This is a genomic window from Paenibacillus pinihumi DSM 23905 = JCM 16419, from assembly GCF_000422505.1.
Lineage (GTDB): Bacteria > Bacillota > Bacilli > Paenibacillales > Paenibacillaceae > Paenibacillus_D > Paenibacillus_D pinihumi.
This window is the reverse complement of sequence record NZ_KE383869.1, coordinates 57,672-173,014: the sequence shown is the minus strand read 5'-3', so window position 1 is coordinate 173,014 and position 115,343 is coordinate 57,672. Positions and strand designations below refer to the sequence as shown.

Below are 115,343 nucleotides of genomic sequence, written 5' to 3'. Positions count from 1 at the left end.
TCGCCCGCGATAAACCGGTTCACAGGCCACTGCCCGCCAAAATGGATCGCACCGCTGGTCATGCCGGGCAAGCGTCCTTTTGCTTCCATAATGTCAATCTCGCCCGAGGCTGCCCATGCGCCATATACAGAATCTGTCGGGAGCATCCAGAAGGCCGGCCAAATGCCATTGCCTGTAGGCAGCTTGGCACGAATGTCGACTCTGCCGTACTGGAAGCTGAAATGATCCTTGGTATTAATTTTACCGGAGGAATAGAGCGCATAGCGGCTCGGGTCCTGCGGGAATGACTTAGGATCGTTCAAGACCCGGATATTCAGCTTTCCGTCCTCCAGAAAAGTATTTTGTGCACTGTCTGTATAGTGTGCCAGCTCCGCATTCCCCCAGCCCCAGCTGTTTGGATCGTCATTGATGTAGTAACCTGTCTCATAGCTCCATTTGCTTGTATCGAGCTGAGTCCCGTTAAATTCATCCTGCCAAATGAGCGTCATGCCCTCAATCGCCGGGTCGGTTGGTGTTCCGATGGCAATATCGTCATGATCGCTTACGTCCGGACGCGGCGCATCTGGATTTCCGATCAGGGTATAGTTGACGAAGTTGTTGCCGACACTGCCGCCCGCCTGGCCATTTAACGGATAACCGATACGAATCTGCATATCTTCCTGAATTGGCTGGAACCACAGGCCATAGATATAGTCGGCCCAATAGCCCCACTGATTGGCATCCGACATGTGATTATAGCCATTAGCGGCGTAGGAGAATCCGCTCCGGCTGGAGTCGGCCATATCTACCCACTGACCGTTAATGTTGATCTGATAGACGAATCTTCCAAGCTCTGTGCCGATCGGCGCGCCTCCATCGATCTTCGGCAGCGGGATGCCGATGACGCCCTTTGCATCTGCTGTATACGTCGTTCCATCATAAGGGGTAAGCGTGTATGAGTTTCGGACAGGGGTGTTAAAGGTGATGGTATACACCAGATTGGCTGAAGAGGTACGGGATTCTAATCTTACATTTATAGATTCCGTTACGTTAAACCAGTAGCCCCCGCCTCCTTCGGTGAACTGCCCGAAGTTGACATCATAGATCCAGCCGCTGGCTGCATTATTTTCAATATCGATCCATGTGCTGCTGTTCACAGGCTTTACATACACCTTCAAATCATCAGCTACTGCCGCATAGGGGATGGCCGGATCATTGTTGAAGACCGGATAGGTAAAGCCTGCACCGCCTGTAAAAGCAGCCGTCAGCTGCGGTCCTTGTGTAGGGGTCAACGCTGTAATTGTGGTTTTGTTGATGTTTTGAAACAGAAGCGTGTAGTTCAGCGTAACTCCATTGGCCTTGGAGTACAGTTGAACTTCTGTTGTTGCGGAGAGGATGAACCAGTAGCCGTTCAAGCCGCCATCGGCCCAGTGGCCCCAGTTTTGGTTATAGGTATACCCGGCTGCACTGTCAATGTCGACCCAGTTGCCACCTGCTCTAATCCTGACGCCTACATCATCGGAAACATCATTCCATGTCGCAGCACCTCCATTAAACACAGGCATTACAAATCCGAAGCTGGCTTGCCCGACGCCTGACTCCGAAATGACTGGCCCATCCTGTGCGGAGAAGTAAGCCATCGAGGTTACTGTCGTTCCCGCTGCCTGAGCCTTCGGCGCTGGCAGTAATCCCACGCCTGCCACCATCACGACCGCCAGGATCAAGCTCAATACCCGCTGCCTAAGCCCTGTATTGTGAAATCTCATCATATTGTCCTCCTTTTAATACATTGAATGTTATGGATGTACCTTGCTGGCATTATCGGCTTTTACTGTGAACCAAGCACCCTCCCATTTGCAGATATGCTGGCCTCAAAGCTTATTGTCAGTGCCCCCCGGAACCGGATGTCCCGGGAGCGGTCAGGACCATACCCGCTTATAATCGTTCCTCCCTTGTGATGCCCCGAGCTGATTGCCCCCAACGACGGACCAGCTTTCGCCGTATTTTGCCCGCATCATATGGCTGCGGCTCCCGATGCATGGCTAGCTCATGCAGGGCTGCCGGATCACCTCCTTATGCGGGGTTCACAGGCTTTTCCGGTCTTGCTGGCGGATGAATTCCGCTCTCTGCGGGCTTGCGGCTCCTCTGATGTTTGAAATCATGTATGTATAGCACCTTGTCAAGAAATCGCTTACATGGGAGAACATCTTTATTCTATCCAATCTGTTTAGCCGCTGAAAGGTACATTTGTTTTTGTTATGACCCAATTTTTTGGATTTTGGTTTTATTGGCTGAACCGGTTGCAGGTGACTATGTGTCATGAACAGACACAACAGCGTCGTTTAACGAACTATAAAAAGTTGAATTCGTGTTTTTAGCAAACCTTGGAAAGGATGAGCAAGCTGCTTGTCGAATAAGAAATCAAATGGCAGCCTTGCAACCGGGCATTGCCAATGCGCCCCGCCCGGATTCCCGATACAGAATCATAGCAGACAACCAAGACCCGGCCCAAGATCGATTTCCAAGGCCGGGTCTTGTCATAAACGCCATAAAATTAAAGAAAGAGGGTCGGAGAAAATATGAAACCTAAACATAGATCGCGGGCCCGAATATGGTTGGGATCTTATTATTTTAAATTGAAGCGCTATTTGAAATGGTATTTTGGAAAAGCGAAGTTTGCTAAACAATTCGATTATGTTCTGCAACGCTATTCCGTGTTTAAGCATCAGACGCCCATATTAAGAAAACTAAAAGATGTGGATATGTGGCTGCAGCACAACAAAAAAACAAACTTGACGATTGCTGCTAAAAGAGTTGATGGACTCATTTTAAATCCTGGCGAGACCTTTTCCTACTGGAGGTTGATCGGGAACCCAACCAAAAGGAAAGGGTATGTAGAAGGAATGATCTTATTCTATGGAGGATTCAAACCGGGAATTGGCGGGGGACTCTGTCAATTATCAAATCTGATTTATTGGATTACTTTGCATACCCCGCTTAAGGTTACTGAAAGACATCGGCACAGCTACGATGTTTTCCCGGATGCGAACCGGACACAGCCCTTTGGCAGCGGCGCCACCTGTGCTTACAATTATCTGGATCTACAAATATATAATCCCACGGATCAACCCTATCAATTAATCATCAACATGGACTCTGAGCATTTGACAGGAGAATGGAGAACCGTAAAACCACCGGTAAACACTTATGAAATATATGAGAAGGATCATAAAATTACACAGGAGAGTTGGGGAGGATATTTGAGGTTCAATACAATTTTCAGAAGAATATTAAATCTTGATGGGGATGTACTATCTGATGAATACATAACAGAAAACAAAGCCTTAATGATGTATCAGCCATTTCTGGAAGACGGGACTCGCGGACAAGAAAGTTGAGGACAATGATGAACAAGGCAATGTAATCAGCAAGGCACTCCCGTACCACCAACCGCCCCGGTTGCTCCTGATTAATCGGGGCCTGATACCTCCGATTGCCGAACTTGAACCAGACGGAATATGGGTGCTACCGGGCAAGCTGCCAAATAAAAAAGACGCATGACAGGAGTCATAGCGCCCTGTTCTGATAGCCCTCTTCCCTCTCGAACTTCCGCCGCATCAGCTGGCGGTACTCTGTGGGCTGCATATCCATGGCATCCCGGAATGCCCGGGTAAAGCTTTTATAGCTTTCATACCCGACCATTGCAGCCACCTCGACGATTTTATGCTCCGTCTCCGCCAGCAGCCGCCGGGCTTTATCCAGACGCACATCGCGCAGGTACTCGGCAAAGCCCTTGCCGATATTCTTTTTAAACAAATTCGAGAAATAAGCATAATTAAGGGATACGTGATTCGACACCATCGCCAGGTCGAGCGGCTTGTGGTAGCTCTCGTGTATAAAGCGGATGGCTTCATTCAAGTCCTGCGTATTGCGGTAACTGCACTTGAATTCATAATAGAACTGGTTCAGCCGCAGAAGCTGCTGTTGCAGCGCCTGAATATAATCCCGGATGCCCGGATAATCGAACAGATTGCTCAGGCATTCAATATCGAGCGCTTCTTTCCCCATGTAGGGGCTGATGACACGCTCATATTCCTCCAGCATCTGCACCGTGGCCCGGCATAGCTGCTGCGTATACCCAATGTGATAGCGCTGCAGCACATCCTTGTTGAACAGCATGGAGATGCCCTTTGTGATCTCGCTGCTGTTCTTGGTCCCGACTAACTGGAACAAGGCATATAACGCTTCATAGGGAAGCTGCCACTGCTGCTCAAGCCGTTCCAGATGCACGGGCAGAATGCAGCGCTTATCCGGGAACAGGTAGCTGTGCCGGTACAGCTCCAGCACTTGTGTATAGCTGCTTGGCAGCGCCTTCAATCCCTGCTGCGGGCTGGTCATGGCAATCATCTGTCCGGTCTTGAGCGCGGCAGTCATAGCACCCGTATCGACAGAAGCATCCACAGCCAGGATCAGATAAGGACGGTGTTGAAGGCAGATACAGCCCTCTCTGCCATAAACGCGGTAGGCAATGGATTCAAGGCTGTGGGCGCTGCTGGCTCCCGGCTGGTTAATCCACAGCTCCTCCCGCAGCAGGCACAGGCGATAGTTCCCCCACAGCTCCGGGTTTTGCCGCTCGGTCTCAAGAACCCAAGCCCCATCGCTTTCCGCACCCTGCATATACATGCCGAGCTCCTTGCGCTCCGTTTCCTGGGCACGGCGGGACACATGCATCATATTGCGGGACAGCTCCTGCCGCGTCCGGATCTCCTGCCAGGCCTGCTCCAGAGCAGCCTGCAGATCCTCCCGCTTCACAGGCTTGAGCAGATAGCCCTTGGCCCCCAGTCCAATGGCCTTCTGGGCATAGGCAAAGTCACTATAGCCGCTAATAATCAGGTAATCGACCTGGATGCGCTCCTCTTTGGTGTGCGCCATAAGCGTTAGGCCATCCATATCCGGCATCATGATATCCGTAATGACCAGTTGGATGCTGTGCTTGCGCAGCAGCTCCAGCGCCTCTACCCCGTTCGCGGCACAGTAGATAGTCTCAGGCTGAAGCGGGGATTGGCGCAGCATGGCCTGCAGGCCATCGCGTATATGCTTTTGATCGTCCACAATCAGAATGTTGATCATGCTCTACCACCCTCCAAGGTTCTCATTTTCCCAAGGCAAGCGTATCGTGACACAGGTATAATCGCCCTGCACACTTTCGATCCACAGTCCGCAGTCTGTGCCATAATGCAGCTGCATGCGCTTATGCACATTTTCCAGACCCAGGCCGTTCTTACTGGTGACTATCGGCGTATCCGATTCCCCCCGCAGCACGGCCTGCAAACGCATCAGCATTTCCGGGTCCACACCCGCGCCGTTATCGCGTATATCAATAAGCAGCAGATTGTCATTCTCTACACGTACCGAAATCTCGATATCCACACTGCCCCCCGGCGGTGCCGCGTGATGTACGGCATTTTCTACAATAGGCTGCATGCACATTTTCGGAATTGAATAGCGAAGCACCTCTTCCGGGAGATCCGCGGTCAATCCAATACTGCCGCCTTCCATGAAATTGATAAATTGAATGTAGCTCCGGATGTTGGCAAGCTCTTCACGGAGGGCGACAGTATCGCTTCTCCACTGCATGCTGTAGCGGAGCTGCGAGCCCAGTGACACCAGCGCATCGGCGATGGCAGGCTGCCGCTGAACCTCCGCCAGCATACGGATCGATTCCAGCGCGTTATAGAGAAAATGTGAATTGATCTGCGAATGCAGCGAGTGGAGCTGTGCGTTTTTGGCAATGAGCTGCTTATCCACCACCTGCGTCATCAGCCGCTTGATCTCATCCAGCATTTTATTATAGTTGACGGCTACCTCGTCGATTTCATCACCAGTTTCATGCTCACCAAGGCCGGTATGAATTTTGGCATCCAACTGGCCTTTGCGCACCTGGCGCATGGAGTCCAGCACGCTGTCCAGCCTGCGGAACATGCGCCGCGTTGTATGCGAAACCAGCAGCATAATTAGCAGCAGCACCAGGAGTGTTATGGCTACTACAAATAGATACCAGTTCCGCGGGTCCTTCATCAGGGCCTGATGAGAGGCGATATCCACCACATAGGCGTCGAGCGGAGCGATATAGCGGTACAACGCGTAATAGATATGATCCCCTGCTTCGACCTTAACTGGACTGTTCTGCTCCAATACATCCAGCTTTCGGTGAATGCTGCCCAGAATTTCATTCAGTTCCTCTCCGGCATTTTGGACAAACTCATGCCGGGGATTATATACCGATCGGGAAGGATTGGTGCCATCCATCACAACAGAGAAGAAATCTCCCCCGCTCTCCTCCAGCAGCTCGCCGAAAAATACATTGTGACGGGTGCGAATCTCCATAATGCTGGGGCGCTTCTGCTGCTGGCCCTGAAGGCGAACCAGCCGGTAGTAGGACAGCGTTTGCTCCCCATCCTGAAAGGCAAACAAACGGTAGGATGCGCCGCCTTCATCCCGGAGCGTCATCCAGTAATCCTGCGGTGAGAATTGGTCATAATGATAAATCTCGGGCCAGATTTCATGCAGGTTTGGATTATCAACATAAAAGCTGAGCTGGTCCACCAGCTCATGGCTTTGAATCATCGTACGCATCTGTTCAAACTGAGTTTGCCTGAACTTCACCAGACGCAGACCTTCCCCGCGTATATTGGAGTGGATAAAGTCCACAAAAGCCTTTTGAGTCAGCGCAGTAGAGGAAGCGTTCTCAATCATCTCCATTCTGCTTCGCAGCTGCTCGTTGAGCCGGGAGACATGGCTGCTGCCATTGGCCATAGCATCCTTATACAACTGGGCCTCCTGCGTGCGGATAAACAAAAAGGAAACCAGAATTGCAGGGATGGCAATCATCAGGCTAAAGGCCAGAAACAGCTTTTGAGAAATGCGGGAATTGCGGTACAGCTTCCTCATTTTAGTAATCAGTTCCTTCATTTAACTGTCCTCCCTGTCTCTGTAATATACCATATATTACAAGATGGGAGGTAGGCAAACTGGTATAATGACCGGTCTACTAGAGCTAATAAGCAAGGAATACCGGCTGCCTATTCGGCAGCCGGCGGCAAATTTTGTTACTCCGCCATTCTGGCTTTGCGTGCATCCAGCTCAGTCTGGCGGTATTCCATAACCTTGTCAAAGCCGTAATTCGTGCGGCGTGCAAGGTAACTCTCAAACGTTTTATCAAAGGCTGCTTCATCTTTGGCAGTGATCAGCTCCGGCAGCACTTCCTCCCAGTTTTGAGAGATGCGCGACCAGGCTACCGCGACATCCGAATCACCCTGCGGGTCCAGCCCCTTGTAAATGCCGCTCTCAATATCCGCCTGGGCGTTGGCGAACTCCTCCATTTGCTTGATGACAGGTGCTTTCTCCGGCCTCCACTGGTTAATAATGACCGGATTTCTCACCATCCAATAGGTGTCCATGATACCATATTCCTTCTCCATCTTCTCAATATCAGATTCAAGCAGTTGGATCATCTCCGCCTTCAATTGCGGCTTGCCATCTGCCATCTCCCATGTCTCGCCTTCCTTGCCAAGGAAAAGATCCCGCTGGCCTTCTTCACTCGCCAGGTAGGTCAGGAAACGAATTGCACGTTCAGGGTTTTTGGTATTTTTGCTGATCATCGTAACCATCCAGCCATCCATATTGCCCGGGAACAGCTTCGCCTTGTCTCCCTTGCTATTCTGCGGTCCGTCTACAGCAATATAGTAGGAGTCCGGGTTGGCACCTGCAGCCAGCATCGGGTTGGCTGCTACCATTCCTGTCCACTCGCGTACCATCATGAAATAACGGGCATTGTTCGTTTTCTCCTCCACCTGCGTATCGGAATCAACCAGGAAATCCACATTAATCAGTCCGCGTTCGTAAGCCGTGCGGAAAGTTTTGAGCCATGCAATATAATCCGGGTCAATCATGCGGTCATTGACTTTGCCCTCTTTCTCATAAGGCACAGCGAGCAGGTTTTGCAGGTACTCGGTCATCCCGTAAGGCACATTACCCTGTGCAAAGAAAGGACTGATCGGCTGGCCCTTATACTGGGGATATTTATCCTTGATCAATTGCAAGGCGTTCAGGAACCCCTCCGGGGTGCTTAAGTCCGGTTTGCCCATTTCCTCATACAGATCCTTGCGCACCAGGAAGGTCTGGTTGGCAGCTGACCTGCCCGTCTCATGCATCAAATTAGGGCTGTAGGAATCATTCGGGACACCGTACGTATTGCCATTCTCCTGACGATACCACTTCAGCGTTCCGTCCCCCGCTATTTTGAAGAAGTAAGGGTCGTACTGTTCGGCGAGTTCATTCAAGGCATACACATGGTCGCCTTCCCACAGCTTTTTGACAGCGTTTTCCCAAGAGCCCAGCGTAATCAGGTCCGGCAGCTTGCCGGAGGTCATCATTAATGTGATCTGCTCGTTCGCTTCGCCGGACGGAACTTCAAGCTTGATGTTGACCCCTGTTTTTTCCGTTACATATTTGGAGGTCAAGGTCTCGCCCCAGCTATGCGCATACCAGTTGGCGCCGACGAACCAGGTTAAATCCACAGGGCTGGTATCCAGCTTCCAGGCAGGCTCATCGGGATTTGCTTTTGTTTCGCTCGGTGGCAGCGGCTTATTGTCCCCACTCGGGGAATTCGGGGAATTGCCATTGTCCTCAGACCGGGTACAAGCGGCTGTGCCCATCACCAGTATTACGGCCAGAATGAGGGCCATGAATGATTTAACGGAGTTGCGCTTCATTGCATAATCATCCTTTCTTTCGATCGCTATATTTTTTATCGTTATATCCTTCGCCCATCTCCGTAAATGCTTCGATCAGCTCTTGACGCTTACCCTTTAATTGCGCCAATCATGGCGCCTTTGACCAGATAACGCTGAATGAAGGGATAAACTAACAAAATCGGCAGCGTGGCGACCATCATCGAGGCGAACTTGATGGAATTGCTCGGCAGCCTTGCCCCGAACTGTGCCATCGCCTGTTGCTGCATGAATGACATGGAGTTTTCAGCAATAATCTTATAGAGCATCGTTTGCAGCGGCAGCTTATCCTGCGAGTGGATATAGATGACTCCCTGATAATAATCGTTCCAATGATAGACCGCCGAGAACAGCGAGATCGTGGCGATAACCGCCATGCTGTTGGGCAGTACGATTCGGAACAGGACACCGTAATCCGAAGCGCCGTCGACCTTCGCCGACTCCTCAAGACTTTCCGGGATCGTGCGGAAAAAGCTCATGAAAATGACCATATTAAAAAACGTGTACATGGCCGGAATGATGAAAACCAGGAAATTATCGTATAAGCCGAGCTTCGTCATCAGGATGAACGTAGGGATCAGCCCGCCTGAGAACAGCATCGTAATCAAAGCAATTTTGAGATAAACCTTGCGGCCAATCAACTGGGTCTTGCTCAATCCGTAAGCAACTATGGCCGTGAACAGCACATGCGCTGTTGTCCCGATCACTGTCCGCAGCGTGGTGATGTAAAACCCGTTCATCAGGCTTTTATCATTAAATACAACACTGTAGCTGGCCAAGGATATATCCTTGGGAAACCAGTTGACCGTGCCCAGCACTGCCTGCTCCGGGGCATTAAGCGAGTTGATGAATACAAACCACAACGGGTACAGCGTAATAAAGCAGACCGCCAGCATTACCAGCGTGTTGACGACCTCAAATACACCGATGCGCTTCATCCTTCTGCGCAGCTTCATCTATCTTCCCTCCCCCTTATGAGAAAACCTCTATTGAAGCCTTTCGAAGCATGTTGAATCCGATTTCATAAAAGATTGTCATAGCATTCTGTTGCTGGATTCCGTTACAGACTTTAGCTGTGCATTTCCATTAGAAATAAGCTTAAAAAATACTATCTCCCGTCAGTTTTTTGGACATGTAATTGGCCAGGAACAAAAGCCCTAATGCCACAATCGAGCGGGCAAACAAGACCGCCGTCGAGAACGAATAGCGCCCGGACACCAAGCCCATGTTGTAAATGTACAGGTCCAGACTTTCCGCCATTCTCATATTCATGTTGTTCTTGAGCATAAAGATCTGCTCAAAGTTGCTGCCAAGGATTCCGCTGACCGCGAGAATAAACAGGATGGCAATCGTTGGGCGTATGCTCTGAATCGTAATATGCCACATCCGCTGCCAGCGGCCCGCCCCATCCAGCTCTGCCGCTTCATATAACGCCGGGTCAATGCCCGCGATAGCTGCGATGTAGATGATTGCACTCCAGCCGGTTTCCTTGAGCGTATCGGAGAAATAGGTAATCCACCAGAAGTATTTGGGATCACTGTTAAACAGAATTTCACGCTCCTGAAGCCCTAATGCCATCATCAGCTGGTTAATGACACCGCCCTCGCCCAGCCAGTTAAGCATAATGCCGCCAAAGATCGTCCAGGCGATAAAGTGCGGCAAATATGAAATCGTTTGCACCGTACGTTTAAAACGAATACTGCGGATTTCATTCAGCAGCAGGGCAAACAGGATGGGAATGGGAAAGCCCAGCAGCAGCTTGATGCTGCTCATCCCGAGCGTATTGCGGATCGATCGCCAGAAGCGCTCATCGGTCACAAAGTCCTGAAAGTGCTTTAGCCCGACAAAGGGAGATTCCAGCATGGGCTTGGCGATACTGTAGTCCATAAATCCGATAATGAGCCAGAGCATGGGAATATAACAAAAAATCAGCATCCAGATGATGCCGGGGATGACCATGCTTTGCAGTTGCCATTGCCTCAAAAAAGTCTTGATTTGACCTGATCTCTGTTGAAACATATTTTGCGCCCCCTTCCTCTTCATCGTATGAAAATGGACATCGGAAAAAAAGGGCATCATTTTTGACCCTATCCCATTTTTTTGGATTTGTTTGACCGGGCGTGAAATTTAAGTATGCTGGGAGTAAATGAGAGGAGTGTGCACAGGATGGAAAAGCTGATCTGGCAGCAGGATTTTACTGATCGTAAGACTGATTTGAAGGCATGGAACATTCACCATGGCAACGACTTGCTCGATAACGACGGCAATGCGATTTGCCCGGGCTGGGGGAACGGCGAGCAACAGTTTTATACGGGAAATCCAGGCAATTTATATATCGATGAAAATGGCTTGAACCTATGCGCGCGATGCGAAACGACCGAATTAGAGGATGGGCGGAGCTTTGATTATACCTCGGTGCGTATGGATACGAAAGACCATATGTCTTTTTGCTACGGCAGGCTGGTTGTAAGAGCCAAGCTTCCGGTAGGTCAAGGGCTGTGGGCCGCCATCTGGCTGCTCCCGCAGGACTCGGTATACGGCACTTGGCCCGCCTCCGGCGAAATCGATATTATGGAAACCAAGGGCCGCCTGCCCGGACAGGTATCTGGGACACTCCATTATGGCAAGGATATGGACAACAAGATCATGGATGAGTCTACCTATCAGTTTGAGAGTGGCACGATTAATCAATTCCGTGATTATACGCTCGAGTGGAATGCCAGCTCTATTAGATGGCTGGTAGACGGGCATTGCTATGCCGAGAAACGGCTGAAGGCAGGAGTCACTCCGTTCGACCAGCCGTTCTATTTGCTGCTCAATCTGGCCGTGGGCGGATGGTACGATAATGTAACGGTAGATGATGCGGCATTGCCGGGGGTGCTGACTGTGGCGGGGATTTGGTTGTATGAGTAGAGTAGATTCGGCATCCGTATAAATTACGGATGCCTCCATTTTTAATCCTCATATGTATGAATGAACACTCAACCGCTAGCCCATGATTATTGGGTTATTATTTCTCAATAATCTCCCAGATCAGCCCGTCAGACGAGTCTGCCAGTATTTTGCGGATTGCAGCCTCAACAAGCTCAAGTCCAACGCTATACTGCTGAGGATACTCGCATTATTCCCTGTCAAAATAATCATCCGGCAATTGCAGTTCTCTCAAACCAGCCTCAAATTTTTCCCTAAAATTAGGGTTATCCTTATAATCCGGCCATGCATCCTTATAATAAGGCAAGAGCTTCTCATGAGGGATAATGCCCCAATATAAAATCGTATACTTCATCACGTCCTTGCTGCTGCCTGCCAGCAACTGATCAATGACTTCCCAGTTTGCCGGTTTGTCCTTGCAATTGCGGGTGGCATAGATAGCGGCTTCTTGCATTTTGGGGTCGTCGTGGCATAAAAATGGAGCAAAGTTGTGGAAGGCAGCCGCGTCAGCAGCGTCCAAAACATAACCTGCATGACGCAGCATTTCCGGATCTTGAACCCTCCCAAGACTTTGCACAACAACTTGTATACATTCAGCTAAATAGACAGATTTGCTGTGCCCGTGCAGTATCCCCAGAGCATGCATGAAATCCTCATCTCTTTCAGATTGCAGCAGCTTCAGGAGATCTCCCCTTCCCGCTTTCAAAGAGGTTTTGCAAATAAGCCGAATGGCTGTGATGCGGTGCTTGGAACTATGCTCCACAACATGCTTTAAAAATTTCATGGTTGGCTGCGAAATTTTCTTAAACTTGAACATGGCTTGAAGCGCTTTTAATTGGGTCTCTTCATTGGGATCGTTCTGGTAGACCTGTATTAGTGCATGTTCATCACCCGGCATTTGGTTGCCGAACCACCAGATATCGTAATCGAGAATGATTTCATCCAGCCAGCGCTCATACCAGTCCAGAATACTGTCTTCATAGACAAAGAAGAAAGGGTGGTCAGCATAAACTTCTGACGTATACACGATTTTCCCCTTGTGGACTCCATCAAGTACAAGATACATATCGTATTCGCAGCCTTGAGTACCAATGCACAGCATGCCGCCCAGCACCCGGTTACGGGCATCGTCGTATTCCGTATCCGGAATATCTTCATCATGAATTAGCGCTCCGACCAGATGATTCCATTCCTCTTTTGACATTTCGGGGTACAGGACGCATTTTGCAGCGAGTGCATGTTCATCGGTATAGGCGGTTGCTTTCTCAAGCGGATACAACCCATAATATGGCCCGGCTCCCCCGTTTCCGACTTTGGTTAAAAGCTGTGCATAAGGCTCCGGCAGTTTGATCTGATGCTTGGCTTGCCAGTCTGCAAGCTCTTTTTTCGCAAGCTTTTCATGAACCTTGTATTGATGCGAGGAGGCGCCAAATACCACTAAGCCCGCATCCTTGCGCTTGGCCTCTTCGAGTTTTTTCTTTATTCGGTTAAACCGGGTTTCCTTCTTCCAAAACAACATCATGAACCCTCCTACCCTGTGTTGCAGAGGCTTTCTTCGACAGCTTCAAGCTTAAGATGATGGTGTGTTGAACCAAACTACAAGTACACTAATTTAATTTATTATGGGAAATAATACTTTTGACCAGATATATAAATTCTCGAGAATTACAATGATGAAAATAACATATACAACATACTTGCTAAGTATTTTTTTCCTTTTAAATCTAATTTTTCTCGAAGTAAAAACGGTTCGCTGTTCATTTATTAAATGTTCATTAGCTACAGGAGTCGTCACTCCATATGATGCAATTTTTGAAACGACTAAGCTGAATAGGATAACCTGCGATAAGTATCCAATTAACATTTGAATGACACTCACTATTTTTAAAATGCCCTTAGGTGAAAAATCACCATATCCAACTGTAAAGAAAGTCACAGCACTATAGTAGAGAGCATTTTTTAAACTAAGATAATATTTATATTTATTTTTAACTCTATCTGCAAACTTTACTTCCCCAAGATTTAAAGTTTGATACTCATTGACAGGAATTGCAATATAGTTGCCTTGGGGATCTTCATACCTTTCATTATTAGATTCGAAATACGGCAAGGAATATGCTACCTCTGTTTGTTTTCTGGCCGCATTTGAATATCCTTGATACAAAATGCCAAAGCCAACGACAACCAGTATAACGAAAAGGGTCATTTTAACTGTTATATATATTAAACTTCTTTTACTATTGGAATGAATAAATAATATAAATTCAGTTACTCCTAATAATGAAAATATAATTACAATCGTAGGCGGGGCCCAAAAAAATAATTGTCTTTCATTAAAAACATAAATTCCTGTTGTGAAAAATATAGTCGTAAGCCAAGTTACATACACTGCGATCACTCCTAAGAGTGATCTTTCTTTCAAGTAATATATATAAATGATTACGCTCAAGATAAAATTAATTACAAGTAAACCAAATGAAACTTGTGCAAAATTACTTTCTCCCCATCCTCCATTATCCTTCCTATAAACGATGATATCCCAAAGTCCTGCTTTTAAATTTCGGGCCTCTTCTTGCTGAATCAAAAGGTCTGGTAATTCATGATACTTTTCCGACACCACCACCATGCCATACTTGACTGCCAATTGATTCAAGCTCTGTTTCCTCTCCCGATCCAAATATACAATGTAAGAAGTATCGCCCGGTATTTTTTCCAGGTATACACGCTTTCCTAGTAATAAGCTCTCGTAAAACTCTTGAGCACGGTTAATCAGATGATCTACTGATTCCCCCTTAAAATACGCTTTAGAAACTCCGACTGTAAGACCTGTTTCAGTTTGGGACAGCTCTTCTTCTTTGTAGTCTTGCAGATACTTTCTGTAGTAGTCTATACTCACACCATATAATTTGACTATTGTACTATTTTCGACTTCAAGGGTTTCAAGATCAATAATAGAACTTACATTACTCTCAACGACAACTCTATTTTCATGATTCTCTGCATATCCCTTGAGAGTAAACAAAAACGAACTTAACAATACTATTACTAACAACATAATGTTCGTTTTTACTTTCACGTTCAATGACTCCTCCATTGTGATATCATATAGCACTAATTTCAATATCGTAAGAATAGGTTGCTTTATTTAGCGCTTTTTCTTTTATAGCTACAACTGAAAGCCAAAGAAACCACCCCTGGCCATGGAGCGGCTTTCTTTGAATAGAGCTTCTCAAAATCCTGCTCTAATCTTTGCAAAATAGGCTGAAGCACGTCATCAGAAGCCTTGGCTAATGGTGAAATTCCTGCTCGAAACAAGGAATCCAAGTGCAATTGGGGCTTTCTCCATGCGGAAACAAAGCTTATGGCGCTGCCCGGGGTTTGGATGATACTGTTATTCCTATTCAACTTTCATGGCATGCACTTCGTCTGTATTTTAATAAGGTCATGACCAGAGCTAGCTAGCAAACCCATGAATGGACAGATATCTAATTGAGTTACCGACAATAATCATTGTGGGAGGAGTCTTTACCTATGTTCCTTCGTAGCATTGAGCTGCTAAGAGAAAGCAACAGTGAAAAATCCGATGCGTATCCTTTTTCCATACCTTCTATAAAATCTTTTAGAAAGCTTGAGCTCCGTTCAAATGTCACCTTTTTTGTGGGTGAGAACGGCTCCGGAAAGTCGACTTTATTGGAATCCATCGCATATCAATGCGGATTTAATACGGCAGGCGGCAGCAGAAATGACAGTTACGAGGTAGATTCCTCAGAATCGGTACTCGGGCCTTTTATCCGCCTTTCGTGGCTTCCCAAGATTACGCACGGCTTTTTCTTGAGAGCAGAAACCTTTTACCAGTTCGCTTCTCATCTTGATACCATACCAGACAGCCTTGAATATTATGGGGGGCGTTCGCTGCATAAGCAATCACACGGTGAGGCGTTCCTGTCTGTATTTAAGAATAGATTCGGGAAAAGGGGCATTTATCTTCTGGACGAGCCGGAGGCTGCTCTTTCTCCGGCAAGGCAGCTCGCGTTTCTGCGGGTCATTCATGACTTGTCGGGCAGTGCCCAATTTATTATTGCCACTCACTCCCCCATATTGCTTGGTTATCCTGATGCACAAATCCTAGATTTTGATTCACACCCGGTGAAGGAAGTTCAATATGAGGACACCATCCAATATATTTTGACCAGACGGTTTCTTGAGAACCGGAAAAGGATGCTGGACGAGATATTTAATGATTAAAGGATGAGCCGCATGCACAACATGATGGTGTAAGACAATTTGCACCAAAGGCTGACGATTCCGGTGCCAAGGCACTGTAAAACGTCAGCCTGTTTGATTTTAATTGGCCTTCCAAGGCTTTCCTTAAATGAAGTCCTTTTGGTTTTTCGCCTGTACACCAATCATACTTTACGAACCGCAAACCAGAGTTCGATATAGTTAAGGCCGTCCTTATCGCCGGTCATTTCGAACTCGATCCCGTCCGCCTGCTCATAGCCAGCCGTAGGGAGCCATTCGGTGTAAAAGCGTTTATATAACGTTTCGATTGTCTCGCCAAACTGATCCCATGGATGCGGCTCTGACGGGAAAATCGCCCATGTGTACGAAGGAATCGTCACCGTGTTGTACCCTTCCATGTTGCTGCCTTCACCTTTGAAGGCGCACAGCATGTACGGGAACGTGTCTGGCCCGGTCTTCCTGTAGCTGCATACCGCATGAACGGGATGCAAATTCCGGCTGACGAATGACGGCAACTCGCCTGCACATGCTTCAAGCCGCTTCACAACGCCGTTCGCGAAGCTCTGCTCCCACAGCTTTGCCGGTGTCTGGGGTGCCTCACCTCCCCCGTCAACGCGGAATACACCTTCAATGCCGAACACTTCAAAGCTTTCCTTCGTTTCTATCCGATAATTCATTGCCTCTGCCCCTTTTATGGTGATAAGGAAGGATAGACGAGGATAGGCTTTGAGCGCAATTCCCTCCTGGCGGGCCATAGCCGGTGTGATCCCGTGCAGCGCATGGAAAGCCCGCGCGAATGATACTGGCGATTCGTAACCGTACTTCAACGCGACATCGATCACCTTCGTCAGCCCGCCATGCTGCAGCTCCAGCGCGGCAAGTGTCAACCGCCTCCGCCGAATGTACTCTGCCAGCGTCACGTCCGTAATGAACGAGAACATCCGCTGGAACTGATACGACGAACAGCATGCCATGCGGGCCGCTTCCCTCAACTCAATCTCCCCGGTCAAGTTTGCTTCAATATAGTCTATCGCCCGATTCATCCGCTCCAGCCACTCCATCTCATTCCCCCCTTTCGAATTCAAGTATAGGCGAGGCAGAAGATAGCTTCGCAACATTTTGTGCCCTAAGAAGTTGCATCATTTCAAATTTGCCGCTGCTTGTGATGCGGCTCAGCATATTCGTTGTTTTATTTCTTTGGACAGCAGCTTTTAAGACTTGAGTTCTCCGGGTTTCCGGGACTCGGAACGTTCCTGCCCGTATAGCATATCCATATGCTCAATATGGGCTGTTCCCCAATCGTTTAAGGCCTGTAATACCGTACTCAAACCTTTGCCATATTCGGAAATCGAATATTCCACCTTTGGAGGGATTTGGTTGTAAATCTCCCGATGTACGATATCGTTGTACTCCAGTTCTCTTAATTGCTGGGTGAGCATCTTTTTGTTTATATCCGGTATGGCTTTTTGGAGCTCGCTGAATCTCATCGTGCCATTGGAAATGAGCTGGAGCAGAATGACAGATTTCCATTTCCCCACTAAAATGTCCAGTGCCGACTCGAATTTGCAATACTCTTTCATGGAGCCCTCCACTTCCCTTATGCTATGTAAGGTAACTTTTTATTAACTAAGTTTAGATAAAGTGCCTACTTCCTTAAATCAAGCATCTGCGTCTATTATACCTGTAGTGGATATCGAAAAAGTAGTCAGGGAGGTTGGAACCGTCCATGGATATTGTAATTTGGATCATTCAAGGGCTCGCAGCATTGGGTTTTGTCTATTCGGGGTGGTTAAAAGCGTTTCAGTTTGAAAAAGCCAAGGAATCCTGGGGTTGGGTAAAGGACGTTCCAAAAGGGTTCGTCATCTTTATCGGGCTGGCCGAATTATTGGGGGCACTCGGAATTATTTTGCCTCAAGCGACGAATATTGCGCCTGTTTTAACGCCAATTGCTGCGGCCGCGCTTGCCGCAGTCATTCTGTTTGGCGCCTTATTTCATGTGACACGCAAGGAATACCGGGAGATTGGCGTGAATCTTGTCTTCTTCGTTTTAGCTTTGTTTGTAGCTATTGCTCGTTTTTAAGCCGACTTTATAGTGGAATATAGCCTATCGGACGCGGCTTGGAGCTCTGTATCAGATGCACAGAAGGCCGCCGAAGTCATCGACGGCCTTCTTGCTGATGATTCCACTATTCTTCTCCGTTAGTCAACGGTTTGCAGCAGCTTATGTGAAATAGCAGATCGTATCGCCCCTTGCTATTGCAAGCTTATTCTACGGAGGTTGATGATTTGCCCGCTCTGGCCGATGATGCAAAAAAACTCATCTCGACAGGCGAGGCGGGCCTTGATTTTGGTTTGCCCGTCATTTGTTCGGACACGCCGTCCTGAACTTCATCCGGGCCCTCCCGCCGCCGGTATCTCCCCTCCTCCAGCTTCATGTCGATAAAATCGACGACCTGCTGCAAAGAGGAAATTTGGCTGACGATATTTTCCCGGTGGCTCCTTAAGTGCTCCACCAGTTCGGGATATTCCGCGGGGTCCGTATCGGCGGAGACCGCCAAAAAAGGGCGCATTTCTTCCAGCGGCATCCCCGTTTTTTTCAGGCAGGATATCAGCTGGATTGTATGAATGCCCTCCTGCCGGTAGATGCGGTGCCCGTTATCCTTCCGGTCTGCCCTGGGCAGCAGCGCAATCTTCTCGTAATAACGGATCGTGTCTTCAGAAATCCCCGTTTGCTTAGCGGTTTGCTTTATCGTAAAAGTTTGTTCTTTCTGCATCCTGTCCCCCCAGAGATTAATTTTATGTGCATTATACATCTTGGTGCTGGCTCTAAGTCAAGGTTCTTGTCTTTGGGTCAAAGTCTTTGTTTTCCCGCCTTGACTTGGAGTCGGCTCCAAGTTATAGAATGTGCACGATCAGGGAATATCCCGATAACAGGAGGAGACGTGCAATGAACAAGAGCCAACGTGAAAATATCGCATTGATTACGGGTGCAAGCGCCGGGATCGGGTTGGAATTAACCCGGAGATTGCTGTCGGAGGATTGGCAGATAGTTGCTTTGAACCGTTCCGACTTTCCGCCGGACGATATGAGAATACAAACAGCGGTCAAGAGTGGATGGCTTCGAATTTATAAAACGGCTGATCTAGCGGACTATGCCAGCTTGAGACGGACTTTGGAAGTAATCAAAAGCACGGAGCAGCGGATCGATATTTTGTTCAACAACGCCGGCGGCTCCTTTTCCGAACTGAGCTATTCGCAACAAGGACGCGAAAAGCATTATGAACTGTTGACGGTCGTCCCGTATATCATTCTGATGGAATTAAAGGAACTTATGAAAAGAGGCCGCTTAAAAACGGTGATCAACACCTCATCTTCAGTGTTGAAATTTACGAAGGCGTTTAATATCGAAGTCCTCGAGCGCCCCAAAACCTTCCGTAAACTGCTTGGTCCTTACGCCACCTCAAAGCTGGCGCTTTCGTTATGGACTGAGGCCATCGCGCCCCAGCTTGCCAAGGACAACATCAAGATCCGCATTGTTGACCCTGGCAGCAACAATACGCTAAGGAAAGGAAAAAAATCCGGACTGCCCATATTGATTGAACTGTTAATGAAGCTGTTTTTCTCTCCGCCTGGCCACGGCGCCAACAAGCTGTATGAAGGGGCTCTCGGGGAACACTGTAATGAGACTGGCGTGTTTCTGATGAAAGGCCAGGTTGCGGAGTTAAAATTTAAAGATCAAGCGCGGAATGTTTTGGAAAGATTGAATACGATTTATGAACAAGAATTTTTAATAAGCAATGGTTAACTATGCTGCTTTATGGACCTGCCCGAAAGCTTGATGGCCAGTAACGATTTTTAACACCCTCGTGGCTTCCCAACAACCAAATTTTTCGCTGTTACTTATTGCACAGCTAAGCATATAATCATCTATAGATCAAAATCAAAGGGCGCCCGATTGGACGCCCTTCCGTCTTGCATATTTGTTTCTTGTGCATTGCAATAAGTGATGCATCCGATGCTCTATTTGAGCATTTGATACACTTGTTCAACATCCTTGTCCCCGCGGCCGGACAGATTGACGATAATAATTTGATCCTGATCCATCGTCTGAGCCAGCTTCTTCGCGTGCGCAATTGCATGCGAGCTTTCCAGGGCAGGGATAATGCCCTCAGTGCGGGACAGTTCCTGGAAGGCCGCCAGCACTTCCTCGTTGGTGACCGTTGCATATTCAGCCCGGCCGCTCACCTTCAGGTGGCTATGCTCCGGCCCAATTCCCGGATAATCAAGTCCTGCGGCGATCGAATAGGTCTTCTTCGGCTGTCCTTCCTCATCCAGCAGCACCAGACACTTGAAGCCGTGAATAATGCTCGGGACACCTTCGGTTAAGGATGGAGCCTGCTCAGGCTCCACACCGATCAAGCGGACACCCGGCTCTTCAATATAGTGGGCAAATGCTCCAATCGCATTGCTGCCGCCGCCCGTGCAGGCCACCACCGCATCCGGCAAACGGCCTTCTTTCTCCATAATCTGCAGCTTGGATTCTTCGCTGATGATCGCCTGAAAGTGCTTGACCATCGTTGGGAACGGGTGCGGGCCAACTGCGGAACCGAGCAAATAAAATGTATTTTTATAGTTGAGAACCAGATCGTTCAGCGCTTCGTCTACCGCGTCCTTCAGTCTTCCCTGGCCTTTATTAACCGGCACAACCGTCGCGCCGAGCAGCTCCATCCGGAACACGTTAAGCGCCTGCCGGCGCGTATCTTCCGCTCCCATGTAGATGACGCATTCCATATTGAACATGGCGCAGGCCGTTGCTGTAGCAACACCGTGCTGTCCGGCACCCGTTTCCGCGATGATCCGCTTGGCGCCCATCCGCTTGGCGAGCAAAATCTGGCCAATCGCATTGTTGATCTTATGCGCTCCGGTGTGGTTCAGATCCTCGCGCTTCAAGTAGATCTTCGGGCCGCCCCAAGCCTTGGTCAGCCGCTCCGCATACGTGAGCGGATTCTCGCGCCCGACATATTCGCGCAGGTAATAGCGAAGCTCTTCTTTAAATTCCGGATCATCCTTTAACTTGTTAAATTGCTCACTCAAATAACTCAACACTTCCTGCAATTCCGGCGGGACGAAGCTGCCCCCAAACTCTCCAAAGTATCCCTCTTGCTGAAATTGCTGGTCCAAAGTAAGCGCCCCCATTAAGTAAGATAGAAATGGTGTTTCGTAGCTGTTATTTTACCATATATTATAGCAGGCCTGAATTGCCTTTGATCTCCCGAAATTCAGCGTACATGTAAGCCGCTATATTTTGCCTGTATCCAAATTTCGGCCCTGCTTATGGTACTGTTCTTCACACTATCTATAACGTCAAAATTATGACACTGTACCGAAGGTGATTTTCATACCAGCTGCATAGGTGGCAGCTGTCGATGAGCTAAATTTTTCTGACAAATAACTTTCAGCTTCATATTGGCGCTCAGCCTCTTCAGGCAACATTCCTCGCTCTAATAGACTTCGTACATAAGGGTCACGATCTCCAGGGTGGCTGAATTGCATGGCATCATAAAGCATTGATGCCTGTTCCTTGTCTATCGCGGGATCAAGTACATTTACCTTATCGCTGACTCTGCACTGTACATCACGCAATCCCAGGCGATTGAAATACAATGGAAGTTTTAAGCCGATATTGCCATCTTTACCTGTACGCTTTGCATCCCGTTCAAATAACTCTTGTAACAATCCAAGCGGAATGGCACTCGATTGTTCAATTCCCTCAAAGTAAAAGCTGGCATTATTGCTAATCCAGTGAGGCTCAAAGGAGATAATTTTCCCATCCCGCTTCACACAACGAATCATTTTCTCAAGTACGTTCATTGGATTAACCATATGAAGAAGAACGCCATGACAGACAGCAATGTCATATTGTTTTTCTAGTTGAATGGTATGAATATCCCCGATAATAAATTCTGTCGTATACGGCAGCCCTTTGAACATTTTTTGTGCAGAGTCGATTAGTTTGGCTCCGGCATCAATCCCGGTATACTTTGAGCCATCGGGCAATATTGGCAGCAGCCGAAGACCGAGATGACCGAATCCGCAGCCAAAATCCACTATATGAACAGGCTTATCTATCTTCCATACTGTATCAACCAGAAATTTAATGTAATCGTCATTGTAATATAAGCTTACAGATTTTTTCAAATACTCGATTTGATTATCCCAATAGTAGGTCTCCACGATCAATCTCCTTAAACTTTTTTCAAGCACCGCGGTCGCTTAAAATAAGCGTACAAGAAATTTCCATAAATTAATAGACTGATATAAATTTTTATTATATACTATTATTTATCTATGCCTTCTTTAAGTGACTCTTTACAAAGTCATAAATTTACGGTTCTACCGCAGGTAACAGCACAAATGATGTGCTGTTTTTTTGTTTACTTTACATATGTAAACAGAAAACCGATGTAGCATAGCTATATCGGTCCCCTAGTTCTTTGCTAATCTTTTGTTGATCATTTATTCCACGTATTCGCGGATGGCAAGTTACTTTTGAGCATCAAGAATGAACATCGACGCATCCTGTCCCATGAATAGGTTACTTCCGGTGTAAAAGGTTCTGGATTGAATTTGCTTGAACCCGATCTTCGTCATCTTGCCGGCCAGCTCATCCTGATCGAATCCGTTATGAACAAGATCAGATACGACATTTTCATTTTATTAAAATCTGCGATGAGCAAATGTCCGCCTTCACCCAAAATATCAAACAATCGGGATAACACAAATTCATAATCATCGATATGAAGCAAAACCTGAGCCATAAAAATAAAATCGGCACGCAACGCCGACAAGACCGGTTCCGCACCCAAAATCGATCGCATGCTTATTTTTGGCATCAACCAAATAGTCACGGATGGCATCCGATGATACCTTGGCGATGTGGACTCTTTCCGGCGTATCATATACATCCGCTATCATTTCGAACTTGTTCGTATTCCCCATATTCACCTCTCCAATCTCTTTCATCCTATTTGTTGTTCATAACAAGCTTATATTTTTTAAAAATCCAAGAGTCAATCAAGTCATTCATCGCATCATTGCTTATGCGGACAGATGGTTTTTGCTCTTGCAAAGCATCTGCTGCCGGTACCGAAAAGCGAAGCGGCTTTGTCACCTTCTTGATATGGTCGGCTATTTCATTAAAGAATGCATACTTAACGGCTGATGCTCCCGAATATCCTCGTATATATAATATTTTCCTGTCTCATCCTCCAAATCAATTTGAAAACCCTTGGGGAATGAAAGCATGACACAAGGCAACTCGTCTTCCGCCCATTGCTGGTTATAGGGAAAGCTGATCCCTTCATTTCTGACAAAGAAGCCGCTGCTTTCAGTGCCAGCGGCAAGAGATATGGAATATAGAAAGTGAGGGAAGTATTCGGGCCTTTCCTGCATGGTAAAATACTGATAAAACATTTTATAAGCCTCGTACACCTGCTTTTGATCATGCTCGGTCCGGGCATAATTCGTACAATTAAATTGTGCCTGTTGCTGCTCCAGGAGTTTCATAACACTTCCAAATTCATCTGGGGTCAGGAAGAATTTAAGCTTATAGAATCCGCTGTGTTTCAATTTATTCATTTGTTTCACCGCCAGCTATAGACTCGAAGTCTGATACCTTTTCCACGTGAAGCACATTTTAGCTCCGCTGTTCAATGATTGCCTTAGCGCTTGTACACCGGAAAATGGAGCTCAACTACATTGTCCGGGTGATCGGAACGCTCCCCGGTGTAATACTCAAATCCAAACGAATCGGCGATTCCATAGCCGGAGCCCGACAGCCATGCACTATAAAAGTAATCATAAGCTTTTGATAGCCCGGATACAGGCCCTATATAGGTAACCACGGCATACGTGCGGGCATCGATATTTTTGCGAATCATGCCGTCTGGGAGTTGGGCAGTATCCGGGCTCACCTGCACGCCAGCTATCCACTGAAACGGGTCCTTTGTATAATCATAATTCGGTGGATCGATGAACAACCCATAGCCGCCGCTATCGCAGCGGACATTAGCAAGCTCCTGTACCCGGCTCCCGAAAAATTCATTCATCAGTTTGGGGATAATACCATTGGCCCTGTTGTCTTCCATTGTAACGCTAGTCGTCATTCCAGCTATCGTAAATGCTTCCTTTGCCTCAATTCTTACTTCCATTCTTGAGCTCCCCTTTTAGATTGGATTTAGTTTGAAGCTTATTACCGGAATCACTGTGGTCAGATTGTATACCGGGTTGGAAGGATCACCATTCAAAAAAATTATCCTCGATCAGCGACTCGAATGAGTCCGCCAATAACTTGATCTCCCCGGTATCATGATGACAGATGAGAACTTGTCCGTCCTGACTAATCATAATCGGATCACCGGAGCCATCCATAGAGATGACATAACCGGTTTGCAGAACCTCTGCAAAGGGAAGTTCCCTGAACTGCTCCCGGAACCCGAGCGTCAAATCGACAACCGTTTCATTTCCGAGACTAGAGCCATTAGAGAATGCATGTACGGCAAGACCTGCATACGCTCCCCCAAACGTTCTGATAAATTGTATGTAGTCCTCATGAAAGCTTATATTCAGCTGCTGATGAGCCTTGTCAATTTCCTCTTCGCCCGCCGGAATGCCTACTAATGTGCTCTTATCCTCCCTCTGCAGGAAAGCTTTTAATCTTTCCATTAACGCATCTTTCATAGGCCAGTCTCCTTCTCTGCCAGAGGCTAAGTTCAAACCCTCCTATGTTGTAAAAAAGGCCGTCGAAATGATCGGCGGCCTGGTCTGGTTGTAATATGTCTATTTTAACATAGGCTATGGAGTATTCTATGAAAATACGTTGATCCGATTGCCGTCCGGGTCGTAGAAATAGAACGACTTATCCTGGAGCGGGGAAACCAGCGTGCACCATTTTTGTGCTTTCTGATAGGCTTTCTTCAGGTTATGACGCTCTACAAAAAAGTACTGGCGCACACCAGGCCTGCTGGCAGCGGGATTTGAGCAGTCTGGCTCATGTACAAGCTGCAGGATGTTCACGATTGCGCCGCTATGCCGGTAATTCCCCCGCATCATCGCATGCCCGTCACCAGACACACGACCGGATTTTTTCAAACCGAGCACTTTGGTATACCATTGTACAGACCTTTCAAGATCACTGACGCCGACGACTGGCATATCACAACTGTAAATTCCTGAACCTGCCTGCCCGACATCGGAGTCTTTTCCTTGCGTAACAGTCAGCCGGTTGCCATAGGGATCGTACAGATGAAACCATGTTCCCCCACGCTCCTCAAACAGGCTGCTTGTGCGGATACCGTTTTCTTGAGCGTAGGCATATGCAGCGTTGACATCCTTCGCCTTGAGCTGCATGCGAAAGCTATCCGCTTGTCCCCTGATCACCCGGAAATGCTCTTGATCCTCCGACACTGTAATCAGGTGCAGAGAACCGCGACCATCCGGGAACATCATAAGAATCCCTTTCATCGATGGATGAAGCAGGCAAGGGCCCGAGCCGGGCTTCGGCTCAAGACCAAGATGATCTGCATACCATTGTACCGCTGTCTCCAGAGAACCATCGGGAATAGAGATATGCGTTTCATCGTATTCGAACAACAGCGGTTTGGGCGGGGCAGGCGGCGGATCTGTCTCCTCGCCCGCGACGCAAAACGACTTCACATCCACATTCGAACGGAACGCTGATCCGATTCCGGCCTGACCTATTACGTTCAAAAATTTGCCTTCCAAAAACAACCGTTCTGTTCCATTTACCGTCACTCTCATGAAATCAGGTTCAATCTCCCACACAAAATGATTCCATTCATTGACGGGAATCCTCCCGTTCATATTGTTGTACGCCGCGCCTTTGGACGGCTCTCCACAGCGCAAGGAATCATGGTTACGCTCCCAGTTAAAAATGATTTGCCCTTTTGCATACTTGAGCCTAATGTTGCTGGAATCTGTCCGGGCCACCGCTTCAATCCTTACCGGAACCTTATAGGCTCTAGGGGTGAGCACGTATGTTTTGTCCAGATGATGCTCCTGGTATAAAGACAGCCCGTCATTTGTTTTAGTTGTGTAGTTTTCAATGTTGGCGGTCAAATCTGATAATTTTTCTTCCAACGTTATTTTCATATCCGTCTCCCTTAGGAATTTAGTGAAAAATAAAGAGCGTTCTTCCCAGAACCTTCTTTTAATCACTCCCGCTACGAACTGCTTTTCTTAACACTTACCGTTCAATCACTCTCACACTAGACGGAATCATTTCCTGATTAACCGAAATGTTGTAGTCGCCATAGCTCCGAGCCGACTTGCTTGGATCCTTCAATTCGGTAGTAACTGCATCGAATAGTGTCTGTACTGGGATGTTTCCCATCTTGGACGAATGTTCGAATATAATTAGCTTCCGAGTGCCCATCAGGCCGCGCGCCGCTGATCGATCGTGCTCGAACATGTTCGCGAGCGATTCCCATAGCAATTCCAAATCGACTTCCGAAAATCCGGTTTGACTTGCCAGCGGAGCGGATACAAATCCGTGTGCACGATATAAACCATATGGAATCGTAAACTTTCTTCCCATCGTACGGTTATCGCCACCTTGTTTATCGGCCTCTGCTTCCGTCGCTACAGCCATTCTGGTAATGCTATGCTCGAGCGAAACAATTGGATCGATCGATCTGGCAAACGTAAGCTGTACAGGGCCCCGCACCTGACCGGCATTTGGACCGGTGGATAGTACGGCCCCGAACGTGCGAATATCATAAAAGTTTTGACACATAAATTGTCTTGCGCGATCAATCTCCTTGCCTTGTCCTTGTCCGACTTTATTCCGCTTTTTACCGTCCTGGGGGTCAGCCGGCTTTTCATTCAAATCAATATCTAAACTAATATAGGCTTGTTCAATTGTCTGGTTCAAAATCGATTTTTCTCTTACAAAAATTGAATATGGCGGCTGTTCCTCCATCCTTAAGCTAACATAATTGCGTACTTTTCTCTTCAAGCTAACATCCGTAACCAATCCATGTCCCGTCTCGGGGTCAACTCGCGGCAAGTTGCCGGCATCGGGATCACCGTTGGGATTTCCATCCTGTACATCAAAGAAAACGACAAAATCATATCTTTTGTTCAACAGATCGCTCATGCTCTTTCTTCCTCCTTGATCATGGTTTCGCTATCGGCATTATCGGCTGCTTCCGCCTTCTTGCTCGTAAAAAAGTCCTGTCGCTGATGGTAATAACCCAGGGCGAACATTCCTTGCTCTTGTAGATTGAGATGGGCCGGAAAATTTTTCAGCTTACCCATGATTTCCATAAGCAATTTTTCAAAACTGACAACACGTCCTTTGCTGTCGAGTTTAGCCAAATGATGATTTTTTAAGCGTAGAAGATTTGAAAACACCGTAACCGGCGTTGTACAAGCTGCCCCGTAAAATCTTTCTCGAATCGTGGCTTTAATTGTTGGATTGGCCTCTTCTTGAATTTTTTCCAATACGGCAAATAGCCTGCCGAGATGATAACCAATCGACGTTTGATGAGTGTCCAATACTATTCCTACCTCCTTATAACTTTGGTTGGGATAAAACCGCAAATAGCGGTTTAGATAACCCTTAATCAAAGCTGCTCGTACAGGCTTCACGCGATATTCCGTATCGCTGCGAATACGACGTAACGCTGCCTGCAACAACGTTACCGGATACGGTGTCCCTTCTAATATGGAGCGCATGAACTCGCCTGCTAAGTTCGGCGGGATATTTTCGCTCTTATCCTGGACGGCAATGTTGACCAGAATTCTCCATATCGAATAGTACTCCGGCTCCTTCGCAGGCTTCGTGATCGCTAAATCCTCGAAGTATTGCCTAATGCGGGTGGCAAATTCGGACACGGTTGCAATCTGCCATAACCGGATAGAGATGCGCGCCATATTCGGAGATAGACCGACAATATAAAAACGTGTCTTACTGCTGTCCTCCACGTAGGCTCCTGAATGAACGGATTGAAGCAAGGCATTGATTTTCTCCGTTCCTATGTCGGGATTATCCTTCGGGGGCTCCTCAAAAAACGCGGAGAACTCCGATTCGAAGTCACTCTCCTTTTCAGCCCAGTATACAATTGACATGTCGCCAGCATTTAGCTTCTGTTTAGATTCAAGCAGCATGTTCAATGCCTTTGTATATTGAGTAGCCACTTTTTTACTGACAGGTGCGTTCAGACTTTGCTTTTTGCCATACGAGGTAAAAGCCTCTTCATTGAAGCTTACGATGCTCGCTCCGGCCGACTGTGCGCCTCGTATCCCTTTAATAACCGGATGTGTAATAGCTACCGCAACATTTTGCTCTCCCGTAATCAAACAGGTTGCTATTACTGAATGATCAGTGCCCTCTTCCTCTCGCTCCAAGGCCGAAGCAACTATCGGCGATTGGAATACAATCGGATATGGGGTCTCTTTGACGCGAAAACTTACTCTGACGCTACCTGTCCCTAACGGCTCTCCATACTCGGAATGTTCCATCGCCAGTTTAAAATGATTACGATCTTTCAGCCCCTGCTCCAGAAAAGCGCGCACCGCCACAACGCTGGCATCGTCTGTTGGCCCCAACCATTGGTCGATAGTGTCGATCATGCTTTGCAGATGCAAATCGCCTTTCGGCCCCAGACCAAGAACGAATTTGGCGTTATCCCAGAGCAAGTTAGCGTCCGTACCACTGTTTGTATGCTTCAAGGCTTGATTGCCGATGTTCGGGAGCTGGAATGGGCGAGGCTGTTTTTTCTTGCCTGTTCCTTCTCGTAAATCCGCAATGTCACACAGCTGGCCATCCCGCTCCAGTTCAAACAGAAAATCAATCCCGCCCCCAATCCAGCCGTCTGGGGCGATTTCTCCAATTACTGCTTTGCGATCATAATACTCCTTTAAAGCGTGCAAGATCATCCTCTCACCTCGATTTCCCGCCGGTCGGTATTTACAATTCCATTCTTCATATATGCCCGAAAAAATAACGGTGATGGGTCGGCATGGTGGTAATCAAAATTCATATCGTACAGCATAAAACCTAAATCCCTCGTATCTTGAATGGGCTGCGTCGGCTCTTGCTCCGGATTTTTAATCAGCCGGAAATCGCAGGCAAACTCTCTGCAACCAAGGTACGGTCGGTGGAAGCATTGTCCTTTCCGCGCCCGTCTCTCGAACATAGCCGCATATTTAGCTGGATTCTCGTCCAGTCTGACGATTTCTTTGCGTTCCTTCTCATCTGCCCAATGCTCCTCCCCGTGTGGATGATTGATTGCGCGCTCTTCAGGGGGGATAAACTCAAAATACCCGTAAATACGGTAACGCGTATCCCTCAGCAATAACCCCGCACGTTGAATTCTTTCGCTTACCGCCATTCCCATAGGTGGACCAGGCATGCCCGCCATTTGTCTGGCCGTAGGAATAGCAGCTTTCTTATCCAGTTCATTTCTGCGTACACTGATCCATTTGATTGGATTCAACACTTCTATTTTCGTAATATGCCAACGTATCGCAGGCTTCCACAGGATGGCTTCAAAAATAGCCCGCGCAGCCGAAGGCGTCATGATGTCGTAGCTTACCCGCTCCGCTTTCATCTCCGGGCGGGTAAAACAAGCATACTCACCCCATATCTCCAAACACCAACTTTGCAAATTAAGCCCTCCTCTCTTTACCCTTACAATGAAGCCAACAGCTCAATCAATATACCTACTTCCTCGGAGTAATGAATTTCAGAAGTTAAAGCGAAAATATTAGACCAAATTTCCTTAACTGCCCCTTGTCTCTGTAATGCTTCAAATTCCCGCTTATACAAGGTTACCGTATATCGTTGGAGCTTTCGCATAAGATGGCGGTCAGGGCCGTTTAATCTTAAGTTATCAAGCAATAATCGTCCGTCCCGGTATGGGACCAAGATCGTTCTTTGATTGGTATCATCAATAAGCTCAAATCTTTCCGCAGCCGTCCGAAAAAAAATGCTACACTCCTTTGGATCATTGCGCTGAGGATCAAGCAGCCGAACGATTTCTTTTTCGTCCAGCGAGTGTGCCCTCCAATACAATTCTTTAAAAAACTTTTCGAAAACGGCGGGACTTGTGACCGCATCAGCGGTTGACATGGACAAGATGCTTTTTGTCGTCTCAGAAGCTTTGCGCAAAATCCCAATCGGAGCTGGTCTGGGCGGATGAAATACGACGACTTTGCCTAGTTCAGGCAGCAGCTTGCCATTCCGATTGCATCGGCCGGCTGCTTGCATAATGGAATCCAATCCCGCAAATGCCCGATAGACTACCGGGAAATCCAAATCCACACCGGCTTCTACCAGTTGCGTGCTGATTACCCTCACAGGCAGACAGCTCTCAAGCTTCTGTGTAACATTTTGCTCAAGCTTTTCCTTAATCTCCCGAATCTTGTCGCTGCGATGCTGTCCACACATTAAAGTCGATAAATGATAGGTACCAGCAGGCAGTTGCCCATGTAGTTCGCGACAGCTTTTCCGATCGGACACAATACACAACACTTGATCAAATTGTATCAACTGCTCAGCAATATTTTCCCAACTTTCAATAGCATACGGATCATTCGGAAATTGTATTTCCGTCCGAATAAGCGCGTCGTAGAGCGATTGAACCTGCTCGTCTGTCCCGATAATCTCCTTTACATCTTTTAGCCCTTGGAATAGCTGATCGCCCATCCTTCGCTCTTTTAAGGCCGGCTGTGTTGCGGTTGAAAGAACAATGCTGACATTATAACGATCAACTAACAATTGAAGCGCTTCCAGAATAGGAGCCAGAAATGCTGGCGGAAGCAGTTGTACCTCATCCAGCACAATGACGGAGTTTGCGATATTGTGTAACTTCCGGCAACGGCCCGGTTTGGCCGCAAACAACGATTCAAAAAATTGTACCGATGTCGTCACGATCAGCGGTGCATCCCAATTTTCCATTGCCAACCTGATCTTATCGTCCACCTCTTCTCCAATTACATTAGAATGATGTTCAATGACTTGATCATCACCTACAGCCGTACGGAACACCTCCGCATTCTGTTCGAGGATGCTCATGTAGGAGCTGACATAAATCACTCGATGAAGTCCTTGCGCGAAAGCGTGTTCCAGAGCGAAAGTCAGCCCACTCAACGTTTTACCCCCGCCGGTCGGGACTGTCATAGAATAGATTCCTCGTGCTCCTTGTGCAACTTGGATACATTTCTGGAGAATCTCGCCCCGGATGACATTCACAGGCGTAGGGTCAGCTTTCTTAGCTAAAGCCTCGTTATGCAGTTGGAGTCGTTCCTTTAGCTCCGCAATGGAAAGATACCTTCCTCTGATCGATGCCTTTGCTTGATTCATATAGGATTCCGTATCCAGATAATCAGCATCGATCAAACAGGAGAATAACATTCGAATCCAGAGTGACATGTCCAATCCGCCCTTAAACTTCCAAGGTGGTCGAAGAGGCTTAAACTCTTGCAGCTTTGCAATCAACGAGGGATCAATTTGTTCAAGATCCATTTCGTTAACTTGCGATTTTCTAAATTGTAACGAAGCTTGTCCGGCCCCTTCGACGCTGGACCAATCCGGCAGTCCTGTATGATGACCGGCAATGCAATAGGCAAGCAAGCGGCCGATGCCCTTGCCATATATACGCTCAACCAGTTCCGCTCCATGAATGGCATGAAGAACTTTACCTGTTTTGCCTTCGAGATGGGCTTCCAGATCGTAACCGCTCTTCAGTATCAAATATGCAAGCCATTCGGGTCTGCCTTTGCCTGCATCATGTCCCCATCCTGCTGCTTTGGCCCATTGTTGGGACTGGAATTTGGAGGCGAAAGATTCGGCTCTACTTGCTGTTCCTTCGGAATGATTGGCCAAACCATGCGGCTCTGCCCAACTGCCATCCGTATTTCTTCGCACATGGGCTATATATTTGATACTCAATCGACTCCCCAACTCCTATACTCTAAGATAAAAAAGAGTAATTACATGTGTTGATTACTATATTTAATTGATTATAGAGATAGGAGATTCTAAAGAAGTTTGACGCCGAATTATATATTGGCGTATTAGGCCAAATGCCCACTTCTTTTTACTATTATATAGCAATATTTGATGGAATAAATGATATCTTTACATTTTTAGATAAATACTGCGAGCTGCTTGAATGCAAGCTTCTTTTTAAACAAGCCAATCATTCATTCAATAATCACGTGCCGCATCAAACCAGCGCTGAGCCATCTCCTCAGGTATAGGCTGACCAATCAGGTGGTCAGACTGGCTGAGCTGCCATACCGCTTCACCAAGGTCTTCCCGTTCGGTCGTTTCGATGCCTTTGAGGGTATTAAAGTGCAAGGTGAAAGCCGTAATCGCTGCCTCGGCATCGTCGAAGCTGCGGGACTGGGCCAAGGCTGCCAGAGCAGTATCAAAAGCTTCGTTAGCCACCTTTGCCAGACGTTTGGGCCAGGACGAGAACGGGCGGCCATATTCGGTTATCCACCATTCCGGCTTTCGCAACTGGCTCACGGAAGCATGGCCTGCCCATGGACGGGCTTTCCCGCGCGTTTTCATTTGCTGCCTCAGCCTCTTGCCTGCCGCCTCTTCCACATTGTACGCGATAAAACTCTCCAGAAGCGGCCACGTGTCCAAGGCAGGCAGATCTCTTAGATTAGGCATGAAGCGCAGCTCTAAATTCGTTAACCGGTCATGATAAGCCAACAAATCCAAATCACAGAAGTTCCCCCACAAGTTCAGGGCGTTCAGGTTTGGGAAACGGCTCAGAAACTCCAGTGAGACGGGCTGTCCGAGCGGCGTGTTCTGCAGCGTCAGGCTCGTCACCTGGTGCAGCTCCCCCAGATCAGGCAGCAAATAAGGCGTGTCATCCTTGCGCCGACTGGTGTGCGGTGCCAATGTCAGCAAATAGGGCAGTCCGCCAGTGGCCGAGAAACGTGCCAGATCGCCGGACACACTCAGCCGGAAATGCTGCTTGGGCAGATTGAGGCTTAGATGTCCCCCGGGCTGGTCCAGCATGATGTGCAGGCCATGTATATTAGACTCGCCCGCATCCGCCGCCGTGTCCGCAGACAGGATCGGAGCCCAAGTCATCTCTTCAATAGGACGTTTCTGTGCCCATTCAAAAAAGCCTGCGTCACTTCCTGTATAGTGCAAAAATCGCGGCCAGGGCGAGCCGGCTGGCGTGGCGAAGGGCTCAAATACGGTCCAATCGATATGTGCATCAGGCGCAACATGAAGGTCCGCTTTTTTCCCCATGTGTGGTGGTCCAATGGATAGACTGCCGACACCGGGCTGAGTGACAAGCGTGTGGCTGCCGGGACCTGTCAGGTCGATGGTATAACGGCCTTTTGCTGTAACAGTTCCGGCAACCTCATTGCCATTTGGCATCTCTATCATCCTTTCTTCTGTACCTGTCAAATCTTTTTGGCAAGGTGTGAAAACTGATCCGGCATGAATGGCCTCTTTGACGGCGAACCAGGCATCTCAGGACATCCATCTTGATGAGCTACTATTTCTAGTATAGAACATATATTCGTATTTAATCAACTTAAAAAAGGAAAAAATGGATCTTTGGGCAAAATTTTGACTGAAATGCCCCTTTTCATAAAAAGTATGATAAAAGTTCACACGCTGCCACCCTTAGGTTAATGAACTTACTATTAAAATGAGAGCCCCATCTCAAGATTTGATAATAAGTCAAATTATGAATTTCCAAGAAATAATGAGATTTAAAGAGATTCTTGTATTTGAAAACACTTTGAAAGCAATCTGTGTCTACAATCCTATGAACAAAATAAAAAGCGAACGCTTGTTTTTGTTGTTTGCCTCCTTTTTCCATTTAAGATTACAATTATGACTGTTCTTAGACTGTCTACAATTTGATCATCATTAACAAAGTCCAGTAATTGACAGGTGCTGCTGCTTAATGAGCAGTTCGGGGCGCTCTTGCAGAGTGTTCGTGTTTGATATCTGTAATTAGCATCACACGCAAGTCGGGATTTACGTTTAGACTCATATTATTTAGATTTGGGGAGGGCGTCGGCATGGACAAGAATTCAGTTTATAGAACAAATATTATAGGCGCTGGGGAGGTTGGCAGTGCCATCTCGGTCGACATGGACAAGAATTCTATTCACAAAACAAATAGCATCTTTTGGGACACAAAAGGAAATGAAATCATAGGAGCAACCGCGCTTCCTTTCTATGGAGCATTTGTCTCCGAAGAGAAATGCCAGCTTTTTGGCGATGTCTCCGGGAAAAAGATGCTGGAGATCGGCTGTGGAACCGGCCATTCCTTGCAATATCAGGGGGAACGCAACGCAGCTGAACTATGGGCTGTGGATATATCCGAAAAACAAATCGAAAAGGCAGCGCAACATTTGAAGGCACGCGGCCTCTCAGCAAAATTGATCTGTTCTCCCATGGAAGAAGAATGTGGCCTGCCAGCAGATTATTTTGACTTTGTTTATTCCGTTTATGCCATAGGCTGGACCACCGACCTTGACGGTACTTTTAGCCGGATCGCTTCTTACCTTAAAAAAGACGGTGTATTTATTTTCAGTTGGTCTCACCCTATACACAAATGTGTTGCTGCAGAAAATAATACGCTTGCTTTTAAAAAATGTTATTTCGATGAGTCCTGGTATTCGGTATCTCTTGATGACGGTGAGATTACATTATCGGACCGCAAACTGTCAACCTATGTGAATGCATTGGCAAAAGCGGGATTTGTCATTGAGCAACTGATTGAGGAATCGGATGATGATCTGATGCAACCGCAGGGCGGCAACAGCGATTTTGCGAAAAAAGCAAAGATGCTTCCTGTAACTTTTGTAATCAAAGCAAGAAAACTATAGAATCGGATAACTTAATCCCGTTAGTTAAACAGCTGCCGGCTGGCAGCCGGTATCTATTTTCAACTATGGAATTCCCCGTATCATAATCAAAATCAAGAACCGCTAAAATTATAGCAAAACTATGAAACTGGGATAACACAGTTTTAACACTCCGGTGTTATCCTTCAGTTATAAGTAAATAGCTTTAGGTGGAGTTATGGAGAAACCTTCAATAGATTTCCCTCTTTTTAATAGAGGGGATCTGTTGGAGGTTTTTTGCGAAAGGGGAGGATTGAATGCAGGCCAGAGAGTTTCATGAGCGTATGCAAAAGTATCGGATCATTGCATCCCTCAAAGAGCATAAGTCGTTGGAGAAGGCGTTAAAAGCGCCGGTCAGTGCCGTTGCGCTCTCCGTAGGAAATATCGGGAACATCATCCCGCTGGTCAAATTGTACAAATCAAACGGCATTCCCGTGTTTGTACACATTGAACGAATCGGTGGATTAAGCCTGGACGACGAAGGGATGGCCTTTTTGGCCAATTGCGTAAAGCCGGACGGCATCGTGACCACCAGGAATCACTGCATCAGGCAGGCAAAAAAGGAAGGGCTCCTGACGATTCAACGGGTGTTCCTGTTCGATAGCGACTCGGTCCGATCCGGCATATCTTCGGTCCGGGACACAAAGCCGGATGCCGTTGAAGTGATGCCGGCGCTTTTGATGGAATACATCAGCTTGTACCAGAAAGAAACGGGCATTCCCATTATCGCAGGCGGGCTGATTCAATCCAGGGACCATATCGTTCAGGCACTGCAAAGCGGCGCGGCAGCGGTATCCACGAGCAGTCGCGGGTTATGGAAAGAGCCGGTCACGCTTGAACCGGAAGAGAGCCATGCCGTGGCAGAGGGGGGGACCATAGGTGGAACGTCCGCTAAACGTTAAGCGTCTGGTTAAGCCGTATTTGTTCTTGCTGCCGAGTGTGGCGCTGATTTTTTTGTTCAATTATTACCCGCTGTTCAAAACCTTTTTCCTGGGATTCATGCTGGTGGATGTCGTCGGAAATCCGGTCGAATTCATCGGTTTGGATAATTTCATAGCCGTGATGCAGGACGAACGATTCTGGACTGCCATGCTCAACACGTTCAAATTCGCACTCATTACGATCCCCGCGACGCTGCTGATCAGCTTGCTGCTGTCGCTGCTTGCGGAGAAAAAAAGAAGAGGCAGCTCCATTTATCAGATCATGTTCGCGCTGCCGATGGCCGTATCCATGTCTTCGGCCGCCTTGATCTTTCAGCTGCTGATGAATCCGACGCTCGGGATGTTCAATTATTTAACCGGACTCCAGGTAAATTGGTTCGGCGATGAGAAATACGCGCTGACAGGCATTGCAATCGTGGCGGTCTGGATGGGCATCGGCTTCAGCTTCCTGTTCCTTCTGGCAGCTCTGCGGAACGTTCCGGGCGATCTTCTCGAATCGGCGGAGCTGGACGGAGGCGGCTACATTCAGAAGCTGTGGCACATTAAGCTGCCACTTATCTCGCCAACTCTGTTTTTTCTGTTCACCACGGATCTGATCGGTTCGCTGATGGTATTCGGGCCAGTGGCTGTCATTACTAAAGGCGGACCGATGGGATCGACGGAAACATTGATTTACCGGATGTTCATCGTGGCTTTCGAGAACAGCAAATACGGGTATGGCAGCGCGATCGCCGCCGTCATTTTCGTCATTGTCATGATTTTCACTTTCATTACTTTCGCCTTCGAGAAGAAAGGAGTGCACTATCATTGAGGACAAAAAAACACGCCATGGAAATCATGGTGAACGTCGTTTCCCTGATCGCGGGACTTCTCGTCGTCTTTCCTGTCCTTTACAGCCTGGGCGTCAGCTTCATGAGCGCGTCCGAGCTAAGCTCTTATCCTCCGAAGCTGTTTCCGGATCATGCGATTTGGGATAATTACGCGACCGTCTTCTCTTCGACTCCGGTAATTCGCTTCATGGGCAATTCGTTCCTTGTCGCTGCAGTTGGCACGCTCGGGCGACTGATCACAAGCAGTCTGGCCGCCTACGCCTTTTCCTATTTGGAATTTAGGGGGAAGCGCTTCTGGTTCCTGTTTATTCTTGCGACCATGATGATTCCCGGTGATATGCTCATGATTACGAATTATATGACCATAGCGGACATGGGACTGATCGATTCATACAGCGGCATTATCGCGGTCATGCTGGTGTCGGCCACCTTTATGTTTATGCTGCGCCAGCATTTTCTGACCATCTCGAGAGACTATAGGGACGCCGCATTTGTCGACGGCTGCGGGGATGTCCGGTTTTATCTGCAGATTTTGCTGCCGATGTCGATGCCCGTCCTGTCTTCCATCACGATCGCTTCTTTTCTCGGGTTGTGGAATGCGTATTTATGGCCTCTGCTGGTCACGAATTCGGAGAGCATGAGAACCGTTCAGGTCGGCATCACAATGCTGCAGTTCCCGGAAGGAATGGTTTACGGTCCGATCATGGCTGGTGTAACGGTCATTCTGATTCCATCCATCATCGTGTTTCTAATCTTTCAAAAGCAGCTCGTCTTCGGCGTCACATCCGGAGGCTTAAAAGGATAGGGGGACCTACTTAAATGAAAATCATGACATTCAATTTGCGCGTAGCGGTCACAACGGATCCATATGTGTGGGAACAACGCAGAGATTGGGCCGTGGAACTGATCCGGGAATACAATCCCGATCTCATCGGCACCCAGGAAGCGAATACGGCCATGATGGACTGGCTCAAAGAGCGGCTTCACGACGAGTACGACTGCTATGGGGTCAACCGCAGCAAACGGTCGGATAATTCAGAATATTGCGCAATCTTTGTGAAACGCAGCCGGTTTACGATTCTGCGCCGCGGCTCTTTTATGTTGTCCGAGACGCCGGACAGCATCGGAAGCTTCGGCTGGGATGCCCATTGCGAACGCATTTGCTCATGGGTTGAACTGGCCGCTGCGGGAGAGTCCGAACCTGTTCTGCGATTGTTGAACACGCATTTAGACCATGCCGGACAAACGGCCAGAGAAGAAGGGCTGAAACTGATTCGCGCACGTCTGGCTGAATTGAACAGTGACCGTCGTTTGCCTGCTGTGCTCGTTGGCGATTTTAACGATACTCCGGAAAGCGGCCTGCTGGAGGTTCTGAAAGGCGATGAGCCGCTGCTAAGCTGCTACGACCGATTTACGGATGAAGAACGGGCTCATGCCCTGACCTTCCACGACTATAAAGGGGGTGAGAAAGGAAGCCCGATCGACTACATTTTGTTCAGCCCGGATATCGAATGCCACGAAACGATCATCGTGCGCGACCTCGTGCAGGACGGTTATCCGTCTGATCATTATCCGGTCCAATCGCAATTATTCATAAGTGAAACATCCATCTAACATCCCGGAGGGACACCCATGAAAAAATTAATGCTAATCGTTTCGGCACTTCTGCTTACCGTTTCGTTGGCCGCTTGCGGCAATCCATCCAGCAGCAATCAACCGGCGGCGAACACCAGCACCGGCACTTCGCCGTCCGGGTCTGGGTCAACTTCTGCCGAACCCGTTAATCTGACGTTTTGGCATGCGATGAGTGGTACGAATGAAGAAGTGATCAAACAAGTAGCCGCAACTTACAATGAAACAATCGGCAAAGAGAAAGGGATCACAATTACACCCGTCTTTCAAGGCAGCTATGGCGATCTGATGAAAAAAGTAAGAGCAGCCGTACAAGCGAAAGATTTCAAAAACCTGCCGGACCTCGTTCAATCCCCGGCAAGTGATGTTGCCGTGATGAAAAGCATTCCGAGCATTGTCTGGGCGCAGGACCTGATCGGCAAGGACTCTTCTTTCCAAATCGATGATTTGGAACCGAACGCCGTCCAAACGTTCAGCTTCCAAAATAAAATAGTAGGCATTCCATTCGCCAACTCCACGATCTTGCTTTATTACAACAAAAGCATGTTCGCAGATGCGGGCCTGGATGCCTCGAAGCCACCCGCTACGATTGCGGAACTGGGAGAGATGGCGGCGAGGCTAACCGACAAACCATCCAAGCAGTGGGGCTTCATCTTGACGCCTGAACTGTATCAGATGTCCAGTTGGATCGGGATGCAAGGCGGGTTCCTGGGCAACAACGAGAGCGGGCGGGCCGATACGATGACAGCGGTCGAATTCGACAAGACAGGCGCTATGAAGAACTTTTTGACGGAGTGGAAGAAGGCCGTTGATCTGGGCGGGGTCCAAACCGGAGCCGATGCCAACGTTAAGGAAGAATTCGCAGCAGGCAAGCTGGCCATGTTCGTCGATTCAACTGCCGCGCTAAGAGGCGTGCTCAATTCCGTCGGCGACAAGTTCGAAGTCGGCACCGCCTTCTATCCGAAGGTTAATGCAAGCGACAAAGGCGGTGTGGCCGTTGGCGGATCGGCTCTCTATGTCATGGACAGGGGAGATCAGGCCAAAATCGACGCAGCATGGGATTATATCAAGTACAGCTCGGCTCCGGAAACACAGTTGATCTGGCATCAAGGCACCGGCTATTTCCCGGTCAACCGCAAAACGTATGACTTGCCAGCGATGAATGAACATTTGGAGAAAAATCCGTTATTCAAAACGGCGATCGATCAGCTCCATTCCTCTTCTCCGCAGGTGCAGGAGCCGATGAGCGCGGTGAACAATGAGATCAGCACGTTCCTAAAAGAAGAAATCCTGTCTTTTGTTTTGAACAAAAAGGATATCGACACAGCCGTATCGGATATGGCAGCCAAAGCAAACAAAGCGCTTGAGGAGTATAACCGGGCTAACAAGTAAAAGATGTGCAAGCGGCAGTTCTTTTTCAAAAAAATCATCTATGATGAAAAAATTAAAGGAGGGGCCTATGACTCCCACTAATTTGCCGGAAGCCGTTCTTTTTGATCTGGATGGCACCCTCTTTCAAACCGAATCGTTGCTCGTTCCCGTGCACCGCAGAGTATTCAGAACCTTGAACGAAGAAGGATTGTACGCCGGGGGAGAGCCTCCGGTAGGACGGTTGCTTGGCTCCCTCGGGATGCTGCTCGAAGAAATCTGGCAGCGCGTCATGCCGGGCGGGTCCGCAGAAGCGCGTCAGCGCGCAAACGAACTGCTCCTGCAATACGGGCTTGAAGAGCTGGAGGCGGGGAAAGGGAATCTTTATCCGGACGTTTCCGGGACGCTAAGGACGCTGAAGGACCGCGGCATTCGGCTGTTTATCGCAAGCAACGGCCTGGAGGAATACGTGAAGGAGATTCCCCGGTTAATGGGGATCGCGGATCTGTTCGATGGCTTTTACAGCGCCGGTGAATACGGTACCTTAACCAAAGTCGAGCTGGTGCGGATTATTCTGGAGGATAACGGCATCCGTTCCGCCTGGATGGTAGGGGACCGCTCTTCGGATGTGGAGGCGGGCAAAAGCAACGGCTTGTTCGTAGTCGGCTGCGACTACGCGGGATTTCGCAATGAAGGCGAACTGGAAGGCGCTGATGAGGTGATCGGCACCTTCGGGGAGCTGGTCGGACTTATTGGAGAATAAAGGATAAAGGCAGGCACATAACAGACACAGGACGGTTGAAGGGTCTCCAATCGTCCTTGTCTATTATTTAACCGTATTGTCTATATAAGTTGAACGAAAGAAACGGAGGTCGGATAGCCAGAGTGTGAAAGGATTCTGGAGAAGCGAAGCGTTCGCCTTTGTTCCCGGATTTCCCCCTTATCTTTCGTTCATTCAAGAAATCCGGGAACAACAGCGATTGGAAGAACCTTTCACACGGCGGCCCTACGCGACATTCATTCGTTCAACTTATATAGTTCAAGCATGTCTAAAATTTTATTAAGAACTGCTGTTTTGTTCGACCAATGAATATAATGTTTCGAATTAGCCAGGGTTTCCTGATGGCTGTCGTTGGACCAATGCAACAGCTGTTGTTGCACCTGTTCCCAGTTAGCACCGCTGTCCGATGTTAAAATGTGCAAAGGAATATCTTTTAAGTACCCACTATCAATGACGAATTGAGCATTTTCATTCATGTTTTTTATCGAATTTAAATTACTATCATCTCCAATGTGATTGTAATACATGGCAATGTCTATATCCTTTATATCATCCGGAAGCCAATTATAACGTATGTTTTCACCTGCAAAAGGAAGTAAAACCCCGATATTCCCTAATGCTCTAACAATTCCGGTCACCCGCAATCCTGCAGTAAATCTATTTATTAGATATGATTTTAATTCCAAATCATTTGCATAATATTCAGGACTGCCACCATCCAGCAACAAGATACCTTTGACTTCGCCTGGATATTTTTGTGCGTAATGAATGACTTCTAAAGAAGCTAGAGAATGTCCAACTAAAAGATAAGGTGGTGTTTCATTCGCTGCCTGAAGCAACCCGTGCAGTTCTTCGACTACGGTATCGATTGTTCTTGGTATAGTTGTCTTCTCACTCCAACCATATCCCGCATGGTCATAACTTACGCTCCTTGCATATTGCTGCAGTTCGCTTTGCAGAAAATAATAATCTGTAAAAGCACTTGGCGTCCCTGAACCTGCTACAAAAACAATTGTAGGCTTGCCTTCACCAATACCATACAAGTGCATGTCATGGGAGTTTATTTGATAAATTTCTCCTGGTGCTGAAAATAATTTTGCTTCTCTTTTCTGCATTATATTTTGCCAGAGGATTCCGCTAGTCAATAGTATTAAAATGGTTGATACCGCAACAATTGTTTTTATATTTTTCGGGGTTTCTATTTTCATAGTTTTCAAATCCGCCCTTAGCAACTCGTATTAGCAACAGCGTAAGTTAAAACAAAATGCGGTTTGGACGTAGGCTCCCCTTTCAGTTTATAACATCAAGCCATAATTCATTGCTTAAATTTGCAAACGAACTTGAGCGTATTGCGCGGCAGCTTGAAGATCCTGTCTTTACATGAAAAAAAGCCCTTGAAAGACTATCTCACAGGGCTCTTTACCGCTAGAGAGCATTAAATATCTCTTGCCTCATATTCAAACCTTGCTTCAACGGAGTAAATTTCATGGAAAAATCCATTGTATGAAATATCGTCCTCCAAACATTTTATGAGATACGACAGTTCCTCGTCACACTTCGCTTCCTCGCCGGTGTTCTGCATCACCTCAAAGGAATCCAAAATATTTTCCATAATACTTACGTTGATAAACAAGGTCAGCAGATCCAGCATTGAATCATCGAGCCCGGTCTCGGACCTGTACCCCGCAAGGACGGTTTCATAATAATCATCCATAAATGCTTTACGTTTAGCGGCATCTGGTTCAAATTGTGTCCAGCCCACTCCTTGTGTCCAGAGACCTGCCAAGTCAAACATATACCAACAGTAGCATGAGTTATCGAAATCATATGCGGTAATTTGCCCGTTATCAAAATCGATGGAATAATTCCCGTCATTGTAATCAAAATGAATCATCCCGAACGTCTCCTGGTTCCTTTCCAATCCTTCTAAGGTATTCAAGAGCTCTGCCATCTTCTCCTTAAGCAGAGATAAGGAGTCGGGGATCAGTTTATCTATATAATCGACATTGAATTTGTCAAAGAAACTATGCCGGCGATGGACTGGCGTATAGCCTTTCGATATCTGGTGCATTTTCCCCAGAACTTTCCCGCAATTATAAAAATATTCGGAAAGTGGAGCGCCTTCCCGGTACTGGTAATGGTTTTCTACCAGCTGTTTTCCCTTGGCCTTGTTAAACAGGCAGAGAAAGAAGGTGTGGTTGTTGCAAGTGATCTCCTCCAGCAGATTCCCCTGCCGGGAGCTGATCACATTTGAGACACTGCCCCCATGCTCAAATAGATACCGCACATATTCCATTTCACCTAGAAAATCATCCCGGCTCCTGTCAGGCAAGAAAGCGATTCTGAGTATTTTGTCGTCAGCGCCCTCTTTCTGGCAGGTATAAACGACATTCCGTCCTCTTTCATGCGGAGGAATGAGCTGAATTGCATAGCCTTCCAATCCAAACAGCTCCGTTGCTGCCGTAAGTAAATGGGTTTCTCCAAGTGAAACAACCTCGTTTTTATTCATTCGATCTCCCTTTCGCACAAACCTCTATTTTTTGTACCGCACAAAAAGAGTACCATAATATGGGCATGTGCAATGAACTTTTTTGATCATTTATGTGTGCCACACGATGATAGGCGCATAAGGAAGCAGGGACGGTGTCACCTGTAAAGCCTTCAGGGATATCGTTTAGATGGTTGAAGCGCATAGACGGCAGATAGCACGTCCGGCTTGAAATTCATCTTCCTCATGCCACAACCCCAGTTGCTCCAAAAGCTCCTCGCCCATCATTCATGCCCTCCCGTGTAAACTCCAATATCTATTTTAGAAGTATACATTTCAAGCATAGCTCTCTCCAGCGCGATCAAGTTCGTACGGCCTTATCCCATAATTAAACGGCCAGCATTCCGTGTAATATACGCGTAGTCCCGCTTCACAGCAAAAAGCCAGGGTACTCAAGAGAGTATCCTGGCCAATCTATCAGCGGATGGAAGCCAAATGAATGCATAGCACCGATCTGCGCCCAATATTTTAATTCTTGATCAGTCCTGCCGTCTGCAAATCTTCAATATTCAGGTACATTGTACCTTTATACTTCTTCACACGGATATCGCTTAACACAAAATCACCATCTTTTGCTTTCTTGTATGCGTCCGTCAAAACGATACTTTTTCTAACGATGTCTCCTCCAATATATTTACCTATCTCAATAGTGTTAGGTTCCATGCTACCAAGATTTTTAACTTTCTCGATCTCCGACAGCAGCGCTAGTGAAATCCAGCCCTGACTCATCAACGGGGGCAGTTTCTCCTTCTTCTCTACAGCCGTAACATAATTGACGTCAAAATAGTCAGGATATCCTTTGTAGCCGGGATCTTTGGACTGCTCCGCTGTCGGCGGCTCACCTACAATACGAACCTCAGGGAAGTTCGCAATGGCATTTTTAATGGCGTCTTCCTCAGCTAACTTGTAAACAATCTTCTGTTCCTTCAGGGCCTCAGAACCGACGAGAACAGCCCCTTTAGCACTGAAATAGATAGGAATACCGTCAATAGTATAAGAAGCCCCCTTAAAGGACGGGCTATTGATTTGAATCACATTTGCTTTTGACGACCAATACACAGCGTTGCCCGTTGCCTCTCCTACAATCCGAATCGGAATATACGTCGTTCCGTTCTCTGTGAAGGGTGCTGCTTGCAGCGTCTTCTTCTGACCATTGACGTAGGCGACCTTGCTGCCAACCGTGAAGGTGATCTTCAGTTTGCTGTTAGTACCTGTAACTTGCTTCAACTTCGCATCAAATTTGATATCCATGTCCAACTTTTCGAACAATTCCCGGAACGGTACGAACGACACATTATTCTTGCTTATAGATTTGGATTGAAGCGGCACCCCATCTACGAAAATGTGAGCACGTTTACCAGCAGCCGAAGCAGGAATAACGCCCACACTGAATAACACTACGCATAAAATAGATAGAATCCAAGCTTTTTTCAACTCATGACCCCCACATATGTATTTAACTACCACTATTTCTCATCTTACTATGGATTAAGAGGCTGTCAAGCCAGAAATCTTTTTTACAATTTTTTCGTTATCGTCGACGTCCCGTATGTTTTCCAGGCGTTTACTGGTATTCTCGATGAAGCCGATCAAACCCTGGATCGTGCTGCGCTCTTTATCACACAGCAGTTCAGATGAATATTTGGTCCTAACGAATACGAGAGTTGAAACCATATAATAGGAGAGCCCTTATATTCGATGGCTCTCATTTGTGATCTTATCAGGACGAAGTTCATTTGCTTGCTCCGCGCATGAGCTCAGCTTAGCATTTGTACTCGACAAATGCGAAATCCGCCTGGTCCTCGAGACCTCCCGGTTCAAAGTGATAGAGTTCCGGTGTGCGAATCTGAAGGTTTCTCAGACAGGCATTAACCGTTTGAAATTGTTTCCCCCCATATCCGGATATGGGTTCCGATTGTTCCTCTTGCTCCAGCTCTTCCCGAAAGTAGTTCAACCGCAAATCCCAAACATACAGAATAAAACGAAACCCGTTCGAACAACGAACCAAATAAACGACCTTCTGCGCTCCGCCGCGCAGTTGAACAGCCTCTTCCGGGCGATAATCCCTTCCAAAAATCTGTTCTACCCAAACCCTGAGTTTTCCCTGTAATATGTGATTCCAATCGTCCATATTCCGCTCTCCTTCTGTTGGATTTCTTGCATGATTAATATAGACAATTTCCCAAAAAAAGTATGTCAATCGTCAGTGAAAATGTCATCTGTTAGAGTTGAAGCCCCTCTACCAAGAGGCTTCAAAATAACTGTTGTGCTGCGAATACATCGCCTCTTGGAAGGTGCTCCGTTTTGTGGTACGCTTAGAAATGTTGTTGTCATACGTGGTTTTCCACGGATGATCGTTGGCGGGTATGCGTGGCTGCGCAGAGCCTGCCTTTTTCTTTTGCGGCCGATCTCGCTTCGGTCGTTCTGTTTGCTTCAGCAAGAGGGCCTGTCCATGATGCCAAACAAAGACATGGCCAGAGAGCGTCTGACGCACTTCAACGACCGTCTTGGCATCTAGGCGTGGCTGTAAAGGGTCAGCGAAGGTGTAGATGATGCCGCCATAGGAAAGCGTGTTGCCGTTAGCAATCTTTCGCGATTCACGAATCGTAAAGACATGTTCAAGATGAACCTCGTCGTGGAGCGGCAAATAAGCCAGGTGCTCCGAACGAGGCGTAACGGCGAATTGTTTATTATGCTTTTGAATAAGGCCAGGTAAGGCTTCATTAGCAGCTTCTATGGTGGTAATGCCAAGCAATCGAAGTTCAATGACCAGACGATCCTGCAGGGTTTGCCATAGCCGCTCTATACGTCCCTTAGCTTGTGGAGTGATCGCTTTAACATGTTCAATGTTGAGTTCGGCCATAGCCTTGCCGAAATGAGAGAGTGGCGCAGTTTCACCGGCAAGTTCCTGTTCAATGGTAAGTACCTCCTTTGGAGAACGAAAGATCGTATGCCTATCGCTGTAGAGCCCAAGCGGAATGCCATAAGTTTTAATGCCTTCTTGCATGACCGTCGAGTAACCCTCACGACACTCGCTAAGTCTGAACACTGCGCCAACTACGGTGCTGGTTGCATCATCAATAGCTGCATGTAAAGCGAAGGATGGAGCGCGATCCTCCAACCAAGCATGTGGCGTGGCATCGATCTGCCACAGCATGCCTGCTTGTGCTCTGCGTTGGCGTGGCGGATGGGCTTTCGTTCGCCGTTTCTGTTTGGCTTGTTTAAAGCCTTTTTCAAGCAGAATACGTCTTGCACTGGAAGGGCTAAGAATGATCGTCTCGTGTTCTTGAAGCAGTTCAGCAAAATGACAGCTGTTGCTGCCGTGATACTTCGACTGGTACAATTCAGTTACTTGGTCTCGTAACGCATCGCTAATCGTATGTGAAGGCTTCCTTCCCCGGTTTTTATGAGCAAGCCCCTGTGCTCCTTCGGATTCATATTTTCTCTTCATTCGGATCATCTGCCGGACGGAAATCCCCCAACGCTATAGCTCCCTCGTTATTTGTCATATGTCCATCCCTAATCTTCTCTACAACGAATACCTTCTTAAGTTCACGTCTGCTCAATGTAATTGTCTCCTGTCCCATAGTGACATTATCTCAGAAGAGTTATGGGATGACATTATCACAGACGAATAACAATTTCCCAAAAAAAGTATAGACTTTTTCTTGGCATTTTGTTATGGTGTTGAATAAGTTCTTTTCAAAAATAGCCATATGAAAAACCCCAGGATTACCATATACTAGGGTTTTTTGTTGAAGCTTTCTCCTGCAAGGGGTTGACCGATCCCCGCCAAAAAAACTTGTCGTTACTTGTGATACGGTTCTCCGCGCTATCTGTAACGGCAAGTTTTAGGGCCATCAACAAGTTGGCCCTTTCTTAGAAATTTATTCAGTTAGTAAATTAGGTTGTGACATATGAACTCTTCGCGCCAAAATGAATCTTGATGAGTGTGTCCAAAGTAACTTTGCCATCAACAACTAAATATTCCTCGAACCATTTACCCGTCATTAAATATTGTTCCTGTTGCTCGAACCATTTGCAAAATGCTTTTCCTGTCGGTTCTAACATACGATGTAATGCAGGCGTGACGACAAATAATCCACCTTCACACTCTACCCGGCTGATAAGAGAATCCTCTGTTATGGAGACATCTCTCCCGGTAATGTCCATGAAAACCTCAAAATAGAAATCCTCTTCCGGAACACCGCCGTTGTTATGTACACGAATCCGCAGACAAGACTGGTCGAAGCCCTGAGAAAAAGCCCAAGCGATCATAACGTCAAACGCTTCTTTCTTTACCCGATGCCATTTCCTTCCTTTTTTGCCGATAGCCCTGTAATAAGCTGCCTGGTAAGGTTTAATATTAATAATCTCTTTTGTTTCCGTTACTACAGTTTCGATTGGAATGTAAATCTCCATTTCATGTTTTTCTGGAGGTGTTCCGAGGTGGGTAGCACAACGCATATCATAATGTTCCATAATCGGACCGGCGGCTGTTTGATACGACGAACTTGGGAACCATTCTTTAAATATGTAGTCATACGTACGTCCCATTGACTTTCCAACGGGTCCTAATGCTGTGAACTTAGCATATTTTGTTTTTGGGATAGTCCGAACTTTTGTTCCAGGCGGTACATGCCCTACACTGGTTACCTCAATACCAATAAAATATGTGTATCCGCTCTCGTTTCGATCAACCGATAATGCATAATCGATTTCTTTCTCTGGATCTACACGCAGATGTGAGATGCTACCAAAAGTTTGCTCCCACTCATCGAAATATTTCTTCCACTGATCGGGCGAAGATACACCATCTTCAATTCTGCTTTCTATACCGATCAGTTTCATAGCTGGTTTTGTAACAATAACAGTACGAGGTTTTTGCTCCATTTTATCTACAGCTCCTTTTCGTTGCTGTGCGAGATTAACAGGGTGGAATGCAGGCAAAATAAACCAGTTCCTCCGATAGTTTTCCGGGGTTATTCCATAAGTACGTTTGAACGCTCTTCCAAAAACGTCATGGGATTCAAAGCCGAAATCATATGCAATATCAACTATTTTCTCCTTACTTTGGTTTAGTCGTTCTGCAGCAAGATGCAGCTTACGACCTCGTACGTATGACATGACAGTGGAATTGGTATAGGCTTCAAACACACGTAAGAAATGAGACTTAGAGAAACCGGTCAATTCAACAAGTGACTCGCACGTAATGTCTTCCTGCACATGCATTTCAATATAATTTAGTACCAATTGAATTGTTTTCTCATATTCCATGGATGTGCACCTCCACGACGTTCATTTTATCAAGGAGTATAGTTGGCTTCTCGATGTTTTTTCTCGTATTGACTTTGATCTATGACTGTTTGCGCTAATTTGCCTGTTGATTCAAAAAACGATTCAAGTAATTTTTGATACATATATCATATTCGTGACCTAGAGCAATACCCCTTTCGGGGGGTTATTTTCATTTCAGGAGGTATGTAGATTGCGAATCATTAAAACGAAGCAGGACAGTATGACGAGGATGCTCCACTTAAAAAGCGATAGTCTATTTAGCCCTAAACCTACACTCATATATACAAATTCATGACCCGCAAGAAATTCCGCAAAAAAAACTTGCCCTTATTTATAATACGGTTCAGCTTAACGGAGCTATCGGCGAAAAATATGATAAGAGCATGCCGGTTGCCTCATAAATCTTGCTAATGAGCCAGCCGAACGGATTGTGCAGCTTGTTCGTCGCGAAATAGACGATCATTCCGGCCATCAACCAGTCTATTAACAGAGATCCAAATTGAAATGTCCTTAATAGGTTAATTTCGTTGAGATCAGTCAACAATCTTTCGGAAGATTGGCATTCGAAATTATTAAATAAAGGGTATCTCCTTCGTGAAGGAGATACCCTTTATTAGATAAGACCTATTTATAATACGAAGTAGTCAATGGTACAAAGACAACAGTATCACCTTTTACGTTTCCGTGAATATACAATGATTTAACGCCAGCGATATCCGCTTGGACCGTAACCAAGCCTTCCTCAGCTTTGATCACATCTATCTTTTTCAAAATAGTATCGGTATCGCTGTCTTGTATAGTAAGGTCCGTTATATCACCGTTAACAGCTGCTATCTGAAGGAATAGCGTTTGGTGCTCTTTATTCGGATAGAGCATAAAGTTGGTGCTGCGGTTACCAGATCCATCGTTGAAATAAGCTTCTTTATAATCTTTGCCTTTATAGGTTGCTTTAGCTGGGTCTTTCGTATAATACATATCTTTGAAGCCATCAACAATAGAAACGCCGTCGACTTTCTCGCCTAAAATAATGGTTTTGGTAGTCACATCATAATCGACTGCTACATTAAGCGCGTCGGAGATGGCGCGAATAGGAAAGTAATTTGCTCCTTGATAGGTAATCGGTGCAATAGTATTGCCCTTAACATCACGCAAATCAACATAAGTTCCATCTACCTGCACCCTTACCTCAGGGTTAAGGTAAGCTTTAATTTCCTGCAGCTTAGTTGCCGCCAAAGCGCCAGTTCCCATACTGGCCAGCATTGATGCACTTATAATAGCTACAAATGCTTTTTTCTTCATTTGATTCACTCCCCTTGTGGTAAGTTATTACAAACAATACTGAATACTATAGAGTAATAATTTGCCGAAGACTATAGTTCTTTGGGATTGTTTTATACAAAATATGAACGAAATACCATCTATATTCATTTGAACAGCAGATTGCTCATATTCACCCTAACACCGCCTTTACTATATTATCTCACTAGCTTCGCATAAAACTTTGAATCAAAGTCGTTAGAACATTCTGAAATCTTATTCTTCGTTAAACAACCCCCTGGGCAAATACATGCAAATGGAAAACAGTGGGCTTAGTTCCACCTACAAAGAACTTAAGAAGCCTTTGGAACCAATGGTCCCAGAGGCACAGTAATCCCTCGCTTTTAAGTTCCTTGACAGAGCAATTTTTCGCCGTCACTTATGATACGGCTCACCGTATCACTCTAATGGCGAATTTTAAGGCACCCAATTGGGTACCTTCGCTTTGTAACATGTACGCTGAGAGGTACCTAAGAGAACCGTTCTCCCTTATAAGCTTTGTTCGGTTACTCCCGTTACCGGATCGAAGGTCAGCATCTTCGTCCCTATCTTATCGATGAAGAAGCGATCATGACTTACAGTAATGACGGCGCCGGGAAAATGGATTAGAGCTTGCTCCATGACCTGAATACTCATGAGATCCAGATGGTTGGTAGGCTCGTCCAAGATGATAACCGCCGCACCCGATAGAAGACACTTGGCCAGCGCCACCCGAGCCTTCTGTCCGCCGGACAGATTGCCGATCACCTTGCTCAGATCCGCCTCCGAGAATTGCAGCATCGATAGAAATTTGGCCACCTTTTTGCGCGGGGCGTCCAGTCCCAATCCATACGTATTCACCGCGTGGCTAACGGTATCCTTGGGATCAAGCTCCTCCCACATCCGGTTGAAGTAGGCGTAGCTAACGCCCTTCTCCCAGATAACCTCTCCTGAATCCGGCTTCTCCGCCCCGGTAAGCGTCTTGATGAGCGTGGACTTCCCGCTTCCGTTCGGCCCCGCGATGACCAAGCGATCTTCCTTTTGAATATCGAAGCTAATGTTTTCGAAGATCTGCCTGCCCTCGTAGGTCTGTCCGATCTTCTTCACTTCACATAGCTTGTCCGGGAAACGCAGCCTCTCGTAAATATCGGTAATCAGTACGTTAACGGGATGCGGCTCGATCCGCTTCTTGTTATCCGCCAGCTTCCGCGAGAGACGGTCCTTGGAGGTGGATTTCCTGCTCGCGCGTTCGTCGATCGCCTCGGACTCCATGAGCAGCAGCTCTTCCTCCCATTTGAACTGACGGTCCAGCTCCTTCTTGCGCATTTTCTTCTTACGGACGTAATCGGTGTAGTTGCCTTCGTATTCCTGAAAATGATAATTCTCGATCTCAATCGTACGCGTGACAACCTTGTCGATGAATTGCCGGTCATGCGACACCAGAATCATGGCTCCCTTGAACCGATACAGCCACTGCTCTAGCCATGCAATGCCTTCCATATCCAAGTAATTCGTAGGCTCGTCGAGCAGAACGACATCGGGCATCTCTATTAGTAACTTCGCGAGCGCCGCACGGTTACGCCATCCCCCGGACAACTCATCGATCGGCTGATTGCGAGATCTGTCGTTGAACCCTAGCTTCGTGAGCACTGTGTTAATCTCTACGGACACGTTCCAGCCATCGAGATGATCCATTTGCTCGAATAACTCCGCCTGCCTTGCTAGCAACCTCTCCATTTCATTATCGTCTGTAACCAAACCCAGCTTATCTCCTACCTCTTGTAGCTCTCGTTCGATAAGGGCAACCTGCTCAAAGCACATTTCCAGTTCTTGCTGAACGGACAAGCTTCCGCTCAATTCCGAGAATTGAGAGAAGTATCCGATTTTTAACTGAGGATTTATTTCTACTCTGCCGGAAGTCGGCTCTTCCTTGCCCATGATGAGCTTAAATACCGTCGATTTACCGGCACCGTTTCGTCCGATCAGGCCGATACGTTCCCCTTGCATAACTCGAAAATAAATATCGCGAAAAATCATGGACTCTTCATACTTCTTCGTGACGTTCTCCAAACGTATTACGCTCATGGTTATCACCCTTCTAGTTCCAACACTCTAAATTTTTATCCTGAATGGAGGTCAGCCTTTGCAAATTGGAGCGCGCAAGTAAGAAATGCATTTTATATTCAGACAGAGCCTGCGTTCAAGTACAGATGTGAATAGTAAACCGATACTTTAGCAAGATGTCGAAAATATAAAAGTTTTTATTCTACTTGCGGCAGCGAAGTTCGCAGCAGGGTCTCCATGTCGGCAATCGGTACAGCCAAACCGGCCTCTATCATTTGGTCTTGATGCCCGACATCGGCAGTGGCGAATACAACAGCGATGGCTTTGCCACGCTTGTTAATGACGGGAGAGCCGCTATTGCCATTATAAACCGGCGCATCAAGAGCCATGACCGGTGTCCGGCGGCCTTGGATCGGGACCAAGCCAATAATAGCGCCTTCGACGGCGATCTGCGTGAAATGAAGCGGATTGCCAATCACGTAGATTTGTTCATCAGGCTCCCACTGCTTGTTGTCTCGCTCCACTTCAATAAACGGCAGCCGTTGATCCCCGATGTCCGCCTTCAGTATGGCGATATCCAGATCGGGATCACTGCCCGACAGCTCCGCTTTATAACTCTGACTTTGCTCCGGGAAGTTCACTATAATATAGCCGTTATCTTCGATGACGTGATAGTTGGTCACAATGTAGCCGCCGTTAATGTGGAATCCGGTGCCCTTGCCGTTATCCGTGCTGACTGTAACAACCGCTTCTTTATAGCTTTGGATCTCAGCTTGGCTGGATAATTCCTTCGACCCGAACAAGAGGGGGAGCGTCTTCATGTTGTAGATTTGCGGCAAGAAGGCCAATATATTTACGGCTAGAGCGGCCACGAGCAGGAATATGATCGTATTTCTGATCCACTTCCGTCGGCTGGCTGATGAACCCCCGTCGTCCTCCTCCTCTTCCGACTCAAAGTCCCACTCCTCGTCTGCATACGGGTGGTAATTCTCATGTTCTTGCTTATCTTCGGAATTAGAAAGAGAGTTCTCTTTGTTTCGACTCGGATTATTTTCCATGCGCATCCCTCCGTAATCGCCGTAATCTTTTCCCGTTATTGTATCATCAAACTGCCTATAATTGGGGGAAGATGGCGGCAACGTCCTGCGTCGCATGGAATACATTATTAGTGCAAAGGAGAATTCAAACAAACCACTTCCGGAATGAAGTGGTTTGTTTGGGTCATACGTTGATATTTTTCTACCATCATCATGTTTTATTGCTGACTGACTTCACTTCGAGGGTTGTCATTTAAAGCAATTTAATCAGCTCTTCCAGCTCATCTACCAATCCTTTTGCAAGTTCAAAATCAGTATTTTTTAAAGCCAATTCTATTTTCATTTCAACTGATTTTTTCTTTTGTTCCGTTTCTAAATAGTCTTTATCAAAATGACTATCATAAATCATCTTTCTAAACTTTGGCAAAGTCATTTTTCTAATCGTTTTATCGTCAATAATTAGAACATAATCCATTCCATTTACAACAGAATAGAAATCATGGGAAATCATGAGAATCGCACCTTTAAATTCTTCAATGGCTTTCTCCAGTGCTAGTTGTGTATAGGTATCTAAATGGCTTGTCGGTTCATCAAGAAGCAATACGTTTGCTTTACTGGCAGAAACCTTAGCCAATTGAAGTAAATTTTTTTCTCCACCAGATAGAGATTCTATCTTTTGACTAAGGGTTTCTCCTTCAAAGCCATAGTCAGAAAGATACAATCCGATCTCATCGTAAGTTTTAAACCCTGCATCGATAAATTCTTCTAGTATTGTATTAGCGTCCTTTAGCATTTCACCTTGAAACTGAGATAAATAAGCTACTTTCACATCAGCATTGATTTCAATTGAAGTATGATTATTTTCGAAAACATCTCGAAGTAAAGTCGTTTTCCCGGTACCGTTTGCACCGATAATAGCTACTTTATCCGTAGATTTTATCTCAAAATTAACATTGTCCAGCAGCAGCTCATCAAAGCCAACACTATAATTATGGACACTTACAACAATAGCGTCTTCCATCTCATGATCCATACCAAAACTGATATTCGGTTGTTTAATTTCAACGAATGGCGCTTTAATCCGACGCGCTTCCAGTCTTTCTTGAAATCTAACTCTGGCTTTTAACGCTCTCCCTCTTGAAGCGTTTGAATTATAAGTTGCGATAACTCTAAGGTTGTTGATGATCGTATCGTTTCTCTCCATCTCTTCTTGTTCAGCAACGGCGAGTTCTTGCAGCTCAATTTTTGTCTGAAGCAATGAGAAGTTATACTCGATATATCGCCCATCAAACTCCTGGATCTCCCTATTTTCAAGGTGTATAATTTTGTTGAAACAATGATTCAACAGATATCGGTTGTGCGTAACAACCAGCAGCATGCCTTTGTACGAATTAATAAGTTTTTTAAGCGCATTTAGGTTTTCGAAGTCTAGAAACACATCGGGCTCATCCATAATCAATAAGTCGGGACGATTAAGCATTTCCTTCATCACTTGAATAAGCTTGAATTCCCCGCCGCTCAGGTCAGCTACCTTACTATCTCTTCGCTTCATAAGGTCTGCTAAGTTTAGCTGCTTATGAATCTTACTTTCAAAATCATCCCCGCCAATAGCATCCAATGCGTCTAAAGCGAATTGATACTTTTCCAGTAACGGTTCTATATCTGTTGAGGTTTCCATTTCTTTGCAGATCGATTGAATTTCATTTTGAAGCTTTATAAATTGTTCTCCTATATATTCAAAAACGGTTATTTCCTTCGTGTTGTCAAGTTCCGGGAACTGACTCACATACCCAATCGTGCAATCGGGGTCCCTCTCTAATTTCCCATTATAAAGATATCTTTCCGGGTCCATCAGTATATCTATTAACGTACTTTTCCCACTGCCGCTTGTCCCGATAAAAGCGCAATGTTGTGCCTCTTCTAACGTAAATGAAATGTTGTTATATAGTTCTTTTTGCGGAAACGAGAAGGATAAGTTATCGACTTTTATCATAGTATTACCTTTCTTTATAACTAAAATAATGGCTATTATTAGATGTATTGCAAACCATAGATTTTGAGTTTGCCGCTGTTAGAGTAACACGGTTTACAACCAACTTCAATCCCCTTGTACCTGTGTTAACGCCCATTGCCGCAACCGGACTTGCCGTCGGCGTGAACATCGTCTTCGTCGCGTTAGCTGTAATTGTCGCGAGCGGTCGTTTTTGAGCCGACGTTTTAATTGAGTCTTAGATCAATGGTCTTTGGGCTGTATGCCGTCTTGACCATTTATCGTTATAATGAAGGAACGGATTATACGAGCGGTCAAAGCTCAAGAAAGGAATAACTGCCATCATGACGAAAATGAATTCGAATTCACCGATCGGGCTGAGCGTTGTCCAGTGGCAGGATCTAATCGCCAGCTGCGCCCGGAAAGCGGTGAACACCCCGTACGAAATAAATTATGGCGCCGAGGTCCGCTCCATGGTGCGCCCCTTCATGTCGGAGTTCACACCCGAGGAAGCCTGGCTGTTCGAACTGAACGTCGGCCTGTTCTTGCTCCGCAAGCAATCGACCGGTCCCCACTTGGGCTACTTCGCCCAGATGGCGGCATCCGAGACGCTACATGCCATCGAGAGTCAACTCCATAACGACTTGCCGCCGGAGATCGCGGTCAAGCAACAGGGGCGACTACTGGAGACGGCTGCATATATTCGTGATACGGCAACCGTGAATGCATGGTTCCCTCCAGCCTATCTGGATATCTACGTGGAGTTGTGGCTGATCCTGGTATCATCCGCTGCGGACAGTCCCCGTCTCGTTCAGGAGGAGCTGGCGCATTTGGCCGAGGGGTCCGGCAAGGAAAATCATCTCTTCCCGCTCGTCGCCCTCGCCTGGATGCGCTTCTGGCTGGGGGAGGATCAAGAGGCTTGGCGGCAGCTGGATGCTGCAGAGCGGCATGGACTCGAGCCCGGGCAGGTATTTCGTTTCCTGCGCCAGCTTGAGGGGAATGACGAATGGACCCGGCTTGAAGCCTGGCTAAGCCATTGCGTGAACAAGCAAGTTGGGCGCAGCCCCGGCAGCCTTAGTGAATATGGTCACTATTGGGATGCCGTCGTCAAGCAACTGCCGGAGGCCGAGGAACGAATGTGGAGCGCGATTGCGAGCCTGCCTCCCTACTGCAGCAGCTTGTACGAGGAGAAACTAATGCGCTATGGCCGTTGGCGGCAGTGGATCGACTATCAGCTTAGCCTCGGCAGCGATCCGCTCGACTTTCGAGCGAAGGATCTGCAGCCCATCGAGAAGGAGGCACCGGAAGCGCTGCTGCCTTTTTACCACCAAGGCGTGGAGAAATACGTGTTGTTAAAAAACCGCGACGGCTATAAGCGGGCGGTCAAGCTGCTAAACGGCTGGCCAAGCTGTACAAGAAGCTGAAGCATGAGCAGCGGTGGGAGGCGTACATCGAGACATTTGCCAGCCGGTATAGCCGATTGCGGGCCTTCCAGGAAGAGCTGCGGAAGGGAGGACTAATTCCATGACGAAGACGACTACTTATAACCTGGATACCATCGCGGTTCGAATGGCGCTGACGTCGCATGGCGACGCGTTATTCTTCGCGGACCCGGATTCGCTGCGGGAGTGGACCGGACTTGGGCTGAAGCATCGGCTGTTCGCCTGGCACGAACCGTCTTTCTATGGCACCGAGCTGGAGCTCGTCAAAGTCGGGGAGCTCGAGGCCGTCGTGCTGCCCGCCGAAGAGGTTATTGCCTTCTTCGCCTCAGGCCCTCTCCTTGCGCATATCGAGTGGAAGTGGGAGGACGATGCCGCGCGTTTGGCCGCATTGGCACCGCTCTTGGGCGAGTGCCTGGAGAAAGGGCTGTACGCGCCCGACCTTGCGGCTTACCGCAGAGGCTCCCTGCGCTGGAGGTGGGATGCGAATGCGGCCTGCGCTACCTTTGGACAGGCGCGCCGCGACGAACTGGACCTGAAGCGCGGCAGCTGGAGCGATGAGGCGCGCGATGGGCTAATGGCGGCCTTCTCGGCGGCCGTAACGAGCCGTTTCTACGGTACGGAGCCGAACGAGGCGGATCTGCGCCGGGAGTTCCCGGCTCTGTTCGCGCGCGAGAACGCGGTGGCCGCTACGGCGGGACTGGACGACGAGACCTGGCTTGTACAGATCGGCTGGAAAGCTGATGTCGCGCCGTTCCGCCCCCTGCTGCAGCTAATGGAACCGTGGGAGGGCGACGAGCACTCCCGCTGGCGGCTGCGGCTCGTACTGCAGGACAAGAGCGATCCGGCTAAGCTCCGAAGAGTGCGGCTTGGCGACGACGGCTCGGCGGCAGGCAAGTGGCCCGACATATGGGCGGAAGCTATCCGGAGCCGTTCGGACGGTTGGCTGCAACGGCTGCGGGTTAGCCTTCCGCACGATCGGCTGTCGCGCGGCGAGGACGTGCTCGGCAAGCCGCTTGACGACGAGGCCGCCTGGCGGTTCCTGAACGAGGACAGCCGCCGGCTGCTCGAAGCCGGGTGGCAGGTCCTGCTGCCCGCATGGTGGGAAGCCGCAAGCCGCAAGAAGCCGCGGCTGCGCGCAGCGGTGCAGTCGGAGGGCGAATCCAAGAAACGGGGCGGTGGCAAGTCTTTGTTTGGTCTGGATGCGATTATGAGCTTCAACTGGCGCATCTCCATCGGCGACGCCGACCTAAACGAGGAGGAGTTCGACGAGCTGCTCGCGCGAGGGGAACGTCTCGTGAAGTTCCGGGACCGCTGGATCGTGCTCGACCCGGCGTTGATCGCCCAGATCCGCCGCATGATGGAAGGCATGGACAAGAGCGAGGGATTAAGCTTCCAGGATGTACTGCAATTGCATCTGCTCTCTCAGAGCGAGGCGGATGGCGGGGCGACGGACGCCAGCACGGAGAATTTCGGGGCCGATGCCGCCCGCGTTGAACTCGAAGTCGAGCTGGGCGCGCATTTGACCGGATTGTTCGCCAAGATTAATCAGCAAAGCGAATGGCCTCGGCTCGATCCGCCGGCCGGTCTGCGTGCCGAGTTGCGCAGCTACCAGCAAGACGGGTTCGCCTGGCTGGCTTTTCTCCGCCGCTTCGGGCTCGGGGCCTGTCTCGCGGACGACATGGGCCTCGGCAAAACGGTTCAGTTGATTGCCTACCTGCTGCACGCCAAGGAGCAGGCGGAAGAGGGCAGGCGGCTCCCTTCGCTGATCGTCTGCCCCACATCGGTACTCGGCAACTGGCAGAAGGAGATTTCCCGCTTTGCCCCATCGCTGCAGGTGGCCATGCATTACGGCTCCGGGCGTAAGAGCGGCGACGCGTTCCGGAACGAGGCACGCAGCGTTGACGTCGTGCTGACCTCCTTTGCTACCGCCTCGCTCGACCAGGTAACGCTGGCCGCTTTCCAATGGGGAGCCGTCTGTTTGGACGAAGCACAGAATATCAAAAACGCCGGGACCAGGCAGGCCGCAGCGGTCAAGAGCTTTCCCGCGCTCCATCGCATTGCGCTCACCGGAACGCCGATCGAGAATCGGCTGGCGGAGCTATGGTCGATCTACGATTTTACCGTGCCCACTTACCTCGGGACCGCCAAGGCGTTTCAGGACCGCTTCGCTACCCCGATCGAGCGCGAACAGGACGGGCGTCGCACGGCTGAGCTAAAGCGGCTAGTGAAACCTTTCATGCTGCGGCGCAAAAAGAAGGATCCCGCCATCCAGCTCGACCTGCCGGACAAAAACGAGATGAAGACGTATGTTCCGCTTACCTCCGAGCAAGCTGCCTTGTACGACAATTGCGTCAAGGAGCTTCTCGAGAAGCTGAAGAAGCTCGACGGCATCCAGCGCAAAGGCGCGATTCTCGGAGCGCTGACACGTCTCAAGCAGGCATGTAACCATCCGGCTCTACTAGATGAGGATGCGGGAACGGAGCTGGGGGAGGGCCCGCTACATACGGGGGCGATCGTCGCCCGCTCCTCCAAACTCGAGAGGCTACTAGCGATGGTCAAGGAGTTGCGCGAGGCGGACGAGCGCTGCCTCATCTTCACGCAATACATTGGCATGGGCAAAATGATTCAGGATGTCCTGCAGCGCGAGCTGGGCGAACCTGTGCTGTACTTGAACGGCAGCACGCCGAAGACGCAACGCGACCGGATGGTGGAGCGGTTCCAGTCACGCGACCTTCCGGCATCCGAGCAGCCGAACGTGTTTATCCTCTCCCTCAAGGCGGGAGGCGTCGGGCTAAATTTGACCGCGGCGAACCACGTCTTCCACTTCGACCGCTGGTGGAACCCGGCCGTCGAGAACCAGGCGACCGACCGCGCCTACCGGATGGGCCAGACGCGCGACGTGCAGGTGCATAAATTCATCTCGCTCGGCACCCTTGAGGAACGTATCGACGAGATGCTGGAGAACAAGCAGCAGCTAAGCGACAACGTGATCTCCAGCTCGGAGAACTGGATTACCGAGCTGTCAACGGATGCGCTAAGGGAATTGTTCTCGCTGCGGCGGGACTGGTCGCGCGATTAAGCGGGATTTGAGCAACCAATGCGACAGGCGAAAACTTTGTTACGGATGAAACTTTTGAAATTGTCCTCCAAGCAAAAGGATCTGGAAGCTTACTTTCAGATCCTTTGTCCAGGGGTAACTAATTATTATTTCGTTTGTTAACTTCAATCGCAATGAACTCCGGCAAATAATTGGGAGTACAGCCCTTTGATACCCTTTCATCTTTATAAAGACCCGTTTTCTCACCAAGTTTAATACAACGTGCACGATTCTTTACATCATAAACGCCTATCCAGCCTGCGGTGAAATTCATAGCCCACTGAACTTCCGGTACTTCCTGCGTAATATTAGCTTCTAATTTAGATAGTAAGTCTGCGGTGTTATCAGGCGGTGTTTGTCCAGTCCATCTCAATCGCGCTTGATAATACCAAAAAGCTCTCCTTTGAAGATCAGAAGGGCTATTTTCCCATGACTCCATCCATGCAATTGTCTTCTTGTCTTTGGTGAGCTGATTAGCCATTAACCAATCCATTAAGTTATTTCGCTCATCAAAAGTGTGCGTCTGCATATCCTTATCAAGCTTATTTAGCACTTCTTGTGAAAGAAGTTTTTTATCCATAATTAAGATTGCTAATAGTCTGGGCAAAAACTCTTCGGTTAACCAAAGTTCCATAGCTAGTTCGTGATCTTTTTTAATGTCCTTTGCGATTTTTCGTAAGTCGCCTAGCTTAGTTTTACTATTGATCTGTAGTAGAATGTTTTCTGCTTTTGAAGAGCATTTCATTTCTGTACTTTTATTCTTATTTATTTGACACAACTCCTTTATTAAAGCACTGTTTTATAATATGTCCTTGGCGTGATATATCAACAACTTAATTTCGTTATAAGACTTTTTGCATAAAGGCGTGATTCATTCGGCCCTACTTGTGGTACGGTTCAGCGTATCATCTGTAGGGCGAAATTTTGGTCGACAAATAATCCTGACATAACCCTTGAACCTTCACTGCCAGTTTGTCGAATTTCGATTTTTTCGTAATTAATAGACATGAGTAAGTCTAAATCCCACTCGAACGTGGTATAATTGAGATAATATCAAAAAATATCTGACGAGGATGATCTCCATGCTTGTTATGTTTCGCTTTAAAAACTTTTCATCCTTTCGGGATGAAGTCATTCTTGATCTTCGCGCTTCTTCCTATACGCAACATCCATCTCATGTTATAAAGAATACACCATTCAGTTTGCTAAAGACACTAGCTATTTACGGCCCTAATGCCAGTGGAAAATCAAACCTAATCAGTGCCATGCACTGGTTTGAACAGATCATATTCAGTCATTTATTTCAAGACACCTCGGGAGACGAGAAGAATGAGGGAATTGAGGCAATCAGAAAACTGCCGCCTATCCGCCCCTTCCTGTTATCCGAGCAGATTGACTCCCGTATTGAATTTGAAATGGTTTTTGTGCATCAAGATCAAGTATTCCAATATGGGTTTTCTTTGAAAGACAACAACATCTTATCCGAATGGCTCAGTGTTAACAATCATTCGGTTTTTGAACGTGATCAATCAGCGGGCATCACCTTCGGCCATAAGTTTAAAGCACAGTTACGTTCTTTCACCAAATACCGTGAAGACCGTCTGTATCTCTCCGTTCTTGATTATTTTGCAACAGATGATGTTAAAAAGCTCATCGACTGTTTTAAAGACTTCTTCCGCAGCCGATTCAATGTCCATTTTGAGCTCATTTTTGAATCAAGTATTAAAGGAACTGTACATGCCATTCCGCACTCTCCAAGGCTTTTGAAGGACGATGCATTCCGTTCCAAAGTGGCAGAGTACATTCGTTTCATTGATGTAGGAATCGAAAATATCGTGATTGAAACAGATGAGGTATTTGACGAGCAAAAAGGCAAAAAAATAAAGCGACCGCTTATTAAAACGATTCATCCCATCTTTAACTTAAATGGTGAACAAGTAGGTACTAAATCATTCGATCTGGCTCAGGAGTCATCGGGTACTTTGCGATTTCTTTCATTTATACAGGAAGTCCTGATTTTGCTTGAGCGTGGGGGCGTTTTTGTTATTGACGAGCTTTCGGCACGGTTGCATCCTTTGCTAACCAAATTCATCGTGGATCTTTTTCAATCAGATCGAAACACGAATCATGCGCAACTGATCTTCACGACTCACGATACGTCGATATTAAATAAAGAGCAGTTCCGCCGCGATGAGATTTTATTTGTTGACAAGAATGAGCTCGGAGTCTCCTCCCTATATTCGCTAGCGGATCTAAAAATGGTCAGGCAAGATGCTACTTACCACAAAGATTACTTTAGTGGAAAGTACGGTGCAATCCCGATTCTCCAGACTTCGTTTCCAGAGAATCGGAGGTGATGGTCATCGCTCGCTTAAACCCGTTTTTACCTAGACAAGTGGAGACACGACCGAGTCATTTAGGAAAAGTGTTGCTCTTTTGCGAAGGGCAAACTGAAGTTATTTATTTTGAGTATTTTGCTGAAATTATTCAAAAAAACCGCAACAAGTACGCTCACTTGGACATCGAATCCATTCCGGCAAACGGCAATGCACAACAGGTATTAAACTTTGCTGAAGACTTTCTTCTTGATGAAGTCAACATGCAGAAATATTCCTTATATGAGAAACACCTGGTATTTGACTGCGATGCACCACGTGAGATTGAAAAGGTCCTTCGTGACATGCTCGCATCAACCAATCATTATACGCTATCTCTAACAAACTTATTGTTTGAAACGTGGCTATTAATGCATTTCGAGCAAGTAGAACCTGAGTATTCCAATTCGAAGAGAGTCATCGGGGAAAGGTTATCTTATGCATTAGGACGGGAATACACAAAAGCGGATTCAGGACTCATCCGCCAAATCATTGGAAATGGCGACACCTTGAGAAATGCAATTAGTCATGCTCATCTACTTGAAGAAAAATACTCTCAGAAAGAATTAGTTTATGAGACGGACATTCGCCAAATGAATCCATTCACAACTGTTCACCTATTAATGGAGCGAATATTATTGGAAATGAGCAGTAGTGAATAAATTAACTCATTATCAAATATAGGCATCTCTGGAACACAAAGCGATGCCTATATTTGTACTTGCTTGTACTGTGCTCATGATTTGATCATTTATGCCTTACAAAAAAGACAAAATAAAAATTGGTTATGCTTCGAATAAGTAATAGTAGAATGTGAAGTATTTAAAAAGGTTGGACGAGAAAGTCTTCTCGCCCAACCTCTTTGATTGTAGGACTTATTGGATAGCTCTGCCAAGAACAATCCGTTAGAACAATTCATTACTGTGAAGCTTCGCTGATCAATTCCAAGATTCGCCGTGCAAACCTACTTACTCACGCTCCATAAGTTGCACACCTTCTGGCAAAGCCTCACGATCGATCGTAAACTCGTAATCGTTAAAGGAGCGGACCACATCGGTCATTTTATTAGCTTTCACTAACGTCAGTAATCGATGTGCGGGCGCATTGCCGAGCTTCGAAGAATGCTCGAATACGAAGAGCTTACGCACAGCCATTTGTCCCCGGGAAGCAGAACGGTCATGCTCGAACATATTGACAAGCGCCTCGAGCAGCGTCTCATAATCGACATGCGAAAATCCCGTCTTATTAGCCAGGTAGGCAGAGATGTATCCATCCATTCGATAGAGTGCGTACGGCACGACATGCTTGCGACCCATTTCGCGCTCCTTGTCGGTTCCTTCCTGCGTAACGGCTTGACGAGTAATGGTAACCTCTTGCGAGAAAATAGGATCGAGACTGCGGGCAAACGTAAATTGAACTGGTCCGCGAACCTGGCCTGTGTTGACCTTCGTTGTCATGACGGCTCCAAATGTACGAATATCGTAAAAATTGGCGCACATCCATTCGGTAAGCCGCGAAGCTTCTTCGGCATCTTTCGGTTTCAGTTCCTTGCTGCCGGAGTCGGTTGGGCGCAGCGCCTTGTAAGCTTTACGATGCTGCTCGTTAAGGACGCCTCCCTCCGTTACATATATATTGAAGCCTTCCTCTCCGCCGCGCGTCAGTTCAATGAAGTTGCGCACTTTACGCTTCAAGCAAACGTCCGTCACAATGCCGTGGCCGGTTTCCGGGTCGATCCTCGGCATGTTGCCGGCATCCGGATCGCCATTCGGGTTACCATTGACAACTTCGAAGAACAAGGAAAACTCTACTCGCTTGGAGAGCAGCTCGGAGCTGCTGGCTTGACCGGGCAATGCTTGTTCAATTGTCGACATGGTTCATCTCGCCTTTCGTTATTGGAATGTGACTATTCGTGTTCTTTGGCTTGCAAAGCCGCGGCAGCTTCCTGCTTGGCTTCGGCCGCTGCTTTGATCTGGGCAATGTAATCTTGCTTCTGATGGTAGTACCCAAGAATAAATATGCCTTGTTGATGTAAATCGAAGCGTGCAGGAAAACCGTCTATTCCTTGCATAATGTCAACCATTTCACGATCGCGCAATTCTCCGTAACGGGCTTTGCTCATATGATGCTGTGCCAGTTTGATTAAAATTGGAAATACAGCACCGGGATTCGATGAGGCAGAGCTGAAGTAGCGGTCTTTAATGGTAGCATTCAGCTTTCCCGAAGCCGCGGCTTCTTGCTGAGCTTTCTCCAGCACGGCGAACAATCGTCCCAGGCGATAGGCGGGTTTCTGATTTTCGGTCTTATCCAAGCTCAACGGTAACTCCTCCTTGACATTGTCGTTAACGCTCCGATTGTAGCGGTTAAGATAGGCTTTCACAATGGAAACACGCAATTGCGTGATGAGACCGTCAGCACGTATCCGGTTTATTATCATCATAAAGATTGAACGCGGATAGGCCGTCCCTTGAAGGACGGAACGAAGCAGTTCTCCGCTAAGACGCTTGGGCGGTTCTTCGCCGACCTTCTTGCCATCTTTACCGACACGCATCGTTTCTGTCACAATTCGATAAATGGACTGGTTATCTTTGTAGCCACTGCCTGGCTCGGGTAAAGCCATGTCATAAGCATGCTGAGCAAGCTTCCGAACCAAATCTCCGAAGCTTCCTTGCCAGAAGAAGCGCACGGCCAACCGGGCGTTGTTCGGCGATAACCCCAGAATGTAGAACTGGGTATCGCCGTATGGGACATTCTTGCCTGGAATCGATTCTGGATCAAACTGTACGCCATGACGTACGCGATCAAGCAAATCATTGAGCTGCGCTGTCGTCTGCGTTTCTTCTTTGTGCGTCTGGCTGGAATGGATATACTTGCTAATAAAAGGGCTGACCTGTTCTTCCACGAGCCTGGAGTCCGCCCAATAGACAACTGTCATATCACCGATTAGCGTTCGATTGCTGTCCGAAGCAAGCATATGATTCAGCGCAGTCGTATAGCCGAACACTGCCGTCTTGCTGATAGGAGAATTGTAGCTTTGTTCCTTGTCATAGGAGTCTGCCGAACGGAAGTTGACCGATACGAGAGAAGCTCCGGCCGATTGAGCGCCGCGAACACCTCTGATCTTGTCGTGCGTTCTGGCGATGGAAACGTTCGCCTCGCCCGTCAACAAACATTGGCCATCGAACTCGGAAGTGCTGTCCAGCCGTTCCCGATAATGAATCCAGGCTGCCTGAACGGCTACCGACTCATGAATAGGGACTCTATCAAGTGCAAAAATGACATTTGTATCGATGCCTTTATCCAAATCTTCCATATGTGCTTTAAGCAGTGGATGATCGCGTACGAGAGACGCATCCCACTGTTCATAGAACAGCAGCATTGCGCGGGCTGCGTCATCGTACACATTCGCTAATATGTCCAAGGCTTGTGCCTTGGCTGCCTCGTATTTTTTTCGCGCGTCCGAACGTTTTTTTAACGTATCGGCTTCTTTCGGCATAATCGGATAATGGCCAAACGCGTATTCAGCCTTGTCCGACAGAAAGTAGGGTACAATGCCGCTCGAACGGCTAGGCTGTTCGGGAACGATAGATCTTACCGGCCTCTTCTTCTTGCCGGTTTCATCTCGCATATCCAGGAATGACTGCAAGCTTCCATCCTTCGCCAAGTCGCACATATAGGTGACTTTACCCAAGCTGAAATAGAGCGGGCTAACTTCCGAGTCTGGATCGGCCAGCAAGTCCAAATATCGCTGATGAAGCGCTTGAATGATCATCGCTCGTCACACCCTTTCGGTTAACGGTGGCACATGGACAATACCTTGACACAGGGTAGCACGAAAAAATTTCGGGCTCATGTTGTTCATAAAGTCGATGTCATGAAGCATCCAGCCCAGCTCCTTATCCGGCTTGTCTGCATAGAAATTGACAGGCATTTCATCAGAGGGCTCGATTAACTTAAAGTGGGCAGCAAATTCTCGGCACCCCAGATAAGGACGATGGAAGCATTGGCCTAGTCGGGCGCGACGCAAAAAAATGTTGTAGTGCTTCTCGGGGGAGTCTTCGCTGCCTGCAGCATCTGTCATATCAAAGTGCGCATCAATGAGATAAGCAGGTTGTTTCAACATAAGCGTCGCCCGTTGTTGCCGCTCTTCATTCACGACTTGAGCGAGCGTTAAAGTTTTCCCGTTCATCGCGCTTTTAATGGCTGATGTCGAAATTTTGTTCTCGATCTCGTTGCGCCGTATGTTCTCGAAGCGAATTTCATTTAAGACATGAATGCGATCGACAACCCATCGAATAGCAGGTTTCCAATGAATCGCTTCCAGCAAGCCCCGTGCCGCCGATGGCGTCATTACATCGTAACTGACCCGTTCGACTTTCATTTCAGGACGGGTGAAACAGGCGTAGTCGCCGTAAACATAAAGTCTGATTCCGTAGCCCACCGCACTTGCCCTCCTAATTGATCGTTTTTCTAACGATTGCATGATACAGAAGTAAGTGGAACTATGATATAATTGTAAGAGCTTTGAAGAATAGAAGAGAAGTGTTGCCGCACTTCCCTTCCGGTACATTTTCTTTGATGCGTGTGAACAACAACGTGCAGATCAGGTCATCTTCTTCGCTAAGCAGAAGATGGCCTGTGTTTGTAGGACACGTAGAAGACGAACGACAGCAGCGCAATAATAAACGATAACAACGAAAGAAGAAATGAACCGAATACAAGCATCAAGTACGTACTTTCAAATGTAGTCATGTGTACCCCCTTCGGAAAATTTTACCTTTTTTATAACTGCAAGTAGATTCTAGCACAATTCTACAGACCTTATCAATATTTTATTATAATTTTATAAGATAGATTGCAATCTACTGAAATTTTATAATATAGACTGTAATCTACTGAACTGATCATGCAATAAAAATGACACCTTCAAAAAAGAAAAGTGTCATTTTTATAAGAATAGAAAGCAACCTACTATTTCAATCCACGCCCAGAGGGCTACCAAGACAACTACTATTCTATGGACTGTTGGACAGCTTCGTCAAGTCTTAATTCCTCATCAGCATAATGCTTGTCGGAAAATGGACGGATGCCAATGTCCCCCTGATACCATTGATCCAGGTGCTGAAGCACAAACACATTATCTCGAAATTCTTGTACAATTCCGTCTCTCCGGAAGGCTTCGAATTCGTTAGGATACAATTGAACGACGTATGGCTGAAGATTGCGCAGAATGCGGAACAGGGAATTCGTTTGTTGCAACTGCTCCAATTGCTGCCGGGCATACGCGTCATACTCGACAAGAACCGGCATGGCAGTCGTATCGACGAGCCGGAATCGTTGTGCCACCTTTTTAAACGGAAATGCCAGCTTAGCTGCATCCCGATTTAACATCGCCATAATTTGATGCTTGTCTGTTTTGTCCTCGGAGGTTCGTCCGAATGACTGATAGCTGTACAGCATACTGAAGTAATGTCGCATGGCTTCCAGGGAAAATGAATCATTGCCGTATCTGCCAATCACTTCCTTGGCGATATCGGCACTTGTGCCTAGCCATCTGTTCTTGTTCAGCACCAGTCTTTCAAATACATATACAATGGAATCTTCAATGGCACCTTCATTATTCCGATTGCATCGCCCGGCTGCTTGCGCGATCGAATCCAGACCGGCAAGATCGCGATAGACGACGGGAAGATCGACATCGACGCCGCATTCAATGAGCTGGGTGCTGATCAGAATGCAGGGCAGCTTGCAAAAAAGTCGTCTCCGAATTCTCCTCAGCCTATGCTCCCGATGCTTGGCGCACATTCGAGCGCTAAGATGGAAGACAGCTTTACAATCGTCGATGCTTGCCAGCACCTTCCTATACAATACTCTTGCCGCTTGTCGGGTATTGACAACACACATCGCCTGGCGATGCCCGGTCAATCGATTCACTAGCTCATCGTCGTCCACATGACCCAGCATTAGCGGACGCACTCGTCGGAATTGTTCGAAGCGCTTGGGCAAGTTACTTACCAGTTCTTTGATCGGTAAGGGGGGCAGGCATGGCTTCTCCTTGAGATGTATGAACTTTCGACGTTCAAACAGATCTGCCATGTTCGGCTGAGTCGCCGTAGAGAATACAACCGTAGCATCATAATTTCTAACCAATTCCTCGAGCGCATACAATGACGGCTTGAAGAAATGCCCGTTCATCATTTGGGCTTCGTCCAGCACGATAACACTGTTAGCCAGATTGTGGAGCTTGCGGCAACGTGAACGCGTGTTTCCGAACAATGATTCAAAGAACTGTACGTTCGTTGTGACGACGACAGGAACATCCCAATTCTCGGTTGCTAGCGTAAGCTTCTTCTTCGCTTTCCGGGCTTCGTCCATATGCTCCCAATCGTCATTGGATGATTCGTGCCGAATGTTGGAATGATGCTCCAGCACTTGATCGGCTCCCAAGGCATCACGGTAGATCTGTGCGTTTTGTTCAATTATGCTCGTGTACGGAATAACGAAAATAATTCGGCGCAACCCACAATGAATGGCGTGGCGCAATGCAAATCCGAGCGAAATGAGCGTTTTGCCACTGCCTGTCGGCAACGTGAGAGTATACAACCCTCTCTCGCTCTCGCCCCCACGGGACAGGCATTCCGCCAACAACTCCGAACGAACGAGATCGATCTCATACTTGGGAGCGGCAAATTTATCTGAAATGTACGTTTCAAAACGTTCCAGTAGCAGCGGCATAGATGCAGGCCGCCCCCTCTGATCAGAGTGTGCGTGGTTGGCGTATCTCTCCGCATCCAGGGAGTCGGCATCGACGACACACGAGAACAGCATGCGAATAAACATGGAAAGCCACATGCCTACATCGAAGCCGGGGCTCAGAGAAAGAGGGATCGGTTCGCCAGTAGCATGAGGCATATGCAATTCCAGCGATTCTCTGTACGGGGGGATTTTGTTTTTAACAAGTCTTCTTGCCAGCACTCCCTCATCAAGAGAAGCTGTCGTTTCGAAATCGGCCAATCCCGCATGATGACCGGCAATCACATAGGCCGCAATATGTGCGATAGCATCTTTCCCCCATTGCTCGTATACATATTGGGCGCCGGCGGTGGAATGATCGACCCTAATGGAAGCGCCGCCAAGTCTCTGCTGGAATGCTTCGGTGAATTTCCCCGCATCATGCAGTTGACCCAGTAGTTTTCCCCACTTCTCTGCCTTGAAATGTGATGCAAATTGGGCGGCATCCTTGCCAACATTGCGCAAGTGAGTTTGTAGAAACTGCCATTCTCTTTTATTCACTGACTCCGTTCGACGGGCGTAGTAAACACTGTATATCGTTTCACCATCTGTTTCGATTTCACGCCGCAACGCCGAATTGTCCAGCTCCTCCATATTAATAATATGGAGTTTGTTCAACCCTGCCGCTTCCCTTAATCGCTTGTGAATGGGCAAAGGGATATGCTTGCCGTACAGAGCCAGGCCGATATCGACATCCTCCTGATGACCTCCCTGCACTCGCACTTCGAACAACATAGCGCTTTTAACGGAAAACTCACTGGAACATACAGCGTACAGTGCTTCAAGAACCGCTTCGGGCAACCGTGACAGCATGTTTGACCTCCTCAGCCAAAACCGATTTCAGTTGCTAATTTACTTTACCCTCTTGACTTTACCTTGAATCTCCCTACCAGTTTCCTTCTTCCTATACGCAACATTCGTCTCATGTTACTGGTTCGTCTACACTTAGTTGGACAATAAAAATAAGGACTTGCATAATAGACCTATCATGCGAAAAAGCAGAACTCTACAATGCCAAAACAACAACGACATAATCTTGACCCCACATTCCCGAGCATCCGAAAATACGGTTTCTAGTGTTTTCCTGAAAGTTAATGTAGTGAGTACCATAGACTCAACCTCGCTTTTTATCGAGTATAGATATCTTGTAACTCAAAGTTACTATCAGAAAAATTTCGCCGTCACTTATGATAAGGTTCACCGTAACATCTATAGGACGAAAATTAACGGGTATCCCAGCAGGATACCCATAATATATATAATATAGTTCCCTTAATTATTATAGATAGCGTATATGATTTGCAAAACCATCTACAGTAGTAGAAAGTTTCTTAATGCTGTTAGTAAATACTTTGAATTGCTTCCTTTCCTTTATCCGTCAATTTATAATAAGGCCTGTTTTTATTGTCTGAGTCTTCCTCTCTTGTCATAAGGCATCTTTCGATTAGTCCCTTTGCTATTCTTGCAACAGATTGGTAAGTGGTATCCAATTCTTGGCCTACTTCTAATGGATAAGGTTTTATCCCAGAATTAGAAGTAAAAAGCCCCACCACATGCAAGATATCTAACTCTTCTTTATAGTAGGTTGCTTTATTAAGATTTTCTTTCACCAGATTTTTCAATTCTTGGTTGTATTTTACTTCACAACTTTTGTGGCCACATCCCATACACATCATATGGAATTTTTCTATACTAGCTAATTCAGTAATATCATATTCAGCATCACAATTTTTGCAAATTATTTTTTTGTTTGATGATAGTGCTTGTATAATTAAGCTACTAAAATCAAATCTCCTCTGTTGGTAATACTTCGTATATTTTGTGTTTCTTTCGGGACGACCGTATAATATCTTTTTATTAAGACATAACCCATAATCTAGTGAATATATTATTGCGTCTGGATTTTGACCCTCTTTTGCACCTTTTTGAGCTAGAATACTGACTTTGTGTACTAGTCCATTTAATTCAATTGAGTCCAAAAATGCAGATAAATTCGTTGCTACCTGAAAATGACTCGAGTAAGCATATTCCAATCCCTTGAAATGTGTATTATCTGTTTTTGGTAATTCAGCCTTTAATTCTAACGATCTATCACACAGAGCTTCAAGTAAATGATATTGACTGTAACTATCAATTTTTTCTTCATAAACACCAAGACTTTTGTACTCTTTTTCAAAATAAGTTTTAGTTATTTTTTTATATACCTGTTCTATTGCTTCAAAAAGTATTCCCTTGTTGATTTTCTTATCATAAACAATCGCATTGTCATAACAGAAACTTAAAATATGTCCAAGTGTCCTCGGAATGTTGTTAGTTGCCTCATATAATAATAAGCAATATTCATCTATTTGAGCATCCTTATAGTCAAAGAAATTATCTAACGATGATTTACAAAAGTAGGCTATTCTATTTTCAAGCAGCCGCATAATATAGTCGCTAGATTTTTTCTCTAAATTTACATAGTGCCTTCCATACAGCTCGAACGCATCAATTGATTGTTGGTCAAATTTACCCGCTTCTAATTCCCCAAAAGAGATCCTTCCTGGATAAGCAGCTATCTTTAAGATCAGCTCTTCTCTTGCTGATCCATAAATGGGATTTATAATTGTTTGGAAAAAAATATCCATATCCTCTGATGATAATTCAGAAAAATCATCAATAAAAATAAACAATCTACTTCTTCCAGTTACTTTCAACAACTCTTTTATATCATTTATAATTTCTGCAACATCAAATAGACGTGCAAACACATTTACTGTTTCACTTTCTTCACCTTTACTCTTTTCTTTAGTTGTAGTTAATTTAGAATAAAGTTTCATCATTATTTCTTTTATCCCAAAGCTAGCTTCACTTTTAACCTCTGATGAAGTCAAATCTTTTTTGCTTTCACTTATTTTACTCTTTTGAATAGAGACACTATTAATCTTAAATAACGTAGGATTATCAATTTTCTCTTTTATTGAACTAATTAACTGTTCTATCTTGTTGTCTCTAAATTTTTGTTGAATCCGTTCAAAAAAACCTTGATCTTCCTTCTTCAGATCTTCAACAATACTTTTAAATAATTCATTTATAAACTGTCGAATCAGAAATAATCTTTCTAATTGAGCAGAGTCGAAAACTTCCTGAAGCTGCGGAAGTTTTATTGTACTATTTTTACTCTTCATATCGTCAACGATTGATTTAGCATTAATATATGCTGATAAGTTCTGTTTTTTTATGGAGATATCATACTGAGCTCTAGCGAATAAAGTTGACTTCCCGGTCCCTTTTCTGCCTAATAAAATAAATGTATTATTGGAAAGTAACTTCCTTAAAGTCCCATCATTTGGGAGTAGATCAACATAAAGTTCCTTTACAATATCCTTACCCTCTTGTTGTTCATCAAGTGCTAATTTATTTGAGGTGATTCTTTTATACAGTCTTAAAGTTTCAAATACTTTAATGAAACCTTCTTTCTCTACATCAGTAAACATATTGGCCTCCTAAAAATACTTAAGTATAGAATACTGATTCGACATTTTAAGGGAATATCCTCCAAATTTCGCCCTACTTATGATACGGTTCCCCCCGATTTATCTTCACCGCCCGATAAACCTGCTCCGTCAGCACCAGCCGCATGAGCTGATGCGGCAGCGTTATCCTTCCAAAGCTCATTCTCTGCTGTGAGCGGCGAATAACCTCAGCAGACAGCCCGTGGCTCCCCCCAATCACAAACACCACATGACTCGTCCCATAGGTTCCGAGCTGGTCCAGCTCCCTGGCAAGCTCCTCCGAGCTCCATAGCTTCCCGTCGATAGCTAGCGCAATCACATGCGCCTCACCCTTAATCTGTGCTAGAATGCGTTCACCCTCACGCGCTTTAACCTGCAAGACCTCTGCATCGCTCAGAGAGTCAGGCGCTTTCTCATCAGCCACCTCAATAATCTCAAATTTGAGGTAAGGCTTGAGCCTTTTCGCATACTCCGCAATGCCGTCAATCAGGTATTTTTCTTTAAGCTTGCCTACACCAATAATCTGAATTAACATATAACCCTCCGTTGTTGCTTCATTACATTTCAAATAACCAAATACTTACCTTGTCTTATTCAATCCTCTATCTGTAATGGACTTTTCAGTCAATTCCATAACCTAAAAACAAGTTAATAATCAGCAAACTAACTCTCGTACTTCTAATCCAGCTCAAACCACCAGTCCAAACCCAACTCTACATGCTCCCTACCCGATCTCCTCCGCCGTCTCCGCCAACCGTGCCAAAATCCTTCTCTTCCGATACAACATACGCGCGGCTTCGCCTACATCCTCCAGCGCCTTACGATTCGTATAAGCTCCAAACACCATCCCAGCCACCGGAATCATTTGCATCAGCTTCTTCCAGCCAAAGTTATCCCGATAGACCGTAATCACCTCGCGCCAGCCCTGAATCTTCGATACAGCGTTATTTGCACCTTCCATAATGTCGCCACTGCCTCCGGCCTGAAGGTTCAACTCCTGCAAAACAGCCTGTTTGCCCACGATATCCGAGGAAGCGAACTGCATCACCTTGACTGTGAAAATCCGCTCCGTCTTGTCAGTCGGGTCATACCCGTAGCACAGGCCGATCTCCTGAATAACCTTCAGGGACAAGCCCAAAATAGCAGGAATATCAGCCGCCAGCGTAAACACACCGCCAAACCCGGTTGTCGCCCCCTGAACCGTCGCAGTATCCCGTCCACTATTAATGAGCTGAAGCGCCGCTTCATCCATGGTAGCCACACTATATGGCCCCTGCTCCAAACCGCCAGCCTTCCGGCTCATGGAAGCCACAAGGTTCTTGACTTTGTTCCCCGCAACCAGATAGTTGCCTCCGTTCTGGATATAGCTGCCGAGCTCGTCCAGCAGCAAGCCCATTTTGTCATGAATAATCTTGGGCATAAGCTTATCTATAAGCTTGAATGGCAGACGGGACAAACGATCCCAGATCATCAGCTTGTTCTGCTCTTTTTCCCATGCAGTGACCTCGGTAAGCGCAGCATGAAGTTGCTCTGATGTCTCCAATGGTACGGATTCATGGTGGGGTTGGGGCATGGAAGAACCTCCTATATTATGTATGGGGCCTCAACAGCCCTCATTTATTTCCTTTTTCCTTAGTGTACCACAAGACCATAGCAAATAAATGAGTCCGTGCCGCGGCTAATAAGCCATATTGGCAAGGATGCATATTTATCCTTACTAACCGTTTCTAAAGCAGCCCTTGCAGTCAATAATTGCTCTTATCGAATGTATCCCTAAACTGCACAATTGCTCGCTTAATCTCCCTTTCCCGCCATTCGGCGGTACTCATTGAGCTGCTTATCCAGCTCTTGAGACTTCAACAGGACTACTGCTGAAGTGATTCCACATCTATCCGCCAAATCGTTTAACTCACCGCGCAGCAATTCGATTCTCTCCTGTATATCCGTCTTGCTCAAGCACTTAGCCATTCCTTTCTTAAGGCAACGCTGACTAATCTTCTGCTTTGTCTTCTGCCAGATATTTAGCTCTTTTCAAGGTTCTCTGTTTTGGGGAAGTGACTCTAAGTCGCAAAAAGAGCCACAATCTCCTCATACCATGCGCTTAAAAGCTCAATCCCAAAGCTTAATAAAATCCATTAGTCTAATTTTGAATCAGACGCATCCTTCTTTTCTTCTCTTTGCCGTTGCTTCGTAACCTTACGGTTGAAAAGATATAGCGAAAAAAAGCTTAAAGCAGCCAGGATTAGAAAAGCAGCACGATCGGCAGGAGACATTTTGAGCATAATTTCATAAAACATATTCTGACCCTCCTAAATGCAAAAATCATTAGTGCAAATAATAAAATTGCAGACTCTAAGGATGAGGTCTAAGATGAATGTTTTCAGTAATTCTCCGCCAAACTCTTAGGCGGTATTGCATGAGATTTAATGATATGGAAATTATATAACATATTAACTCAGGAGTTAAGTTATTTATTAATATTCTTAACTTATGATACTCTCCAAGCTTATGACACCGGTAGTTTACACTTTTTATAGGAAGAAAGAGGTGAACGGCCAACGTGAGTCATCTTGCAAAAGTTATTGGGGAACAAGTACGGCACTACCGCACCTTGAAGGGCTGGACACAGGAACAGCTGGCGGAAGTATTGGATTCGCAAGGACCTTATATTAGCCGCGTCGAGCGCGGTGAACAGAACTTACAACTTCAAACGTTAGAAAAGATAGCTGACGCCTTACATATCAGTGTATTTGCCTTATTTCGTGATCCCCTTGAGTCATTGAATCAAGATGACTGGATATGGCGGACCATTATGCTTCTGAAAGAACAGGATATTCAAGATCAGGAACGTGCCTTCCGTGTATTGCGTGAGGTGTTCAACAAACAATAGGGAAGCTGTATTATTCGTTTTTGGGCATGGCTTTGCTGCTTACCCCTGCTTCCCCTATCTGAGCATACATCCTTACATGTAACATTCAAGTATGCCGATGAGCAGCACAAATTCCGGGATTTCCTTTATTGAAGTTTGTTAAATACAAAAATATCCCCACAGCCCGGCACTTTTTTCTAAGTGTCCAGTCTATGGGGACCAATTTAATGTAGGCGGGCACGGCTGCATCATCGTTCCTGAAGCAGGTGACAATGTCCGCTGCCCCAGCAACGTTGGGTTGAACTGGGAACTACTCATCACCAAAGTCATTACACTTTAGAGGGGCAAAATTGTCCTCCTCTACCCAATGTGAATACTCCCCGCTTCTCCACAAAAGTTTCGCCTTCACTTCTGATACAGTTCAGCTTAACGGGCCTATTCGCCAAAAATCCGCCGCGGCGCTTAATCTCCCCCTTCGTAGCTCTCATTCCCCAAGTGCCGAATGACTTCATTTTTCTTTTTCATCGTTAATCCGCTTACTCTGCCGGACCCATGCCCTAAACGTCTTAGCCTTAACCACGCATCTTCCATTATGGAATGTTAAAAATATTATTATTTTTCATTCCCGTTCACTTCTTCCACCTTGAGCTTGTTCATAGTATCGGGTCAAATTTACTAAGAACATATATGACATAAGATGACATATTCAAATGCTATGATGAACAGGCAAAAAACTGCCCTGCGTATTGCGGCAGAGCAGTCCTATAACTGGGGAAGAGATTAACCCGCTTGTTTTTCTTTTGTGTTTTTTCTTAGAAAGACAGCTACAAACACGGCAATGATCGAAATTACGAAGCCCAGCATGAACGTATCACTGTAGCCTGCGACAGATGCTGTTAATTGTTCAGTTACAGTATCAGGATTCGATGACTCCGCCAAATGGATACGGGAGCGTGCGGACATGGTCGCGATGAACAACGCGGAACCAATCGCTCCGGAAACTTGCTGCAGCGTACTGAAAATAGCAGATCCATGCGCATAATATTCAGGCGTAATCTGATTCAGCCCATAGGTTTGGACGGGAACCAGAACGAGCGCCACACCCAGCATTAATAGACAATGCGTTAAGATAATTTGCATGCCCGTTGACTCCAATGTGAATCCGGTAAAGAGATACATGGCAATGCAGACGATCAACAAGCCCGGAATAATAATGACTCTGGCGCCAAATCGATCGAATAGTTTGCCTGTAACCGGCGACATTAGCCCATTAACCACACTTCCGGGCAGCATAATAAGTCCTGATTGAAATGCAGTGACGAGCATCACGCCTTGCAAAAACATAGGCAATAAAGTGATGGTTGCGAACATCGCCATCATAACAACAATCAATAGAACAATTGAGAGAGAGAACAACGGAAACCGGAAGGTGCGCAATTCCAATATCGGGTTTGGAATACGCAGTTGCCGTACTGTGAATACAATTAAGGCCAGGCTGCCTATAATAATCGATCCATACACTTGCGGATCTGACCAGCCTTCATTTCCCGAAGCGCTGAATCCATATACAATACCGCCGAAGCCTAATGTCGACAAAATAATGGACAGCACATCCACCTTGGGCTTTGTGATCGTGGTTACATTTACAAGATAGGCATAACCGACGAGGATGGAAATGATAGTAATGGGAATAGTGGTATAGAACAACCAGCGCCAATTCATTGCATCAATAATAATGCCTGAAAGTGTGGGTCCGATAGCTGGGGCAAATGTAAATATTAAAAAGAGTACCCCCATAACCGTGCCCCGTTTTTCTGGAGGGTAAATATTTAACAACGTATTCATCAGCAGCGGGATGATGAGTCCCGTACCAATGGCCTGAATTACCCGTCCGGCTAATAGCACCATAAAAGTGGGTGCCGTTGCAGCGATGATGGTACCTATTAAAAAGGTAATCATGGCAATGGAAAAAAGCTGTCTTGTAGTAACCCATTGCTGAATGAGAGCCGTTACGGGAATGAGCGCGCCGACAATGAGCAGGTAAGCCGCGGTTAGCCACTGTATAGTGGTGGCGCCGACCTGAAACTCCTTCATCAGCACAGGCAGGGCATTGCCCAGCAACGTCTCGTTTAATGTCGCCACAAATGCTCCCATCATGAGGGAGACCATAATCGGCATTCGCTTCACTTTCTGTAAATCCAAATCCATGTAAATGCCTTCCTTTCATACAAATGAGGTTAAGTAATGAAGCCGATTCCCATTATAAAGGCCATTTGGGCTGCAAAATATCTTCAATACACCTGCTTTGTATAGTTAGAAGACAGTATCAAATAAATGTCTGAGAAAATGAACGGAATAAAGGGGGGAATAGGGATGGATCTCAGAAAACGCCGCTCCATGCAATGGTTATGGAAAGCTTTTTTTGATCTAATGACAGAGGAAAAGATGAGATTCTCAAAAATTACTGTAGATCAAATTTGCGAAAAAGCAATGGTCCATCGTTCCACGTTCTATAAGCACTTTGATGATAAATTTAGGTTGCTGGAGTACGGGCTGAATCAACTGATGGAGCAATATTGGGATATTCCATTAGAAAAAAGGATTTTAAAGCCCTTTTACTGGTCCCATGAATTTTTTGAAGGTTCGGAGTCTCACAAGTTAGTTCGAGCGCAGCATGGTGATGAGCTTTTCTTTGATTGCATGACAGCTTACTCCATGCGGATATTGAAAAGAGACTCATTAACGTTCTTCCAACATTCCAAAACGACCGATATCCCCCATGACTTGTTAGCCGAATTTCATGTTTCCGCGATGGTTGCTTTAAGCGAATGGTGGCGTAAAAACCCGGATCGGGTGAGCGTAGCCCAGATGGATCAATATTTTCATAGATTGGTGAATGAGAATGCCTACTATAAGGACTATTTCAATCTGCAAACTAATTCCCGTTAATCTCTTTGAGATTCTATCCCTCAAACTGTCACCCATCGTATTCCACCCCCGAATGCATTGTCGGTCAATTTGGGGATAAATGTTCGGAATATCATGATCATGATTTCCCACTCCCAACACAAAAGCCCAAACCATGTAAGTTTGGGCTTTCCCTCGTATCAACTTATCAGTTCAATTTCCATAAAATTGTATTTATTCCTCCGATTGAAACAAGTCAAATTGATTACCGTACAAATCTTCAAAACCGACTCCTCTACCCCCTGGAACAGTTGCTGGTTTTCCGTGAAATGCGACACCGCGTTCTTTCATTTCTTTGTAGTCTCTTTCAATATCGTCTGTTTCAAACATGACCAGGACTTGATCAGCGCTCTGTTTGCCTATCAAAGCTATCTGAGCTGGTGTGTCCGCCTTTACCAGTTCGAACAAGGTCTCATTTTCCTCTCTCGGAGCGACCGTCACATATCGAGATCCCGGTCCAAATTCCATATCCGAGCAAACCACAAAACCGAGTCTTTCCGTATAAAATTGTTTGGCTTCCTGCTGATCTTTCACTAGAATTGTAAACTGGGCTGCTTTAACAATCATGTCTTCATTCCCTTCCTTCTTTAATAATTTGACATCGGACGCCATGATTAAATTATACATAACTCAGAAGGAATCGAATTCTTATCAATTGCGAACCTCAGATTATTACGAGCTGAGGGGATCGAACCCTGACCTCATTACTGCCAGCAATGAGGCTCCTGACAAAGTATAGAGCATCTTGAGTAAATTCTTAATCATTTCCTCAGAACCAACCCTATTAGACACTCACAGATAACGTATACTGCCGCCACTGGTAACCTGCCTGGACAATAGCGCTGCCTGGACATCTTAATAATCCAGCAGACGTCCATTATCATTCCATTGGCCGTACATTTTATTTTCTTTCGTGTTGGTTATGAATTTGTCCAATCTGCTATTAAATAATTCCGGCTGATTCTTATTGCTTTGGATCGTATCGATTCGAACTCTCTTATAAAGATCCGGAAATGCCATGAAATTCTCATATACTTGCCTTTCCTCTTTGAGCCTTTCTTCTATAACTCCATCTATGCTGAATGAAGCCGGATCCATATCAGGAAGAACCATTCTGCCAGCGTCTCTCATGAACCCCAACTTTTCGAGGCGGCGGACACGTTCTTTATTCAATTCCGTCCATGAGCTTTTTTTGCTTCGAGGGGACAGTCTCTGAGCCAGCTCCGTTTCAGATATTTTCTTCTTCACGCCATCGATCCATCCAAAGCACAAAGCTTCCTCGACCGCGTCCAAATATAAGAGCGTATCCGATTTGGGCGTCATACTGACCAAGACCCAACAAGCTTTTTCAGTCTTGCTATTGTCCTGTAGCCAAAACCTCAACTCTTCTCTCGATTTTGCGGGAATTAAATGATCCATTTCCATATGTAAAGTAATTTCCTTTCATAGTTATCATATATCCGTTAATTCATGCTTTCTTTCTCAACACGTGAACTGGAAGTTGCTGCTTTTATTAGAATCTGTACGAAAGCAAGCGGCAAAAGCATAATACTGCTCCAAATAAGCTGCTTGCCGAAGACATTCTTTCCTGAACAGGCATTGAAGGCACCCAGACCAGTATGCCTATAAAGGCCATGACGCTCACAATAGCTCCAAACAGGAAAGCAGCTTCCAGCGAAATTTTGGTGGAGAGATAGGATGTAATCGGCACGCCAAAAGCGAATCCAACGATTACTCCGGCCATAACCCGGGTGACCGCTTTGCCGCGCTTTTCGGGAGGAGAAAGACTGGCAGCAGCCGCAATCGCAATCGAAAAAAAGACAGGATGAAAAAACGCGGGAATAATCTGGAAAGCCAGCATAACGTCGAACCTGGTAATATAAGCATACACCAAATTAGAAATGGCAAACATCAGGATAGAGGAAAGCAAGATTGTTTTTCGATTCATGCCGGAAGCGGGTAAAGTCAAAAGGCACCCAAAGCGGATGCCTTTTTTATTTGTAATTTTGCATCAAGTCCGCTTGAATTTATTCATAACTATGCAGCATCCCTTTTATTTTGTAAATCTACATAAATATACATAATTGCATAGGTTGACATGCAACTGGGGAATCTATATTATAGACTATATTAATCGTCGATTGAATGGGTCGACAATATACGTTTGGAGGAAATATACATGACTAAGGTACTTATCATCAATGCACACCCGGATTTTGATTCTAAAACATCTGCTAGTTTGGATGTGTTTCATTTTTTTCTCAAAGCATACAAAGAGAAGCATTCCAATGACGAGGTTATTGAACAAATTAATCTATACGACGACGAAGTACCCTTGTTAGATAAAAATGTTTTTAGCGCATGGTCGAAACGTGGGGAAGCAAAAGAATTAACTAGCCAAGAAAAAAAAGTAACAGATCGCATGAGTGAGTTATTAAAACAATTCAAGAGTGCTAATAAGTACGTCATCGTATTTCCGATGCATAACTTTAATATTCCCTCAAAACTAAAAGACTATTTGGATAATGTTTTGATTGCAAGGGAAACGTTTAGATATATTGGTACCCCGATGAGTGATGGAAGAGCATCCGTCGGACTTCTCGATGATGGAAGAAGCGTAGTTGCAATTCAAGCCAGTGGATCCATTTACACCAATAATGACTTTTATACCGAACTGGAGTATTCGATCAAATATTTGAAGTCCATGTTTGATTTGATGGGAATCGAAGATTTTGAAACCATTCGAATACAAGGAACAGCATTCCTGGACAGAAAGGAAGTCGTACAAAAAGCATATAAAGAAGCTGAAGAGCAAGCTTCAAAATTAGCAGCTAAATAAGAACGTATTTTGCCAGCCGGTCTGTTTGATCGGCTGGTTTCAATTCAATTGGATACGGTTCTCTGCTTAGTCATGCGCCACTCCGTAAAAAACTTGCCGTTACTTATCAGCTAATGTCGCTATCAGCAAAATTAACAAAAGAGTTGACGACGTCAACTCCTTTGTTTTCATTCCATCTGACCAGTGCAGTGTCATTTTCCGGCCTTTTTACCCACTGGAATACTCTGGGCAAAACGAAACACATTATGAGGATCGTACTTTCGTTTTACCTGCTTCAATCTGCCAAAGTTCACGCCGTAATATGCCTTAGGCCAGTTCTTAATCTGTAAATCGGGAAAATTCACATAATCCCCATGAACAAAGGGGCGTAACGCCTTGCGGAACCTTTTTACCCACTGAATATTCCGCTCCTGCTCCCTCTTGTTTCTCCAGCGGGCTGACAGTTCGTAGATGGTCTCAGCCTTCCGATGAGGATAGGCCGTTGCAGTAGGCGACACCCGACTCACCGCGCTTCCAGCACCGCCTAAACTTTGACTCCACACGCTGGAATGCCTGTTGGGTGCTTTGGATAAAAAGTCACGTATAATTCGTACTCCTTCAGGCGGCAAAGGCCGGAACCCGTAGGCACCGGTTATTTTAAACTTCGGTTCCAAATTTAGGTCTGATTCGGCAAAAAACTTGGTGGCTTCAATAAAGGGCACTGTCTTCACCATTACCTTAACCGGAGCACCTGCCCGCAAGAGCGGTCTAATCAATCGACGCAACTCCTTTTCACCGCCAAGCAATTGCCCGGTAGATACAATGGTCCCCACCTGCTTGGCAGCCACCTCAATTGTTGAGGTTAAGCGGTTTGTGACAGACGGGGCCCAGCTCTGCCAAGCCGGCAACACCTTCTGAAGATCAGCCCATTTCCACGTAATACTGTAGATCGAAACCGATGAAATCGGTCTAACCCGAAATGTATATTCTGTAGCAACACCAAAGTTCCCTCCCCCTCCGCCGCGTGAAGCCCACAGCAGATCGGAATGTTTCTTCCTGTTTGCCACAATCGTCTTTGCCCCATACCGCCCCGAAGCTACGACCATCTTCACTTGTTTCAAGTTATCGCACGTAAGTCCGTATTTGCGGGAAAGAAGTCCAATGCCGCCTCCCAGGGTAAGCCCGGCAACGCCTACGTCGGGCGCAGTCCCCGCCGGAATTGCCACACGCTTATCCCACAGTTTTTTGTATACACGGGCAAGCGGATTTCCCGTTTGTACAATAGCCACTCTACTTTTTCGATCAACCTTGACCTTATTCATCTCGCTCACATCGATAATAATACCGCCATTTACAGCCGAAAAACCTTCATAGCTGTGCCGCCCGCTGCGCACTCGCAGCCTTACGCCCCGCTCACGAGCCCATTTGACTGCATGGATTACATCCTGAGTTCGTTTGCAAAAAACAATGACCTTGGGAAATTTGGAAAAACGCCTGTTGAACTCCATTCTGGCCGTATTGTATGACGGATTGCCGGGAATTACGATTCGTCCGGTTAATTGAGTACTTGTCTTTTTCAACTTTTGTGCCATCTGCTTTACACCATCCCTGCGCATGACCTAAGCCTTTCTCATCAGCTTATTTCTATGTAGGGACACCTGTCCTGGTAACGGTAAACGCCCAGTTTGCAGCGTGATATGTTTTCTAAACGTGTGAGCGGAGTAAACAAGGAACTGGATACCAAACTTAACGCAGATCAAAACCGGAACTGGAGCTTCGAGGGGACAGCCTGATCGTGTATCCTGCGAGCTTGTACGGTCCTTGATGACAAACTTTAATAGCCTAATACGTCATTCTCCGTTCCAGTCAGTTGCTTATCCAACTCTTGAGACTTCAATAGAACTACATCTGAGTTGGCCCAAAGTTATCTGCCAAATCGTTTAACTCGCCGCGCAATAGCTCAATTCTCTCCTGTAATTGCTCAAGCGCCTAAAAAGCTCCGTTCAGAAGCATAAATAAACTCCTTTAATCTAATTTTGAATCAGACTCATCCTTCTTTTCTTCTCTTTGCCGTTGCTTCGTAACCTTACGGTTGAAAAGATATAGCGCAAAAAAGCTTAAAGCAGCCAGCACTAGAAAAGCAGCACTATCGGCAGGAGACATTTTGAGCAAAATTTCATAGAACATTGTTTGACCCCCCCTAGTATTCAAAAGACATTAATTTTTTAGTAAAAAATATCTCGTTACAAGAAAGTCTAAACTAGAAGATTAACCCCATATCCCAAGGGAAAGAGCTACACAATTAGAATGCTTGGCACAGAATCTTGTATTAGAGCAACTTATCATTATAGATTTATCGAATCAATCCTACTTATGGTAAATATGGATTTTATATAATTATATCTCATAAAAATTATTGCGACAATTATTTCAATAAAATAGTCGCAATAGACCTCTACTGCCCCTACAGTCCTTCGTCTAAACTTCTCTATAAGAGAGGTTGTGGTAATAGACTTATGGCAACATTTACGGAGCTTATTGGTGCAAAAATCCGATTACATCGAATCGCAAAAAATTGGACTCAAGAACAGCTCGCTGAGTTAAGCAATACTACCGCTTCTTATATCGGACAACTTGAACGCGGAGAGAAAGACATTCGAATTAGCACAATGGAAAAAGTCGCACTTGCATTGGACATGAACATATATGAGTTGTTCCATGACGAACAAGAGGCCTTTCTTGAGAAACAAAAATGGGTCTGGGAAAGCATTTTACTTCTGTTAAAACACCCTGAACATAAGCAACATCAAGCTTACCGTATTTTGCGTGAACTGCTGGAGCCCAGCAAATTAGACTAGTCATAAACAAGATTTGCAAGCAACCCCCGGTTTACCCTTGACCTAATATGTTTACTAGCAACCGACCTTCATTAACTCACACATCTATCAATATTTACGTAAAAGCAAAATAAGGTAGGCTTTCATCATATGAAAGCCTACCTTTTCTATTTCCCAAGCTATATTTCAATTCTACTTCCCCACAATCTTACAGCTGTATCTTAATGCCTCCCTTGTCAATAAACCTAGTGCCGAATTGTCACATGACGCTTTTATAATGGCTGAATATCATGGGTGACGAAATGCAACTTGTTGGCGTGACAACTCCTTTGCCATACTGGGCTCAGCCGATTGTTAAGAGGCAAATCTAATGCTTAAGGAGACATCATCATGAAGAAATGGATTCGCACGAATCTCGCAGTTCTACTATTAACTGCTACCGTCACTACCGCTTGTACGGGACCCGGAGGCGCACCCAATGCCCCGCAAGCCCCCGCACCAATTGCATCTGAGGAAGCCAGTCTGGAGGGGCCGCGGGATGCCAAGGAACTGGAGACCTTTGCAGATGGCATCTTTGCGGACGCGATGAAGAAGTTTAATACGGTAGGTTCTAATTTTGCGGTGGTATCGAATGGGAAGGTGCTGTTGAACAAGGGTTACGGATATGCCGACAAGGAAAAGAAAATTCCGGTAGACAGCAGCACCGTTTTCCAAATTGGTTCTGTGACGAAGCAGTTCACGGCATTGGCAGCTATGCAACTGGTCGATAAGGGAAAGATTGATTTGCATCACGATATCCAGGAGTATTTGGGAGGGTTGAAGGTTCCGAATACAACCGGGAAAAAACTGACGATGTATGATCTGCTTACGTATACAAGCGGCTTTGACAAGCCGGATGTCCTCTCGGAATCAAAACCGGAATATGTGAATCAATATTTCCCGATGAAGGACTCTGTCGAATCGAATATGCCGACTGTTGTCAGGCCTCCGGGGGAAGCGTACACCTACGATAATTTTGGGTTCACACTGGCGGGGTACGCAGTTGGGGAAGTAACGGACATGTCATTCGCCCAGTATATGGAGGAAAATATTTTCAAGCCGTTAGGCATGAACTCGACGAATGTGCGGTTTACCCCCGAACTGCTCAGCAGAATGGCTGCCCACTATGGGCCAAAAGGCGAGCTGATCGCCCTGGAGGGATTCAAACCAACCGATCGGCCTAGCGGCGGCATGGTCTCAACCGCAGATGACATGGTGAAATACCTTATGATGCATCTCAACAAAGGGACGTATGAAGGCAAAGAAATCTTAAGTCCCAAGAGCATCGGGCAAATGCACACCTACCAGGTGTTCCCTGATAAAGAGTTCCCTGTCACAACCATCGGGTTTGAAGGCTACTTCAAAGAGAAGATGAATGGCCACCATGTGGTTCTCAAAGGGGGAAATGTGACCGGACATTCTTCCCTGATTGTTATTCTGCCAGAGAAAAATACAGCGTTCTACATGTCCTACAATAACGACTCCATGATGAGTCTCGACGTGTATGAGGCATTTATGAATCATTATTATCCGAGAACAGCAGAGGCTCCGCAACCAGCCTACTCGGCAATCAGTGAGCAGGAGTCCAAGGACTACGCGGGATTGTACCAGAACACGCGTCTTGGTTCCATAAGGACCCATGTTTCCTATTCAGACGGAAAATTAGTAATGGAGACAGGAGATCTGGGCAAGAGTACGCTGAAAATGATCCACCCTTTACTTTTTGAGGATGAATCCGGCAATAAAGTAGCCTTTCAAAAAAATGCAGCCGGCCAAATCACCTATTTCTATTACATGCAGCTTCCGCACTACGTTGGTTATGCACAAAAAGTAGATATGAATGCGCCATTCACTGATGTACCGGCGGACAGCAAGTATGCGTCCTATATTGATAATCTTCATGCTTTGAAGGTCATGAACGGAAAGTCGGCCACCCTCTTCGATCCGGAAGGAACGATGACGCAAGATGAATTCTCGGAATTGCTGCTGCGTGCCCATGGCTGGCATACCATGCCTTATACGGTTGAACCGAATAAGAAGCAGATGATGTCCGGATTGCCTGATTATCAGCCTGATTCTCCTGTCACCAGACAGATGGCGGCCGTAATGATCCAAAACCTGAGGCAAGCTGAGCCTGGAGCCAAGGTTCCATTGAGTGGCGAAACGGACGCCTGGGCAGTCGAAGCGGTCACAACCCTTGTATCCCAAGGCATCATGGACCCGGATACCAAGATCAATACGGACGGCTCCCTCAACTTCCGGTCCAAGCAGCTGCTGAAGCGCCAGGAAGCGAGTGCCTTATTGGATCTGGCATTTGATTACTACACATTGCCAATTCGTCAAGAACTCAAACCATAATTCTGAAAAAGTAAAAAACAGCCTTTAAAAATACAAATGGCGGGTGTCCGATTATACGAAGCAGAATCACTTCGGAAATCGGCATCCGCCATTATGATAAATAACTAGGAGGTTATTCCAGAAGCCCGGCCTCCCTGGCTTTTAACACCGCTTCCTCCCGGTTGCGGACCCCAAGCTTCATATAAGCCGATGACGCATAATTTCGAACCGTGCCATCGGATAAATACAATTTGGAGGCAATGCTTTTATATCGCAGCCCTTTGGACACGAACTGTAAAATTTCAAGCTCCCGCGGTGTTAACTCATAGGCCGATGACGCTTTGATTAGCGAAGGATCATCCCCGCTATTGTCCGCTTCCAACTGGGCAAACAATTTATGCGACATGCCCTGGTCGATCAGCGTACCCCCGCGGTAGACGGTGCGTATCGTTTCAGCAAGCTCTAACGGCTGCATGGATTTCAACAAGTATCCATCCGCCCCGCTTCGCATCGCCTCCAGAGCCTGCCTGGTATCCTCGAACGTGGTGAGGATCAGAATACGGATGTGAGGCCACGTTTCTTTTATCGTACGGGACGCGGAGATTCCATCCACATTTGGCATGTCCAAATCCATAAGCACCAGCTGCGGCTGAACCTGCCTGCACAGCTCAATCGCTTGCTCCCCATCCTCTGCCGTCCCGACAACCTGCAAATCGTGCTGCTCCTCCAGCAGAGTCCGCAGGCTATCACGGATAAAGGGCTGGTCATCGACGACCAGCAGGCGGATGACTTCATCCTTAAGCTCTGTTTGCCTTGGCAGCGTACAGGTAACGAGTGTGCCTTCTCCCGGCTCCGTATAGACGGCCACATGGCCTTGCAAATTCATCGCCCGCTCCTTCATGGCGCTTAGGCCAAAGCCCTCCCGCCCATGATCCATCCCGCGGCCGTTATCTTGAATTTCCAGCCTTGTCTGCTGAGGCTCAAATTGCACGGAAACTTTAATCTCTGTCGAGTGTCCATGACGCACGGCATTCGTCAACGATTCTTGCAGGCAGCGGTACAGCGCTGTCTTCGCTTGCTTTGTTACAGGGTATTCCTCCCCGTAGGCATGGAAACGAACCGTCACCTTGGCATGCTCCTGAAACTCCTCCGCCAGCTTTCTCAAAGACTGAAGCAGCGGGAGCGCCTCATGCGGCGATTCGATTTGATGCACGTAGCCTCTGACCTCCTCTATATTTTGACGGGCCAGGTTCAAAAGGGAATCAAGCCTTTCCGTTCCTGTATCCGTTGCCAGCTCAGGACGTAACATTTCCAATCCCATAATGAGCGAAGTATAGGCATGACCGACGGTATCATGAAGCTCCTTGGACAGCCGGTTCCGTTCTTCGGCAAGCGTGATGCGCTCGATTTGGGACAGGTACTGCTCCAGCACCGCGTTTTGCTCGCGGATAATTTCGCCTTGGCGATGATTGAGCGCGAACAGATGAAAGGAGAATCCGAAGACATACGCCATCCCGATGTGGACGGCCATGACCCAGTATTCGCTCTGCTCTGTAAGCAGCCTGATCATGGCGGGCATGAGCAATATGGATACTGGCGCTGACCAGAGATAGGCCCTTTTTGCGCTGTGGGCAGCAATGAAAAAGGCATACAGCAGGAATGAGAAATAGGCTTGCGGAAAAAATGAAGCCAAATACAAGCACAACCCGCCCGAGATCACGATTTCGGTAAGCAGGTAGTATTTATAATGGAGCTGCAAGCAAAGCCATGGAACGGAAAATGCAATCAGCTGCCACAACACAAGGACCCAAACCGGCAGTGTGAAATATTCTTGCAGCCCGATAGTCGTAAACAGGAGAGAAATGCTGCATATCAGGCGGATTATGAACATGAGCCAGTCGTACCAGTACCATTGCTTGACCATATCGAACAATACCATCAACCCCTAAAAACCTTAAGTATGACATTACGTAACTAGTATTGAGTAAACTGCTATAGAGTAAACCACCAATAGGCGATACCTGCGAGGCAAAGCCGGGCATGGGGTGTCTACCGGTTCACATGCTTGATCATCAGACGCGTGTATCCGCCTATCAAGCGCGCCAAGCGGTCCGCGAGCCTGTAGCTCACCAGCATCAGTATGACCCCTGCGGCTGACACCATCATGGCTTTGGCAATCGTATCTACCGGCGTACCCATAAAGGAAAGGCTGATAAACGGATAAAGGAACGGGACCGCAATCAATGCAAGCGGCGCCGCATAGAGCAAGGCCGCACTGATCAGACTTAAAATCCCTACCGGAAATTTCAGCAGCAGCCAGCCAATCGCGGTCCAGTTACGTCGATTCAGCAGCTCTTTTTTGGCTTGAAGCCAGTTGGACACTTCGGGGTTGGCGGATTTAACGCACGGCTCGGTGGTAATGTCCGTATAGATCTTGGTCTGTATCCGTTCAAATTGCAGGAAGGCGGTCGTCGTCCGCAAAACGTGAGTAAGGAGAGGAACGCCCGCGACGGTAAACGAAAGGGTCAAACCCAATGTAAGAGCGACCAGATAAAAGCTGAAGTAGAACAATCCGGTGACAAAAGTAAGTAGCAGGAAATAGCCGTTTTGAATAAAGCTGACGACGGTTCTGGCCATCAAAGAGCCCACATCCTTTGCAAGTAGTAGACGTATTCTACGGCTCTTGATGTCAACTCCGCCAGTGTCATAATGTCATATGACGCGCAAAATCAAGGAACTACCCCTCAACTTCCTTCCGCAACTGCTCAAACACCCGCTTCGTCTGTTCGGGCTCCTGCTCATTATAAAATACATACGAATCCTTTAACTGAATCTGAATATAAGGCGGGCTTTTAAAAATATACATTCTTGCTTTGCCCAGCTCCTTCAGCTTGAAGTGGCCGCGGGCAACCTTGCTGGTCCCCTCCCCGTTGGTTTTCACCCCGGAAGGTATGTTATCCACCAGCGATATTTGCTCGATGTCGTCCACATTGAAATCAAAGGAGTACATGGGGTAATTGATCTCGACTTTGCGCTCTGGCGTTACGGTTAGCACTGGCGTATTCAGCTCGGAGCTGATCAACAGGAACGATACCCCGATGACAATCACAGCAACCAGCGGGACAGTTCCCCATATGAACCATTTCCCGGCTGTAGTAGCCGTATTCACCGTTGTCCCTATTCCGACCCGTTTCGGGACGAACACCGTTTTATCGTCAGGGTTGTGATAGGTGATTCCGTTGCTCCAGTATTCGTCATCGTCCGTGTAGACCGTTTTGCTGTCCAGCTCCAATGTCTCCTGCTCCAGATGGGCGATTTTATAATATACGTACAGTACCAGAGTTGCCGGAACCAGGCCGAACACGAAAATAATCCCCAGCCAAATACTGAAGACGGACTCGCTGCCGCTCACTAAGAATAAACTGATAAGCAGGAAATGAATGTTCCCCAAAATCGCCAAAGCTAGCCATAAGTACGAGAGATACCTGCGCCGGGCCTGATTCAAGCCAACGTTCACCTCGCTGCTTGAGCTGTACACTTTGGCCTTCATCCTGCGCATTCCAATCGTCAGGAGCAAGATCAGCAGCGTAACGATCAAACTTCCGATCCCGATCACCAGCAGCTCCTGCTCGTGCATCCCCCACCATACCAGGCCGGCAGCCATTGCCAGCGGGATCGCGAACAACCCTAACGGGGCGGAGCGCTGATTTTTCAAATACGCTGCGCGCAGGTCGCTCTGGATGACGCGCTTTTCGCCAACGAACCATTCGTTTTCCCGTTTTAAAGCCAGCGTAGCCCGGAACCCTTGCCGGAACCAAATGTTGGCGGCAGCATTAAAGCCGAGAGCCCATAGAATAAGATATATCACCTGATAGCCAATCCAATTATAGAGCAGAAGCACCGGGACAAGAGCTGCAGCCATCCACCATAACATCCGTTTAAAACGCTTGCCGAACTCCGCCTGAACGTCCTTGAGCTGCTCATCTTCCATCGCATGGGGCGGCAATGTAACGGCGAACAGCATGCCGTTCTTATATCGGGTCTGGCCCCTGTAGTTCACAGGCACAACAGTGAAAAAGAGGAGCACGACAAATGACAAAATTACTGTGGTCAGCATCGGAATCAACTCATTTCTATTAAGTATGGGCAGGCCGGTAAGTCATTTTGGAAAAAATCTGCGCGCACAGTGTTTGAAACCGGGACTGATCCATCCCTTGAATTGTAGCTTGCGCGATGATCAGTTGAAGCTGCTCCTCCAGCTCCGGAGACGGCTCCGGGCTGTCTTGCAGCCGCGGACTTACTTTGGCTCCATGGCGCCGATCAATGACGATGTAGCCCTCCTGCTTGAGCAGTGAATAAGCCTTATTTACCGTCATCGTGTTGATGCCCAGATCCTCAGCAAGCTGGCGGACAGTCGGAAGCTTCTCCTGTGCGGCCAGCTCGCCGGTCGCAATTCCGATCACGATTTGGTTGCGCAACTGTTCATACAGCGGAATTTCGCTGTCTAACTGCAATGAAATAAGCATAATCGTGTTTCACCACCCAATCTTATTTGTATTACTTATTATAATACAAATAATACTTAAAGTTGACAACTCCACCCGCAAAATTTAAACGTTCACAGAAGGCTAATTCCTGGCGAAGCCAGGCGGCGATTCGTGAAAAAAGAAGCTTACTGCGGCTTACACCAGTGCCAGCTTGTAAAAAAGGGCCAAAGAACAATTAAAAATGTTCTTTGGCCCTTACTCTATTTTCACATCTTGCTTTTGATCAACACCGTCCAGTTGGCAGCCTTTTCGGCGTGATCCTCACTTATTCACCGCAATAACAGCAATCTTCTCATCGACTTGGCCAATCCAAATTTCCCCGTCGCCGACCATAACGCCCTTATAATTCACGAACAGCTTGTCTTCCTTCTGGGCAAGCAGCTTTTTCTTCACTTTTTCGGTCATGATTTGATTGTACTTCGCGATAAACTGCTTCTTATTTTTGATCTCCACACTTTTCCCATTACTATTCACACGCAGCGGATAGGATACCAGATCAGCTACAGCCGCTTTATTTTTTGCTTTTACTTCCTTTTGCAACTTGCTAAAAAATTTGGAGAGCTCTGCAGCGCTGTCGATGCCCGCAACCTCATAAGGATTGTTCTGCTTTACTTCAACCGTTTTAGCCTGCTGTGCCACACCTGCCACTGTCTTGGGAGCAGCGAGGACTTGTCCGCTCAGGGCAGTAACTGCAATAACCAAACTTAGTACAAATGCGCTTTTTTTCATCATGTCTTACCTCCAAGGTTGTTTGTAAGCCAAGTATAAAGGTTTGTTGTGTACAACACGTGTACATCGTGTGTTTCTATACACATCATTTAATCCTGTGTTTGTATTCATCGAAGCACCGTTATCTCAACTTTCATACGGCGGTCTGCTGGATATTCGTCCGTTCAACTTATATCGTGCTGCACGTCTACTTAAATTATCTAAGGATTATAAAAATTAACCCATTCAGATCCCGGTTGAACCCGGGTAAGATCAATTGTAATCAAATCAATAATAATCAGGCAGGTGAGAACATGAGCGAGCTTCTGCGATTGGATGGAATCATGAAAGCGTTCCCGGGTGTAAAGGCCTTGCAGGATGTACAGTTTGATGTAAGAAAAGGAGAAGTCGTGTCTCTCATGGGAGAGAACGGCGCGGGAAAGTCAACGCTGATTAAAATATTGGCCGGAGTCTACCGGAAGGATGCAGGCACCATTCAATTTGACGGCCGGCGTGTTGAGATTGAATCACCCCTGCATTCTCAAAAGCTCGGTATCAGTGTCATGTTCCAAGAGCTGAATTTATTGCCGAATCTTAGCGTGGCGGAAAATATATTTGCAGGACGGGAAAAAGGAAAATTCGGTTTATTCGACAAGCACGGCACGAGAAAGGAAGCGCTCCGCTATATGAATGAGGTGGGGCTGAATTGCCCCCCGAATACGCCAGTTCGTGAGCTGTCCGTCTCACAAAGACAGATGGTTGAATTCGCAAAAGCGCTGTCCATTCAATCCAAGCTCATTATATTGGATGAGCCAACCTCTTCTCTGACAGACCGGGAGGCCGAGCGGTTATTTGAAATCATAGAGAAGCTGAAAAGAGACGGCGTTTCGATTGTCTTTGTCTCCCACAAAATGAAAGAAGTCCAGATGATCTCCGACAGGGTTCACATTTTGAGGGATGGCGCCTATGTCGGCTGTCTTGAAAAAGGCGAGGTCACAGAAGACCGGATCATTCAATTAATGGTCGGCAGAAAGCTCGAGAACATATTTGAGAAAGCGCCGTCCGCTATTGCGGATGAAGTTCTTGCGGTCAAAGGATTGCATGTGCCGGGCAAGTTGAAGAACATCAGCTTTTCGGTTCGAAAAGGCGAAATTGTCGGATTTGCAGGACTGGTAGGAGCCGGCCGTACCGAAGTGATGCGCGCCGTTATGGGGATTGATAAACGCAGCAGCGGCCAGATTTTCATAGAAGGCAGGGAAGTGCACATTACGTCGCCTAGCCAGGCTATCGAGCATGGCATCGGTTTAGTGCCGGAGGACCGCAAGCAGCAAGGACTGGTTCTTGGACTGAGCGTCAAAAAAAACATCTCATTGTCTGCCTTGCAGCAGCTGACTCGCATAGGCGTCTTATCCGGAACGGCTGAGGATCAGCTGGCGGATGAATATATCAATAAGCTGAGCATCAAAACGCCGCATAGAGACCAGAGAGCAGGCAATCTGAGCGGCGGGAATCAGCAAAAAATCGTCATTGCCAAATGGCTGGCTACCCATCCGCGGGTTCTGATTTTGGATGAGCCTACGCGAGGCATTGATGTAGGTGCAAAAAAGGAAATCTACACGCTGATGTCCAAATTGGCCCGGCAAGGGGTGGCGATTATTATGATCAGCTCCGAGATGCCGGAGATTCTCGGCATGAGTGACCGCATTATTGTCATGCATGAAGGGGAAATAAAAGGTTCCTTGGACCGGGAATCGGCAACGCAGGAAAAAATACTCGAACTTGCACTTAAGGGGGCGTAAGCAGTGGACACGGAAAAAATGACCTCTCCTTCAATAGGAAAAGTAAAGGGCAGCATGTCCAAGCTGTTCAGAGGGTCCAACGATATATTGGGTGTTTTCTTAATTCTGCTTGGCCTTTGTGTCGTGATGACATTTGCTTCAGACAATTTTCTGTCGGTAGATAATTTGTCCTCTGTTGCCCGGGCCTTTTCATTTGTAGCCATTATGGCAATCGGGATGACCATCGTCATCATAACCGGCGGCATCGACATGTCTGTCGGTTCCATATTCGCGTTTGCCGGGGTCATTACCGCTTATTGTTATTCAGATCTTCAGCTTGCGCTGCCGCTATGCATACTGCTTGGCATCATTGGCGGAGCAGCATTTGGATTCATTAACGGTTTGCTTATTAACGAATGCAACCTTCCCCCCTTTATCGCCACATTGGGAACGATGAGTGTAGCCAGAGGCTTATCCTATGCCATTACAAGCGGCTTCCCGATCAGCATGCCTTCATCATTTAACAAGCTGGGGCAAGGCATGATTTTTAACATCCCTTATCCGATCATCTTGATGATTGTGCTTGCGATTATCTTCACGTTTATTCTGAACAAAATGATATTCGGCCGCCATGTTTACGCCGTAGGCGGAAGTGAAGAGGCTTCTGCAATTTCCGGCATCAAAGTAAAACGTGTCAAATTGGCCGTATACACGATTTCGGGTTTTCTAAGCGCGATCGCAGGAATCATCATGACAGCCCGATTAGGGGTGGCCCAATCAACAGCGGGCCTTGGCTATGAGCTGGATGTCATTGCCGCGGTTATTATCGGCGGTGCCAGCTTCTCCGGCGGCAAAGGAACGATTGTAGGGGCTATTCTTGGCGCAGCGATTATGGGCGTGCTGCGCAACGGTCTTGTTTTGTTAAATGTATCGGCGTATTGGCAGCAGACCGTCATTGGCCTTGTCATTATCATTGCCGTTACCATCGACCAGCTGCGGTATAAGAAAAAAGCGTGATCCTGGAAGCTCTTAGAGGGGGTGAGGAAGGTATTTTAAGCGGAAGGCTCCCCGCTAGGCTATATAAGTGAACGAAAGCCGGATAGCCAGAGTGTGAAAGGATTCTGGAGAAGCGAAGCGGTCGCCTTTGTCCCCGGATTTCCCCCTTATTTATCCTTCATTCAAGAAATCCGGGGACAACAGCGAGCGGCATCACACGGCGGCCCTACCCGCAAGTCATCATTCAACTTATATAGTCCCTTCTCAGTATGGCATTATGCTTCATCAATATCATTTCAGGAGGGTTCATTCATGAAAAAAATCGTGATGGCACTTGTTTCAATTATGCTGGTATCCGTCTTGTCCGCATGCAGCACATCATCGGATACAAAAACGGCGCAGGGCGGCGAGAAAAAGCTGACCATTGCTGTCGTGCCAAAGGCGCTGGATAACGCTGTATTTCTCGATTCCAAAGAGGGCGCTGAAGCAGCCGGCAAGGAAATCGGCGTAGAGGTGATCTGGACCGGGCCAACAAAATCTGACGCGGCAGAACAGGTTCAGGTGGTCGAAGGCCTCATTCAAAAGAAAGTGGACGGCATCCTGATTAGTGTCATTGATCCGAATGCTCTAAAAGATGTAATCAACAAAGCTGTAGACGCCGGCATCAAGGTTGCGACCTTTGATTCCGATTCTCCCGACTCCAAGCGTTCCTTTTATGCAGGGACGGAGAACTTCAGCTTGGGCAAACAACTTGGAGAGGCCTTTGCCAAGCTCGTAGAGGGTAAAGGCACCGTGAAGCTTGCGACACTGACAGGCGTGCCCGGCTCCTTCAACCTGGAGCAGCGGATCAAAGGGTTCAAGGAGGGTGCTGCTGGCGCCAACATCGAATATTTGCCTGTGCAGGCTTCTGACGACGATGTGAACAAAGCTGTAACGGTATTGGAGCAATACACACAAGCGAACGCCGACTTGAATGCCTGGTTTGTAGTGGGCGCCTGGCCGTTCCTGACACCGACCGAAACATTGCCGACGCTGAAGAAGTTTGCAGGGAATGGCGGCATTATCGTATCTGTCGATTCCTTCTACCCGATGCTTCAATATGTAAAGGAAGGCACCGTAAAAGTTGAGATTGGCCAGGACTTTATTCAGATGGGCGCATTGGGCGTCAAAAATCTGGTGAAAGCAATCAACGGGGAGCAAGTAGAGGCCTTTGTCGATACAGGAACGATTTATGTCGACGAGGCAAATGTCGAGGAAGTACTAAAAAATACAAAGCCTTGGAAATAAAATGTGCCATCCAAAGAATAGGGCGGGAATGGAAACTCATTCTCCTCTATTCTTTTTGAGCATTCCGCCTATATAAGTTGAACGAATGGCCTTCGAGCAGGGCCGCCGTGTGAATGGTTCTTTCGACCTCCGTTTCTTTTGTTCAACTTGTATAAAATAATGCATATTTGAAATTTATGTAATAAAATAGGTACATTCTCGTTAAATAACATTTCTCTTTCGGAAGGAGTCAGCGCATGCGGTTTCTCCCACTTATTTTGCTATTCGTATGTATCCTGAGCGGTTGTGATAATGGTTTTGAAAGCGATTCCAATTCAGCCGTCAATCAGCCTGAGCCCGTAACAGAGACACATAATGTGGACATGACGAACACGGAAACGAAATCCAAGGATATCATCATCTCCTACATCCCCAAATCGCTCGACAATCCGGTATTTCTCGAAACAAAGGACGAAGCGGAGCGGATCAGCCGCCAGTACGGGGTGAAGATGGAGTGGATGGCTCCCATGAATACGCAGGCTGCGGAGCAAGAGAAAATTATGGAAAGCCTTATTCGCCGCCAAGTGGACGGTATTGTGGTCAGCTGCATTGACGCGGACCGGTTAAGTCCACATATCGATAACGCAATTGATGCCGGCATCAAGGTGGCGACCTTTGACTCCGATTGTCCGAACAGCAAGCGGTTATTTTATGTTGGCACGAACAATTATGAGATCGGCAAAGCCAGCGCCTATAAAATGCTGGACACATTACAAGCACACGGGAAAATGAATACCCCCTTGAAGGCTCTTGTCATGACAGGAGACAAGGAAAGCTTAAATTTGAATGAACGGATCAGGGGCTTTCAGGATGTGTTAAATGCTGCTGTCCAAGTGGATTATTTGTCGGTGCTTGAGTGTATGGATGATCTTACATTGGCGGGGGAACTGCTGGAGACCTATATCCGGACAAATGACGATGTGGATTTGTTTTTCAGTACTGGCGGATGGCCGCTGCTTGTCCCTGTGGATGCACTTCCGGAATACCGGAAATGGCGGGAGAAAGGCGGCATGGCCGTTATTGTGGATACCTTTTACCCGATGGTTGTCGCAGCAAAAGAGGGGATGGCCGATCATTTGGTCGGGCAGGAATTTACGATAATGGGCAGATGGAGCATGGAGCATATGGTTGAAGCTATTCGCGGAAAAAAGTTTACGCAGACCGAGTACTTTACCGGCATCGAATATGCGGATCAAAGCAACTTTGATGAGCTGCTGCAAATGAAGGAACCGTGGGAGATCAAATAAACATGAAAAAATTAATCACTTCGAGCATGAAGGTGAAGCTGATCATATGCATTACCACCATCAGCATCGTCCCCATTATGATTCTCGGCTATATATCCTATCAATTCTATATTAAAAATCTGCAAGAAAATACAATTTTGTATTCCGCCGAGGTCATTGCCCGGGTGGACAAAACGATTGAAACCTATGTTAGCGATATTATTAACATATTGAATTTTAGAAACGACTATTATTTATTGCATTATCTCAAACTTACGGAAGCGGGAAATATCGACAATAACCGCAAGTACACAGTCCGCATGCTGGAGCAATTCAATCAATATAAAATGATGAAAACAGACCTTGAGGATATTCGAGTTGTGATGGAAAACGGGTATACGATCGGCTCGATGGGCCAGTATTGGGACACTCAAAGCGATGCGTTTTTTAAATTGATGAAGGATAAACCGACCGATGAAGCCATTATTATGGCCCCGCATCAAAATTTGCTTAATGTGAACGTATTTACGATATGCAAAGGAATAAATGCTTCTTCCTTGCATCAATTCAGTGCTCTCTGCATTGATGTGAATACAGAGTTTTTGAATCGTATTGTGAAGGATATTAATATGGGGACCGGTGGTTATGTGTATTTGACCGACGCCCAAGGCAAAGTCATTTACCAGCCGGCTCGCTCGGATCATTTGAGAAACCATAAAGCCGTTATCGATCATAAAAAACTGGAAGACGAGGAGAGCGGCAGCTTCATCCATGCCATTGAGAAGCAGGATTATATTGTGACCTTTATAACCTCAAGCCTGACAGGCTGGCGCATCGTTGGCGTATCCCTGGAATCGGAGCTGGTTAAGGGTGTTGACCGCATTCGCAGCATAACGGTTTTGGTCATCGCGATATGCATCGTGGCCGTTATTCTAATCTCGGTTTATATTACCAATCGAATGACAAAGCCGATAAAAGCGCTCCAGGAGCTCGCCTCTACGGCAGCAGAGAAAAACTTCTCCGATCATGCCACCGTACAGGGCAGGGACGAAATTGGTTACCTTGCGCTAAGCTTTAACCGCATGATCACACGAATCCGCGAGTTAATGGATCAAATTGTGGAAGACAAGGACCGTATCCGCAAGATGGAAATTAAAGCGATGCAGGAAATGATCAAGCCGCACTTCGTGTACAACACACTGGATTCGATTATCGGGCTGCTGGAAAGCAACCGGATTGATGATGCGCTGGATATGATCGAGGCGCTCGGCAAGCTGTTTCGCACAAGTCTAAGTCATGGGAAGGAGATTATTGCCATCCATGAGGAAGTGGATCATGTGCTGACGTATATCCGCATTCAGCAATTCCGCTTTTTTAATAAATTCGACTATGAGGCCAATATCGATTCTTCCATGCGTGCCGCTCTGACGGTCAAGCTCATTTTGCAGCCGCTTGTTGAGAATAGCATCTATCATGGCATAAGAGGGAAAGAGGGCCGGGGCCGGATTGAAATTAACGGCTATCAAAAAGCAGACCATATTGTGCTGGAAGTTCTCGACAATGGGGGAGGCATCGAGGCAACCCGGCTGCGGCACATTAACCACGTGCTTGCGGGCAGAACCAGTGTGACCGATGCATCCGATTATTTTGGCATTCGCAACGTCAACGAGAGAATCAAGCTTGCTTTCGGACCGGAATTTGGCCTGATGCTGGAACAAGTGCCGGGCGGGGGGATCAAGGCGGTTGTCCGGCTGCCGTTAACTAGTGATTCTAATGGAGGCATTCATTTATGATACGGGTACTGGTCGTTGAAGATGAGGATATGATCCGGGAAAAGATTAAACATAACATAGATTGGGCAGACAACGGGTTTGGAGAAATCTATGAGGCTGCCAACGGGGCAGAAGCTTGGGAGTTGTTCGAGCGGCACCGGCCTGAAATTGTCATTACCGACATTCAAATGCCGGAGATGGACGGGATTGTGCTCACAGAAAAAATAAAGCAGGCTTATCCCGACTGCAAGGTCATCATTATTTCAGGCCATGCAGAATTTGATTATGCCAAGGAATCTATCCGGTTAAAAGTGAGCGACTATATTTTAAAGCCCTTCCGGTCCCGCAATTTGCTGGCCAAGGTGTTAAAGGTTAAAGAAGAAATCGATTCTTCACAGCTTGATTTGCAGGAGCGGGAACAGATGAGAAGGCAGCTGTCAGAAAATCGTAAGCTGTTGCAGGAGAAGTTTTTCCGGGATTTGCTCAGCCATTGTGTGGTGCATGAGCCTTATAAGCAAATATCCTTTTTGGGGCTGGAAGAGCTGCAATCCCGCTCCTATCATACCGTCGTCCTTCAAATTGATTTTTCCCTGGCCGGGACTCAGCATGAGGACATGTATATTACGAATTTACTTCTGTATCAGTGGATGGAACGCCAGATCCAGGAGAACGAAATACAATGCTTTATCATAAACTATAAGCTGGATCAGCTGGTCCTTATCGGATTTGATCATATGCACACATGGTCGGCCTTGTTGGAGGAGTGGATTGAGAAAGCGTGGATGGAAAAAGGGTGCCGGTTGACGGCAGGCATCGGGAGCAACTGCGGCTCGCTGCTGGAGATGCACGGCTCCTACCAGGAGGCCTGCAGCGCGGTTGCCTTAAGTTCGATTCACGGCAAAGGAATTGTATTTACCTACAACGATCTGAATAGTGAACGGGATCAATACAGCAGGCAATTGCAAATGCTGATCGACCATAAATTGTACCGGCAAATGAAGTTTGGGCTTTTTCAGGATATTAAGTCCGATATTAAAGAGATTTTGGATGAAATTAAAAAGGCCCGTTTGAGTACCGATGCTTCCAGCAATATGATTAACCATATGCTGCTGCTGGCGTACAAGGCGATTAATGAATTGGGATTTAATGCATTTTACTTGGCTGACCGGGAGGATTTATATCGCGTAGATGTGAATGATTTTCACGATTTTGAAGCCTTGCATGATCATATTTGTCAAATCTTTCAGCACTTCACCGAGCTTATCCAAACAAAATTGGAGAACCGGAATGTCTCTCTGGTCATGACAATCAAGCAGTATATTGATGAGCATTACAACGAGCATATTACCTTAACCTCGCTTGCCAAAGAATACAAAATAAGCTCCAGCTACCTCAGCATATTGTTCCGGGAACAAACGTCCCAGAACTTTATGGACTATTTGATGAATGTTCGCCTACAGAAAGCCAAGGAACTGCTGCGGACGAGCGATTTGAGAATCTACGAAATTGCTGAGCGGACCGGTTATCGGGACGCGTATTATTTTAGCGCAGCCTTTAAAAAAGCGGTAGGCCTTAATCCGACTGAGTACCGGGAGTACTTGGATACGGGCGGGGGCCGCGCAGCAGAATGATGACCGGCTTTATGCAAAAAACCTCCCTAACTAGTTGCTTGCAACAACTTAATCGGGAGGAATTTGAGCAAAAATCAATTCCACTCGTCTGCCAAAATTGCATAAACACAATCATCATACCACGTGTCATTCATCCGGTAGCTTTTAATAAAATGGGCTTCTTTTCGAAATCCCAGATTCTCAAGTAGCCTGACCGACTTCACATTGTCCGGATCGACGGAGCCTGTAATTCTGTGTTTATGAAGTCCGCCAAACAAGTAATCCATCACGGCCCTGACCGCCTCGGAGGCGTATCCTTGGCCCTGGAATTCAGGAGACAGCGTATAGCCGATCTCGGCCTGAAAACCGTCCTCCATATAGTGAATTCCCACATCGCCAATAAGCTGTCCATCCTTAAGGCACACCGCGACCTGCAGCCATGAATCGCCTGTATTCGGCACTACAGCTATATTCGCGGAGATGAACGACTCTGCATCGCGGATATCCTCAGGCTTCCAGGATTGATACTTATAAACCTCGGGCATCGAACGATAGTTGAAAAAAGCGTCCTTATCCTTCATTTCCAGCATTCGGATGACTAACCGGTCTGTTGTAATGATTTCGAATGTACTCATGTAATGTCTCCAATCGATGTTAGTTAAACGAGTGGCTTTCGGGCATGTACTCCATTTTCCCACAAACATCAACTATTTTCTACGTAAAGAAAAGCTCAAGCTTTATCTTTCGCTTGAGCTTTGTCCTGTATTAATATCGGTCAATGCATTTATTTTTCCTCAGTCCGAAACCATAGTTCACAATACTCGTGCCCGTCTTGGTTTCTGCCGTACATTTCGAAATTGCCGCCATCTACAATATTATAGCTTGACGTGTGCAGCCATTCAGAAAATATCCGGTTTTTTAACGTACCCAAGTCATAGTTGCCGCTGCCGTTCCCATCATTTAAAGTTGAAAATACCGCCCAAGTAGACGCTGGAACATCAACAACCGTATATCCTTCCACCTGACTGTTCTCCGATTTATAACACCCGATAAGATACGGAAAAGTCGTATTGCTTGTGAATTTGTAGGAATCGTATGCAAAAACCGGTTTAATTTCCTTGCTAAAATCCCCCTCGCTCCACCAGTCATCTGTTGCCGACCCGCAGAGTCTATCCAACTTGCCGTCCTGGCCTATGTTTTGCCAAACCTCTGGAATCGATACTCCCTGTTGATTCGCAATCGTATCGTAGTGATATACATCCTCCAGTCCATAAACCTGAAAAGCATCCCGTTTCTCAATGCGATAATTCATCTCGACAACTCCTTTTAATGTAATCTGAAAGGAGATGCGGGGATAGGCTTTTAACTGTGTTCCCCCGTTACGCGCAGATGTAGGAGTCAAGCCATGCAGATGTTGAAATGCGCGCGAAAATGATTCTGGTGTTGCATAACCATATTTCAAAGCAATATCTGTCACTGTATTCTTTCTGTTCTTCAAATCAAAAGCAGCAAGCGTAAGTCTTCTCCGCCTGATATATTCGGATAGCGGCAGTTCAAGCACAAATGAAAACATACGTTGAAACTGGTAAACAGAACACAAAGCTATTCTTGCAATCTGTTCATAGTCAATCTCATGTTCCAAGTTGTCTTCAATATAATCAATAGCAAGGTTCATACGTTGAAGCCAATCCACGGCAACCCCTCCTTTCAATAAAACTATAGCAAGCTGTCGATTCAAGCGCCTGATTTTTGATGCAGCAATATATCAAATGATGGAATGTTGACGACCTCTCAAAAAAAGCCACTGCTTATGATACGGTTCTCCGCTCTGGCTGTAACGGCAAGTTTTTAAGGCCATCCTTTTCGGGATGGCCTTTTCTTTGTAAACGATTTGATGCTTCCCTTGGTCAAAATACCTAATCAAACATTAACTTGATACTGACTGTACCACTTAGGGACAGTAAGCTCAAAGTTGTTATGATCATCCATTACCTTGTGGATCTTCATCAACATCAAATCTAACTCATCCGGTTTTACCTTTAGGACCCATACGACGGATGAGATCAGAGTCATGGCTAGATAGAGTGAATAAAGTTGCCAGAACTCATCGTCAGGTTCACTGTAATTATTGTATCCCTGGATTTGACCGACTGAAAAAGGCACACTAACTTCTGCACTAAAAATACCGACTTTCACAAATTCATGAATGGGATCTCCCCAGTCATACCTGTTGAAATCAATGATACCTGAAAGTTTCCCATCCTTAACGATAAGATTTCCAATATGATAATCATCGTGTTGAAAAATATTGGGCCTATCCTTCATTAAGTACAGTTTATTATCAATAAAGGATAGCAACTTCTCTTCGTTATCTATCGTAACTCCGCATTCGGTATACTCCATTCGGTATCGATGATGCTTGGCGGCCATTCTTTCATCCCAAGACTTCATGTTATCCGGACAAATAACCTGATGGATCTTCTTTAATTCCAAGCCCGACTGAACTCCAATGTTGAATTGCTCTTCTTCCGTTAAAAGTAATAGCTCTTCTGATGCTTCATTCCCCTCAATGAATGAGACGATCATATAACCAAGTTCTTGTTCAGGAAGGACCCCAATTTCAATAGGTCTAGAGCATGTCACATCATGCTTTTCCATCATCTTGAGTCTGCTAAATTCCAATTTCTTGTTTTTATCCTGATCAATGCTGTAGGTTCTTAATATGTATTGGGGGTGGCCATTGCTATCATGTACGATGTACTTACCGTCACTTGAGTATCCCTTGTGAATTTGTTCAAGCTTGGCACTGTTTCCTAGTAGAGGAATAGAGTTGCGAAATCGTTCATACTGATTTATGGAATCACTCATGCTGAACCCTTCTTTCTCTAATTTATCTTACCGAATCAAGTTCAAAATCAGATAAATATCATATTCGCGACCTAATGCCAAGGCCCCTTTTTCGAGGCACTTCAAGAGTCCATGCCCGGCAGAGTGACTCTCCAAGCCTGCTGCGAGATTTTCTGGAAATACTTACAATACGCTTCAGTTTATCACAATAATCTCCCTAAACGAATTTCGCAACACAAAAGCCCAAACTATGTAAGTTTGAGCTTTTCCTCGTGTCAACTTGTCAGTTAAACTTCAATAAAATTGTATTTATTCCTCCGGTTGAAACAAGTCAAATTGATTACCGTACAAATCTTCAAAACCGACTCCTCTGCCTCCTGGAACAGTTGCCGGTTTTCCGTGAAATGCGACACCGCGTTCTTTCATTTCTTTGTAGTCTCTTTCAATATCGTCTGTTTCAAACATGATCAGGACTTGATCAGCGCTCTGTTTACCTATCAAAGCTATCTGATCGGGTGTGTCCGCCTTTACCAGTTCGAATACGGTCTCATTCCCCTCTCTCGGAGCGACCGCCACATATCGGGATCCCGGACCAAATTCCATATCCGAGCAAACCACAAAACCGAGTCTTTCCGTATAAAATTGTTTGGCTTCCTGCTGATCTTTCACTAGAATTGTAAACTGAGCCGCTCTAACAATCATGTCTCCATTCCCTTCCTTCTTTAATAGTTTGACATCGGACTGCCATGATTAAATTATACATGATCAGAGAAATCGAAATTCTTATCAATTGCGAACCTCAGATTATTAAGAGCTGAGGGGATCGAACCCTGACCTTATTACTGACACAATGAGGCTCCTGACAAAGTATTGAGCATCGCCGCTGCCCAATTTGTTCCTTTATCTCTTGCCTTCCTGCCGCTCCAACAGATAAAACATATAATCGGTCGGCACCCCGGCATACCCCTGCTGTCTCAGCATCGCAGTCACATTGCCCCGGTGGTACGTCCCATGATTGACCACATGCCGCAGGATGTCGGAAAATTGCGTTTCCAGACTGCCGTACTTCGGATGTGTGATCGTCATCGCCTTGTCCGGGTCAGGCGTAAGCTGCAGAAGGTCGCGGAACTGCCCGGCGACACCATCAAACAACTGCTGCATCTCATCGATGCTTTTGCCCTGCGCTTCCCCCGTCCAGACCGGAATTTTCGGGAAAATCTCCTCATTCGGAACTTGTGCCAGCACCAGCATATAGAGCTGATCAAACAAATAAATATGCCCAAACGTCTGCGCGACGGACGGGAACACGCTCGTCAACTCCGCATGGAATGCCTCCTTCGGAAGCTCCTTCAAGTGGCCAAACAGCCGATTGTTTGCCCAGACATGATAATCATATAATTGCTGTGCGTGGTTAAGCATAGATAAATTCCCCTTCCCTTTATACGTTCATCTGGCTGCTTCAGCCTTGCCTATATCGTACAACGGGTCCACTGACAACGGCTGTCAGTGAAGTTTAATCCGGATCATTCTCGTAATGTCCGGCAATGCCGGATGCAGCTTCCTGGATCTGGCGTTTCAGCTCCAGCGGCTCCAGAACCCGGATAGCCGTGCCGAACGTCAGCAGATATGTCGGGAGATACTTGTTCATCGTCGGTACGTCAAGCAGCAGCCGCACCTCCCGGTCCGTTCGTTCCGCAACATAATGCCGCAGATGCCAGTGGCCGCAAACCTCGTTCAACGTACCGGGCTCTCCCTCAATGCGGATGTCGGTCAGCGGCCCCTCTGCCTCCCGTCCCTGCTCGGACTGGTCGCGGAAGTATGCGGATGCGGAGAACTGTTCCGGCTGTTCGAACTGCGCTTCGGTCAGCTCCAGCCTCAGGATGCGATCCACGCGGAACGTCCGCACCGCCTGCGCCCGATGGCAGAACGCGACAACGTACCATTCATTCCGGTCGTAGGCCAGCCCGTATGGATCGATTTCACGCTCGCTCTCCTGCTCCGCATTCGCTTTGTGATAGACGATGCGGACGGTACGCCCGTCCTTGGCCGCCTGCTCCAGCTCCCGCAAGAGCGGAACGACGGAAGGCGGACGCGCTGGAGAGATGACATCCAGGCCGCTCGCCTGACGGGACAAATCGCGACGCTGCTCTTCTTGCAGCCCGTTCTCCACCTTCTTCAGCGCGCTTTCCAGCTCCTCCGTATATGGATACCCAGCGCCTTGTGCAAATTTAAATGCGTCCACAAGCGCCTTGAGCTCTACAGAGCTGAAGAACAATGGGGTCTCCTTGAAGCTGTCCAGAATGCGTATGCCACCGTCATGTCCCGATTCTGCGACGACCGGCACGCCGCTGGCGCATAAAGCGTCAATATACCGGTACACGGTGCGTACACTGGTCTCCAGGCTGTCCGCAATCTGCGCAGCGGTCAGCTTTTTTCCGGATCGCAGCATCCATAGCATGGACAGCATATTATCCCATTTTGCCACCCAAGAGCACCCTCTCTTCCTTATGTAAATCAAACTGATTTGAGTATGGCACACTTAGGTTAAAGAGACAAATTTTCGCATATACGCAATGCGTTTATTAGAAAATCGGCACAAGCTTTGTTCCCCGTTAAGCAAATCTTAAGAGAAGCTGCCTTTACCCTCCCGACATTTTCTGCACAGTTATGAAGGGTCGTTTCTTGTGAAAACTTGTCATTCCTTATGCTGCCTCTAAGCCCGGATAACAACAAAATATGGGAAAGACTGTCCAATAAGCCATTATGCATTACATATTTTTCATAATGTGCCATGGAAAACGGTTGCATATGGGGGCTGTCGAATATTGTTATTATTTTTTATCATTTTCTTATTGATATCTGGGCAGTTTATGTTATTATGATATTGCGTTGTTGGAAAGCTGCTATTCAAAATATACGGATCTTTCCCAGCAGATAATTTTTGACCACATCCACTTAGGAAGTAAAGGCCATACGGACAGCCGGGTCAAATGCCGACTGGCAACTTTAGTTGCCTTATTGATTGAGCTAAGAGCTCAAATTTTATAAGTTTGGTTTCTTTACGACCAGTGCATTGCATCGCACATCGACTTGTGAAACGATCAATAAGAGTGGTAAAAGTGATTATTTGCTATATAGACTCTGATCCGTTATCGATATATTTTGAATATTAAGTGGGCTTCCTTAAAAAGCTATGTCCATTATTGGGACATTTTAATATTCCATATTTATATCTAAACAAGAACAAGTGTGATACGCAGTGAAGCGTTGTTCCACTTGTTTTTTTTGTGCGTAAATTAGTAATGGCTTGTTGAGAAATTGCGCTTTCGACAAACTATGAGTAAGGGAGATTGAGAAATGGGAAAAGCATTAGTCATTGGTTGTGGCGGGGTGGCATCGGTTGCCATCCACAAATGTGTTCAAAATAGCGAGGTTTTCGAGGAAATTTGTATCGCGAGCCGTACGAAATCCAAATGCGACGAACTGAAAGCAAAACTGGATGGCGGCAAAACGAAAATTACGACTGCACAAGTCGACGCGAATAACGTGGATGAGCTGATCGCTTTGATCGAAGAGGTAAAACCGGATATCGTTATGAACTTGGCGCTGCCATACCAGGACTTGACCATCATGGATGCTTGCCTGGCGACCAAAACTCATTACATGGATACCGCAAACTACGAGCCTGAGGATACAGCGAAATTTGAATACAAATGGCAGTGGGACTACCGCGAGCGCTTTGAGAAAGCTGGCATTACAGCTCTTCTGGGCAGCGGATTTGACCCGGGCGTAACTGGCGTTTTCTCAGCTTATGCACTCAAGCATTACTTTGATGAAATTAATTATATCGATATTCTGGACTGCAACGGCGGCGATCACGGCTATCCGTTCGCAACCAACTTCAACCCTGAGATCAACATTCGCGAAGTATCCGCTAACGGCAGATACTGGGAGAACGGCGAATGGATCGAAACCAAGCCTATGGAAATCAAGCGAGTTTACGACTTTGCTGAAGTTGGCGAAAAGGATATGTACCTGCTGTACCATGAAGAGCTGGAATCCCTTGCTGTTAACATGCCGGGGCTGAAGCGTATCCGCTTCTTCATGACCTTTGGCCAAAGCTACCTGACTCACCTGAAGGCACTGGAAAACGTGGGCATGACTTCGATTGAGCCGATTGAATTTGAAGGCAAACAAATCATTCCGCTCCAGTTTCTGAAAGCTGTATTGCCTGATCCGGCATCCCTGGGACCTCGTACCGTTGGTAAAACAAACATCGGCTGCATTTTCCAAGGCAAAAAAGACGGCGTAGATAAAACGTACTACGTGTACAATGTTTGCGACCACCAAGAGTGCTTTAAAGAAGTCGGCTCCCAAGCGATCTCTTATACAACAGGCGTTCCTGCCATGATCGGCGCAGCTATGGTTCTGACCGGCAAATGGAACAAACCAGGCGTATACAATGTTGAGGAGTTTGATCCGGATCCATTCATGGAAGAGTTGAACAAATGGGGACTTCCGTGGGTAGAAGACTTTAATCCTGTATTGGTTGATGACGGTCAGGAATCGCCAACTACTGCAAAACAACCGGTGCTGGTTCGATAAGATGCGTTTTAACGAATTACCGACACCTTGTTTTGTCGTCGATGAGGCACTCATTGAGAAGAATCTGAAGATCCTCAGCGGCGTCATGCAGCGCACAGGAGCCAAGATTGTTCTCGCACAAAAAGCATTCTCCATGACAACCTTTTACCCCCTCATTGGCGAATACTTGAGCGGTACAACCGCCAGCGGCTTGTTCGAAGCACGGCTGGGCTACGAAGAAATGGGCAAAGAAACACATGTCTTTGCCCCTGCTTACCGTGAGGAAGAGATGGATGAGATCCTCTCCATCTGTGACCACATTATTTTCAACTCCTTCTCGCAGCTGGAGAAGTTCAAAGACAAGGCGCTTCAGGCCGGCAGGAAGGTAGGCTTGCGCATTAACCCGCAATGCTCGACCCAGGTTGGGCATGAGATCTACGATCCGTGCTCGACGGGCTCCAGATTCGGAGCCATCCGTGACGATTTCCGTCCGGAGCTGCTGGATGGCGTAACCGGATTGCACTTTCATACCCTTTGCCAGCAGAACTCTGATGACCTTGAGACTACGCTGAACGCAGTCGAAGAGAAGTTTGGAGAATGGCTGCCGCAAATGGAATGGATCAATTTCGGTGGTGGCCACCATATTACAAGAGACGATTATGATATCGCCACTCTTGAAGCTTGCATTAAGCGAATGCAGGATAATTACGGCCTGGAGGTCTATTTGGAGCCAGGGGAAGCTGTTGCACTCAACGCTGGCTACCTGGTCACATCCGTACTGGATTTCCATAAAAACGGGATTGATATTGCAATTCTGGACACCTCCGCAACCTGTCATATGCCGGATGTATTGGAAATGCCGTATCGTCCCCCTCTTCTGGGGTCTGGCGAATCGGGAGAAAAGCCGTTTACGTATCGTCTCACAGGCCAAACCTGCCTGACGGGTGATGTGATCGGGGATTACTCGTTCGATCAGCCATTGAAGAGCGGCGACCGTCTCGTTTTCGGGGATATGGCGATTTACTCCATGGTAAAGACCAACACATTCAACGGCATGCCATTGCCAGCCATTGCGGTCCAAGGCAAAGACGGCGATTGCCGCGTGGTACGCGAATTTGGCTATCAGGATTTTAAAATGCGCTTGGCGTAAACATATAAATGCTTCTCATTGCTGGCACCGGTATTCAATCGGTGTCAGCTTTTTTATGTTGATCAGATTTAAACGTGTCTGTTTATTTGTACGGCTAACTTAAGAGGAAAAATCAGGGATAAAATTGGCGGGGCTTATCGGAGTTGGTATCTTGAACAGCAACAATTCAATAATACAAAGACATGCATCACGAATTTGGCAGTTGGCCTTGTTCCTTTCCTTTCGTGTACTCCGCGTGGTAGAACCCCCATTCACACATATCGCCAAGCACCGCACTGAGCGTGTGTCCGTGTTCAGAGATGTAGTATTCGACTTTGGGCGGAATCTCCTGATACACCTGCCGGATGATCAGCCCGTCCCGTTCCAGCTCGCGAAGCTGGCTGGTCAGCATGCCTTGGGTAATCGACGGAAGCATCCGTCTCAGCTCTCCAAACCGCTTGGTGCCTTCATTTAATAAAATATATAAGATAAGCGGCTTCCATTTTCCTCCAATTAATTGAAGAGTAACCATGACCCCTTCAGTCATGAAAGACTTGCTTATATCCTCGGACATATTCGTGCTCCTCGCTTGCTGACGTGTTTCTCCGTTATTGTAACAAATGTTGCGGTTTTAACCAACTACGCTGAAAAAACGTACTAAGTATGGTTTTCCGTACTGCCTTCAGAAAACCCGGACGTGGTCTATAGTACGCTCAACCCGACGTAGTACGAAAAAAGAGCGTACTTTACAGTATCCGGATTCTCACGAATAATGGGGCTGTCAGGTGAAAAGCCCTGATGCCATCATTTAAGAGAGAGGAAGATCTCCATGAAAACTCTGGTAATTGTCACACACCCGTTCTTAAAGGATTCCCGGGCCAACAATGCTCTTATTCAGGAGTTGAATCTGCATGAAAACATTGATGTCCACAACCTTCACGAAGAATACCCGGATTGGAGCATCGACATAGAGAAGGAGCAGCAGCTGCTGGTCAAGTATGACCGGATCGTGCTTCAATTCCCTTTGTATTGGTACAGCGCCCCTCCGCTGCTCAAAAAATGGTTCGATGAGGTATTGACATACGGATGGGCGTTTGGATCGGAAGGAAATCATCTGAAGGGCAAGGAGTTCATCTTGGCGACCACAGCGGGCGCCAGCGAGCAGAGCTACCGTTCAGGCGGCAGCAATGAATACACGATCAGCGAGTTCCTGAGGCCGTTTGAAGTATCGATCAAATACACCAGCGCTGTCTTCCTGCCTGCTTTCGTGGTATACGGTACAATGGAAGCTACGGATGAGCAGTTGAAACTGGATGCCCGCAAGTATGTGGAACATATCACTGCTTCGGCAGAAGCGCTTGTGGACTAATCCAATCAAAAGATCGTATGTTCTGTGAACTGGGTCCAATAAATAAAGCAGCGGCAGTCTAAGACTTTTTTTATCAAGTCTTAGACTGCCGCTGTTGTTGTTCAATTATCGTTTCCCGTTCGTTTAGTCAAGGATGCTACGAAAAAATTACTGAACATGTATTTCCGATTTGATATCATTTTGACTTAAAAATTTCATTAAATCATTACTCAGCTGCACAATCTCATTGTTAGCATTATTCGCATAATCCGGCAACATCATATCCCTAACCATTTTAGTTCGTAGCCATGTCATAAAGAAAAGATCCAAAAATAAGTTTGGAAGTTTAAGCACCATTTTAAGCATTGGTGGATCAATCGAAACGCCAGCTTTTTGTATTGCCCTTAGATACGCTTTTAAAGTAACTGTAATGTTGCGTGCCGTCTTTCTGGTTCTGGCTGTTTTTTTGTCAATTATGTTATTCTCAGAATGCAAAAAGCTCAACATGGCAATGTCTGATACGGAATGTGTGATTAGATACGATTGCATATCCTTTTTAATAACGTAGGGAAGCTTTGCTGTTTTAAATAATTTTGCGAGGTTTTCTATGCGTTCTGTCACTACACCATTAATTTCTCCAAATACAGTTGCCGCTATAATCTTTGGTAGAAATCGAGCATGCAATACTCTATCTTTAATCTGTCCGCCGAAGCCAGGAAAAGCTGGTAAAAGTCTATCCCCTACGATATCCAGCCACGAAGAAAATCCAATTGAATTACTAGTCATCGTAACTATATTTTTGCTTTGATTTTCTTTTAGCGCTAACAACGCTGATTCGGAGTTCACTGCCGCCCAGTCTCAAATCTGCAAACAACGTTTGCGTCAAATTTAAATTGCTAAACTTTGAACCGCTAAGATTGCAATCTGTAAAAGAACTGTCCGCCAGGTTGCTGTTGGTATAGCTGCCCCTCTCCATCTGCATCCCATAAAAATCTGCATCATTCATCCCGCAGTTCGCAAGCTCCATCCTGCCCAAATTCTGCTGCTCTGCCCCAGGTTGTAATCTTCCCCTGGCTCCAGTCCTGTCTGCCAATCCCGCTTTCTGCTTCTCATACCCAAACTCCCACTCCGACTCATACAACCGCACATACCCGGCCTTCTCGTAAAACCTGTGGTTGCCCGCCTGTTTGCTGGACGTCTCCAGCTTCCATAGCTCCACCATCGGAAGCTCCGCTTCAATCAGGCTCAGCACCTCAGAGCCTATGCCGCTCCCTTGGTAATCCGGATCAATGAAGAGCTTGTCGAGCCTCGCATGTCTCCGGCCACTCCACTGTACACTAACTCCGCCGATAATCCGCTGCGCTGCCACCACAGCATAATAATGAAGCTCCCGCGCCAAGTAACGGTGCATCTCAACCGAATCATACCCTGGCGGACACAGATGTCTTTGGCCTTCCTGCTCACAACCTGCAAGCCATTTCTCGATCTCCCGGTCAAAAGTCTTCTTCATAATCGCAGCTAACGTCTCGGTATCTTCTTCGACAGCCCTGCGCAAGCAGACATCATGCTTCGCTCCAATTCCCGGTTCTCCGGCTCGGACTGTCTTGCGCCGCTCCAGCTCAAAGTACATCTCTCCATCCGCCAGCTTAACCTGACGCACATGGACAAATCCCGCCTTCTCAAGCACCCTTTTGGAGGTTGGATTGTGCAGCTTCACAATCCCGGTTACCGTATCCAGCTTTGTCTGCCCGAAGACAAAGCCCATAATCGCATTAACCGCCTCCGTCGCCAAGCCTAGATTCCGATAATCCTTCGAGATCGCATAAGCCACCTCTCTGACATGCGGCTCCAGCATATCATTCGGGAATACACCGCACCAGCCGATCAGCCGCTTATCTGTCTTATGCTCCACTGCAAGCAATATCCGTACATCCTCAGCGCTAAACTGCTCATAGCTTCCAATCACAAAGCTCATAAATTCCCCAAGCTGTTCCTCCGTCATATCCCAGTCCGGCAGCAGGCTTGTAATCTCTGTCTGGTTAACCGGTATAGCTCATTTTTATCTTGCAGCCGGAATGGCCTTAATACAACGGATGGCGAATCAAGCTCTAATCCATGCAACGTCTCTATTTTTATTTGTCCGGCTTGCCATTGATCCTCAGGCCGCTGATTGTTTTCGCACACATCTGCCGGCTCCTGGTTCTTCTCATTCTTCTGGCTCATATTTACACCTCACAGGGATATTTACAGGCTGATTCAAGATGACATTCCTCTTAACCGCACAGCGCACACCCCATGTACAAGCACAAACCTGCACAATAACCTTTTATATACAAAAAAGGAGTGCCTCAATAAAGGCACTCCGCAAGTATTGTCATCATACCTTGCCTGAAGTCCTTGTAATGGGGTCAAGAAGACACACGTATCCCGTTGTCCGATCATGGGATTTTTTTGTGCGCTCTGCATCCATTACATGAAATCTGGCATAAGGTTGAATTCCCCTTCCGAGTTAAACTTTCTATATTGTACAAATTTTCCACATTCCTGTAAAGTACTCAAATGCAAAACCGATTATTAATTTACTGCCGTCCCTGCAAATTGATTAAACCTTAGCCGCGCCACCGCAAATCCGGCCAGCCCGATGGCAATCAGAATCAACGCATTAATCCAGACGCTTCCGATATGTCCGCCGCGGATCATAATATCCTGCAAACCGTTTTGCGCCCAGTATTGCGGGGTGAAACGGCCCACAGCCTGCACAGCTTTAGGCAAGAAATCATACGGGAACCACAATCCCCCTGTAATGGCTCCGCCCATCGTAATAATCTGGACGAAAGCTATGCCCTGATTCTCTCCGCCCACCAGCATCGCGAGCATCAGTCCAATTCCTGTACAGCAGACCGCCAGACTTAAGATAATCAAAGCCACCGCTGCCACATCGCCCAAATTCAGTCCGTACACGAGTTTTCCGAACAACAGCAGCACGGTACATTGCACGATAACGACGAGAATATTGGGTACCCACATGCCGATCAAATAATGATGGGACTTCATCGGCGTGCCGCGCAAGCGCGAAACCATTCCCGAATCCCGGTCCCGCATGAAATTACGTACCATCGTAATCATAATGAAGAAGACGAACATCACCGTATACCCCGGCACCACCTGCGTAACCGTACTGAGCTTTACGGCATTCTCCCGGATATCCTTCACCTGCAAGGGCGGTTGCATCATGCCGGCTATCTCCTGATCATTGTTGCCCAAGCTTTTCAATATCGCGCGCAGATTGCCTTCCTTGTATTGTGCCGCTACGCTATTCAGCATTGCCACAATCGGCGCCACAGCGGTGTCCTCCGCCGCATCCCGGTACAGCTCAATTTCTGCTGCGGCCCCGCTTTCATACTTCCCGCCATACCCCGCAGGGACGACAACCAACGAGCTTAGCTTGCCGCTGCGAATGTCCTCAATCTGCGCCTCCAGAGACTGGCTGTCATCCTGCTTCAGCTCGAAGCCTTTAATTCCGCCCAGCGCCTGAATCAGTTCCTTTGAGGCCACCGTTCTGTCCGCATCATAATAGCGCACCGTGACCGTCTGGCTTGTATTGCCGAAGATTGCCGAGAACATGACAATGAACAGAACCGGCAGCAGAAACAGCCAGAAGAAAGTCCCCTTTTCCTTTATCAGCACCTGAATTTCCTTGCGTACAATGCTTCTGATCATCCGCCGCATCCACTCCCTTCATCAAGAAATCCAACCTCTATGCCCTTCTGTACAGAATACTCCCGCACAACGCAAAGCATAGGACACACGTAAGGACATACTCTCGCTCATACACTTAATCCCTCAATGATGTCCCCGTCAGAGTCAAAAACACACTCTCCAGCGACGGGCGCTTTAGCTCCAGTGAACGCACCGTCCTGCCCGTCTCTTCCAGCCAGCCGGATATCTGCTGCATCGTCTGCAGCGGCCGCTCCGTCTCCAGCAGCCACCCGCGTCCGCTCCTGACCGCACTACGCACGCCTGCTCCTGACGGTTCATCCTCCAGCCTGTCCGCCTCGACATAGACTGCCTTCACCGCATACTGCTCCAGCAGCTCATGAAGGCTGCCTTGTACGACAACCTTGCCATGATCAATGATCGCGATATCGTCGCACAGCGCCTCTACTTCTTCCATATAGTGCGTGGAATAAATCACCGACATTCCGCTATCCCTCAAACTCCGTATCATTTCGAAGATATGATTGCGGGACTGCGGATCAATGCCGACGGTAGGCTCATCGAGAATGACGATCTTCGGATGGTGCAGCAGTGCTGCGGCAAAGTTGATTCTGCGTTTCATCCCGCCGGAATAACTCCCGACTGCTTCTCCTGCACGATCCGCAAGTCCTACCTGCCCCAGCACCTCTTCAATACGCGACTTTAATTCCCGGCCCTTCACGCCGTACATCTCACCGAAGAAGGTCAAGTTTTGCCGCGCACTGAGCTTGTCGTACAACGTGATCTCTTGCGGCACATATCCGATATGATGGCGGACGGCATCCGCATGCTTCATCATATCCTGCCCCATTACCAGCGCCTCACCCGAGTCTGCACGAAGGATGCCGGTAATAATCTTCATCGTCGTGGATTTCCCTGCACCATTCGGCCCGAGCAGCCCGAAGCAGCTCCCTTCCTTTACCTGAAAGCTGACTCCGCCCAGCGCCTGCTTGCCGCCATATTGCTTCGTCAACTGCACAACCTCCAGCACCACCTTGCTCATGCGCCTGGCCCTCCTTTACCTTCGTACCGATTTGTTCATGGAATTGGCTTGTTTGATCAAATACCAGCGGATCGAAAACCAAAATCCCGCATACGTCAACGTAAACAGCCCTGCCCCAAGCAAAAGCGCCAGCGGCTGCAGCGGTATCCAGCCAATTCCAATCGCTACCGGAAAATATACAGCCATCGACAGCAAATAATGAACGCCCAGTTGCTTCAGCAGACTCCAGCGTTCATAACCGAACAGCAGGGATGCCAGCCCAAAGTAGATTCCGATCGTCAGGCTGCCCGCCATATGCAGCCACAGGTCCTTCATCGGAATTTCGGTCTCGGTCAGCACCAGGACAGTCACTGCGGAGAAGCTGACTACAAATGCAAGGGACGTCCCCCATGCCATGCGCCGTAATATTTCAAACACCATCCCGTCCACCTCCCAATATGAGACGCTGCTTCAGCTCTGCAACATAGCTCCTGGACACATATTCCTTGTTCCCTGAGCGAAAATATACACATAAATTCCCGTTAAACGACAGCTCAAAGCGGTCAATTTCATCCAAATTTCCGATCACCGACTTGGAGAACCGCATATAGCGGTACCCTGCAAGCAGCTCCTCAACCTCATACAGCTTCATTCGCAGTTCAATTCTGCGCTGCTTGAGCGCAGCATACACTTTGCGGCTCTCTGCATATACGTAATCCAGTTCGGCAGGATCCAGCAAAACAGAACGATCCTCTTCAATCCCGACAAGCCGCCGCGGCTCTGAGCTTTGCAGCTTGCTGACCAGGGCAGCCAGTTCCTCCGTCCATTCCTTGGCATGAATGGTGATCGACGTTTCCTCATGACGGTCATCGATATCAATTCGAATTTTCATCTGTCATCATCACGCTCCGGTCACTTCCTATTATGGCTTAGCTTTATCATTTTAGCGCCGTCTTTGGTCTAACCCGCAGCATTTGCTGCTTCACCTGCCGGCTTTTCAGGATGAACAGGTGAATCCCG

Annotated in this window: 96 protein-coding genes and 2 pseudogenes (1 of these 98 only partly in view); 30 read left to right on the top strand and 68 right to left on the bottom strand. The window is 46.9% G+C overall.

The features are described 5' to 3' along the window. A protein-coding gene (locus tag H583_RS0129835; RefSeq protein ID WP_028563683.1) for a family 16 glycosylhydrolase crosses the window boundary here: on the bottom strand, positions 1-1,748 show its 5' portion. Its footprint begins 865 nt before the window's first position; the window shows 1,748 of its 2,613 coding nt (coding positions 1-1,748); it begins with the start codon at positions 1,746-1,748; the stop codon falls past the left edge of the window. 810 nt (positions 1,749-2,558) lie between these two features. Between H583_RS0129835 and H583_RS0129825 the strand changes: the two genes are divergently transcribed. Beyond that, a complete protein-coding gene (locus H583_RS0129825) occupies positions 2,559-3,377 on the top strand; it encodes a VanW family protein (RefSeq protein ID WP_028563682.1) in 819 nt (272 codons plus the stop codon). 169 nt (positions 3,378-3,546) lie between these two features. Here H583_RS0129825 and H583_RS0129820 read toward each other — a convergent pair whose 3' ends face one another. The 5 genes from H583_RS0129820 to H583_RS0129800 form a co-directional block, all read right to left on the bottom strand. Further along, a complete protein-coding gene (locus H583_RS0129820) occupies positions 3,547-5,109 on the bottom strand; it encodes a response regulator transcription factor (protein ID WP_028563681.1) in 1,563 nt (520 codons plus the stop codon). Positions 5,110-5,112: 3 nt separating this feature from the next. Next, complete coding sequence (locus H583_RS0129815) at positions 5,113-6,951, bottom strand: sensor histidine kinase (protein WP_028563680.1); 1,839 nt, start codon at positions 6,949-6,951, stop codon at positions 5,113-5,115. A gap of 137 nt (positions 6,952-7,088) precedes the next feature. Beyond that, on the bottom strand, positions 7,089-8,753 hold the full coding sequence (locus H583_RS0129810) for an extracellular solute-binding protein (RefSeq protein ID WP_028563679.1): 1,665 nt from the start codon (positions 8,751-8,753) through the stop codon (positions 7,089-7,091). A gap of 89 nt (positions 8,754-8,842) precedes the next feature. Next, positions 8,843-9,727 carry a carbohydrate ABC transporter permease gene (locus H583_RS0129805; protein ID WP_028563678.1) on the bottom strand — a complete coding sequence of 295 codons (885 nt, stop codon included), beginning with the start codon at positions 9,725-9,727 and terminating at the stop codon, positions 8,843-8,845. 142 nt (positions 9,728-9,869) lie between these two features. Continuing rightward, a complete protein-coding gene (locus H583_RS0129800) occupies positions 9,870-10,790 on the bottom strand; it encodes an ABC transporter permease (RefSeq protein WP_081667661.1) in 921 nt (306 codons plus the stop codon). A gap of 147 nt (positions 10,791-10,937) precedes the next feature. Here H583_RS0129800 and H583_RS0129795 point away from each other — a divergent pair, with 147 nt between their 5' ends. Further along, positions 10,938-11,684, top strand: a complete 747-nt coding sequence (locus tag H583_RS0129795; protein WP_028563676.1) for a glycoside hydrolase family 16 protein — start codon at positions 10,938-10,940, stop codon at positions 11,682-11,684. A 208-nt stretch (positions 11,685-11,892) separates the two neighbouring features. On the opposite strand, the gene H583_RS0129790 is transcribed toward H583_RS0129795, so the two are convergent. Together H583_RS0129790 and H583_RS37760 are read right to left on the bottom strand one after the other, a co-directional pair. Continuing rightward, positions 11,893-13,224 carry an SMI1/KNR4 family protein gene (locus H583_RS0129790; protein WP_245586035.1) on the bottom strand — a complete coding sequence of 444 codons (1,332 nt, stop codon included), beginning with the start codon at positions 13,222-13,224 and terminating at the stop codon, positions 11,893-11,895. Between the two features lie 90 nt (positions 13,225-13,314). Beyond that, entirely contained in the window at positions 13,315-14,778 is a 1,464-nt protein-coding gene (locus tag H583_RS37760; RefSeq protein WP_245586034.1) for an ion channel, read from the bottom strand. A gap of 455 nt (positions 14,779-15,233) precedes the next feature. On the opposite strand from H583_RS37760, the gene H583_RS0129780 reads away from it, so the two are divergent. Next, positions 15,234-15,947 (top strand): AAA family ATPase, encoded by a 714-nt coding sequence (locus H583_RS0129780; protein ID WP_028563674.1) that lies wholly within the window; start codon positions 15,234-15,236, stop codon positions 15,945-15,947. 161 nt (positions 15,948-16,108) lie between these two features. Here H583_RS0129780 and H583_RS0129775 read toward each other — a convergent pair whose 3' ends face one another. After that, complete coding sequence (locus H583_RS0129775) at positions 16,109-17,005, bottom strand: AraC family transcriptional regulator (RefSeq protein WP_028563673.1); 897 nt, start codon at positions 17,003-17,005, stop codon at positions 16,109-16,111. 150 nt (positions 17,006-17,155) lie between these two features. Then, the gene (locus H583_RS0129770) at positions 17,156-17,524 is read right to left on the bottom strand and encodes a winged helix-turn-helix transcriptional regulator (RefSeq protein WP_028563672.1); all 369 of its coding nucleotides are present in this window, start codon (positions 17,522-17,524) and stop codon (positions 17,156-17,158) included. A 146-nt stretch (positions 17,525-17,670) separates the two neighbouring features. Here H583_RS0129770 and H583_RS0129765 point away from each other — a divergent pair, with 146 nt between their 5' ends. Next, entirely contained in the window at positions 17,671-18,024 is a 354-nt protein-coding gene (locus tag H583_RS0129765; protein ID WP_028563671.1) for a DoxX family protein, read from the top strand. 184 nt (positions 18,025-18,208) lie between these two features. Here the strand turns inward: H583_RS0129765 and H583_RS0129760 are convergent, their stop codons facing one another. Next, positions 18,209-18,718 (bottom strand): MerR family transcriptional regulator, encoded by a 510-nt coding sequence (locus H583_RS0129760; RefSeq protein ID WP_028563670.1) that lies wholly within the window; start codon positions 18,716-18,718, stop codon positions 18,209-18,211. Between the two features lie 173 nt (positions 18,719-18,891). On the opposite strand from H583_RS0129760, the gene H583_RS0129755 reads away from it, so the two are divergent. Continuing rightward, complete coding sequence (locus H583_RS0129755; RefSeq protein ID WP_028563669.1) at positions 18,892-19,749, top strand: SDR family NAD(P)-dependent oxidoreductase; 858 nt, start codon at positions 18,892-18,894, stop codon at positions 19,747-19,749. Between the two features lie 215 nt (positions 19,750-19,964). On the opposite strand, the gene trpB is transcribed toward H583_RS0129755, so the two are convergent. The 12 genes from trpB to H583_RS0129690 form a co-directional block, all read right to left on the bottom strand. Then, complete coding sequence (trpB, locus tag H583_RS0129750; RefSeq protein ID WP_154666033.1) at positions 19,965-21,140, bottom strand: tryptophan synthase subunit beta; 1,176 nt, start codon at positions 21,138-21,140, stop codon at positions 19,965-19,967. A gap of 174 nt (positions 21,141-21,314) precedes the next feature. Beyond that, positions 21,315-22,178, bottom strand: coding sequence for a class I SAM-dependent methyltransferase (locus H583_RS0129745; protein ID WP_028563667.1), 864 nt, complete (start codon positions 22,176-22,178; stop codon positions 21,315-21,317). Positions 22,179-22,591: 413 nt separating this feature from the next. Continuing rightward, positions 22,592-22,852, bottom strand: a complete 261-nt coding sequence (locus H583_RS37755) for a methyltransferase domain-containing protein (protein WP_245586033.1) — start codon at positions 22,850-22,852, stop codon at positions 22,592-22,594. 280 nt (positions 22,853-23,132) lie between these two features. After that, positions 23,133-23,582 (bottom strand): hypothetical protein, encoded by a 450-nt coding sequence (locus tag H583_RS34790; RefSeq protein WP_245586032.1) that lies wholly within the window; start codon positions 23,580-23,582, stop codon positions 23,133-23,135. A gap of 83 nt (positions 23,583-23,665) precedes the next feature. After that, positions 23,666-24,154: a GyrI-like domain-containing protein gene (locus H583_RS34785; protein ID WP_051237232.1), complete on the bottom strand. Its 489-nt coding sequence runs from the start codon at positions 24,152-24,154 to the stop codon at positions 23,666-23,668. 85 nt (positions 24,155-24,239) lie between these two features. Further along, positions 24,240-24,683 (bottom strand): SMI1/KNR4 family protein, encoded by a 444-nt coding sequence (locus tag H583_RS0129720; RefSeq protein WP_028563665.1) that lies wholly within the window; start codon positions 24,681-24,683, stop codon positions 24,240-24,242. A gap of 126 nt (positions 24,684-24,809) precedes the next feature. Further along, positions 24,810-26,114 (bottom strand): VOC family protein, encoded by a 1,305-nt coding sequence (locus H583_RS0129715; protein ID WP_028563664.1) that lies wholly within the window; start codon positions 26,112-26,114, stop codon positions 24,810-24,812. A gap of 94 nt (positions 26,115-26,208) precedes the next feature. Continuing rightward, complete coding sequence (gene cas7c, locus H583_RS0129710) at positions 26,209-27,120, bottom strand: type I-C CRISPR-associated protein Cas7/Csd2 (protein WP_028563663.1); 912 nt, start codon at positions 27,118-27,120, stop codon at positions 26,209-26,211. Further along, on the bottom strand, positions 27,117-28,898 hold the full coding sequence (gene cas8c / locus H583_RS0129705) for a type I-C CRISPR-associated protein Cas8c/Csd1 (RefSeq protein WP_211228369.1): 1,782 nt from the start codon (positions 28,896-28,898) through the stop codon (positions 27,117-27,119). Before cas8c (H583_RS0129705) ends, cas7c (H583_RS0129710) begins: the two co-directional genes overlap by 4 nt. A 2-nt stretch (positions 28,899-28,900) precedes the next feature. Further along, a complete protein-coding gene (gene cas5c, locus H583_RS0129700) occupies positions 28,901-29,635 on the bottom strand; it encodes a type I-C CRISPR-associated protein Cas5c (RefSeq protein ID WP_028563661.1) in 735 nt (244 codons plus the stop codon). 23 nt (positions 29,636-29,658) lie between these two features. After that, a complete protein-coding gene (locus H583_RS0129695) occupies positions 29,659-31,920 on the bottom strand; it encodes a CRISPR-associated endonuclease Cas3'' (protein ID WP_211228368.1) in 2,262 nt (753 codons plus the stop codon). 258 nt (positions 31,921-32,178) lie between these two features. Beyond that, on the bottom strand, positions 32,179-33,378 hold the full coding sequence (locus H583_RS0129690) for a leucine-rich repeat domain-containing protein (RefSeq protein ID WP_028563659.1): 1,200 nt from the start codon (positions 33,376-33,378) through the stop codon (positions 32,179-32,181). A 656-nt stretch (positions 33,379-34,034) separates the two neighbouring features. Between H583_RS0129690 and H583_RS0129685 the strand changes: the two genes are divergently transcribed. From H583_RS0129685 to H583_RS0129655, 7 genes are all read left to right on the top strand, one after another. Beyond that, positions 34,035-34,847 (top strand): class I SAM-dependent methyltransferase, encoded by an 813-nt coding sequence (locus H583_RS0129685; RefSeq protein WP_028563658.1) that lies wholly within the window; start codon positions 34,035-34,037, stop codon positions 34,845-34,847. A gap of 275 nt (positions 34,848-35,122) precedes the next feature. After that, positions 35,123-35,767 carry a glycerol-3-phosphate responsive antiterminator gene (locus tag H583_RS34780; protein ID WP_051237230.1) on the top strand — a complete coding sequence of 215 codons (645 nt, stop codon included), beginning with the start codon at positions 35,123-35,125 and terminating at the stop codon, positions 35,765-35,767. Then, complete coding sequence (locus H583_RS0129675; RefSeq protein WP_028563657.1) at positions 35,745-36,617, top strand: carbohydrate ABC transporter permease; 873 nt, start codon at positions 35,745-35,747, stop codon at positions 36,615-36,617. The genes H583_RS34780 and H583_RS0129675 overlap by 23 nt, the downstream gene beginning before the upstream one ends. Then, the gene (locus tag H583_RS0129670; protein ID WP_245586031.1) at positions 36,614-37,441 is read left to right on the top strand and encodes a carbohydrate ABC transporter permease; all 828 of its coding nucleotides are present in this window, start codon (positions 36,614-36,616) and stop codon (positions 37,439-37,441) included. The genes H583_RS0129675 and H583_RS0129670 overlap by 4 nt, the downstream gene beginning before the upstream one ends. Positions 37,442-37,455: 14 nt before the next feature. Further along, complete coding sequence (locus H583_RS34775) at positions 37,456-38,250, top strand: endonuclease/exonuclease/phosphatase family protein (RefSeq protein WP_051237228.1); 795 nt, start codon at positions 37,456-37,458, stop codon at positions 38,248-38,250. An 18-nt stretch (positions 38,251-38,268) separates the two neighbouring features. Then, positions 38,269-39,660, top strand: coding sequence for an ABC transporter substrate-binding protein (locus H583_RS0129660; protein WP_028563655.1), 1,392 nt, complete (start codon positions 38,269-38,271; stop codon positions 39,658-39,660). A 67-nt stretch (positions 39,661-39,727) separates the two neighbouring features. Next, positions 39,728-40,399 carry an HAD family hydrolase gene (locus H583_RS0129655; RefSeq protein ID WP_028563654.1) on the top strand — a complete coding sequence of 224 codons (672 nt, stop codon included), beginning with the start codon at positions 39,728-39,730 and terminating at the stop codon, positions 40,397-40,399. Positions 40,400-40,653: 254 nt separating this feature from the next. Here H583_RS0129655 and H583_RS0129650 read toward each other — a convergent pair whose 3' ends face one another. The 10 genes and pseudogenes from H583_RS0129650 to H583_RS0129595 all read right to left on the bottom strand — a co-directional run bounded on the left by H583_RS0129650 (position 40,654) and on the right by H583_RS0129595 (position 54,653). Further along, positions 40,654-41,625 (bottom strand): alpha/beta fold hydrolase, encoded by a 972-nt coding sequence (locus tag H583_RS0129650; protein ID WP_028563653.1) that lies wholly within the window; start codon positions 41,623-41,625, stop codon positions 40,654-40,656. Positions 41,626-41,852: 227 nt separating this feature from the next. Continuing rightward, entirely contained in the window at positions 41,853-42,926 is a 1,074-nt protein-coding gene (locus H583_RS0129645) for a phosphotransferase enzyme family protein (RefSeq protein WP_028563652.1), read from the bottom strand. A 507-nt stretch (positions 42,927-43,433) separates the two neighbouring features. Further along, positions 43,434-44,399, bottom strand: coding sequence for a copper amine oxidase N-terminal domain-containing protein (locus H583_RS35785; RefSeq protein ID WP_051237226.1), 966 nt, complete (start codon positions 44,397-44,399; stop codon positions 43,434-43,436). 328 nt (positions 44,400-44,727) lie between these two features. Beyond that, positions 44,728-45,096, bottom strand: coding sequence for a hypothetical protein (locus H583_RS0129630; RefSeq protein WP_028563651.1), 369 nt, complete (start codon positions 45,094-45,096; stop codon positions 44,728-44,730). 108 nt (positions 45,097-45,204) lie between these two features. Beyond that, a pseudogene (locus tag H583_RS34765) lies at positions 45,205-46,531 on the bottom strand (ISNCY family transposase). A 337-nt stretch (positions 46,532-46,868) separates the two neighbouring features. Then, positions 46,869-48,242 carry an AraC family transcriptional regulator gene (locus tag H583_RS0129620; RefSeq protein ID WP_028563650.1) on the bottom strand — a complete coding sequence of 458 codons (1,374 nt, stop codon included), beginning with the start codon at positions 48,240-48,242 and terminating at the stop codon, positions 46,869-46,871. 645 nt (positions 48,243-48,887) lie between these two features. After that, the gene (locus H583_RS0129610) at positions 48,888-49,562 is read right to left on the bottom strand and encodes a hypothetical protein (RefSeq protein WP_028563649.1); all 675 of its coding nucleotides are present in this window, start codon (positions 49,560-49,562) and stop codon (positions 48,888-48,890) included. 507 nt (positions 49,563-50,069) lie between these two features. Continuing rightward, positions 50,070-51,644 carry an ABC-F family ATP-binding cassette domain-containing protein gene (locus tag H583_RS0129605; protein ID WP_028563648.1) on the bottom strand — a complete coding sequence of 525 codons (1,575 nt, stop codon included), beginning with the start codon at positions 51,642-51,644 and terminating at the stop codon, positions 50,070-50,072. Positions 51,645-51,820: 176 nt separating this feature from the next. Beyond that, positions 51,821-52,681, bottom strand: coding sequence for a S1 family peptidase (locus H583_RS0129600; protein ID WP_028563647.1), 861 nt, complete (start codon positions 52,679-52,681; stop codon positions 51,821-51,823). Positions 52,682-52,913: 232 nt separating this feature from the next. Further along, entirely contained in the window at positions 52,914-54,653 is a 1,740-nt protein-coding gene (locus tag H583_RS0129595; RefSeq protein WP_028563646.1) for an ABC-F family ATP-binding cassette domain-containing protein, read from the bottom strand. Positions 54,654-54,994: 341 nt separating this feature from the next. Here H583_RS0129595 and H583_RS34760 point away from each other — a divergent pair, with 341 nt between their 5' ends. Together H583_RS34760 and H583_RS0129585 are read left to right on the top strand one after the other, a co-directional pair. After that, positions 54,995-56,074 carry a hypothetical protein gene (locus tag H583_RS34760; protein ID WP_245586029.1) on the top strand — a complete coding sequence of 360 codons (1,080 nt, stop codon included), beginning with the start codon at positions 54,995-54,997 and terminating at the stop codon, positions 56,072-56,074. A gap of 100 nt (positions 56,075-56,174) precedes the next feature. Further along, the gene (locus H583_RS0129585; protein ID WP_028563645.1) at positions 56,175-59,171 is read left to right on the top strand and encodes a DEAD/DEAH box helicase; all 2,997 of its coding nucleotides are present in this window, start codon (positions 56,175-56,177) and stop codon (positions 59,169-59,171) included. Between the two features lie 118 nt (positions 59,172-59,289). On the opposite strand, the gene H583_RS0129580 is transcribed toward H583_RS0129585, so the two are convergent. Further along, on the bottom strand, positions 59,290-59,958 hold the full coding sequence (locus H583_RS0129580; protein ID WP_028563644.1) for a DNA alkylation repair protein: 669 nt from the start codon (positions 59,956-59,958) through the stop codon (positions 59,290-59,292). A gap of 313 nt (positions 59,959-60,271) precedes the next feature. Here H583_RS0129580 and H583_RS35780 point away from each other — a divergent pair, with 313 nt between their 5' ends. Both H583_RS35780 and H583_RS0129570 read left to right on the top strand, forming a co-directional pair. Next, the gene (locus H583_RS35780; protein ID WP_028563643.1) at positions 60,272-61,546 is read left to right on the top strand and encodes an AAA family ATPase; all 1,275 of its coding nucleotides are present in this window, start codon (positions 60,272-60,274) and stop codon (positions 61,544-61,546) included. Beyond that, complete coding sequence (locus H583_RS0129570; protein WP_028563642.1) at positions 61,546-62,226, top strand: RloB family protein; 681 nt, start codon at positions 61,546-61,548, stop codon at positions 62,224-62,226. The genes H583_RS35780 and H583_RS0129570 overlap by 1 nt, the downstream gene beginning before the upstream one ends. Positions 62,227-62,532: 306 nt before the next feature. Here the strand turns inward: H583_RS0129570 and cas7c (H583_RS0129565) are convergent, their stop codons facing one another. From cas7c (H583_RS0129565) to H583_RS36965, 10 genes are all read right to left on the bottom strand, one after another. Next, positions 62,533-63,435, bottom strand: coding sequence for a type I-C CRISPR-associated protein Cas7/Csd2 (gene cas7c / locus H583_RS0129565; protein WP_051237223.1), 903 nt, complete (start codon positions 63,433-63,435; stop codon positions 62,533-62,535). 32 nt (positions 63,436-63,467) lie between these two features. Continuing rightward, a complete protein-coding gene (gene cas8c / locus H583_RS34750) occupies positions 63,468-65,333 on the bottom strand; it encodes a type I-C CRISPR-associated protein Cas8c/Csd1 (protein ID WP_051237221.1) in 1,866 nt (621 codons plus the stop codon). A gap of 6 nt (positions 65,334-65,339) precedes the next feature. Then, on the bottom strand, positions 65,340-66,002 hold the full coding sequence (gene cas5c / locus H583_RS0129555) for a type I-C CRISPR-associated protein Cas5c (protein WP_028563640.1): 663 nt from the start codon (positions 66,000-66,002) through the stop codon (positions 65,340-65,342). Between the two features lie 179 nt (positions 66,003-66,181). Next, complete coding sequence (locus H583_RS37750) at positions 66,182-66,313, bottom strand: putative holin-like toxin (RefSeq protein WP_245586028.1); 132 nt, start codon at positions 66,311-66,313, stop codon at positions 66,182-66,184. 258 nt (positions 66,314-66,571) lie between these two features. Continuing rightward, positions 66,572-69,166 carry a CRISPR-associated helicase/endonuclease Cas3 gene (locus H583_RS34745; protein WP_051237217.1) on the bottom strand — a complete coding sequence of 865 codons (2,595 nt, stop codon included), beginning with the start codon at positions 69,164-69,166 and terminating at the stop codon, positions 66,572-66,574. A 527-nt stretch (positions 69,167-69,693) separates the two neighbouring features. Beyond that, positions 69,694-71,829 carry a helix-turn-helix domain-containing protein gene (locus H583_RS34740; protein ID WP_036711504.1) on the bottom strand — a complete coding sequence of 712 codons (2,136 nt, stop codon included), beginning with the start codon at positions 71,827-71,829 and terminating at the stop codon, positions 69,694-69,696. Between the two features lie 73 nt (positions 71,830-71,902). Beyond that, complete coding sequence (gene rlmH / locus H583_RS0129540) at positions 71,903-72,382, bottom strand: 23S rRNA (pseudouridine(1915)-N(3))-methyltransferase RlmH (RefSeq protein WP_028563639.1); 480 nt, start codon at positions 72,380-72,382, stop codon at positions 71,903-71,905. A gap of 189 nt (positions 72,383-72,571) precedes the next feature. Further along, positions 72,572-73,420, bottom strand: coding sequence for an EcsC family protein (locus H583_RS0129535; RefSeq protein WP_028563638.1), 849 nt, complete (start codon positions 73,418-73,420; stop codon positions 72,572-72,574). Between the two features lie 221 nt (positions 73,421-73,641). After that, a complete protein-coding gene (locus H583_RS36370) occupies positions 73,642-73,803 on the bottom strand; it encodes an aspartyl-phosphate phosphatase Spo0E family protein (protein ID WP_245586027.1) in 162 nt (53 codons plus the stop codon). Positions 73,804-73,982: 179 nt separating this feature from the next. After that, positions 73,983-74,144: a hypothetical protein gene (locus H583_RS36965; protein WP_154666031.1), complete on the bottom strand. Its 162-nt coding sequence runs from the start codon at positions 74,142-74,144 to the stop codon at positions 73,983-73,985. A gap of 263 nt (positions 74,145-74,407) precedes the next feature. On the opposite strand from H583_RS36965, the gene H583_RS0129520 reads away from it, so the two are divergent. Next, positions 74,408-74,737, top strand: a complete 330-nt coding sequence (locus H583_RS0129520; protein ID WP_028563637.1) for a helix-turn-helix domain-containing protein — start codon at positions 74,408-74,410, stop codon at positions 74,735-74,737. 759 nt (positions 74,738-75,496) lie between these two features. Here H583_RS0129520 and H583_RS0129515 read toward each other — a convergent pair. Further along, positions 75,497-76,924: an MDR family MFS transporter gene (locus H583_RS0129515; protein WP_036711502.1), complete on the bottom strand. Its 1,428-nt coding sequence runs from the start codon at positions 76,922-76,924 to the stop codon at positions 75,497-75,499. A gap of 165 nt (positions 76,925-77,089) precedes the next feature. Here H583_RS0129515 and H583_RS34735 point away from each other — a divergent pair, with 165 nt between their 5' ends. Continuing rightward, on the top strand, positions 77,090-77,665 hold the full coding sequence (locus tag H583_RS34735) for a TetR/AcrR family transcriptional regulator (protein WP_051237216.1): 576 nt from the start codon (positions 77,090-77,092) through the stop codon (positions 77,663-77,665). A gap of 192 nt (positions 77,666-77,857) precedes the next feature. On the opposite strand, the gene H583_RS0129505 is transcribed toward H583_RS34735, so the two are convergent. The 3 genes and pseudogenes from H583_RS0129505 to H583_RS34730 all read right to left on the bottom strand — a co-directional run. Then, a complete protein-coding gene (locus H583_RS0129505; protein ID WP_028563635.1) occupies positions 77,858-78,250 on the bottom strand; it encodes a VOC family protein in 393 nt (130 codons plus the stop codon). Between the two features lie 288 nt (positions 78,251-78,538). Beyond that, entirely contained in the window at positions 78,539-79,108 is a 570-nt protein-coding gene (locus tag H583_RS0129500; protein ID WP_028563634.1) for a YdeI/OmpD-associated family protein, read from the bottom strand. Between the two features lie 136 nt (positions 79,109-79,244). Further along, positions 79,245-79,661: pseudogene (locus tag H583_RS34730) on the bottom strand (MFS transporter); the annotation flags it as partial. Between the two features lie 201 nt (positions 79,662-79,862). Between H583_RS34730 and H583_RS0129490 the strand changes: the two are divergent. Continuing rightward, the gene (locus H583_RS0129490) at positions 79,863-80,522 is read left to right on the top strand and encodes an FMN-dependent NADH-azoreductase (protein ID WP_028563632.1); all 660 of its coding nucleotides are present in this window, start codon (positions 79,863-79,865) and stop codon (positions 80,520-80,522) included. 191 nt (positions 80,523-80,713) lie between these two features. Here H583_RS0129490 and H583_RS0129485 read toward each other — a convergent pair whose 3' ends face one another. Then, on the bottom strand, positions 80,714-82,093 hold the full coding sequence (locus tag H583_RS0129485) for an FAD-binding oxidoreductase (RefSeq protein WP_028563631.1): 1,380 nt from the start codon (positions 82,091-82,093) through the stop codon (positions 80,714-80,716). A gap of 433 nt (positions 82,094-82,526) precedes the next feature. Next, positions 82,527-82,688: a hypothetical protein gene (locus H583_RS36960; RefSeq protein WP_154666029.1), complete on the bottom strand. Its 162-nt coding sequence runs from the start codon at positions 82,686-82,688 to the stop codon at positions 82,527-82,529. Between the two features lie 329 nt (positions 82,689-83,017). Here H583_RS36960 and H583_RS0129475 point away from each other — a divergent pair, with 329 nt between their 5' ends. Continuing rightward, positions 83,018-83,359, top strand: coding sequence for a helix-turn-helix domain-containing protein (locus H583_RS0129475; RefSeq protein WP_028563630.1), 342 nt, complete (start codon positions 83,018-83,020; stop codon positions 83,357-83,359). A 369-nt stretch (positions 83,360-83,728) separates the two neighbouring features. Continuing rightward, a complete protein-coding gene (locus H583_RS0129470; protein WP_028563629.1) occupies positions 83,729-85,735 on the top strand; it encodes a serine hydrolase domain-containing protein in 2,007 nt (668 codons plus the stop codon). Between the two features lie 112 nt (positions 85,736-85,847). On the opposite strand, the gene H583_RS0129465 is transcribed toward H583_RS0129470, so the two are convergent. The 5 genes from H583_RS0129465 to H583_RS0129445 form a co-directional block, all read right to left on the bottom strand. Further along, positions 85,848-87,638, bottom strand: a complete 1,791-nt coding sequence (locus H583_RS0129465) for a helix-turn-helix transcriptional regulator (protein WP_028563628.1) — start codon at positions 87,636-87,638, stop codon at positions 85,848-85,850. 125 nt (positions 87,639-87,763) lie between these two features. Then, complete coding sequence (locus tag H583_RS0129460) at positions 87,764-88,351, bottom strand: sensor domain-containing protein (RefSeq protein ID WP_028563627.1); 588 nt, start codon at positions 88,349-88,351, stop codon at positions 87,764-87,766. A gap of 100 nt (positions 88,352-88,451) precedes the next feature. Continuing rightward, a complete protein-coding gene (locus H583_RS0129455) occupies positions 88,452-89,831 on the bottom strand; it encodes a DUF5808 domain-containing protein (RefSeq protein WP_081667653.1) in 1,380 nt (459 codons plus the stop codon). Positions 89,832-89,850: 19 nt separating this feature from the next. Then, a complete protein-coding gene (locus H583_RS0129450; RefSeq protein ID WP_028563625.1) occupies positions 89,851-90,240 on the bottom strand; it encodes a GntR family transcriptional regulator in 390 nt (129 codons plus the stop codon). Positions 90,241-90,522: 282 nt separating this feature from the next. Further along, positions 90,523-90,993 (bottom strand): hypothetical protein, encoded by a 471-nt coding sequence (locus H583_RS0129445; protein WP_051237215.1) that lies wholly within the window; start codon positions 90,991-90,993, stop codon positions 90,523-90,525. A gap of 290 nt (positions 90,994-91,283) precedes the next feature. Between H583_RS0129445 and H583_RS0129440 the strand changes: the two genes are divergently transcribed. The 6 genes from H583_RS0129440 (at position 91,284) to H583_RS0129415 (ending at position 99,698) form a co-directional block, all read left to right on the top strand. Then, positions 91,284-92,768 (top strand): sugar ABC transporter ATP-binding protein, encoded by a 1,485-nt coding sequence (locus tag H583_RS0129440; protein WP_028563623.1) that lies wholly within the window; start codon positions 91,284-91,286, stop codon positions 92,766-92,768. 3 nt (positions 92,769-92,771) lie between these two features. Continuing rightward, on the top strand, positions 92,772-93,764 hold the full coding sequence (locus H583_RS0129435) for an ABC transporter permease (protein ID WP_245586026.1): 993 nt from the start codon (positions 92,772-92,774) through the stop codon (positions 93,762-93,764). Between the two features lie 291 nt (positions 93,765-94,055). Continuing rightward, positions 94,056-95,030 carry a sugar-binding protein gene (locus H583_RS34725; RefSeq protein ID WP_051237213.1) on the top strand — a complete coding sequence of 325 codons (975 nt, stop codon included), beginning with the start codon at positions 94,056-94,058 and terminating at the stop codon, positions 95,028-95,030. Between the two features lie 236 nt (positions 95,031-95,266). After that, complete coding sequence (locus H583_RS0129425) at positions 95,267-96,316, top strand: substrate-binding domain-containing protein (protein ID WP_028563621.1); 1,050 nt, start codon at positions 95,267-95,269, stop codon at positions 96,314-96,316. 2 nt (positions 96,317-96,318) lie between these two features. After that, positions 96,319-98,088 carry a cache domain-containing sensor histidine kinase gene (locus H583_RS34720; RefSeq protein ID WP_051237211.1) on the top strand — a complete coding sequence of 590 codons (1,770 nt, stop codon included), beginning with the start codon at positions 96,319-96,321 and terminating at the stop codon, positions 98,086-98,088. Further along, positions 98,085-99,698 (top strand): response regulator, encoded by a 1,614-nt coding sequence (locus H583_RS0129415; RefSeq protein WP_028563620.1) that lies wholly within the window; start codon positions 98,085-98,087, stop codon positions 99,696-99,698. The genes H583_RS34720 and H583_RS0129415 overlap by 4 nt, the downstream gene beginning before the upstream one ends. A gap of 74 nt (positions 99,699-99,772) precedes the next feature. Here H583_RS0129415 and H583_RS0129410 read toward each other — a convergent pair whose 3' ends face one another. From H583_RS0129410 to H583_RS0129385, 6 genes are all read right to left on the bottom strand, one after another. Continuing rightward, positions 99,773-100,312 (bottom strand): GNAT family N-acetyltransferase, encoded by a 540-nt coding sequence (locus H583_RS0129410; protein ID WP_028563619.1) that lies wholly within the window; start codon positions 100,310-100,312, stop codon positions 99,773-99,775. Positions 100,313-100,461: 149 nt separating this feature from the next. Further along, positions 100,462-101,415: an AraC family transcriptional regulator gene (locus H583_RS0129405; protein ID WP_245586025.1), complete on the bottom strand. Its 954-nt coding sequence runs from the start codon at positions 101,413-101,415 to the stop codon at positions 100,462-100,464. 182 nt (positions 101,416-101,597) lie between these two features. Further along, complete coding sequence (locus tag H583_RS0129400; RefSeq protein WP_036711500.1) at positions 101,598-102,545, bottom strand: aminoglycoside phosphotransferase family protein; 948 nt, start codon at positions 102,543-102,545, stop codon at positions 101,598-101,600. A 288-nt stretch (positions 102,546-102,833) separates the two neighbouring features. Then, positions 102,834-103,226 (bottom strand): VOC family protein, encoded by a 393-nt coding sequence (locus H583_RS0129395; protein ID WP_028563616.1) that lies wholly within the window; start codon positions 103,224-103,226, stop codon positions 102,834-102,836. 198 nt (positions 103,227-103,424) lie between these two features. Further along, positions 103,425-103,943 carry a DinB family protein gene (locus tag H583_RS0129390; protein ID WP_028563615.1) on the bottom strand — a complete coding sequence of 173 codons (519 nt, stop codon included), beginning with the start codon at positions 103,941-103,943 and terminating at the stop codon, positions 103,425-103,427. Between the two features lie 94 nt (positions 103,944-104,037). Continuing rightward, positions 104,038-105,009: a helix-turn-helix transcriptional regulator gene (locus H583_RS0129385; protein WP_028563614.1), complete on the bottom strand. Its 972-nt coding sequence runs from the start codon at positions 105,007-105,009 to the stop codon at positions 104,038-104,040. An 872-nt stretch (positions 105,010-105,881) separates the two neighbouring features. Between H583_RS0129385 and H583_RS0129380 the strand changes: the two genes are divergently transcribed. Beyond that, the gene (locus H583_RS0129380) at positions 105,882-107,129 is read left to right on the top strand and encodes a saccharopine dehydrogenase family protein (RefSeq protein WP_028563613.1); all 1,248 of its coding nucleotides are present in this window, start codon (positions 105,882-105,884) and stop codon (positions 107,127-107,129) included. 1 nt (position 107,130) lies between these two features. Further along, entirely contained in the window at positions 107,131-108,258 is a 1,128-nt protein-coding gene (gene nspC, locus H583_RS0129375; protein ID WP_028563612.1) for a carboxynorspermidine decarboxylase, read from the top strand. 187 nt (positions 108,259-108,445) lie between these two features. On the opposite strand, the gene H583_RS0129370 is transcribed toward nspC, so the two are convergent. Beyond that, positions 108,446-108,811, bottom strand: a complete 366-nt coding sequence (locus H583_RS0129370; protein ID WP_028563611.1) for a winged helix-turn-helix transcriptional regulator — start codon at positions 108,809-108,811, stop codon at positions 108,446-108,448. A gap of 255 nt (positions 108,812-109,066) precedes the next feature. On the opposite strand from H583_RS0129370, the gene H583_RS0129365 reads away from it, so the two are divergent. Continuing rightward, the gene (locus tag H583_RS0129365; protein WP_028563610.1) at positions 109,067-109,606 is read left to right on the top strand and encodes an NAD(P)H-dependent oxidoreductase; all 540 of its coding nucleotides are present in this window, start codon (positions 109,067-109,069) and stop codon (positions 109,604-109,606) included. 147 nt (positions 109,607-109,753) lie between these two features. Here the strand turns inward: H583_RS0129365 and H583_RS34715 are convergent, their stop codons facing one another. From H583_RS34715 to H583_RS0129330, 6 genes are all read right to left on the bottom strand, one after another. Next, positions 109,754-110,371: a hypothetical protein gene (locus H583_RS34715; RefSeq protein ID WP_211228367.1), complete on the bottom strand. Its 618-nt coding sequence runs from the start codon at positions 110,369-110,371 to the stop codon at positions 109,754-109,756. Beyond that, the gene (locus H583_RS35775; protein WP_051237209.1) at positions 110,364-111,587 is read right to left on the bottom strand and encodes a GNAT family N-acetyltransferase; all 1,224 of its coding nucleotides are present in this window, start codon (positions 111,585-111,587) and stop codon (positions 110,364-110,366) included. Before H583_RS35775 ends, H583_RS34715 begins: the two co-directional genes overlap by 8 nt. Before the next feature lie 572 nt (positions 111,588-112,159). Then, the gene (locus H583_RS0129345; protein ID WP_028563608.1) at positions 112,160-113,305 is read right to left on the bottom strand and encodes an ABC transporter permease; all 1,146 of its coding nucleotides are present in this window, start codon (positions 113,303-113,305) and stop codon (positions 112,160-112,162) included. A 115-nt stretch (positions 113,306-113,420) separates the two neighbouring features. Beyond that, entirely contained in the window at positions 113,421-114,344 is a 924-nt protein-coding gene (locus H583_RS0129340; protein ID WP_036711497.1) for an ABC transporter ATP-binding protein, read from the bottom strand. Between the two features lie 15 nt (positions 114,345-114,359). Beyond that, the gene (locus H583_RS34705; protein ID WP_051237208.1) at positions 114,360-114,764 is read right to left on the bottom strand and encodes a DUF3021 domain-containing protein; all 405 of its coding nucleotides are present in this window, start codon (positions 114,762-114,764) and stop codon (positions 114,360-114,362) included. Continuing rightward, positions 114,754-115,215, bottom strand: coding sequence for a LytTR family DNA-binding domain-containing protein (locus H583_RS0129330; RefSeq protein ID WP_028563606.1), 462 nt, complete (start codon positions 115,213-115,215; stop codon positions 114,754-114,756). The genes H583_RS34705 and H583_RS0129330 overlap by 11 nt, the downstream gene beginning before the upstream one ends. Positions 115,216-115,343: the final 128 nt, after the last annotated feature.

Bases quoted from the DNA above. Each gene is read 5' to 3' on its own strand.
- H583_RS0129825 (WP_028563682.1), top strand. From the start codon at position 2,559: ATGAAACCTAAACATAGATCGCGGGCCCGAATATGGTTGGGATCTTAT.
- H583_RS0129820 (WP_028563681.1), bottom strand. From the start codon at position 5,109: ATGATCAACATTCTGATTGTGGACGATCAAAAGCATATACGCGATGGC.
- H583_RS0129815 (WP_028563680.1), bottom strand. From the start codon at position 6,951: ATGAAGGAACTGATTACTAAAATGAGGAAGCTGTACCGCAATTCCCGC.
- H583_RS0129810 (WP_028563679.1), bottom strand. From the start codon at position 8,753: ATGAAGCGCAACTCCGTTAAATCATTCATGGCCCTCATTCTGGCCGTA.
- H583_RS0129805 (WP_028563678.1), bottom strand. From the start codon at position 9,727: ATGAAGCTGCGCAGAAGGATGAAGCGCATCGGTGTATTTGAGGTCGTC.
- H583_RS0129800 (WP_081667661.1), bottom strand. From the start codon at position 10,790: ATGTTTCAACAGAGATCAGGTCAAATCAAGACTTTTTTGAGGCAATGG.
- H583_RS0129795 (WP_028563676.1), top strand. From the start codon at position 10,938: ATGGAAAAGCTGATCTGGCAGCAGGATTTTACTGATCGTAAGACTGAT.
- H583_RS0129790 (WP_245586035.1), bottom strand. From the start codon at position 13,224: ATGATGTTGTTTTGGAAGAAGGAAACCCGGTTTAACCGAATAAAGAAA.
- H583_RS0129780 (WP_028563674.1), top strand. From the start codon at position 15,234: ATGTTCCTTCGTAGCATTGAGCTGCTAAGAGAAAGCAACAGTGAAAAA.
- H583_RS0129775 (WP_028563673.1), bottom strand. From the start codon at position 17,005: ATGGAGTGGCTGGAGCGGATGAATCGGGCGATAGACTATATTGAAGCA.
- H583_RS0129770 (WP_028563672.1), bottom strand. From the start codon at position 17,524: ATGAAAGAGTATTGCAAATTCGAGTCGGCACTGGACATTTTAGTGGGG.
- H583_RS0129765 (WP_028563671.1), top strand. From the start codon at position 17,671: ATGGATATTGTAATTTGGATCATTCAAGGGCTCGCAGCATTGGGTTTT.
- H583_RS0129760 (WP_028563670.1), bottom strand. From the start codon at position 18,718: ATGCAGAAAGAACAAACTTTTACGATAAAGCAAACCGCTAAGCAAACG.
- H583_RS0129755 (WP_028563669.1), top strand. From the start codon at position 18,892: ATGAACAAGAGCCAACGTGAAAATATCGCATTGATTACGGGTGCAAGC.
- trpB (WP_154666033.1), bottom strand. From the start codon at position 21,140: ATGGGGGCGCTTACTTTGGACCAGCAATTTCAGCAAGAGGGATACTTT.
- H583_RS34790 (WP_245586032.1), bottom strand. From the start codon at position 23,582: ATGAATAAATTGAAACACAGCGGATTCTATAAGCTTAAATTCTTCCTG.
- H583_RS34785 (WP_051237232.1), bottom strand. From the start codon at position 24,154: ATGGAAGTAAGAATTGAGGCAAAGGAAGCATTTACGATAGCTGGAATG.
- H583_RS0129720 (WP_028563665.1), bottom strand. From the start codon at position 24,683: ATGAAAGATGCGTTAATGGAAAGATTAAAAGCTTTCCTGCAGAGGGAG.
- H583_RS0129715 (WP_028563664.1), bottom strand. From the start codon at position 26,114: ATGAAAATAACGTTGGAAGAAAAATTATCAGATTTGACCGCCAACATT.
- cas7c (WP_028563663.1), bottom strand. From the start codon at position 27,120: ATGAGCGATCTGTTGAACAAAAGATATGATTTTGTCGTTTTCTTTGAT.
- H583_RS0129690 (WP_028563659.1), bottom strand. From the start codon at position 33,378: ATGCCAAATGGCAATGAGGTTGCCGGAACTGTTACAGCAAAAGGCCGT.
- H583_RS0129685 (WP_028563658.1), top strand. From the start codon at position 34,035: ATGGACAAGAATTCAGTTTATAGAACAAATATTATAGGCGCTGGGGAG.
- H583_RS34780 (WP_051237230.1), top strand. From the start codon at position 35,123: ATGCAGGCCAGAGAGTTTCATGAGCGTATGCAAAAGTATCGGATCATT.
- H583_RS34775 (WP_051237228.1), top strand. From the start codon at position 37,456: ATGAAAATCATGACATTCAATTTGCGCGTAGCGGTCACAACGGATCCA.
- H583_RS0129660 (WP_028563655.1), top strand. From the start codon at position 38,269: ATGAAAAAATTAATGCTAATCGTTTCGGCACTTCTGCTTACCGTTTCG.
- H583_RS0129655 (WP_028563654.1), top strand. From the start codon at position 39,728: ATGACTCCCACTAATTTGCCGGAAGCCGTTCTTTTTGATCTGGATGGC.
- H583_RS0129650 (WP_028563653.1), bottom strand. From the start codon at position 41,625: ATGAAAATAGAAACCCCGAAAAATATAAAAACAATTGTTGCGGTATCA.
- H583_RS0129645 (WP_028563652.1), bottom strand. From the start codon at position 42,926: ATGAATAAAAACGAGGTTGTTTCACTTGGAGAAACCCATTTACTTACG.
- H583_RS0129630 (WP_028563651.1), bottom strand. From the start codon at position 45,096: ATGGACGATTGGAATCACATATTACAGGGAAAACTCAGGGTTTGGGTA.
- H583_RS0129620 (WP_028563650.1), bottom strand. From the start codon at position 48,242: ATGGAATATGAGAAAACAATTCAATTGGTACTAAATTATATTGAAATG.
- H583_RS0129610 (WP_028563649.1), bottom strand. From the start codon at position 49,562: ATGAAGAAAAAAGCATTTGTAGCTATTATAAGTGCATCAATGCTGGCC.
- H583_RS0129605 (WP_028563648.1), bottom strand. From the start codon at position 51,644: ATGAGCGTAATACGTTTGGAGAACGTCACGAAGAAGTATGAAGAGTCC.
- H583_RS0129600 (WP_028563647.1), bottom strand. From the start codon at position 52,681: ATGGAAAATAATCCGAGTCGAAACAAAGAGAACTCTCTTTCTAATTCC.
- H583_RS0129595 (WP_028563646.1), bottom strand. From the start codon at position 54,653: ATGATAAAAGTCGATAACTTATCCTTCTCGTTTCCGCAAAAAGAACTA.
- H583_RS34760 (WP_245586029.1), top strand. From the start codon at position 54,995: ATGACGAAAATGAATTCGAATTCACCGATCGGGCTGAGCGTTGTCCAG.
- H583_RS0129585 (WP_028563645.1), top strand. From the start codon at position 56,175: ATGACGAAGACGACTACTTATAACCTGGATACCATCGCGGTTCGAATG.
- H583_RS35780 (WP_028563643.1), top strand. From the start codon at position 60,272: ATGCTTGTTATGTTTCGCTTTAAAAACTTTTCATCCTTTCGGGATGAA.
- H583_RS0129570 (WP_028563642.1), top strand. From the start codon at position 61,546: ATGGTCATCGCTCGCTTAAACCCGTTTTTACCTAGACAAGTGGAGACA.
- cas7c (WP_051237223.1), bottom strand. From the start codon at position 63,435: ATGTCGACAATTGAACAAGCATTGCCCGGTCAAGCCAGCAGCTCCGAG.
- cas8c (WP_051237221.1), bottom strand. From the start codon at position 65,333: ATGATCATTCAAGCGCTTCATCAGCGATATTTGGACTTGCTGGCCGAT.
- H583_RS37750 (WP_245586028.1), bottom strand. From the start codon at position 66,313: ATGACTACATTTGAAAGTACGTACTTGATGCTTGTATTCGGTTCATTT.
- H583_RS34745 (WP_051237217.1), bottom strand. From the start codon at position 69,166: ATGCTGTCACGGTTGCCCGAAGCGGTTCTTGAAGCACTGTACGCTGTA.
- H583_RS34740 (WP_036711504.1), bottom strand. From the start codon at position 71,829: ATGTTTACTGATGTAGAGAAAGAAGGTTTCATTAAAGTATTTGAAACT.
- rlmH (WP_028563639.1), bottom strand. From the start codon at position 72,382: ATGTTAATTCAGATTATTGGTGTAGGCAAGCTTAAAGAAAAATACCTG.
- H583_RS0129535 (WP_028563638.1), bottom strand. From the start codon at position 73,420: ATGCCCCAACCCCACCATGAATCCGTACCATTGGAGACATCAGAGCAA.
- H583_RS36965 (WP_154666031.1), bottom strand. From the start codon at position 74,144: ATGTTTTATGAAATTATGCTCAAAATGTCTCCTGCCGATCGTGCTGCT.
- H583_RS0129515 (WP_036711502.1), bottom strand. From the start codon at position 76,924: ATGGATTTGGATTTACAGAAAGTGAAGCGAATGCCGATTATGGTCTCC.
- H583_RS34735 (WP_051237216.1), top strand. From the start codon at position 77,090: ATGGATCTCAGAAAACGCCGCTCCATGCAATGGTTATGGAAAGCTTTT.
- H583_RS0129505 (WP_028563635.1), bottom strand. From the start codon at position 78,250: ATGATTGTTAAAGCAGCCCAGTTTACAATTCTAGTGAAAGATCAGCAG.
- H583_RS0129500 (WP_028563634.1), bottom strand. From the start codon at position 79,108: ATGGAAATGGATCATTTAATTCCCGCAAAATCGAGAGAAGAGTTGAGG.
- H583_RS0129490 (WP_028563632.1), top strand. From the start codon at position 79,863: ATGACTAAGGTACTTATCATCAATGCACACCCGGATTTTGATTCTAAA.
- H583_RS0129485 (WP_028563631.1), bottom strand. From the start codon at position 82,093: ATGGCACAAAAGTTGAAAAAGACAAGTACTCAATTAACCGGACGAATC.
- H583_RS36960 (WP_154666029.1), bottom strand. From the start codon at position 82,688: ATGTTCTATGAAATTTTGCTCAAAATGTCTCCTGCCGATAGTGCTGCT.
- H583_RS0129475 (WP_028563630.1), top strand. From the start codon at position 83,018: ATGGCAACATTTACGGAGCTTATTGGTGCAAAAATCCGATTACATCGA.
- H583_RS0129470 (WP_028563629.1), top strand. From the start codon at position 83,729: ATGAAGAAATGGATTCGCACGAATCTCGCAGTTCTACTATTAACTGCT.
- H583_RS0129465 (WP_028563628.1), bottom strand. From the start codon at position 87,638: ATGGTCAAGCAATGGTACTGGTACGACTGGCTCATGTTCATAATCCGC.
- H583_RS0129460 (WP_028563627.1), bottom strand. From the start codon at position 88,351: ATGGCCAGAACCGTCGTCAGCTTTATTCAAAACGGCTATTTCCTGCTA.
- H583_RS0129455 (WP_081667653.1), bottom strand. From the start codon at position 89,831: ATGCTGACCACAGTAATTTTGTCATTTGTCGTGCTCCTCTTTTTCACT.
- H583_RS0129450 (WP_028563625.1), bottom strand. From the start codon at position 90,240: ATGCTTATTTCATTGCAGTTAGACAGCGAAATTCCGCTGTATGAACAG.
- H583_RS0129445 (WP_051237215.1), bottom strand. From the start codon at position 90,993: ATGATGAAAAAAAGCGCATTTGTACTAAGTTTGGTTATTGCAGTTACT.
- H583_RS0129440 (WP_028563623.1), top strand. From the start codon at position 91,284: ATGAGCGAGCTTCTGCGATTGGATGGAATCATGAAAGCGTTCCCGGGT.
- H583_RS34725 (WP_051237213.1), top strand. From the start codon at position 94,056: ATGAAAAAAATCGTGATGGCACTTGTTTCAATTATGCTGGTATCCGTC.
- H583_RS0129425 (WP_028563621.1), top strand. From the start codon at position 95,267: ATGCGGTTTCTCCCACTTATTTTGCTATTCGTATGTATCCTGAGCGGT.
- H583_RS34720 (WP_051237211.1), top strand. From the start codon at position 96,319: ATGAAAAAATTAATCACTTCGAGCATGAAGGTGAAGCTGATCATATGC.
- H583_RS0129415 (WP_028563620.1), top strand. From the start codon at position 98,085: ATGATACGGGTACTGGTCGTTGAAGATGAGGATATGATCCGGGAAAAG.
- H583_RS0129410 (WP_028563619.1), bottom strand. From the start codon at position 100,312: ATGAGTACATTCGAAATCATTACAACAGACCGGTTAGTCATCCGAATG.
- H583_RS0129400 (WP_036711500.1), bottom strand. From the start codon at position 102,545: ATGAGTGATTCCATAAATCAGTATGAACGATTTCGCAACTCTATTCCT.
- H583_RS0129395 (WP_028563616.1), bottom strand. From the start codon at position 103,226: ATGATTGTTAGAGCGGCTCAGTTTACAATTCTAGTGAAAGATCAGCAG.
- H583_RS0129390 (WP_028563615.1), bottom strand. From the start codon at position 103,943: ATGCTTAACCACGCACAGCAATTATATGATTATCATGTCTGGGCAAAC.
- H583_RS0129380 (WP_028563613.1), top strand. From the start codon at position 105,882: ATGGGAAAAGCATTAGTCATTGGTTGTGGCGGGGTGGCATCGGTTGCC.
- nspC (WP_028563612.1), top strand. From the start codon at position 107,131: ATGCGTTTTAACGAATTACCGACACCTTGTTTTGTCGTCGATGAGGCA.
- H583_RS0129370 (WP_028563611.1), bottom strand. From the start codon at position 108,811: ATGTCCGAGGATATAAGCAAGTCTTTCATGACTGAAGGGGTCATGGTT.
- H583_RS0129365 (WP_028563610.1), top strand. From the start codon at position 109,067: ATGAAAACTCTGGTAATTGTCACACACCCGTTCTTAAAGGATTCCCGG.
- H583_RS34715 (WP_211228367.1), bottom strand. From the start codon at position 110,371: ATGACTAGTAATTCAATTGGATTTTCTTCGTGGCTGGATATCGTAGGG.
- H583_RS35775 (WP_051237209.1), bottom strand. From the start codon at position 111,587: ATGACGGAGGAACAGCTTGGGGAATTTATGAGCTTTGTGATTGGAAGC.
- H583_RS0129345 (WP_028563608.1), bottom strand. From the start codon at position 113,305: ATGATCAGAAGCATTGTACGCAAGGAAATTCAGGTGCTGATAAAGGAA.
- H583_RS0129340 (WP_036711497.1), bottom strand. From the start codon at position 114,344: ATGAGCAAGGTGGTGCTGGAGGTTGTGCAGTTGACGAAGCAATATGGC.
- H583_RS34705 (WP_051237208.1), bottom strand. From the start codon at position 114,764: ATGGTGTTTGAAATATTACGGCGCATGGCATGGGGGACGTCCCTTGCA.
- H583_RS0129330 (WP_028563606.1), bottom strand. From the start codon at position 115,215: ATGAAAATTCGAATTGATATCGATGACCGTCATGAGGAAACGTCGATC.